Consider the following 115343-nt stretch of genomic DNA (forward strand, 5'->3'; position numbering starts at 1 on the left):
GTGGTGAGCAGGTTGCGCTCCTCGCCCGTGAACTGGCGCGGATCGGTGAAGGAGACGACGCAGCTGCCGACGGGGCGTCCCGAGGCGATCAGCGGCAGGAAGGCCCACGCCTTCTTGCCGCCCGCCGCCGGCAGGTCGGCCGTCTCGGGGTAGCGCTCGATGTACTCCTCGACCGAGTTGATGAACATCGGCGTGCGCTCCCGCAGGGTTTGAGAGATCGGGAGCCCCGCGGTGGCGGGTATCCGGGTCACCCGGTCGATGAACTCCTGCGAGTACCCGGTGAACCCGACCGGCCGCAGGTGGTCGCCCTCCAGGAAGGTCAGCATGAGACCGGCGGCGTCGAACGCCGGCAGGATGTGCTCGGCCGAGGCGTCGAAGACGTCCCGCACGGTGACCGCCTCGGCCAGCGCCCTGGTCAGCTGCTTGATGCGGGCGGAGCGCTCCTGGGCCGCGCGCTCGGTGTGATTCGTGCGCTGCTCGGCGACCGCCTCGAGGTCGTCATGGGTCTTGGTGATGTCCCACAGCGTGCCGACCATGCGCGCCGGCTCGCCGTTCTCGTCGACCAGCAACCGGCCGCGGGCCCGTACCCAGACGTCCGTGCCGTCCGGGCGGCACACCCGGTACTCGGTGTTGTACATCCTGCCCGCGCGGATCGCCTCGTCGATGTCGGCCAGCACCCACGGCAGATCCTCGGGGTGGACCAGGGCCATCCAGGTCTCGATGCGTCCGTCGAAGGTGCCCGGCTCGATGCCGAGCAGGGTCAGCATCGCGTCGTTCCAGATGGCGTCCCCGGTCCGGATGTCCCAGTCCCACGTGCCGATGGTCTCCAGGTGCTGCGGCAGGTGAGAGCCGGCGGACCGGCTCCGCCCGCCCATGGGGCCCGAGCCGGGCGGTGGCGCGGAGGACCTGCCCAGGCGCCCGCCCACCCAGCGGCTCAGCAGGTCGAGGAAGGCCCGCTGGCCGGGCGACGGCTCGTGCGGGGAGGCCGTCACGATCGAGAGCGTGCCGATCGGACCGCCGGGGCCGAGCAGCGGGACGGCCGTCATCGCCGTGCCGACCGGCCAGGACCGGGTCTCGGCCGTGGCGGAGCCCTGCTGGGGGATGTCGGCGGCGACGTTCGCCATGGAGACCCGGACGGACGCGGCATTGCGGAAAGCGCGGGCAGGGCCGAGCGGGCCGTTGCCGTCGACGCGCTCCCACGCGAGGGTGAGCGCGGGGGGTAGTCCGCTGGTCACGACGAGACGCAGCCCGCCGCCGTGACCGGGGCTGCCGAGGTGCACCATCCCGCCCAGCCCGGCAAGATCGGCCACCGCCTGCTCGAGCGCGAACCGCAGGAGCTCGATCCCCCACAGATCGTCACCGACCTCCGCGAGCAGCCGTCTTCGCTCCTCGGAAACCTGGTCCGCCGACCCGGTCCGCGGACCCTGCGCACGCTGTTCGCCCATCCCATCCCCTCACCACGTCGCCGGGGTCATCAGCGTCGATCTGGGGGGAAATTGCTCATATTGGGGTATATCTACCGAGTATAACTACCCAGAGCGCACGACCCCTTGCTCCACTCGCGCTAGCGGTGGTGCGGGGCGCCCCGCGGCATGCGAGCATCCAGACGGGGTCGCGACCCCCGGATGATGAGCCGGTCTCTGGAGGGCTGAGTGCTACGAGTCGATTTCGGCGTGCTGGGGGAGATCTGCGCCTGGGCCGACGGCCAGGCGATCGAGCTGGGGCCCGCCAGGCAGCGAAGCGTGCTGGCGGCGCTGCTGGTGAAGGTCAACCAGCCGGTGTCCCTCGACCAGCTGACCGACTGCGTGTGGGGGGAGGATCCGCCGCGCCGGCCGACCGCGACCCTGCAGAGCTACCTGTCCCGGCTGCGTACGTCCCTGCCGGCGGCCTGGGACGGCGGCATCCGCCGCAGCGGCGGCGGCTACCTGCTGCGGGCCGACGAGAGCGCGGTGGACCTGCACCGCTTCCGTGACCTGCGGAACCGGGCCCGCACGAGTGACGACGCCACCGCCGAACGCCTGTACGAGCAGGCGCTGGACCTGTGGCGCGGCGAGCCCTTCGCGGACCTGGACACCTCGTGGGCGAGGGCGCAGCGGCACGTCCTGCAGGGTGAGCGGCTGGCCGCGCGCCTGGCCTACCACGACGTACGGCTGCGCCGCGGCGGCCACGCCGCGCTCCTCGGCCCCCTGGAGTCCCTGGCGGCCGAACACCCGCTGGACGAGCGGCCGGCCGCCCAGCTGATCCTCGCCCTGTACCGCAGCGGCCGCCAGGGCGAGGCCTTCCAGCAGTACGAGCGGATCCGCAAGCGGCTGGCCGCCGACCTCGGCGTGGACCCCGGCCCCGACCTGCGGCTCCTGCACCACCAGATGCTCACCGCCGCGGTGGCGCCGGCTCCCGCCGAGTCCGCCCCCGCGCCTCCCGCGCCCACGCCGCCACCCGCCGGGATCATGGTGCCGCGCCAGTTGCCCGCGCCGCCGCCGGTGTTCGTCGGACGCCCGCGCGAGCTGGCCACCCTGGACGACGCGCTGACCGGCGACGGCAGGGACCGGGTGGCGATGATCTCCGCCATCGGCGGGTACGGCGGCATCGGCAAGACCTGGCTGGCCCTGTACTGGGCGCACCACCACGTGGACCGCTTCCCGGACGGGCAGATCTACCTGGACCTGCGCGGATTCGACGCCGGGAACGCGCCGATGCCGGTGGAGACGGCCCTGCGCCTGCTGATCGGCGCGCTCGGCGCGGATCCCGCCGCCGTCCCGCAGCGGCCGGAGGAGCAGACCGCGCTCTACCGCAGCCTGACGGCCCGCAAACGCCTGCTGATCGTGCTCGACAACGCCCGCGACACCGCCCAGGTCGTCCCCCTGCTGCCGGGCACGCCCTCCTGCACCGTGCTGGTCACCAGCCGCAACCAGCTCCCCGGGCTGATCGCCGGCCACGACGCCCGCCACGTGCCGCTGGACGTGCTCGACGCCGCCGAAGCCCGCCGGCTGCTGGTGCACCACCTGGGGCCCGAGCGGGTCGACGCCGAGCCGGAGGCGGTGGCCGCCCTGGTGGAGCGCTGTGCCGGGCTGCCGCTGGCGCTGAGCATCATCGCGGCCCGCGCCCTGATGAGCCCGTGGCTCCCGCTCGCGTCCCTGGCCGAGGAGCTGCGCGCGGAGTCCACCCGCCTCGACGCGCTGGACGCGGGCGAGCTGTCGGCGGACCTGCGGACCGTGTTCGCCGCCTCGTACCGCGCGCTGGAGCCGGAGGCGGCCCGGCTGTTCCGATTACTGGCCCTGCACCCGGGACCGGACATCCCGCCGCCCGCCGCGGCCGGCCTCCTGGGCACGGACGCCCGGCGGCCCATGGCCGGGCTGGTCCGCGCGCACCTGGTCACCGAGCACGCTCCCGGCCGCTTCGCCCTCCACGACCTGCTGCGCGACTACGCGGCCGAACGGGCGTACGCCGAGGACACCGAGGCCGAGCGCGACGCGGCGCTGCGCCGCCTGCTCGACCACTACCTGCACACCGCGCACGCGGCGGCCCTGCTGTTCTACCCGAACCGGCGGGCGATCCAGCTGACCGAGCCCCTCGCCCCCGGCGCCGTCCCGGTCGTCCTGCGCGACCACCAGCAGGCCGCCGACTGGCTCGCCGCCGAGATCCAGGCGCTGCTGTGGGCGGTCAGGCGGGCCGCCGACGCCGGGCTGGCCACGCACGCCTGGCAGCTGGCCTGGTCGCTGGCCGACTACCTCAACCGCCAGGGACGCCGGCAGGACATCCTCACCACGCAGCAGGCCGCCCTGGACGCCGCCCGGGGCCAGGACGACCTCGTCGGGCAGTGCCGGGCGCACCAGACCATCGCCCGCACCCATCTGCGGCTCGGCCGCTACGACGACGCCCGCGTCCAGCTCGATCACGCGCTCGACCTGGCCACCCGGCTCGGCGACCTGGCGCTCCAGGCTCGCGCGAACCACAGCCTCACCATGGTGTTCAGCGCTCAGGAGCGCCACAGCGAGGCCCTCGCGCACGCCCAGCGGGCACTTGAGCTGTACCGGGACCTGGGCGACAAGAGCAGCACCGCCGACATTCTCAACTCCGTCGGCTGGGAGCACGCCGAACTCGGGCATCACCGCGAGGCCGTCGACCACTGCGAGCAGGCCGTGGCCCTGTTCGAGTCGCTCGGCGACCCGTACGGCCAGGCGGCCGCCCTGGACAGCCTGGGCTACGCCTACCACCGCGCCGGCGACCACGACCGGGCCGCCGGCCGCTACCGGCACGCTCTGCGGCTGTTCCGGGAGGTGGGAGACCGCGGGGAGGAGGCGGCGTGCCTGCTCAACCTCGGCGACACCCACCGGTCCGCCGGTGACGAGGCGGCGGCCCGCCGGGAGTGGCGGGCCGCGCTGGACATCCTCGACGAGCTCGACCGGCCCGGCGACGATCCGGTACGGAGCAGGCTCGCCGCCCGCCTCCGCCTCACCGGGGACCGCTGAAGGCCCGGTGAGGTCCCCGCCGACCGGATCACCCGCGCACGGTGGAGGTCCTCAGCTTCGGGTCGGCGGCGATCTCGGCCTCGGTGAAACGCTCGGTGACCCACTGGCCGCGCGAGAACAGGACCGTCTGGTCGGTGTGGTGCGGCGAGCTGGGGTCGGCGGAGAGCGAATAGGTGAGGATGGTCCGCGTACGCGGCCCGGCGGGGGTGAGCTCGACGGCCATCATGAAGGTCGAACCGGTGTCCACCTCCGGGTAGCGCCCGTCGGCGCCGAGGATGCCGCGCATGCGTACCCGGTCGAAGCAGCCCTCCCCTTCGGTGCAGCCGGGGATCGGGATCGAGGAGTAGCGCTGCGCCTGGCCCGGGGTGAGCGTCAGGGGGATGCCGCCGGCCTGGAAGGCGGCCACGGCGTCGGCCAGGGCTCGCCGTACCACCGGGTCGTCGCTCTTGAGACCCCGGGGGGTGGCCAGCGGGCGCGCGGGATCGAACGGCACCCGCCACGGGCTGTAGACGGGCTCTCCCGGCTTGGTGGGCTGCCCCAGCCGCTCGAAGAACTCGCGCCACAGGATGGCCCCCTGGCCGTCCAGGGTGGCCCGCCCGTTCCACTTGAGCAGTGTCCGGCAGGCCTCGCGCACGTCCACCGGCTTGCCGCCGGACGTGGTCAGGGTGCTGTCACGGCACAGCTTCGGCAGGTCCGGGCGCATGAGGTCGAAGGTGTAATTGCGCTTGCCCTGCACGCTCGCCTGCAGCGTCTCCAGGGTGAAGCCGGGAGCGCCGAGCCCGTCGGCGCCGGACAGTCGCTGGACGATCATGTCCAGGCTGACGCGCGGGCGCGGCTCCAGATCGGTACGCGCCTTGCCGAACGCGCGCGGGTAGCCGGTCAGCGGCGCCAACGGGTTCGTCATCCAGAAGGTGTTGTTGGAGTTGGCCACGTAGTCGCTGCGGGTCAGCCTCGGCCGGTCGCCGGGCCCGAAGACGCCGGGCACGACGGCGTCGCGGTCCCTGCCCCACAGGCACGCGGAGGTCGAGCCGTCCAGGACGTACTCCTCCAGGCCCGGGATGGGGGAGGGCTTGCCGCAGCGCTCCGCCTGGGCGTCGGTGACGTGGGGGACCATCGAGGTGTCGGCGAAGTAGGCGCTCCCGCCGGCGTCGGTGGCGAGCGTGTGGACGAACGGCATGCCCTGGAAGGTGTTCTGGGTGGCGCGCAGCTGGGTGAGGTTCCGGGCCCTGGCCATCGCCAGCCACTCGTCGGCCGCGCGCAGGTTGTCGGCGTTGACGTCGGCCAGCGCGTAGGCGACCTTGCCGGTCTGCCCGGCGGCCAGCACCGGGCCGTAGCGCGAGGTGTAGAGCGTGTGGTCCACGACGGTGCCGTCCTGGAGGGTGACCTGCACCTCCTGGCGGCCCATCGGCTCGGTCCGGCCGTCCACCTGGTAGCTGGTGCGGTCCACGAGGTCGAGCCGGTAGAGGTTGAACCGCTGGGCGTGGGAGACCGTGTGGGTCCAGGCCGTGGTCGCGTTGTGGCCGATCTCGACGACCGGCGTGCCGTACAGGCTGCCGCCGGAGACGTCGAGCACGCCGGGGATGGTCAGCTGCACCTGATAGAAGCGGCGGATCCCGTTCCAGGGGAAGTGCGGGTCGGCCAGCACCATGCCGTGGCCGTCTCGGGTCGCCCGGCGGCCGAGCGCCCAGGCGTTGCTGCCCGCGGCCGGCCTGCGCTCCGGCCCCTCGGCCTCGGCCTCCCCGACGACGTACTCCTTCATCCCGGCGATGCCGGTCATCCGGCTGAGGTCGAGCAGGTTGTTCCACAGGTCGGTCGCGGTGATGGGGCCGACCCAGGCCTTGCCCCGGCAGGTGGGATCCGGCAGGTTCGCCACGCCGGTCTGCTCCAGGTAGCGGTTGTACCCGGCGACGTAGCCGTCCACGAGCCGGCGCAGCTCGCCGGTCGGGCCCAGCGGCGATCGCCGGGCCAGCAGCCGAGGCACCACGCCGGAGTCGGCGACGCTCTTGTAGTAGACGTCGCTGACCAGGTTGGCGACCGGGCGGACCGGGTCGTCGGACTTCGCCTGAGGGCCGAAGTACCGGGACCTTTCGCCCCGTAACGTCACCACCCAGGAGGCCAGCACGCAGAGGTTGTCCTGCGCGAAGGCGTAGCCGTACCCGAATCCGAGCCCGCCGTAGTCCTTGGCGGATATGTGGGGAATGCCGTACTCGGTGCGCCGGATCTCGGCGGAGTAGCGGCCGTCGTCCGCCAGGGCGGGCGCGTCGGTGCGCACCACCACCATGACGGCTGCGACCAGGGCCAGCGCGATCAGCGCGGCCGATTTCAGCTTCATCGCAACTCCTATTCGAAACGCGCGTTGTCGGGCGCGGTCATGCGCCTGAGCAGCGGGAGGGCGGTGAGGATCACCAGGAGGGAGGCGGCCAGGCCGCCGCCGAGGGAGGCGAAGTAGACCGGCCCGGGCATCGCGAGCGAGGCGCCCTTCATCGCGAGCTGGCCGATGAGCGGCTCGGCCACGGCGAAGCCGGCGCCGGCGGCGAGCACGGCGGCCAGGACGAGCGGCAGCGCCGACTCCAGCAGCACCACCGTGGCCAGGGTCCGCGTGGGCGTGCCGGCCAGCCGCAGCAGCGTGAACGGCTGCCTGCGCTCCACGAGGCCGCCGCCGACCGCCACCACGAGGCTGCAGCCGCCCGCGACCAGGGTGAGCGCGACCATGGCCAGCGCGATGCTCTCCGCCCTGGTGTACAGGTCGGCCCTGACCTGGGCGACCTCGGCGAAGGTCATCGGCGCCTGCGCGGAGTAGCCGGCCATCAGGGTACGCAGCCGCTCCAGCGTCGCCGCGTCGCCCGTACGGATCATGACGGCCATCAGATCGAGCCCGGCCGCGGAGGCGGACTCGCTGGCCGGTCCGGCCAGCGGGAGGAGCTTGTCGATGGTGAGGGGGTTGTCGGCGCCGACGACGCGGTCGAACCGGCCCAGCACGGCCTGCGCGCCCGCGGGGCACCGGCCGAGCACGGGGAAGCGGGCCAGGTTCGAGCACTCGACGACGGAGGTCGCGGGCGGCGAGCCGTCGGGCGGCGGCCGCAGGCTCTCCAGATCCGCCCTGGCGTAGATCGGCAGCACGTCCACGCCGGGCTGGGCGCGCACCTGGGCGAGCAGGTCCGCCGCCGCCCGCGGCGACAGGCTCGCGATGCCCGGCCGCCAGAGCGTGGCGCCCAGCACGTCGTTGAGCGTGCCGCCGGCCACGGCCCGCTGGCCCGCGACCACCGTGGGCACGAGGGCCGCGATCGTCGTCCCGATGAACACCGCCAGCACCAGCCCGCTCACCGACCTGAACGCGGTCTTCGGGTCGGCGGCCAGGCGCTGCGCGGCCAGTAGCGTCGCCGCGCCGCGGGTCAGCCGGGCGGCCAGGCGCGCGCCGAGCATCGTCAGCCACGGCCCGGCCAGCACGAGCCCGGCCATGGTGAGCGCGATCCCCGCGTTGGCCAGCAGGGTGTCGGGTTTGCCGTCCTTGAACGCCGGACCCGCGAGCAGCCCCAGCCCGGCGAGCAGCGGGATCACCCGCCACGCTCTCGGCGGCGGCGGGGCGGTCTTCCTGGCCACGCCGAGCGGTGAGATCCGCACCCGGCGCAGTGACCACAGGGAGGCGCCCGCCGCGACGACGGGCACGCAGGCGAGCACGGCCACGTACTGCCAGAGGCTCGGGACCGCCAGCTCGGGGAAGAAGCGCGAACCGGTGATCCGGATCCCGGCCACGACCGGCCGTACGAGCTGGAAGAGCACGACGCCGGCCAGCGCGCCGAGCAGCGCGCCCAGCGCGGCGTCCACCGCGGCGAGGATGTTGATCTGCCGGGAGGTGGCGCCGACCAGCCGGATCGCCGCGAAGCGCGTCTCGCGGCGGGCGGCGGCCAGCCGGGTGGCGGTGCCCACCAGCACCAGCAGCGGGACGATCAGCCCGACGGCGGCGATGCCGAACCCGAACTGGTAGACGTCCGCGCTCTGGTCGACCGCCGGCTCGGTGGCGACCGTGTCGACCCGCCGGGTGCCGATCATGGCGGCGACCTGCTGCGGCGTCCCGCCCACCACGATGACCAGCTCGTCGGGCCCGGACAGCGCGGCCCGGCCGATCAGGCCCGCCCGCGTCCCGGGGAAGCGGGCGGCGAGTTGCTCGCGCGGCGCCGAGTCCAGGAGCCGGGCCAGCGCCGGCGAGGCGTAGTACTGGCCGGGGCCGGGCATGCGGGACAGGCCGGGGATGACCGGCGCCCGGCCGCCGAGCCCGGCGGCGTCGAGCCTGGTGATCGTCCGGCCCGCGTAGAAGTCCTCGCGGAGGTTCCACAGAGCGCCGTCGCCGGTGGCGTCCAGGGCCCAGCCGCTGGGCGCCGTGCCGCGCGCGCACTCCCAGCAGGGCCGGTCGCCGGTGGCCTGGAAGGCGTTGAACAGCGACAACGTCGCCAGCAGCACCGCGACGCCGACCGCCACCCCGGCCACGATCAGCGCCAGCCGGGCCGCCGTCTCCCTGCCGCTGCGCAGCGACAGCCGCAGCCCCAGCGAGATCATCGGAGGACCCCGCCGGCGTACGGGTCGGTCACCTTGCCGTCGCGCACCACGACCTCGCGGTCGGCGCAGGCGGCCACCCGGGCGTCGTGCGTCACCACGATCACGGTGGCGCCCTCCTCGCGGGCCAGGCCCACCAGCAGGTTCATCACGTGCTCACCGGTGAGCGAGTCGAGCGCGCCGGTCGGCTCGTCGGCGAAGATCACGCGCGGCCCCGTCACCAGCGCCCGCGCGATGGCCACCCGCTGCGCCTGCCCGCCCGACAACTCCCCGGTACGTCGGCCGCCCAGCCCGGCCAGCTCCAGCCGCTCCAGCCAGGACGCGGCCCGCACGTACGCCTGCCTGCGTCTGGTACGGCTGAGCAGCAGCGGCAGCGCCACGTTGTCGGCCACCGTCAGCTCGGGCACGAGCTGGCCGAACTGGAAGACGAACCCGAAGGCGGTGCGCCGCAGCTCGCTGCGGCGGCCGTCGTCCAGCGTGTCGAGCCGCCGCCCGTCGAACCACACCTCGCCGGTGTCCGGGGTGAAGATCCCGGCCAGGCAGTGCAGCAGCGTCGACTTGCCGGAACCGCTGGGCCCCATGATGGCCAGGACCTCGCCCGCGGCCACCGACAGGCCGGCCTCCCGCAGCGCGGGCGTGCTGCCGAAGGAGCGGCTGATGCCCTCGGCCCGCAGCAGAGCGTTGACGATCATCGTTCGCGCACCGTTTCCGCCAGCGCCCCCAGCCTGGCCTGGGTGACGTCGATCCACCGCAGGTCGGCCTCCAGCCGGAACAGGGCATGGTCGGCGAGGAGCGTGTCGATCAGCGCGCCGCCGCGTTTGATCTCGGACAGCTCCCGCATGCGCCGCAGATGCGTGGCGCGCTGGGCGTCGAGGTAGCCCGCCGCGTCGCGGCCCAGCATCAGCGCCAGCACGACCTTCGTGAACAGCACCGTCTGCAGGTACGGCTCGGCCTCGACCGGCTCGGCCAGCCACCTCTCGACCTCGTTCCGGCCGACCGGGGTGATGGCATAGCGCTTGCGGTCGGGGCCGTCGCCCGGCTCGCTCTGCCCGGCGGCGATCTTGCCGTCCCTGACCAGGCGGGCGAGCGTGGAGTACACCTGGCCGAACGGCAGGGACTTGCCCCCGCCGAAGTAGGTGTCGTAGTCGCGTTTCAGGTCGTAACCATGGCTCGGCTCCCGCTCCAGGAGGCCGAGCAGCGCAAGGGGAACGCTCATGCCCGGAGACTATACTCTGAGGGTATATCCGCGGCGTATAAACACCCGAGCTCGCCGGATCTTCGGCGTGCGAGCGGTCCTAGAGGCGGATGCTGATCTGCGCGCCGTGCTCGCGGAAGCCGAGCGCGCGGGCGACGCGCCGCGACGGCTCCGGACGTGCCCGCCACTGGGGCAGCAGCCCGATCGCCAGCGCGTCGGCGACCGCCGCGGAGGCCGCCAGGCGGGCCAGCCCCCGGCCGCGCCACCGCGGCGCGGTCAGCACGCTCACGTGCGCGGCCGCGTCCAGCCAGGGGCGGAAGCCGGCGGCGGCGAGGACGTCCCCGCCCTCGCGGACGGCGTAGGCGGCCGAGGCGATCTCCTCCAGGCCGGACTCGTCCGCCTCCTCCTGCGGCACCGATTCGAGCAGGGCCCGGATCGCCGGGTGATCGGCCGGCAGGCGTTCGACGTCGGCGACGGGCGGGGCGGCGACGAAGTCACCGGCGTCGAGGTAGGCCAGTGTCGCCGGGCCCAGGACGTCCAGGACCGGCAGGAGGTCCGGGAGCCGGGCGAGGCCGGCGTCGCCGAGGGCCGGCAGCGCGCTCCGCACCGGCTCGGCCAGGCCGGCGCCGGGCACGGTGGCCAGGATCGCCCCGCCCAGCACGACGACGCCCGTCCAGCCCGGCGGGCACAACGACGACCCGGGCGAGACCACGACCTGCACGTCCCCGCTCGCGGGAAACGTGACGGGGGTGCCGGCCAGGGCCGCCCACAGGTCACGCGCCCGCTCCAGCGCACTTCTCGGCATCCTCCGATGATCGCTACCGGCGGCCCCCAGGGCCAACCCGGGTGCCGCCGAAGAGGGCCGCGTGACCGGCGACGAAGTTCTTGACGCTCGTCGCGGGCCGTCCGGTGATGGTCTCGACGTCGTGGGTCAGGCGGGCGTAGCGGCCCCGCGCGTGCAGCCGCGCCATGGTGGAGATGTGCTCGGCCACGTGGTCGGGCAGCTTCGCCTTGCGGAGGTCCCGCTCGATCCACTCCTTCAGCGGCATGTCCACGTACGTGATGCGCCGCCCCAGGGCCTCGGAGTACTCCGCCGCCACGGCGTTCATGTCCTCCGAGCGCGGGCCGGTGAGCTCGTACACCTTGCCGACGTGCGGCGACGGGGCGGCCAGGATGGTCGCGACGACCTCCGCCACGTCGCCCGCCGCGACCGGCGAGGTCCGCGCGCCCCCGAACGGCAGGCGGATCTCGTCCCGCTCGGCTATGGAGGCGGCGGCGAAGAGGGTGAAGAAGGGGTGTTCGAGGAAGACCGTGGGCCGGACGACGACCAGCGGCAGCCCGGACCAGGTGAGCGCCTGCTCGGCGAGCCAGTGCAGTCGCTGCTGGCGTGACTCCTCCGTGCTCGTGGTGGTCATCCCGGAGACGGTCATCTGCGAGAGGTTGACGAACGCCCCGATGCCGGCGGTCTGGCGGGCCACGGTCGCCATGGTGACGGCGCCCTCCAGGTACGACGGCGAGACGCTCATGCTGAAGAACACCCGGCCGACGCCGTGCATGGCGGGCACGACGTCGGCGGCGCGCGTCATGTCGGCGACGACGACCTCGGCCCCCGTGGCCCGCAGCGCCTCGGCGCGCTCGTCCTCGCGATGGACGAGCGCCCGGACCGGGAGCCCCTGGCGCCGCAGCGTCTCCACGACGGTCCGGCCGACCGCTCCGACGCTGCCGGCGGCGCCCGTGACGAGAATCGGTCTGTCCTGGGGCATCGGTCACCTCCCGGACCCACCCCAGCAAACTCGGGACGATTCCTCCATCGGGACGCCCGGTGGATGGCGATGTCGTTAATCCGGGACCATCAAGATTTCGCCAGTGGTGCCGAGTTCAGGAGGGATTGACGTCGGCGATGGCGACGGAGAAGACGACCCGTTCCTCCTCGCCCTCGGTGAGCCCCCACAGCTCGCCGGTGGCGTACCACTGTGACAGGTCCTCCGGCCGGTACGCCCAGCTCGTGTGGGCGCTGATCGTCCGGGGCGTGGTGGCGACGTTCACGGTGGCGAAGCGTCTTCTCGGGTCGGGGCCGGGGTGCGCGCCGGCCGCCATGTTGAGGTAGAGGAGGTCGCCGTCGGACTGGACGCCTTGCACGTCGCTGATGGCGTCGGCGGGGTCGGCCGGGACGGTGGACACCCAGGCCTGCACGGGCGCGTTGACGAGCCGGTAGTCGCCGTCCGGGGGCGGCTGGAACCGGTAGCGGACCAGTTTGGTGCCGGCCGGGGAGCCCGTCGAGCCGCTGGAGGCCTTGTAGGTTCCGGTGATCAGGCTGGCGCCGCCGGAGCTGTGGCGGTCCAGGGAGACGTAGTCCAGGCGGATGGGGGTGATGTAGTGGCGCACCTCGGGGATGACGTACTTGTAGTCGCCGCCGCTCCCGTCCCGCTTGCGGTAGATCTTGTGGGTGTCGAACACCCGGATGGTGTTGTACGTGGAGTCGGGGCCCGAGTAGCCGTTCCAGTTGGTGCTGGAGGTCATGAACAGGTAGGGGCCGTACCAGGCCAGGCCGCCGCCGTGCCCGTACACGCGCCGCAGCTTCCCCTGGCTGTCGACCCACACGGGCAGGACGTTGCGGTAGCGGCGGTCGTCGAGGTCGACCACCGACAGGTTCACGGAGTTGGTGCGGTAGTCGGGGTTGTCCGGGTCGGGGGAGTTCAGCCAGACCCAGCTGGTGATGAGCGCCCGGTGGTCGCCGCCGATCGGGGTGCCGTCGAGCTGGGCCTCGCCCGAGGTGGCCAGCCCCTGCGGCACCCAGGGGGAGTGCGGGAGGTCCTCCTTGTCGCCCTGGGCGGCGGCGGGCCAGCAGAACCAGGAGCGGACCGGCACCCGCGGCAGATAGGCCGCCCGGGCGGCGCAGGCGGGGTCCTCGTTGCCGGGCAGCGCGACGCGGTCGGTCCCGCTGAGCGCCCCGCCGATGCCCACCTGCTCGTACTCCGCCGTGAGCGGCACGGTGTACGGGTCGGACCCGGCGCGCAGGTCGAGGCCCGTCAGGCTCAGGGGCTGGAGTGGTGCCGTGGCCGTAGTCAGGGCCGACGCGGCGCCGGGCGACAGCGCGGGCGCGGCCAGGACGCACGCGGCACCTATCCGTACGAGCCAGGTCAAAGGGGTGGTCATGGAGGTGCTCCTCATTCGACGCCGAGCTTCGAACCTGAGTGTGATCACTTCCGGGGCCACAGACAAGATCGCGTTTTACGTGAACAGCTGGCCGCCGTTGACGTCGATGGTGGCGCCGGTGAGGGCCTTGGCGTGGTCGGAGGCGAGGTAGAGGACGGCGCGGGCCACGTCCTCCTCGGTGGCGATGCGGCGCAGCGCCATCGCCGAGACGTCGCGGGCGAGGATCTCCTCGAACGGCACGCCTTCCGCCGCGGCCCGCGTGCGCATCCAGTCGTCGAGCACGTCACTGGCGATCCAGCCGGGAGCGACGCAGTTGACCCGCACCCCGTACGGGCCGAGCTCGTCGGCGAGGCAGTGGGACAGCAGGTGTGCGGCGGCCTTGCCCGCGGCGTAGTCGCTGCGCCCCGCGTAGCCCGTGCGGGAGGACATGGAGGTGATGTTGACGATCGAGCCGGAGCCCTGGGCCACCATGTGCGGCGCGATGAACCTGCAGGCCAGCAGGGTGCCGTAGCCGCCCGTCTCGACGGCCGCGCGCCAGGCCTCGAGGTCGTCGTCGGACATGTCGAGCACGTTCCTGCGGTGCGATCCGGGGAAGGCGGCGTTGACCAGCACGTCCACCCGGCCGAAGCGGTCGATCACGGTGCCGGCGAGCCGCCGTACGTCCTTCGTCCTGGTCACGTCGGCGGGCACGGCCAGCGCGCCCGGCACCTCGGCGGCGATCCGCTCGACCGTGGCCGCGGTGCGGGCGGCCACGACGACCCTGGCGCCCTCCTCGCTCAGCAGGCGCGCCAGGGTCCGCCCCAGCCCGGGGCCCGCCCCGGTGACGACCGCGACCTTGTCATCGAGCAGCACGTCCTGACTTTACCAAGCGTTTGCTCGATAACGAGGTGCCAGGCCGGGGCGTTGCGGAGGGTGATGTCGATGCGGTTCCAGGCGTTGATCGCCGAGATCGCCATGACCAGGGCGGCCGGCGACTCCTTGTCGTAGTGGGCCGCGGCCTCCTGCCACACCGCGTCGGGGACGCCGTCGGGGTTGTCGGCGACCCGCGTGGCCGCCTCCGCGTTCCCGATCGCGGTGAGCTCATCGCTCGTCCCAGCGGTCATCGGTGCATCTCCTTCAGGGCGGTGATCGCCGTCATGGCGTTGGGCCAGCCGGCGTAGAACGCCAGGTGGGTGATCGCCTCGACGAGCTCGTCCTCGGTCAGGCCGTTGTCCAGCCCTCGGCGCAGGTGGGATTCGAGCTGGCCGGTGCGGTACAGCGCCACCAGCGCGGATATGGTGATCAGGCTGCGGTCGCGGGGCGACAGGCCGGGACGTTCCCAGACGTCGCCGAACAGCACCTCGTCGGTCAGCTCGACCAGTTTCGGCGCGAAGTCGCCGATCAGGCGCTGGGCGGGTGTGGGCTCAGCGGACATCATGTTCTCCTCACGAAGGTTCGCTCGTCGCGTCCACCCTGGCGTTCGTGCCGATCGGGTGGCAGACCGCGCTGTTCGGGGGAGTGGCAGGGCCTCCCACGCGTCACGTGGAGGGGAGCTTGGTGGCGCGATCGGAGGCGAGCAGGTCCAGCAGGACGATCGCGTCGTACTCGGGGGTGCCGGGCTCGGCGTAGTAGGTCATCAGCCGGTGGCCGGGGGTGCCCTCCAGCAGCATGGACTGGTAGCCGAGGGTGAGGTCGCCGACCTCGGGGTGGTGGAAGGTCTTGCGGCCTTGTACGTGGCCGCGCACGTCGTAGCGTTCCCACAGGCGGGCGAACTCCGGGCTCTTGAGCAGGAGCTCCCCGGCGAGGTTGGTCAGGTCGGGCGCGTCCGGGTCTGTGCCGGCCAGGGCCCGCAGTCTGGCGACGCAGCCGCGGATCTGGTTGTCCCAGTCGTGGAACAGCTCGCGGGCCGAGGGATGGAGGAAGACATAACGGGCGATGTTGCGCTGCCTGGGCGGCCAGCTGTCCATCCCGGCGAACAGCCGCAGCCCGGCGGGGGTGTGGGCGAGCAGGTCGCCGGTGCGGCTGCCCACGTACGCGGGGTAGGGCCGCAGGCTCTCCAGCAGCAGCTTGACCCCGGGCCGGACGGTCCGGCCGGGCGCGGCCGGCGGCTCGGGAGCGGTGCGGGCGGCGCGCGCGGCCAGGCTGCGCAGGTGCTCGTGCTCGATCTCGTCCAGCAGGAGGGCGCGGGCCAGGGCGTCGACGACGGCCGGGCTGGGCCGGGTCTCCCTGCCGCGCTCCAGCCTGACGTAATAGTCGACGCTGACCCCGGCCAGGGTGGCCAGCTCCTCGCGCCGCAGGCCGGGGGTGCGCCGCAGGCCCGGGCCGACCGTCAGGCCGACCTCGCCCGGGGTCACCTGGGTGCGGCGTGCGCGCAGGAAACGTCCCAGCTCGCTGCCGCCACTGCCGTCCCGTTGCTCACGTGCCATACCTTCCAGTCTGCCGGGCCCTGACCTGCGCGGCGGCTGCGTTGGGGGGCCCTGTCACACCCCCGAACAGCCCGCCCTGCCAGCGCGCGCCCGCCGCGCGCAGGATGGACGGTCGAGGAGGTGTCCTCCCCCGGTGGGGCGGCCGCCTCCCCGTCGAACTGCGGTTTCGCGAGGAAAGAGATAGCAAATGGAGTACACCCGTCTGGGGTCGTCGGGCCTGAAGGTGAGCCGGATCGCGCTCGGCTGCATGAGCTTCGGGGCGTCCGGGGAGTGGACGCCGTGGGCGCTCGACGACGAGGGGGCTGAGCCGATCTTCCGGCAGGCGGTCGAGCTCGGCGTCACCTTCTGGGACACCGCCAACGTCTACGGGATGGGCGCGTCGGAGGAGATCGTCGGGCGCGCGCTGAAGAAGTACACGCGCCGCGACGACATCGTCCTGGCGACCAAGGTGTTCTTCCCGATCCACCAGGGCCCCGGCGGCGCCGGGCTGTCCCGTAAGGCGATCATGGAGCAGATCGACGCCTCCCTGAGCCGCCTCGGCACGGACTATGTCGACCTCTACCAGATCCACCGTTTCGACCCCGGGACGCCGGTGGAGGAGACGATGGAGGCCCTGCACGACGTCGTCAAGGCAGGCAAGGCCCGCTACATCGGCGCCTCGTCGATGTGGGCCTGGCAGTTCGCCACGATGCAGCACGTCGCGCAGGCGAACGGGTGGAGCCGGTTCGTCTCCATGCAGGACCAGTACAGCCTGGTCCAGCGGGAGGAGGAGCGGGAGATGTTCGGCCTGCTCGCTGACCAGGGCGTGGGCAGCATGCCGTGGAGCCCGCTCGCCGCGGGCCTGCTCGCCCGTCCCTGGGGGGAGAAGGGCACCAGCCGCGCCGCGACCAACCCGACGACCGACCGCCAGGGCCGGCCGCTGTTCCTGGAGGGCGACAAGGCCATCGTGGACGCCGTCCAGCGGATCGCGCGGGCGCGTGGCGTCTCGATGGCGCAGGTGGCCATGGCCTGGGTGCTGAACAACCCGGTCGTCAGCGCGCCCATCGTGGGCGCCACGAAGGCGCGCCATCTGGCGGACGCGGTCGCGGCGCTGGACGTCAAGCTCACCGACGACGAGGTCACGTCACTGGAGGAGCACTACACGCCCCGCCTGCCCACGTACTTCTGAGCGCGGGTCCTCGGCCTCACCGCCGGGCGGCGGTGAGGCCGAGCTCGGCGACCGCGGCGGCGACCCGGTCCACCTCCTCCTCGGTGTTGTAGTAGTGCGGTGACAGGCGAAGGGCCCACTCCACGTCCTTGTCGCCGAAGTCGTACTGGGCGAACTCGCGGAAGCTGAGGGCGGAGTTGATCCCCCGCGCGTCCATGGCCTCCTTGAAGGGCTGCGGCTGCCAGCCTTCGATCTCGAAGGTGACCAGGGCCGCCGGTCGCGTGCCGCCATCGAGGAGCCGGACGCCGGGGACGCCCGCCAGCCGGTCACGCAGCCGGGCCGCGAGCGCGGGCGTGCGCTCGGCGATGCGATGCACGCCGACCTGGAGGGCGTACCTGGTGGCCACCGCGCTGCCGATCACGGCCGAGTACGGGAACTCCCAGTCCTCGAAGCGCGCGGCGGTCTCGACCGGGCGGTAGCGCCCCGGCTCGACCCAGCGGGCGCCGTACATGTCGATGAACAGCGGCTCGTAGCCGGCGCGCAGGACCCGGTCGGAGACGTAGAGGAAGCCCGAGCCGCGCGGGCCGCGCAGGAATTTGCGGCACGTGGCGGTGAGCAGGTCGCAGCCGATCTCCTCGACGTCGATCTCGTACTGGCCGACCGTCTGGCAGGCGTCCACGAGATACAGCAGCTCCAGCTCACGGCAGTGGCGGCCGATCTCCGCGACCGGCTGGACCAGGCCGGAGTTGGTGGGCACGTGGGTCACGGCGACCAGCCGGGGCCGCCGCGAGCGCATGAGCGCGGCCATCGCCTCGACGTCGACGCCGCTGCCGTCGGCGTGGTCCGGGGCGTGCACGATCTCGACGCCGAACCTCTTGCGCAGGGACAGGAAGGCGATCTGGTTGGAGATGAAGTCGTTGCGCGTGGTGAGGATGACGTCGCCGCGCTCGAACGGGATGGCGGACAGCGCCCTGGTGTAGGCGTCGGTCGCGCTCCCGGCGAAGGCGATGTTCTCGGGGGAGCAGTTGAGGAGCCCGGCCGTCGCGGCGTAGAAGTCGCGGACCTCCGCCTGCCGGGCCGCGGCCGCCTCGTATCCGCCGATGGCCGCTTCGAGCCGCAGGTGGGAGAGCATCGCCTCGAGCACCGGACTGGCCAGCAGGCCGCAGCCGGCGTTGTTGAAGTGCACCACCGATTCGCAGCCCGGGGTGTCGGCGCGAAGGGATCGAAGCGTTTCCGGTGGAAAGTGGAAAGCGTTACTCTTATCTCTCATGTCCGAGAGTAACATTACTGAGGCTCTCGCCACGAGCCTGCGGGCGGAGATCGCCGGGCTGGCCGCGGGCGACCGGCTGCCCAGCGCCCGCGACCTGGTGCGCCGCCACGGGGTGAGCCCCGTGACGGTGACGCGTGCCTTCGCCCTGCTGGCCGCCGAGGGGGCGGTGGTGACCCGGCCGGGCAGCGGCACCTTCGTCGCGGTGCGCCGCGACCGGTCCGCCGACGGCGTGGGGGACACCTCCTGGCAGACGGTCGTGCTCGCGGACCGCAGCATGCCCGCGCTGACGGCGGGCGAGCTGCTCGGCCCGCCGCCCGGCGCCATCACGATGGCCGGCGGCTACCTGCACAGCTCCCTGCAGCCCGTCAAGGCGCTGGCCGCCGCCCTGGCGCGGGCGGCCCGCCGTCCGGACGCGTGGGATCGCGCGCCGGTGGCCGGCCTGGCGCCGTTGCGTACGATCTTCGCCAGACAGGCCGGCGGCGACGTCGGCTCCGACGACGTGCTGATCACCAGCGGCGGGCAGAGCGCCCTTTCCATGGTGTTCCGTGCCATCGCCGCGCCCGGCAGCCCGATCCTGGTCGAATCGCCCACCTATCCGGGCGCGCTGGTGGCCGCCCGCGCGGCGGGGCTGCGACCCGTACCCGTGCCTCTGGACGGCGACGGCATCCGGCCCGACCTGCTGGCCGACGCCTTCGCCACGACCGGGGCCCGGCTGCTGTACTGCCAGCCGACCTTCCACAACCCGACCGGCGCCGTTCTCTCGCCCGAGCGGCGCCGGCAGGTGGCCGACGTGGCCCGCGCGGCCGGCGCCTTCCTGGTCGAGGACGACTTCGCGCGCCACCTCGGGCACGGCGCGCCGGTGCCCCGCGCGCTCGTCGCCGACGACCGCGACGGCACCGTGGTCCACGTGAGCTCCCTGACCAAGCCCGCCTCGCCCAGCCTGCGCATCGGCGCGGTCATCGCCAGGGGCCCGGTGATGGAACGGCTGCGCGCGATGCGGCGGGTCGACGACTTCTTCATCGCGCGCCCCCTCCAGGAGGCGGCCGTCGAGCTGCTCAGCACCCCGGCCTGGGACCGGCACCTGCGTGCCCTGGCCCACGCGTTGCGCGAACGCTGCGCCGCGCTGGTCACCGCGCTGGCCCGCGAGGTCCCCGGCTGGGTGCCCGGGCAGATCCCCACCGGAGGGCTGCACCTGTGGGTGCGGATGAGCGCGGGCCACGACCACGCCGCCGTCGAGGCGGCGCGGGCGCGGGGTGTGGTCATCAGCGCGGGCGGCGACTACTTCGCCGCGGAGGCTCCGGGCGGCTACCTGCGGCTCGGCTTCGCGGCGGCCGCCGACGTCGCCGAACTGGTCGAGGGTGCGCGGCGGCTCGGCGGGCCGCCGCGTTCCTTCACTGGGTGAGCGTCCATCCGTTGATGTAGCCCTTGTCGCCGGATGTGACGTCTTCGACGCGGAGTTTCCAGCTGCCGCTGGCTGGTGATGTGCTGGCGTTGACGTGATAGGTCTCGTTCAGGACGTCGGCGTCGTCCTTGGGTGCCGGTGCCCGTAGCGGGTAGACCTTGCCGTCCGGGGCGACCAGGTCGAGCTTGAGGTCGCCGCGCCAGGTGTGGTTGATCTCGACGTAGACGGTCACGTTGGAGGGGGCGTTGCCGGAGAGCCAGCCGACCACGATCTGGGAGTCCGCGCTGCCGGGGTCGGGGATGGGGACGTCGTCCCAGGCGCCGAAGCAGGGCAGCCTGATGGTCCAGCTGTCGATGTAGCCGGTGTCGAGCCATTCGACGTCCTGGGCGCGCAGCTTCCAGGTGCCCTTCACCGGGGAGGCGCTGGCGTTGATGTGATAGGTCTCGTGGATGATGTCGGCGCTGTCGTTGGGGGCGGGCGCCCGCAGCGGGTAGACCTTGCCGTCCGGGGCGATCAGGTCGGCCTTCACCTCGCCGCGCCAGGTGTGGTGGATGTCGATGTAGACCTCGATGTTGGCGGGTGCGCTGCCGATGAGGTCGTTGACCACGATCTTCGATTCCACGTAGCCGTGGTCGGGGATGGCGTAGTCGGTCCCGTTGGTGTAGTTGGGCAGCGGCCAGGGGTCCGCGTCGGGGTCCGGAGTGGGGTTGGTGCTGCCGAGCACGGCGGTGTCGAGCTGGATGCGGGGGGTGGTGGCGCCGGTGTAGGTGATGACCTTGCCGGTGGTCTTCAGGGTGGTCACCAGCTGGGAGACGGCGGTGGTGGGCTGGGCCTGGCGCATCACGGCCAGGGCGCCGGTGACGTGGGGGGCGGCCATGGAGGTGCCGCTCATGGAGGCGTACTTGTTGCCGGGGATGGAGGAGACGATGTCGGTGCCCGGGGCGAACAGGTCCAGCAGGGTGCCGCGGTTGCTGAACGTGGACGGGGTGTCCGTGTCGGTGGTGCTGCCGACGGCGATGGCCGAGGAGACGCAGGCCGGCGCGCTGATCCCGTCGCCGTAGCCGTTGTTGCCGGAGGCGATGACGGTGGCCACGCCGGCCGCCAGGAGGGCGTCGATGGCGGGTTTGCGGGGGTCGGAGTCGCAGGCGGCGGTGTAGCGGCCGCTGCCGAGGCTCAGGTTGGCGGCCACGATGGGGGTGCCGCCCTCCTGCAGCTCCAGGACCTTCTCCAGGCCGGCGATCTGGGCGCTGGTGAAACTGAGCACGCAGGGGGCCGCCCCGGCGCCGCAGAAGTCCTCGGAGGTGAACTTGCTGAAGACCTGGATGGCGACGAGTTCGGCGGCGGGGGCGACGCCGGCGGGCGGGGCTCCGGTGACGTTCTGGCCGTTGCCGATGGCGATGCCGGCCACGTGGGTGCCGTGGTCGCAGTCGAGGGCGACGTCGGCGCAGGGGCCGGTGTCGGTGTCGGCCGCGCCGGGTCCTTCCTGCTCGGCGTTGCCGTCGGGGCACAGGCTGGTGGCCGAGTAGTCGGCGTCGACGGGGGAGAAGCAGGCCTCTTCGAGGACGCGGCTGCCCAGGAAGGGGTGGTTGACGGCGACGCCGGTGTCCAGGACGGCGACGACGCTGCCGGCGCCGGTCATGCCCGCGGCGCGGGTGCGGTCCCCGCCGATCAGGGGGATGCTCTGGGCCAGCACCGGGGGTACGGGCTTGTCCTCGGTGACGCTGACCACGTTGGCGAGCTTGGACAGCCGGTCCACGGCCGCCGCGTCCACGCGCAGGGTGACCATGGGGAAGCGGGAGGAGGTCTGCAGGACCTGGCCGTTGGCGGAGGCGTCGGGCAGGTCGGTCCGGGACTTGGTGACCACGTTCACCCGGAGTTTGCCGCCGGCGGCCAGCTTGGTGCGCAGCTCGGGCTCCACCGTCGGTGCGGCCGCGGTGACCTGCTGGGTGACCTGCTGGGTGGTTTGCTTCTCCAGATTCGCCGAGGCCGCGTGGGCCGGCACGCTCACGAGCGTCGTGGCCGCGAATGCCACGATGACACAGGATAAGACCGGAAATTTCATGACATATCGCGCCTTACGTGAAGAGTTCCATGGTGACGACGCCGACATGAGGGGGTGGCCGGACGGCGATCGATCCCGCCGTCCGGCCTCTGGGGTCACAGCGAGTGGTTACGTCGCGTTCGCGCCGTTCTTGGGGTTGCCCTTGACGCGGACGGCGGCCCAGTAGACGAGGGCGATCCGCCGGCAGGCCCCGCGGACCAGGATGAAGTAGCCGCCGCACACCTTGTCGCGCAGCGTGATGTAGAACCTGTTGTCCACGTCGGCCTTGCGGCTACGGTCGAGGTAGTACTTGTACTTCTTGTACGTGTTGCCGATCAGCCCGTACCCGTAGTCGTGCGAGTCACAGGCCGGCCGGTAGTCGAAGCCGCTGGGGCGGTCCGGAGCCTGCGTGCAGTGATCGTGGTTGATGCCCATGACCTTGAAGCCGCTGGCGGTCCGCTTCCAGCTCGGGCTGTGCCAGCCGTAGTGCGCCGCGTAGGCCATGCAGCCGATCTTGGTCCACCACATCCAGTCCTTGGCCGTGGGGCAGTACTTCGGATAGGCCTGCGTGCCGTCGATGCCGCCCGGGATGAAGTCGCCCGGCGGCGGCTCCGGGGTCACGGGGCTGGGGATCCCTCCCGAGCCCTCGATCGGCGTGTCGGCGGTCGGCCGGTCGGCGTCGACGGAGGTCGCCTGGGGGACCGCGCTGCCCGCCGGGAAGCTCAGCTGCCACGCGCCGTTGCTGCGCGAGTCGATCGACGTCAGGCGGCCGATCTCGTCGTAGGCGTAGGTCGCCTGGGTGGTGCCGTCACTGGGGTCGGACACCGTGCGCAGCAGCCCGGACAGGTCGTACGCGTAGCGGGCCGCGATCTGCGGCGCCTCGGTGCCGAGGGTGACCGCGACCTCCTTGAGCCGGCCCGTGAAGTCGCCGAGCGAGGAGGTGCCGGCCGTGGTGGACGTGGCGTAGGTGAACGCGAGGGTGGTCTCGGGGGCTTCGGCCCCGGCCGGTTCCTTGATGGTGCTGATGCGGCCCTGGGTGTCGTAGCCGACCGTCGACTTGCCGTACGCGGTGGTGCCGACGCTGGTCACCCGCCAGGTGTCGGTGCTCTGCAGGCCCGCCGGCTGCGCCCAGGTGTAGTTGAACTTGAGGTCGGCCGCGCTGACGGGGTTGCCGTTGGCGTCGGTGAAGGTGTCGTCACCGGCGTCCTGGGTGGCCGGATCCACCGTGATCGCCTCGGCCATCGTGGTACGCATCGCGCCGGCGGTCGCGTCCCACTTGGTCGTCTCGGTGAGCTTGGCGCCGGTGGCGTCCTCGTAGGTGTTGATGCCGCCGCCGCCCGGCAGCGAGACGCTGCTCTTCAGGTCGTAGCGGGTCGAACCCCCTTCTTCCAGATCCGTGACGACGACGGCGCCGTTCTGGGCCTCCAGCTTCCGGTTGATCGCCCCGCCGAGGAACTCCCCTTGCCAGCCGGGCCCGAAGACGGCCAGCTCGGGGCGGGTGGCGGGGGCCGACTGCGGCCGGGCCAGGTCACCGTTGGCCGCGGCCACGCCGTGCCGGCGGCCGATCGCGGCGAAGGACACGTCCGATTCGGCGATCTTGAAGGTGCCGGAGTCGGCGAAGTACTGACCGGGGCCGACCTCCTGAACCTCGGCCGGGGGCGGCTCGGCGACGGCAACGGTGGAGGTGGAGGCGGAGGCCTCGGGAGAGAGGAAGGGGATCAGCACCGCCGAAAGGGCGACGGCGGTCGTTAATCGGCGCAATTGGGCCTCCCGAGTGCGCGGGTGAGTGATTTGATCACCTGGACAGTAGATGATCGGATTTCACTCCACAAGGGTCTGGACAGCCATTCGGATCGGTGCTCAAATCGCATTCGGAGTCGCACCCTTCCCGCCCTTCGGTAAGCGGTGAAGCGTTCGACGAACCCGCATTTCCAGACACTGCCAGCGCTCGCATAATCCCAGGCCAGAGCGGCTTTTCGGGTGAATTTATGGCGCCCTTATCGGGTCTCTGATGAAGATGGACCGATGCCCTGCTGAATTCGTATGGCGGTAATGTAGTGATTTTATGGCGGTCCCGCCGACCATTATCCGCGGGGGATTGCCGCGCCATTGCCCCCGGCGGTCAAGGCCGCTTCAGCGCCGGGGTCGGCGGGCGTTCGACAAGGGTGTGAATGGCGTACGCGAACCAGGGCCGGCCCGGGCCGCGCGTGGCGCGCAGCGCGGCCAGGGTCGCCACGATGAAGATCGCGATGATGACGGTCACCACGACGCCTGACGCGATCTCGGTGTGGTTGCGGTCGGCGAACTCGACGCCGCGGTGGACGGCGTTGCCGAGGCGGACCGCGATGATCGCGCCGAGCTGCCCCGGCCGGTACGGCCTGTGCTCCGTGCCCGCGTCGCCGCAGGTCCAGATGCTATGAGGCGGCCTCGTGGTAGAAGGCGCGGGCGGCGAAGCCGATCCACTCGGGACGTTCCCAGGTGGTCCAGCGGGCGCGGGCGGCCTGATCGATCGCCGCCGCGGTCTCCTCCTCGGTGGCGCCGGAGGCACGCAGGCGGGCGGCCTCGGCGCGGACGTAGGCGAGGTAGTCGCGGACGTCGTGGAGCAGGGAGGCGTCGGTCACCTCGCCGTGGCCGGGGACGACGACCTCGGGGGAGAGGGCGATGAGCCGGTCGAGGACGTCGATCCAGCGGGCGCCGTCGACGTCGACGTCATGGGGCGGAAGGTACGGGGTGATCGGGAAGATGCGGGTCTCGAACAGGTCGCCGCCGAAGAGGATGCGGTCGTCGACGAGGATGATCTGGTCGGAGGCGGTGTGCGCCGGGCCGGCGGTGCGCAGGACCGCGGTCCGGCCGCCGAGGTCGAGCTCCGCCTCGCCGTCGTAGACGAGGTCGGGTTCGACGAGGGTGACGTCCTGGAGCTCGGCCGCGACGGCGGGGCTCAGCCCCTTGAACATGTCGAGGTAGGCCGCGCCCTTGCGGCGCAGCTCGGCGCGCTGGGCGGCGTTGTAGACGATGGTCGCGGCCCCCTGGAAGGCCTGCGCGCCGAAGCCGTGCTCGGGGTGGAAGTGGGTGACGGTCAGGTACAGGCGTCGGTCGCCGGCCAGGAGGCGGGCCTGTTCCAGGACGTGGGCGCCGTTGCGGGGGCCCATGCCGGTGTCGATCACCAGCGCGGCCCGCTCGCCCACGACGATGCCCACGTTGGGGACGAGCTCGACGCGGCCGTCCGGGATGACGTACACGCCGTCGGCCACCTCGACCGGCTCGCCCCGCACGATCGGCGGCGGGCTCTGCCGGACGTCCGGCACGACGCTCTGTCCGGCGGACGGTGAAGACGCGGTGGGGCACATGACCCACTCCAATCTGAACAGTGTTGAGATGGCTTTTCGCGCAGCGTAACACGGATCTGATCGGTGTTAAGATCGGCCCATGGCAAAGGGGCGTTACCACCACGGCGATCTGCGCGCGGCACTCCTGGACGCCGCCGAGGAGCTCGTGCGCGAGCGCGGGGCTGACGGCTGGTCGCTACGCGAGGCCTCCGCCCGGGTCGGCGTCAGCCCCAGCGCCGCCTACCACCACTTCGCCTCGCGCGACACGCTCGTCCGCGCCCTGTCCGAACGGATCCTCTCCCGCCTCGGCGACCTCCTGGCGGACGCCTGCGAACAGGCCGGCGAGCGGAGCGGTGCAGGTGCCGGTCCGCGGGCGCCCGGCGGCGAGACCGCCGATCCTCTGCGGCGCCTGATCGCCCTCGGTCGCGGCTACCTGCACTGGGCGGTCCAGGATCCGGCCGTGGCCCGCCTCGTCTTCGGGGCCGGCGCCACCGGCCCGGACTCGCGCGTCTCGCCCCACCCGCACGACGTCCTGACGGCCGAGCTCGACCGCCTCGCCGACCTCGGCGCCCTCCCGGCGGCGTCGCGCCCGGGGGCCGAGTTCGTCGTCTGGGCGCCGATCCACGGCCTCGCGGTCCTGCTCATCGACGGCCTGATCCGCGTCCACGACGCCCGGGCCTTCGACCTCCAGGCCGAACGCGTCATCCGCGCCACCCTCAACGGCCTGTGCCAGGAGCCCGCCCCCTCCGAGGGCTGGCCCGCCGTCCACACCACGCACACCGACCGCCGCCGGTCACACCTTGGCCAGGAAGGCGAACAGGTTGGCCCGGGTGCGGGCGACCTTCTCCGGCAGGCTGAGTGACTCGTCGATGGCCCCGTCGCCCGCGGCCTTCTTCTTGCCGCGTACGTACAGGGAGCAGTCGAGGTCGGTGCACAGATACTGCCCGACCGTGTTGCCCTGACGGCCGGCCTCGCCGGTCCGGCGCGCGGTCATCAGTGCGACGCCGCCACTGGTGTGCATGGTCAGGCACAGCGAGCACATGCTGCGCGAGGTGAAGCCGCGCGACGTGCCGGACGTCACCCGGAGCGCGATCCCGACGAAGGAGCCGTCGCGTTCGGCCACCAGGTAGGCGCGTTCGGGCGCGCCCGGATCTCGCCACCCGAGGAAGTCGAGGTCTTCCCAGGGGCTCTGCGTGAAGTCCCTGGGCACGCTGAGGCGCTGGGTCTCGCCCTTGGAGCAGTTGATGAACGATGCGCGGATGTCCCGCTCGGTGACTGGTCTCATGGGCGGCGAGGCTAGCTCTCCTTAAGGCTATTATGCAAATACTTAAAGGGTGTAAGAAAGGTGGGCGCATGGCGCGGGCGGGAGTGACCCCGGAGCGGCTGACCAGCGCGGCGGCGGATTTGGCCGACGAGATCGGCTTCCAGAACGTGACCGTCTCGGCGCTCGCGCGCGGGTTCGGGGTCAAGCCCGCGGCCCTGTACGCGCACGTCAAGGACGCGCAGGACCTGCGGTTCAGGGTGCGGGAGCTGGCCATGGGGGAGCTCGCCGACAGGGTCGCCGCCGCGCTGGCCGGCCGGGCGGGCAAGGAGGCGCTGGTGGCCTTCGCCAACGCCTACCGGGACTACGCGAAGGAGCACCCGGGCAGGTACGCCGCGACGCAGCTCGAACTCGACCCGGTGGCGGCGGCCACCAGCGCGGCGGGCCGGCACTCGGAGCTGGCGCGGGCGCTCCTGCGCGGCTACGACCTGTCGGACCCCGACCAGACGGACGCGATACGGCTGCTGGGCGGCACTTTCCATGGATACGTGTCCCTGGAGACGACGGGCCGGTTCGCCACCACCCCGCGCAGCGCGGACGTGTCGTGGTCCAGGGCCCTGGACGCGCTGGACGTCCTGCTCAGAAACTGGCCGGAAGCCTGAAGCTCTGTAGCGGCCCTGTGGCGGATATATAGCTTCTGCGCCGAGTGTCGTGCGAAGAGCAGTCGCTGTAAGGAGGCGAGAAAAGTGGCCGAAAGCGCCTTCCTCATCGCCTTGGCGGTGCTGGCCGGCACCGTCATCCTGCGGCGGAACGTGGGGCGGTATCTGTCCCGCCGACGGCGTCCGCCCCGCACCGCGCCCGTGTTCGTGCCGCCTTGCTGCACTCCGGCCACCGCTCGCCGCCGCCTCCGGCGAGGCCGGTCGGCCAGGTGCGCGTACGAACGGGTGCGGCGCCATGCCTGATATCTAACAGTGCTTATATAAGTACTGTTACGATTTGCTCATGGCCGATCCCCGTGAGCTCGACCCCAGCCGGCAGAGCCTCTGGCGCCCGCTGCGGCTGCTCCAGGCGTCGATGGACGCCGACATCGCCCGGATCTACGCCGAGGAGCGGATCGAGGGGCTCAAACCGAGCTACGTGATGGAGCTGCTCCGGCTGCACGCCCGCGGACCGATGACCATCACCGAGCTGGCCGAGTCGGTCAACCGGACGCATTCCGCGCTCAGCCAGAAGGTGGCCGCGATGCGCGAGGCCGGCTGGGTCGAGACCGTCGCGGGCGGCGACGCGCGCAGCAAGAAGGTGACGCTCACCGACCGCGCCCGAGGCGTCATCGGCCGCCTGGCGGCGGAGTGGCGGGCCACCGAGGCCGCCCTCGCCGACCTCGAGGCCGAGCTCCCCTATCCGCTCTCCCGGGTCGTCACCGACATCGAGCAGGCCCTCGAACGCAGGAGCTTCCACGACCGGATCGCCGAGAAGCTGGCACAGGACCCCGAATGGGGCTGAGGAGCACGCTGCTCGACGTGACCCCGCTCCGGTCGTCGCCGCGGTTCCGGCGGTTATGGATCGGCCAGGCCCTGTCCGGTTTCGGCAGCCAGATGACGATCGTCGCGGTGATGTTCCAGGTCTGGGAGATGACCGGCAGCACCGCGTGGACCGGCGCCGTTGGCCTGGCGCAGGCGATCCCGCTCGTGGTGCTCGGGCTGTTCGCCGGATCGCTCGTCGACCGGGTGGATCGCCGGAGGCTCTGCCTGATCACGACCATCGGGCATGCCGTGTGCTCGCTCCTTCTCACGCTCCAGGGCTTCTTCGGGCCCCTCCCGCCCGCCGGGATCCTGGGGCTGGTGGTCGCGCATTCCTGCTTCGGCGCTGTCGGAGGCCCGGCCTCGCGTACGTTCATCGCGCACCTCCTGCCCAAGCACCAGCTGGCCGCCGGGCTGGCGCTGAGGCGCATCTCCTTTCAGGGCGCCATGCTGATGGGCCCCGCGCTGGGCGGGCTGATCGTGGGCGCGCTGGGCGTCGGTGGCTGCTACCTGATCGACACGCTCACCTTCGTCGCCGCCTTCTACGGCGTGATCGGTCTGCCGCGGATGAGTCCCGAGGGCGCGCCCGCCCGCCCCGGACTGCGCGGCGTGCTGGACGGCCTGGCCTTCCTGTCCCGCACTCCCGTCGTTCGCGGAGCCCTGCTCACCGACCTCGCCACCATGGTGCTGTCCATGCCGATCAGCCTGTTCCCCTTGATCAACGCGGAGCGGTTCGGCGGCGACCCGCGCACTCTCGGACTGTTCCTCACGGCCATAGCCGTCGGTGGCGTCGTGGCCTCCGTCTTCTCCGGGACCTTCACCCGGCTGCCCCGGCCCGGCGTGGTCATGCTCGCCGGATCGGCCACGTGGGGCGGGGCGCTCGCGCTGTTCGGCGTGTCGACCGACCCGTGGGCCGGGCTGGCCTTCCTCGTCCTGGCCGGCGCCGCCGACACCGTCTCCGTGGTGTCCCGGAGCACGATCGTCCAGCTGCACACCCCGAACGAGCTGCTCGGCCGGGTCAGCGCCGCCGAACAGATCGTCGGGCAGGCCGGCCCCGACCTCGGCAACATGCGCGGAGGCCTTGTCGCGGACGCCACCTCGGGGGCGGCGGCCCTGATCGGCGGCGGCCTGCTCTGCCTCGCCGCCGTCGCCGCGGTGGGCGCGTTCACCCCGGACCTGCGCCGCTCCTCCACCGCCCCCACCCCCGCCTCGACCGGCACCTAGCCAGGATGCTGCGGGAGCGGTCGAGCGGCCGGGTCATCCGGCATTCGTGAGCTGTAAGGGCTCATGGTGCCGACGGCGGGCCGGGCGCTGTGGCCTGATCTCGCGCGGGTTTACCTGACTGGCGCACTGCGTCTGACATTTCCCGCTATGGTGCCGAAGATCCCCTACAGTCGTCACAGGAGTCCCATGTCGCGCGTCGAGCCTCTGCGGGAGGGCGATCCCACGGCCGTGGGGCCCTACCGGCTGTTCGGGCGGCTGGGTGCGGGCGGCCAAGGGGTGGTCTACCTGAGCCAGGGGCCCGACGGTCGCCCGGTCGCGATCAAAGTGCTGCGCGAAGGGCTCGCCGACGAGCGGTTCGCCAAGGAGATCGACGCGGCGCGCCGGGTGGAGCCGTTCTGCATCGCCCAGGTTCTCGACGCCTCACTGGGCCCGCGGCCGTACATCGTGACCGAGTACGTCGAAGGGCCCTCGCTCCAGCAGGCAGGTCGTCACGTCGGCGCCGACCTGCAGCGGCTCGCGGTGGCGACCGCGACCGCGCTGGCTGCCATCCACCAGGCGGGCATCGTCCACCGCGACTTCAAGCCCGCCAACGTGCTGCTCGGGCAGGGCGGGCCGCGGGTGATCGACTTCGGGATCGCCCGGTCCGTCGAAGCGGGGGGGACGGCCACCAGCAGCATCGTGGGGACGCCCGCGTACATGGCGCCCGAGCAGCTCGCCGGTGAGCGGATCGGGCCGGCCGTGGACGTGTTCGCGTGGGCGTCGGTGATGGTGTTCGCCGCCACCGGGACGCCTCCGTTCGGCGAGGACTCGCTGCCCGCGGTGATCAACCGCATCCTGCACAACGAGCCGCAGATCGGCGACCTGCCGCAACCGCTGCGCACGATCCTCCTGGCGTGCCTGGCCAAGGATCCGGCCCACCGGCCGAGCATGCAGGACGTGTTGCTGTGGCTCCTGGGCGGGCAGGCCCCCGGGCCTCCGGCCGGGGCCGGCGGCGGCAGCGGTGTGTCCACGGTCCCGGGACGGCGGCGGCGCGGGAAGGGGACGGCGGTCATCGCGGTCGTCTCCGGGGTGGGGGCGCTGGCGGTCGCGGGCGCCGTCGCCTGGGCGGCCACGAACGTCCGGTTCCAGCCACAGCGGCCGAGTACGCAGGCACTGGCGTTGACCTCCGCCGGGACGCCGGCCCGGACCTCGACCCCGGCTCCCGCTTCGACTTCGACTCCGACTTCGACCAAAGCGCGCCAGCGTCCGAAAAGGAGCAAGAGTCCGTCGGAGCCGGTGACCCCGACCGTGAAGAAGACCGTGAAGCCGACGCAGCCCGCTCCCAAGCCGACGACCGCGTCGGCGAAGCCCTCGTCGGGCGGTGGCTCCTTCCGGGTGGTCTGGATCCGGGCCATGGGCGCCAGGAAGGCCAACACCCAGGACTGCCAGATCGGCCAGACCAACACCTTCGGCCTGGTCGAGGGGACCAAGCTGGCCACCAGGTTCCACTACGAATGGATCCTGGACGGACGCGTGGTCGAGCGCTCCGAGTCCGTCATCGCCGAATCCCACACCATGCAGGTCGTCGGCCCGCTCGTGACGTCGAACGGCCCTCACAAGATCACCCTCCGCGTCACCTCGCCCGCGACGGCGTCCAGGGCTCTCTCGTTCACCATCTGCCCGGTCGGGACGGAGTGATGAACCCGCTCCTGCCCGAGGATCCCCCGGCCGTGGGCCCCTACCGGCTGCTCGGGCGGTTGGGCGTGGGCGGCCAGGGCGTGGTCTACCTCGGGCAGGGGCCCGACGGGCGGCGGGTCGCGGTGAAGGTGCTGGTGGACGGACTGGCCGACGACCATCGCTTCGCCAAGGAGATCGACGCGGCGCGCCGGGTGGAGCCGTTCTGCATCGCCCAGGTTCTCGACGCCTCGTTGGGCGGGCGGCCGTACATCGTGACCGAGTACGTCGAGGGGCCCTCGCTCCATCAGGCCGGTCGCCACTTCGGCGCCGACCTGCAGCGGCTCGCGGTGGCGACCGCGACCGCGCTGGCGGCGATCCACCGGGCCGGGGTGGTGCATCGCGACTTCAAGCCCGCGAACGTGCTGCTCGGCCGGGACGGGCCGCGGGTCATCGACTTCGGGATCGCCCGCGCGGCCGGCCATTCGCTGACCGTGACGAGCAGCATCGTCGGCACGCCCGCGTACATGGCACCCGAGCAGCTCGCGGGCGCCCCGCTCGGTCCCGCGGTGGACGTGTTCGCGTGGGCGTCGGTGATGGTGTTCGCCGCCACCGGGACGCCTCCGTTCGGCAACGACTCGCTGCCCGCGGTGATCCGGCGCATCCTGCACGACCAGCCGTACCTGGGTGACCTGCCGGGTCCGCTGCGCCCGATCGTGCTGGCCTGCCTGGCCAAGGACCCCGCCGCCCGGCCCGCCATGCAGGACGTCCTGCTCCGGCTCATCGGCGCCTCGCCCACCGGCCCGACGGGCGAGGTCGCGAGCCACCGGGACGGCACCGTGGCCCGCCGCCCGCGCGGAAAGGCGCTGCTGGCGGGCGCCGGGGCACTGGCGGTGGCCGGGGCCCTGGTGGCCGGGGCGATCATGTGGATGCCCGCACCGGCGACGACGGCCGCCCCCAGCGTGGCGACGACGCCGGCGCCCTCACCCTCGGCCGCGGGCCGGGGAGCCACCGGCACACCCAGCGCGTCGGCCAAGAAACCTGCCAGGACCCCCGCCAAGACGCCCAGCGCGCCGGTCAGGAAGGCGCGTCCCACCAGGACGGCCGGCTCCACCCCCACCGTCTCCCGCGCCCGGCCGACCCCCACGCCCACGAAGGCCACGAAGACCACGGCCGCGCCGGCGGGGACCGTACGCCTGGTGTCGCTGACGCTGGACGGCCTGCAGACCGAGAAGGGCTGCTGGTCGCCCAGCCTCTTCCCGGTCGCCTCGCTCAGGGGCCCGTCGGGCAGGCAGGTGGAGTACGGCTACCGCTGGGTGGTGGACGGCCAGGACGAGGGCTGGAAGACGGACTGGGTGACCGGCACGACCAAGAACCGGCGCAACCCCTTCGGAGCCTTCGAACCGGGCCGGCACACGATCGTCTTCCACCTGCTGACACCGTCGAAGGCCACCAGGAGTGTGGCGTTCACGGTGTGCGAGCGCTACTCCTAGAGTTCGGCCGCCACCGGTGGCGCGTCCTCGAAGTCCTTGTCCAGGGCGTCGGTCCACGAAGGCTTCGTCTCCTCGTACCCCTTGGCGTGCAGCCGGTAGAGCGTGGCGTACAGGCCGTCCAGGGCCATGAGCTCCGCGTGGCTGCCCAGCTCGCGGATCGTGCCGCCGTCCAGGACCACGATGAGGTCGGCGGTGCGCACGGTGGCGAACCTGTGGGAGACGAAGACCGTGATCGTGCCGTTCTCCGTCTGGTCCGCGGCGATCTGGAAGCGCCGGAAGATCTCGTACTCGCTCGCCGGGTCGAGGCTGGCGGCCGGCTCGTCGAGGACGCGGAGGATCGGCGCGTCCCGCATCATCGAACGGGTCAGCGCGACCTTCTGCCACTGCCCGCCCGACAGGTCGGTGCCGCCCGGGAACGTGGGGCCGAGCTGGGTCCGCAGGCCATGGGGGAGCAGGCCGGGCAGGCCGGACCCGCCCGCGCGGTCGAGGGCGTCCCTGACGGCGGGCTCGTCGTCGATGCGGGGCAGGTCGCCGATGCCGGCCGACTCCTGCAGCAGGAACTCCAGGCGGCAGAAGTCCTGGAAGCAGGCCGTCACCCGGTCGCGCCAGGCCTGGACGTCGTAGCCGGCCAGGTCGCTCCCGCCGTACGTGATCCGGCCCGCGGTGGGGTCGTACAGCCGGCACAGCAGCTTGACCAGCGTCGTCTTCCCGGCGCCGTTCTCGCCTACGACGGCCACGGTGCGGCCGGCGGGAAGCCGCAGCGACACGTCCCGCAACACCGGCCGGGCGGCGTCCGGATAGCTGAAGGAGACGTTCTCCAGGACGAGGTCGGAGCCGGCGGAGGGCGCGGGGGTGCCTGCCTCCCGCGGCCGGATGCGGGCCCTGGCATGGTCGTCCAGCCACAGGTAGTAGCCCATGGCGCGCAGTGTCTTCTGCATCCAGGTGAGCATCTGGATCAACCCGGAGACGCTGCCGGTCAGCTGGCCGCCCAGCGCGATGGTGAGGACGACGTCACCGGGGCTCGCCTGACCCTGCACCGCCGCCGTGACGACGAGGTAGAGCGCGCCGGCGAAGCCCGCGCCGAAGATCAGCCAGCCGACGGAGGTCCACATGGCCGTACGCGCCTCCGCCTGCCGCCGGGGCCTGTCGACCTGCTCCCACAGGGCGCGGTGGCGGCCGGCGATCTCCTCCTGCAGGCCGAAGACCCGCAGCTCCTTGGCCGCGCTCGGGGAGCAGGCGGTCGTGAACAGCCCCTGCCGCAGCCGCGCCGGCGCCACGGTCGTCTCCTCCGCCCTGGCGGTGGCCTGCTCGCCACGCCGTACGGCGAGCACCGTGGGCAGGGCCAGGAACAGCAGGAGGAGGAACTCCGGGCGGACGCTCATCAGCAGCGCGACGGTGGAGCCGAAGGCGACGAGCGCCCGCAGGTTCTCCACCAGGGCCCCGAAGGCCGAGCCGAGCGAGGTGCGGTGGCTGCGGAGCAGTTCGAGCTGGTCCTGATAGGGCGGGTACTCGTGGTGGTCCAGGTGCGGCAGGCCGCTGGTCATCGCCATGATGCGCTGGTCGAGCAGGAGCCCGACCCGCTGCTGCAGCCGGATGCGCAGGTCCGCGGCTACCGTGCCCGCGAGCTGGCCGGCGACGAGCGCGCCCGCCAGGATGAGGGCGGCGGTCAGCATGCCGGGCAGGTCCGCCTCGACCGCCGAGTTCACCATGCGCTGCAGGCCGACCGCCGTCACGGCGGCGACCGCGCCGACCACGGGCGCGAGCCCGAGGACGAGGGCGGCCCGGGGGGCGTCGGCCTTGAAGGCGGCCCCGATCAGCAGGGCCATGGCCCGGACGGCGACGCGCGGGGAGGTTCGGTCAGACATGGCGGGCCTCCCTGAACGGCGCGCTCTGCAGGGTGAACAGGTGGGCGTACCGCCCGTCGAGCGCCATCAGCTCCTCGTGCGAGCCGTACTCGATGACCTCGCCGCCGTCGATCACGCAGATCCGGTCCGCCAGCCGTACCGTGGCGAACCGGTGGGACACCAGGATCGTGGTGAGCCCGCGGGTGATCTCCAGGAAGTGCTGGTAGATCTCGGCCTCGGCGCGCACGTCGAGGTTGGCGGTCGGCTCGTCGAGGACGAGCACGCGGGCGCCGTGCTCGACCGCGAACAGCGCGCGGGCCAGCGCGACGCGCTGCCACTGGCCGCCGGACAGGTCGGTGCCGCCCTCGAACCTGCGGCTGAGCGGGGTGTCCCACGCCGCCGCGAGCCTGGGCAGGAAGTCGTTGAGGCCGGAGAGCTTGGCGGCACGGTCGAACGCGCCGTTGGAGCGGTCGGCGTCGAGCCGTCCGAATCCGACGTTGTCCCGCAAGGACAGCTCGTAGCGGACGAAGTCCTGGAAGACGATCGCCAGCTGGCGGCGCCAGGCGAGCGGGTCGAGGGTACGCAGGTCCACGCCGTCGACCGTGATCCGGCCGGAGACGGGGTCGTAGAGCCGGGCCAGCAACTTGATCAGCGTGCTCTTGCCCGCGCCGTTCATCCCGACGATCGCCAGTGACGAACCGGCCGGGATGCTCAGGTCCAGGCCCTTCAGGACCGGACGGTCGGGATAGCCGAACCGTACGTCCTCGAACCGGATCCCCTGCGCGGGCCACCGCTCGTCCGGCGCGACGGTGTCCGGCCGGCTGAGCTCGGCCTCCACCCCGAGCCGGCCGACCGCCAGGGCGTGCGGCACGGTGGCGCTCGCCTGGGCCAGGATCCACTGGATGTCCCCGATCCAGCCCAGCGCGGCCATGGCCGCGATGGCCTGCAGGGCGACGGTGATCGACTCCACGTCGAGCCGCCCGCCCGCCACGGCGAAGGCCAGGTATGCGAACACGGCGGCATGGGCCAGCGCCAGCACGACCGGGCCCACCGTCCTGCTGAGCAGCCGGCCCGACCCGGCCAGCGCGTCCATGCCGACGAGCCAGGCCCGGGTGAAGCGGTCGTGCAGCCAGTCCTGGAAGCCGAAGACCCTGACCTCCTTGGCCGCGGCGTCGCCGATCGCGAGATCCCGGGCGTAGGCGGCCTGCCGGAGCGCGGGCATCGACTCTTCCTCGGCGTCCACGGCCTTCCTGACCTCGCGCAGCCGCCATCGGGACAGCGTGATCCACGCGGCGGCCAGCGGCAGCGGCAGCCACCATTCGACGGTGGCGAGCAGGATCGCCGCGGCGAGCCCGCCCAACCGGCTGGTCGCGAGTCTCGTGAGAGACGTCACGGCGTCGCCGGGCGGATAGCCCGTCGCCAGTCCCTGCGCGAGCTGGATGCGGTCGGCGATCGCGGGATCGCTGAGATGACCGATGCCGACCGGCCGAAGCGCTCCTTCGAGGGTCGTCTGGCCGAGAGTCGCGTTGAGCCGCCGCGCCAGCTCGGCGGAGATCATCCCCAGGACGGGCGTGAGGGCCAGCCGCGCCACGAAGATGGCGATGAAGACGGCCAGATCCAGCGCGAGGCCCGCGTCCCCGGCCGCACGGCTTGCCACGTCTCCGACGACGGCGGCGCCGGCCAGCATGAATCCGCTGCTCAGCAGGGCCTGCAGGAGCACGACGGCGGTCAGGGCAGCGGTCAGCGGGAGCGACACGCGCGGCAGGAGGCGGACCACCTCCAGCACGCCGCTCGCGCCGCGACCGCCGGTCACCTCAGTCCCAGTGCGGCCAGCCATCGCCGGTCACCTCCGCTCCTCGTCAGCAGCGCGGACAGCATCCCGGGTGCGCCCATCAGTAAGGACCAGCCGGTCTCCGCGAGCGCGGCGGGCTCGTCGAGGCGGCCCATGAGGTGGTCCGTCAGGTGATCCGCGAGTTTCGCCGCCTCCGGCAGCCCGGCGCATCGGGCGAAGGAGTCGAACACGAGCATCAGTCCGGCGGCCCCGTGGCAGATGCCCAGGTCGTCCAGATAAAGGTCATCGTCGTACGCCGCCAGGAACGATCGCGCCGACTCGAGGGCGAAGGCGGCCAGGTCGTCGTCGCCGAGCACGCGTGCGGCTTCCCACAGTGTCCAGGCGTTGCCGGGACAGCCGTAGCACCACGCCTGCCGCCGCCCGTCTCCCTTGGGCGCGCGATGGCCGTCCAGCCGGGTGGTCCCGAACGGCCAGGTGATCACACCTCTGTCGTCGACGTAGGATTCGGCCACCAGCCGGCCCGCGAGCCGGCGCAGCAGGTCGTTCAGCTCCTCGCTCAGCCCGTCGGCGTCGGCGGCGGCGCGCAGGGCGGTCACGATGCCGGGCAGCCCGTGGGCCAGGCCCAGATTGATGCGGTCGACGTTCCAGCCGCGCAGCTTCTCGCCCTCGTACTGGCCCACCCGCAACCTGGACAGTGCCTCGTCCTCGCAGAGCAGTGCCAGCCGGGCGATCAGCGGTGCCCGGCCCGCGGCGTCGATGCCGGGATCGATGGCGAACGCCACGAGGACGCCTGCCGGGCCCACGATGAGGTCGTAGTCCTCCCAGCCGACCTTCGTGGTCCGCCAGCGCGGGGCGGCCACGTACTCGATGAGCCTGGCCCGCTGTTTCGCCAGCGGCTCGTTCAGCCGCGGCCACGCCGTGGCGGCGATCCGCAGGCCGAACATCCTGGACGACGCGCCGCCGCCGAAAAGGCCCGGGTGGTAGTGAGGGCTGCGGAAGTCGCGCAGCCACGTGACCACGGCGCGGGAGGCGGCTGACTCGTCCGGCGGACGAGTCTGACCGGCGGCCAGCGCGGCGAGGATGGCCGGTCCGGAGTCCGGCCTGTTCTGCGCCGGCTCGGCCGGCACGGCGTATTCCCGAAGGAGTGTCTCGGCGACCGCCTGCACGGCGGCTCGTTCGAGCACGTGGGTCGATGTCACGACGATGCCCTTTCAGCGGATGCCGGCTCACATGTGGATCGCCAAGGACGCCGCCTGTTCGCGGCGCCCCTGGCGATCGCGGTTCAGCAGGTCCCGGTGCACATTCCGCTGCACGGGTCGGTGAACGCGGGGTCCGAAATGCTGTGGACCTCGAGCTCGTCGACCAGTTCCTCGACGTCGTCCTGGGGCTCGGGGATGTCCTGGGGCTCGGGGGCGGTGTTCTCGGCCATGGCTGGGCCACCTTTCTCTCTTGCCTTGACGGGGTGTTTCGGCATCCGGCCGGTCACGTCGTGCCGGCCGAAATCTGGGCAGCGGCGGCCGCCAGCGCTGTGGGCGGCACCGCGTGGGGCAATCGAACGGCGACCTCCGCGGCCACCCGCTCGGTACCGTGGTCCGACACGCTCAGCTCGTCGGCCGCGGGCAACATCTCCGTGACGGTGAGCTCGTCCCCGGCCGCGAGCTCCTTCAGGGCCTGCTCGAACACCCGGACCGCGCGCACGCTTTCCAGGTCGCAGGCCAGCGGCCGGTATCCGGACGGGCCGGCGACGAACACCCACCGGGGCAGCCCGAGCCGGTCCCGAAGCCTGCTGAGCGCCCGGAGCCCGGCCAGGTCTCCGCCGCCGGCGACGTCCAGCCGATCGGCGGCGATCCGCCACTGCGCGGCGGAGACCACCAGCGATCCCGCCACGGTGATCCGGGGGACGAAGGAGCGTCCGGGGAACGCGGTGAGCGAGCAGCGCAACCGGCGGAAACGGGGGGCATGCTGCTGGGAGTCGGCGCACAGGATCCGGGTCAGCACGCTCCACGGCGTCAGGGGGCTGCGCGTCGCATGGGTGCAGATCCGTACGGGTCTCCCGGCGTGGGAGATCACGACCCGATCCGCTTCACGATGCGCGGTGAGCTCTCCCAGCGGCAGGTACCGCGCCGCTCCGGTGCGCCACGTCGTGCCGTAATGGCCGGGGTCGGGGTCGCCGGTCCAGAGGGAGGTGTACCTCGGCCTGCGGATCGCGTTGGCTGCCTGCGATACCAGTGGCGGAATCAGCAGCTCCACTGACGGTACGCCACTGATTCGGTCGAGCTCGGCGAGAAACGCCCGGTAGGCGTCGGCGGCCGGCACCGTCCCGTGCAGCCGCCGCAGCGTCTCGACGAAGCGCGCGTCGAGGACCGCGGCCGGGCCGGCGTTGTCCAGCACCCACCCGCCGCCGGGGAGCGGGCGGACCACGCAATCGACCGGCCAGGTGATCGGGGCGTCCGGTGCCCCGACGGCGTCGAGCATCGCCGGGGTGATGTCGATGACGGGTGCCGCGTCCGGCGACGCGGCCATCAGGTCCAGGAGCCGCGCGTAGCCGGAGCCGGGGCGGTGCGCCGGCGGCCAGGCGTTCTGCGGGAGAGCGCCGCGGTTCAGCTCTCCCTCCTCGGTCCGGGCCGCCAGCTCCTCGGCGAACACGTCCATGACGGGGCGCGGTCGCGGGCCGATCCGTTCCCGCAGCCTGCTCTCCGGCCTGGGCTCGTCCTCGCCGATCAGCAGGCCGAGCCTGCGGTACTGCTCGAAGGCCCGCTGCAGGGCCGCCAGGTCGGCGGTGAAGGCGCCGTCGGCGCGCCGGTACACGTCGACGAACCCGGCACCGGCGTCGGAGGCGGTCGAGCCGGAGGTCTTCTCCCATCGGCCGCGCCGCTGTCTCAGCGGCGCCGAGACCTCCAGCACGCCGAGCCGGACGAGCTTGCCGACGAGACCCGGGGGCGAGCCGGGCTCCAGCGCGGACACCGGTCGGACGCCGGATCGCAGGGCCTCGACGATGCGGTCGAGCGCGGGGCTCCGCCGCAGCCGGTAGGCGAGCAGGTCGGGCGTGGCGGAGGTCTGATCGACCGTCCAGACCGCGAGGCGGTCGCCCTCCACCCGGTGCAGGGGCGTCATCGACAGCCGGTGATCCCGGCGCAGCCGGTCCGCGGCCGATCGTGCCAGCTCCAGCCTCCTGGCGTGCACGTTCTCCGTCCAGTCGACGGCGACCTGGCCGTTCACCGAGAGGCCGGGCGACTGTTCCGCCATGGGCACCAGTGACACCTGGCCAAGCCAGGTCCGGGGGGTGGTCTTGACCGCGCCGCGGGCGATCATCCGCCAGAGGTAGTCGCTGCGCCTGCGCAGCTTCTTGGAGGTCCACGGCTCGCCTTGGGCCAGCCGCCGCTCGATGTCCGCGAGCACGTCGGAGGGCAGGCAGGCCCGGCCGCCGGGCACGGAGCCGAGCAGGTGCCACGGTGCCGCCAGCAGGCGGTCGTGCTCCTTCTCGACCTGGGCCCCGGCCTGCTCCTCCAGCCGCAGGAGCTCGCCGGACAGCGAGGCCACGCGGTCCAGGTGGGCGGTCAGGCCCGGGGCCGTCACGATCTCGCGCAGGCGGCGGGCCTGGTCGCCGGTGAGGGCCTGGCCCTGATGCAGGCGGCGCCGTACGGCGAGGACCGCCCGCCGTGCCGCGGCCGGCAGCTCCGGCCTCGGCACCACCTCGTCCCCGAGCCGTCCGGCGAGGTCGGACGCCTCCCGGAGGTAGTCGTCATGGATGTGGTTCAGCGCGCGTACGCACGCGAACAGGTCGGGGGAGGAGGCCTCCAGCCAGAGCCGGATGGGCAGCCCCGCGACGCGGAGCACGGCCGATTCGCTCATCATGGTCACCGCGCGTCACCCTCTTCACGGGCCAGCAGCGCCTCGGCGATCAGGGCCTGCCGCACCGACGGCAGGTTCGCCCGGTTCCAGTGGAAGATGACCAGGTACGACGCCACCGCGCGCGGTCCCATGGCGGCCGATCCGCTCTCGAAGTAGTCGCGGAACCAGCGCTCGCCCTCCTGCCGGACGACCTGCCGGTGGTCCTCGGCGAGGTCCGCCGCGTCGGGGGACAGCTTGGCGGCCAGCGCGTCGGGCGACGGCCAGACCTCCCGCAGCGCGGCGGCCAGCCGCGCGAACCGCGGATCCGCGACGGCGCTCGCGGCGAGGGGGCGGTGCCGTCGTACCCGCTCCCAGACTCCGAGATCCTCCCAGCCCACGATCTGCAGCGCGCCGAACAGCGACCGGAGCAGCAGCAGCGACATCGCCCACGAGGGGCCGGGGTTGTGACCGGCCAGGCGGAGCCGGTGGTAGTCGAGCCAGGCCAGCGAGTCGGCGGTGAAGACCCGATGGACGCTGCGCATCGACTCCGGCCCGCCGAACAGGTACGTCTCCGGCTCGTACACGCCGGGACGCCAGTCGCCGAGCACGCCGTCCCTCCGCCAGGCGGTCAGCCGGTCGCGCACCAGCGCGTCGAGCTCGGGCGACGCCGGCCGGAAACGGATGCGCAGGCCGGGGGGCTTGTGCATGAAGAAGAAGTCGCGGGCCAGCCCGTCGCGGACGGCCTGCCGGGCGGTCCCGGCCAGCTCCGCGTAGAGGTCGCCGGACCGCTCCCGAATCGGCGTGAGACCGAACTGGAGCCAGCGCTCCGTCGTGTCCTCCAGGACCGTCCCCGGCAGGACCTCGGATTCCGCTGTCCGCTTCATTCGCCCACCTCCTCGGTGCCGTCTCAACGATCGTCAGGGAGGGGCTTCAGAGTCGGTTCATAGTCGGCTCATACGAGCGCGTCGATCGTGCGCATGGCTCTGACGTCGCGTTTCACCTCGGCGTCCGCCCTTGCGAGGCCGGCCACCCGTTCGGCGAGCCCGCGGTCCCGGCAGCCGGCCGCCAGCCGCAGCGACACGAGCAGGGGCGTGAGCCGGGCGCCCGCGCCGCGCACCCCGTCGAGGCGGGCGCCGGCGCGGGCCACGTGCTCGGCCGCCGCGTCCGGGCGGCCCTCGCGGAGCGCGGCGGCCGCGGCGGCCTGCTCGATCAGGACCTCGACGTCCCAGCTGCCGGCGCTCTGTGCGACAGGCGGGCCCGCATCGGGCGGGTCGTACCCGCCGAACGTCGCGTGCCAGAGCCTGGCCGACTGCGCGCCCGCGCTGAACCCGATCGCGTCGAACCGCCGGATGGCGCGCTCCAGGGCCTGCCCGGCGCCGTCGTGGTCGCCGTGCCGTTCCGCGAGGGTCGCCCGGAACATGTCCAACCCGGCCAGGCCGGGCTGGTGCCCGATCCCGGCCAGGATGGACCGGCCCTCGTCGAGCAGGTTCGTGGCGGCGGCCGAGTCGCACGTCATGTCCGCGAGCAGGGCCGCCGGGCAGCCGACGGCCGCGCGTACCGTGTGGGCGTCCTTGAGCTCGGCGTGCAGTTGCGCGCAGATCGCCGTGGCCGCCGGGGCGGGGGTGTCGCCGTAGGCGAGGCAGAGCGCCAGGTTCCCGTAAATCTCGGTGGCGCCGAAGCACCAGCGCGCCCGCCGCGCGTGGCCGAACGCCTTGTGCAGCACGCCTTCGGCCGTCACGTAGTCGCCGTCCTCCATGTGCCCGATGCCTTCGAGCAGCAGCACCCTGGCGTACGCCGCCGGGTCGTCGGCCCGGTACGCCAGCTCGCGCGCCTGGCCGATCAGGGACCGGTGCCATCGCCCGGTCATCGTGGAGCGGGCCACCGCCTCGTTGAGGGTGAGCTGCACCGCGGCCGCCAGATTGTCGTCGGTGTCCCAGCGTTTCCTGGCCTCCGCGATCCGGGCCAGGGTCTCGTCCGCCCGTCCGGCGGCGGCCGTGGCGTACGTCTCGACGGCCGCGATCTCCAGTTCGAGGCCGGGCAGGCCGGAGTCGAGCCGGCCGACCTGGCTCGCGGTCTGCAGCGCCATCGACAGGTCGCCGCGCGAGACCGCGAACTGGGCGGCGGCGCACAGAGCACGCGCCGCGCGGGCGGCGGCGTGCCGCTCCTCCGGCCCGCCCGGGCGCAGTTCGAGCCAGGCGGCGTGCGCGCGCCCGGCGTGCAGGGCGCACAGCTCGATCTCCGACGGATGGCGGTCGACGCGGGCCTCGGCCAGGTCCGCGACCTGGGCGTGCACGTGGGCGCGGTCGGCGAGCGGCAGCCTGCCGTACGCGACCTCGGCGACGACCGGCGACTCGACCTCCAGCTCGCCGGCCGGGCCCGCCCGGGTGACCAGCAGCCCGTCGCCGAGCAGCTGGGCGAGCGTCTCGTCGAAGGTCTGGTCGAGCGGCGGGTCCAGGGCCGCGGCGACCTTCTCCAGATCCCCGGCGACGCAGCCGCCGCCGAGCGCGCCGGCGATGGCGAGCAGCCGCTGGGCGTCCACGCCCAGCTGGTCGAGGCGGGCGCCCACCGCCGCCTCCGCGCTCGGCGCGATGAGATCGGTCCGGCCCTCGGCATCCACCTGCAGGTGGACGAGCTGTTCGAGGTAGAGCGGGTTGCCGGCGCTGCGCCGGGCGAGGTCGTCGCTCAGCGGGAGCGGCCCGAGCCGGGCGGCGACGGTCTCCGCCAGCTCCTGGGCGTCCGCCGGGCCGAGGGGCGGGACGCGCAGCGTGGTCACCGGCCCCCGGGTCAGCGGCGGCTCGTCCACCCGGCCGCTGAGCATCAGCACGGCCCGGACGTCCAGGTCCGGATCGTCCAGGCCCTCCGCGAACTCCCGCACCGCCGGGGACATCCACTGGCAGTCGTCGAGGACGAGGACGACCGGACGCCGCTCCGCCGCCTCCCGCAGCAGCTCCCGCAGCGTCCAGAAGATCTCCTCCTTGCCCTGGGGCCCCTGCCCCCTCGGCACGTCTCCCCCCAGGGCCGCGGCCAGCTGGTAGAGGGGCCAGTAGCCCAGCCGCCGGCCGTCGCGCCGGCAGCGCAGGGTCAGGAACCGCGCGTCCGGCGCCATCCGCCGCGCCGCCTCGGTCACCAGCCGGGACTTCCCGACGCCCGGCTCGCCGGACAGCACCACGGCGGGGACGCCCGGCCGGCGCAGACCGTCCCGCAGCGCGGCGACGAGCTCGTCCAGCTCGGAACGGCGGTCCACCATCGGCGTGCGCGCCTCGTCGGCGTGTCCTTCCGGGGTGTCGGCGATCTGCCAGGCCCGCAGCGGCCGGCTGAAGCCCTTGGCCGCGATCGGCTCGATGGACCTGGTGGGTACGGCTCCCCGTACGAGCAGCCAGGTCCGCACGTCCATGACGATGCCGTCGGCCGGCGCGGCGGCCTGGAGCCGGGCGGCGCGGTTCATGACCTCGCCGATCGCGAACGAGGAGTCCCGCTCGGAGAGGGCGACCTGTCCCGAGGCGATCCCGAAGCGGACCGAGAAGTCCACCCCGCGCGTACGGCGCAGGTCGGCGGCCTGGCGCGCGATCCTCTCCAGGGAGACCCGGGCACACGCCACCGCGCGGACCGCGTCGTCCTCGTGGGTGGCCTCCACCCCGAAGACCGCGACCACGGCGTCCCCGATGAACTTCTCCACCCGGCCGCCCTGCTCGGTCGCCGCCCGGCTCACGTCGGCGAAGTACGTGGCCAGCGTGCCCTGCCAGACCTCGGGGCTGAGGCCGCGCGCGAGCTCCGTCGAGCCGGCCACGTCGCCGAAGAGCACGGTCACGAACCGCAGGGTGGTGCGGGGGGCGGACGCGGGGGACAGGGCACTGCCGCACGACATGCAGAAGCGGGCGGCGGCGGGGTTCTCACCGCCGCATTGAGCGCAGGGTCGCATCACCGGTCACCAGCACCAGCCGCCGCTCGCGTACGCATGCGCTTCGACGTCCGCGGCCTCCTCCATGCGCGCCTTGATGGAGGCGAGCACTTGGAGTTCCTCGTCGCTGAGCGACTGCAGCACCGCGATCTGCTCCTCTGACGCGGTCGTCAGGTCGAAGCCGGCGGCTTCCAATTGGTCGATGGTCGCCATGACCTCTCCTTTCCTGCGGCGTTCGCGCGCAGTTGGACGGCGTCGACGAGCTGCGCCAGGCCGTATGCCGTGTTGAGTGCGCTCAGGCCGATCAGCGACTCCGCCTCGGGGGTGAGCGGGAGCCCGTCGATCGCGCGCCACAGCTCCTCGCGGTGCGTGCCGTCCACGACGGCATGGGTCACCAGCGTGCGGAACGCGTCCAGCGGCAGGCCCGTGCGCCGGGAGAGCAGGGGCGCCAGATCGGGTGGGGGAGGGTAGCCCTCCAGGACGGCGACGTGCCCGAGCAGCGCCACCGGGTGGGCGTGCCTGATCCAGTAGTACTGGCTGCCGACCACCGCGGCGACGCAGGGCGGCGGCGGGTCCGTGAACAGGGTCTCGGCGTCGCCTCCCGCGCGGGCGTAGTCGTTCACCACGTCCTGGTCGTGGCCGTACTCCTCGTGCACGTGCCCGGCCAGATAGACGGCGACGCCCCGCGCGATCTCGTCGTCGCGGGCCAGGCACGCCGTGGTGGCGTCGAGGATGAGCGGTACGGTCGCGCGCAGCATGCCGTGCAGGGCCCTGAGCCATTCCAGATAGAGCTCGCGCGGTGCGGGATGCCGCCACATCCGCTCCGTCCTGGCCAGCAGCGCGGGCATGACGAGGTCGATCTTGGCCATCAGGCGCAGGCTGGTGGTCATGTCCCGCCTCCCCGGCCCATGAGGGCGGTCAGCAACCGGGCCCCGTCGTCCCCGGCGGTCTCGTGCAGGCGCCAGCACAGGCCGCAGACGTCCGGGTAGCGGGCGCGGGCGAGCGCGGCGAACGGCGGCAGCCGTACCAGGTCGTCCGGCCGGACCGAACCGACGGCGCGCAGCAGCGGGTCGTCGCGGAACGCGGCCAGCGCGGCGCGCACCTCGGCCGCGCCGGTCGCCCGCCGCCGCAGTCCCTGAGGGCCGCCGCCCGTGATGACGCTCTCGTTGCAGCAGCCCGTGATCACGCCGTCATAGCGGACGGTCGGCGACGCGGTCAGCGGGCACGCGCCCAGCTCGGCGACGCCGTGGCGGCGCCCGATGGCGAAGACGCCGCTGCCCCGGCCCGCCCGCAGCGGGGTGATCAGCGTGATCTCCGCGCGCCGGGACCAGTCGTCCCCCAGCGTGTCGCGGAGGATCCCCTCGGCGAACGGCACCGCGCCGGGCTCGTCCAGGAGCTGGAGGACGATGTGGCAGCCGGCCCGCGCCGCGTGCTCGACGGCGCGGCCGAACCGCCGCCGGTCGACGGCGGCCTGGTGGAAGCGGTCCGTGCTGAGGATCACGGTCGAGGACCGTTCCAGCACCCGCGTGATCCACCGCGGGCATCGGGGCCCCGACGCCCAGTGGCCGCTGGAGAAGAGCACGACGTCCTTGCCCGCGTCCGAGAACGCGTCCACGGCGAGGATCAGCCCGCGACGCTCGGCGAACGGCTCGCCGCCGGAGATCGCGACGGCCTCGATGCCGGGTTCGGCGCAGATCCCCGCCAGGATGTCCGCGAAGAGGCGGTGGTCGGTGATGCGCGGGCCGGCCGGGAGCGCGGCGACGGAACAGTGCGCGCACCCGACCGGGCACCGATCGGTGAGGTAGAGCAGCACGGTGCGGCCACGCGTACGTCGCAGCCGCTCGATGTCCGCTAGCCTCAACCGGCGCATCACCGCTCCCGACCCTCCCAGCCGAGCGTCACCAGCTCGCTGTAGCGCGTGATGCCGTGGCGGCGGGCGAAGCCGTACGGGCCGTGCCGTTCCACGAGACCGCGTACGGCGCTCTCCATCGCCGGACCGGCAGGCGAGTCCAGATACCCGGCGACCCGTTCGCCCAGCCCGCGGTCCTGATGCAGGGTGACGCAGACGTCGCAGTAGCCGGGAGCGGCGGCGCCCGATCCGAACCGCGCCTTCGCGTAACGCGGCCCGAACATCCGCACGGCCCGCGCCAGCGGCCGGTCCAGGTGGCGCCGGCGCAGCACCGGCCAGGGATCCTCATCGGCGTGCCCGAGCACCAGGTGCGGTGGGCGGGCGGCGGCGGCGAGGTCGTCGTTGCAGCAGGTGAGGACCGTTCCGTCGTAGGTGACCAGCGGCCAGGCCGCCATCTCGCACGGCGCGGGCGCGGCGGGCAGGGTTTTCGGGCCGGCGCGCGGGCCGTCCAGGGTCTTCGCGCGCCCGACCGGCCGGAGCGGCACCACGAGCATGGGCACCTGGTCGGCGAACTCCTCCCGCACCTCGCGCACCAGGTCCGCGACGTAGGGGTCCGCGCCGCCGTCCCCGGTGATCTGCACGCTCACCTGCGGCCCCCAGGAACGGATCTCGTGCAGCACCCGGAAGGCCGCGCGCCTGCTCACCTCCCGCTCGTGGAAGCGGTCGAGGCTGACCGCGAAGTGATCGACCGCCGAGATGGCCGCCCGCAGGGCGGGCGGCACCGCGTGCCCGTCCCGGGCGAAGTACAGCCCGGACAGCAGGTACGACCGCGTCCCCGACAGCCGCGCCGAGTCGGCGAGGTCGCGCACCAGCTGCGGCCGCAGGAGCGCCTCACCCCCGGACATGGCGATGAACTCCGGATGCTCCTGCCTGGTGAAGGACGCGACCAGCCGCCGGAAAGGCCGTTCCGCGTGCTCCGCGCCGTCCATGGCGGACTCCGTCGAGCAGTGCGCGCACGACAGCGGGCAGCGGCGGGTGAGGGCGAGGAAGACGCCCGCGGCGGGCACGGCGCGCAGCACCGCCATCTCGGCCAGATGCATCAGGTCGCTCCGTGGCCGGTGGTGGCGGTGACGAACTTGCTCAGCGCGTTGAGCAGCTCGTCCACCGCGGTGTCGGAGGCCTCCGTACGGCTGAGCGCGATCTCCAGCCGGCTCCAGGGGGTGAGACCCTCCCTGGCGCTCCGGGTCAGCGAGCGGGCGGCGGCCATGAGCGTGAGCGTGATCGCCGTCTGGGCGGCCAGCTCGGTGAACAGGTCGATGGCCGCCATCTCCCCGAACCGCTGCAGCGCCGGGTCGAGCACCTCCATCACGCCGATCGTGCGGTCCTCGAGCTCCAGCGGGGCCGCCATCAGGATCTTCGGCACGTATCCGGTGCTCTGCGCGAACTCCCGGTCGAAGCGCGGATCCTCCTGGACGTCGCTGAGCAGCACGGTCTCGCCGGTCTGGAACACCCACCCGGCGACGCCGCGCCCGGTCGGGATGGCCACCCCGAGCAGCCGGTCCTCGCCCTCCCCGGACGACGCCTCGAACACCAGCCGGTCGCGCCCCTCGTCGTACAGGAACACCGACGCGGCCGACGCCGAGAACGTCAGCCGGGCGAGCCGTACGGCCGACCGCAGCAACTCGTCGTGCTCGGTGGGACGCAGCAGCCTCCCCAGCGAGGAGGTCAGGGAATCAGGGATGCCCACGCCCATGGTGGCCTCCTCAGGTCCGGTTGTTCGCGACGGCCGCCAGCACGTGCTTGAGCTGGCCGGTGGCAAGGCCCGGGTGCCGCTGCAGTACGCGCGCGCACAACCCGGTGATGTGCGGTGTGGCGAAGCTGTTGCCGGTCAGGCGCGAGGTCCCGCCGCCGGGCAGCGGCACCTCCACCCCGATCCCGCGCGCGAAGAACTCGGCCGGGGGCTCCGGGTTGCACTCGATGTGCTCGGCGAGCGCCAGGGTGTGCGAACCCACCGAGATCACGCTCGGGAAGTGCCACGGATAGCTGCGCACCGGCCGGTTGTGGGCGGAGGCCACGATGGTGACCCCGGCGAAGAACGCCCTGTCCACGAGATCATGCAGGGCCTCCTTGTGCTCGGCGCGACGTGTCGACAGGCTCAGGTTGACCAGGGAGAAGCGCTGCTCGATGGCCCACTCCAGCGCCGCCAGCAGCACCTCGCCGCGGCCATGCAGCCCGCTGCCGAGCACGCGGACGCTGGTCAGCTCGCAGTCCGGGGCCATGGCCCGGATGACGCCCGCGCAGGCCGTCCCGTGGCCCGCCTGGTCGCCGACCTCGTCGGGCACGACCTCCAGGCCGTCACCCGTCACCGCGAGCGGGGTGATGGGCCTGGTGAAGACCGGGTGGGGCGCGTCGACCCCGCTGTCGATCAGGCAGACCCGCACGCCGGAGCCGGTGGCCGACCCCCAGGCCCACTCACGGGTGATCGCGCAGGGCAGCGCCAGCCGGGCCGAGTCCATGACCGCGCCCCGTGAAGCGTGCGCCAGCCGAAAGGTCCGCGGCGGCGGCGCCTCCGCGACAGCCGGAAAATCAGCCATTGCCCACCCTCAGCGTCATTGTTCTGGCTCCGAGTAAATAGTGGGAGAGGGCGTTCATAGTTACTTCAGAGTCCGATCAAAGCGCCGTCGGAGACTGATTTCGAGGTCTTGAGAAACCCCAACGCGTGACAGACCATGAGAGCGAAATCCATACCGGAGTGTGACTCATGTTGGAGTTCCGCTTGCTCGGCGCCGTCGAAGCCTACTCGGACGGGCAGCGCGTCGGACTGGGCCCACGCAAACAGCGGCTGACATTCGCGGTTCTGGCTCTGGAGGCCAACCATCCCGTCACGGTGGAGCGGCTGGTCGAGCTGAACTGGCCGGGGTCCCGCCCGCGGACGGCACAGCACGCGATCCGGGTGTCGGTCTCCCAGCTGCGCTCGATCCTGGCCCGCGCCGACCCCGCCCAGGCCGAGGCCACGCTGACGGCGCAGGGCGCGGGATACGTCCTGCGCACCGACCCGGAGCGGATCGACGCCCATCGCTTCCGCGGCCTGGTGCAGCGGGCCCGGGCGGAACCCGACGACGAGCGCCGGGTGGCGCTGCTCGACCAGGGCCTCAGCCTGTGGCGCGGTCCCGTGCTGGCCGGGGCGGCGCCTCCGGAGACCCAGGAGCGCCTGGGCAGCGGCCTGGAGGAGTCGCGGCTGGTGGCGCTGGAGGACAAGATCGACGCCGGGTTACGGCTCGGCCGCCACCGCCAGCTGCTGGACGAGCTGACCGAGCTGACCCGATGCCATCCGTTCCGCGAACGGCTGACCTGCCAGCTGATGATCGCCCTGTACCGCAGCGGGCAGACGCACACGGCCCTGGAGGAGGCCAGGAGAGCCCGCCGCCGCCTGGCCGACGAGCTCGGCATCGACCCCAGCCTCGAACTCCAGCGGCTCGAGGTGGCCATCCTGCGCAACGACCCGGTGCTGCTGCCGCAGCCCGATCGCGTCCTGGCGGCCGGACCCGCGCCGCCCGCCGTGCCGGCGCAGCTGCCGCGCTCCGTCTCCGACTTCACCGGCCGGGCCGGGCAGCTCAGGTGGCTGGACGAGCACGTTCAGGACCACACGAGCACGCCGGTCACGATCGCGATCACCGGCGCCGCCGGGGTCGGCAAGACCGCCCTGGCCCTGTACTGGGCGCACCGGATCCGCGATCGTTTCCCCGACGGCCAGCTCTACGTCGACCTGCGCGGCTTCGCCACCGGGCCGCCGATGCGGCCGGAGCAGGCGCTGGCCCGCCTGCTGCGTTCCCTCGGGGTCGTCCCCGAGCAGGTGCCCGCGGACGCGGACGAGGCGGCCGCCCTGTACCGGACCCTCCTGGCCAGCAAACGCGTCCTCGTCCTGCTCGACAACGCGGCGACGCCGGAGCAGGTCCGCCCGCTGCTCCCCGGCGCCACCGACTGCCTGGCCCTGGTGACCAGCCGGGACCGGCTGAACGGGCTCGTCGCCCTCGACGGCGCCCGGCCGCTCCCGCTGGCCGTGCTGGACCCGGTCGAGGCGCGGACCCTGCTGGCCCGGATCCTCGGGGCCGACCGCGTACGTCAGGAGGCGGACGCCGCCGCCAGGCTGGCGCTGCTGTGCGACTACCTGCCGCTCGCGCTCCGGATCGCCGCCATCAACCTGTCCCGGCAGCCGACGCGCGCCATCATCGACGGCGTCACGGAGCTCGCGGGAAGCGACCGCCTGAACGCCCTGCAGGTCGACGGGGACGGCCGGGCCGCCGTGCGGGCCGCGTTCGACCTGTCGTACGCCGCCCTCGACGAGCCGGACCAGCGCCTCTTCCGGCTGCTGGGCCTGAGCCCGTGCCCCGACCTCACCCCGCAGGCCGCCGCGGCGCTGGCCGCCGCCCCTGCCGACCAGGTGCGGCGGGCCCTGGACCGCCTGGAGCGCACGCACCTGATCCTGCAGACCGCTCCGGGCCGGTACGGGTTCCACGACCTGATCAGGCTCTACGCCCGGGACAACGCGAACGGGGCCGAGCGGACGAGCGCACTCGCGCGCCTGTTCGACTTCTATCTCCGGGTCGCCGACGAGGCCAAACGCCTGCTCTACCCGCAGGCCCTGCAGCTGGCGGGACCGCCGCGCCAGCAGTCCCCGCTGACGTTCGAGGGGCCCGCGAGCGCGCTGGCGTGGCTCGACGCGGAGCGCTCCGGCCTCATCGCGGCCATCACGTACGCGGCCGCGCACGGCCCCCGGGAGGTGGCCTGGCGGCTGGCCGACACGCTGCGCGGCTACCTGTCGCTGCGGCGCGACCCGAACGACTGGCAGGCCGTCGCCGAGGCCGCCCGCTCGGCCGCCGGCCTGGACGGGGACCTCACCGCCCAGGCCGCCACCGAGCTCAGCATGGCGCAGGTCTTCCAGAGCCGGGGCATGCATCCGCAGTCGCTGAGCCACTACGCGCAGGCGCTGAAGCTCGCCCAGCGCTCCGGGTGGCGCGAGTGCGAGTGCGCGGTGCTCAACAACCTCGGCAACGTGCACTGGAAGCTGGGCTCCCTGCAGGAGGCCGCCGACCACTACAGCCAGGCCATCGCCATCGCCCGGCAGACGGGCCAGCGCACCATCCACGCCACCAGCCTGGCCAACCTCAGCATGGTCTACCGCAGCCAGGGGCAACTGGCGCGGGCGGCCGAACTCCAGCACGAGGCCCTGGCGCGTTACCAGCAGGCCGCCTACCGCAACGGGGAGGCGATCGCGCTGGAGAACATGGGCGAGATCTACCACGATCTCGGCGAACTCGACCGCGCGCTGGACTACCTCGACCGCGCCCTGCCCATCTTCCGCCAGTCGGGCAACCGCTACGGCGAGGTCCTCGTCCTGAACACGCTGGCCGCGGTCCACCGTGACGCCGGCCGGTACGACAGCGCCCTCGAACTCGCCGACCGCGCGGTGGAGCTGTCCGTCGCGATCGGCGACCGCCGGGCCGAGGCCGACACGCTCAACACCCGGGCCACCGTACGCACTTATCTCGGGCGCCCGGAGCAGGCCGCCGAGGAGCACGGCAGAGCGCTGGCCATCGCCCGCGAGGTCGGCAACTGGCAGCCCCGGCTGGAGTCCCTCATCGGGCTGGCCGGCGCCCATTGCGATCTGGGGAACCTGGAACAGGCGTCCGCCCACGGCCACGAGGCGCTCAACGACGCGCGCCGCCAGGGGTTCCGCCAGCTCGAGGAGCAGGCGCTCACCGCCTTGGCGGCCGTCCAGATCCGCGTCGGCGACCGGGAAATCAGCGCGGCATTGTCCGTCGATTCAGAATGAATAATTTGGCATATTTCGGTAGGCCGGCTTATTGCCTGACGGGGCTTTGGCATTTACCTTGGAAATATGAGGAAAGCAGCGATTACCACGCTCGGTGTACACGACGACACCAATAATTCTCACGACTTCGTCGAACTGCCTCGACGGTGAATTCCAACCGCGGGTAAATCTGCCGTTAAATTTTCCGCCCGTCGTACGCCTGCGACGAAATTCGCCGCGGCGATATCTCTCGCGGCGGGCCGGCACGCGACTCGCGCGGGTTCCGCCGCCGCCCGGCGGTGCCGCTGATCAGCGTCTCGACGCTCACGGGCACGAACCGCCCGCCGTCCCGCATGATTCGTCCGTCCTCCCCATGGCCCCGCGACCGCGTCCGGCGCGGGCCGGGGAGAGGGTGGGACGCGGCGGCCGGGCCGACGGCGGCACCGTCCGGGGCGTCGTCGGAAATCACCGGCGGAAACACGGCCGCGGCACGCCATCGTCCATTCTGTCTACCGTGCCGTCGCCCAAGGCGCGGCCCGCGGCCCCGCGTCCCGGGCCGAAAGGGGCGGGCGGGAGCATAATCGGAGCCATGCGCGTGGGGATAGCCCATCATTTCGGTTGGGCCGTGGCGGTCACGGCATCGGCCGACCACCAGGTGGTGGACCGCCGGCGGATCGAGCTGATCGAGCCCGGCGTGCCGGCGGCGCCCATCCACCACGACGGCAGACGTCTCGACGATGCCGCGGCCGCCGAACTGGTGGCCCGCGTGCGGGCGTCGGCGGCCCGGGCGACGTCGGCCTCGCTGGACGAGCTCGCATCCGCGCTGCCCGAACCGATCGTCTCGCTCTCGCTCCGGGCCTGGCCGCTCGACTTCCCCGACGACATCGCCGTCCAGCGGCGCGTGCCGTACGAGGCCCGGGCGGACTCCGTCATGTACCGCCAGATCCTGGCCGAACTCGCCCACGAGCGCGGCTGGGCCGTCCACTTCTACGACGCCAAGGACGTGGCGGGCCAGGCGGCCGGGATCCTGGCCGAGCGGGCCGGCGAGGTCCTGTACGGTCCGCGCGCGGCGCTGGGGCCGCCCTGGGCGAAGGACCACCGAACGGCGCTCGCGGCGACGATCGTCGCCGCCGCGACGCGTACGTGACCTGCCCCGTGGCCGGTTGGGACGGCGTGGGAGTGGAAAGCACACGACTGTACGTCGGGATACGCACAGTTACGGAGAACAGGTGACGCGATGAGGCTCGCCGATGCCCACGTCCTCGTCACCGGCGCCTCCTCGGGCATCGGCGCGGCCACCGCGCGGGCGCTGGCGGGCACCGGCGCGCGGCTGACGCTGGCCGGGCGCGACCGCGAGCGGCTGGCGGCCGTCGCCGCGGCCACCGGCGGGCGCGTGCTGGTGTGCGACGTCACCACCCAGGCCGAGGAGCTGGCCGAGCGGAGCGGACACGTCGACGTCCTGGTCAACAACGCCGGCGTGGGGTGGGCGGGGCCGTTCGTACGGATGCCGGCCGGCAGCGTCGAGCAGCTGCTGGCGGTCAACCTCGCCGCCCCGATCGCGCTCACGCGGCTGCTGCTGCCGGGGATGGTGGCGGCGGGCCGCGGGCACCTCGTGTTCGTGGCCTCCATCGCCGGGGCGGTGGGCGTGGCGCAGGAGGCCGTGTACTCGGCGACCAAGGCGGGGCTGATGGCCTTCGCGGAGAGCCTGCGCCATGAGCTGCATCACGTGCCAGGCGTGGGCGTGTCCGTCCTGCTGCCCGGGGTGGTGGACACCCCCTTCTTCGTACGGCGCGGCGCCCCGTACACGCGCGGCCGGCCGGCGCCGATCGCGCCGGAGCGGGTGGCGCGGGCGATCGTGGCGGCGATCAGGGACGGGCGGCCGGAGTCGTTCGTGCCGGGCTGGCTGCGGGTGCCGGCCAGGCTGCGCGGCGCGGCGCCCGGCGCGTTCCGGGTGCTCGCGCGGCGCTTCGGGCGCATGGAGGGGTCAGCCGCTCCTGATGGCGCGCAGTGACTCCTTCAGCGACCCGATCGTGGCCAGGACGGCGGTCGGCTCGTATCCGCAGTGCGCCATGCAGTTGTCGCACCGGGGGTCGCGGCCCCGGCCGTAGGCCGTCCAGTCGGTGTCCTCGATCAGCTCGCGGTAGGTCCGCGCGTACCCGTCGGCCATGAGGTAACACGGTCGCTGCCAGCCGAACAGCGAGTACGACGGGATGGCCCAGGCGGTGCACGGCAGCTCGATCCGCCCCTCCAGGAAGTCCAGGAACAGCGGCGAGTGGTTGAACCGCCAGCGCCGCCGTCTCCCGCCGGCGAAGGCCTCGCGGAACAGCGCGCGCGTCTCCCGCACCCCCATGAACCGGTCCTGCACGGGCGCCTTCTCGTACGCGTACGCGGGAGAGATCATCATCTGGTCGACGGCGAGCTCGTCGTTGAGGTAGTCGAGCACCTCGATGACGGTCCGCGGGCTGTCCGTGGAGAAGAACGTCGTGTTGGTGGTGACCCGGAAGCCGCGCCGCCGGCACTCGCGCACGGCGGCGACGGCCTCGTCGAAGACGCCCTCCTTGCACACCGCGGCGTCGTGGCGCTCGCGCACGCCGTCGATGTGCACGGTCCAGGCGAAGTACCGCGAGGGCTCGAACTCGTCGATCTTCTTGGGGATCAGCAGCGCGTTCGTGCACAGGAACACGTACTTCTTCATGCCGACGAGCCGGCGGACCAGCTCGCCGATCTGCGGGTGCATGAGCGGCTCCCCGCCGGCGATGGACACCATGGGGGCGCCGCACTCCTGGATGGCGGCGACGGCCTGCTCCACCGGCATGCGCTGCTTCAGCACGTCGGCGGGATGCTGGATCTTGCCGCAGCCGGCGCATTTGAGGTTGCACGCGAACAGCGGCTCCAGCTCCACCAGCAGCGGGAACTTGGTCCGTCCCCGCAGCCGCTGGCGCAGGATGTAGCCGCCGACGCGCAGGCTCTGCCGGATCGGGATGGTCATGACAGCACTTCCTCGGGTAGCAGCGCCGCCCAGCGAACCAGGACGGGGCCGACGGCGGCGAGCGTGCGGCGGGCGGCCACGCCGCGGGTGAGCGTGGCCAGGCTCAGCAGCGGCGCCTCCGGCGTGTCGACGATGACCCGCACGGCGGCCAGCGGGCGCCCCGCGGCGGCCCGGGCCAGCGGGCCGGTCTCCATGTCCACGCCGTACGCGCCCTCCGCGGCCAGGCGGTGCCGCTCCGCGCCGCGGACCACGTGATCGGCGGTGACCAGCGGCCCGACCTGGGCGGGCAGGCCGGCGTCGGCCAGCTCGCCGGCGAGGAGGGGAGCGGACGGGCAGGGATGGACGCGTCCCCTGAACCGGACCTCGCTCGCCACCAGGACGTCGCCGGGCCGCAGGCTCCTGCCGGCGGCGCCGCCGAAACCGACCACGGCCACCGCCTCCCGCCAGGCCAGGCCCGCGGCCGCGCGGGCCGCCCGCCGCGGGCCGATCCCGGTGACGACGACCCTGGCGAGGTGGGCCGGCAGGCCGCGCCTGACCGCGCGGGCCTCGATCCCGAGCGCGGCGCAGATCAGCAGTCCGGTCATGAGAGCTCCAGGTCGCGGCGCAGGTAGCGCCCGAGGGCGCTGATCGGGAAGACGAGCCGGTAGAGGTGGTAGTTGATGTAGAAGTCACCGGGGAAGCCCGTGCCGGTGAAGTACGGCTCGTCCCAGGTGCCGTCCGGCCGCTGCCGCTCGACCAGCCAGCGCACGCCTCTTTCCACCGCCGGGGAGCGTTCGCCGGCGGCGAGCAGGGCCAGCAGGGCCCAGGCGGTCTGCGAGGCGGTCGAGGCCCCGCGGCCGATCCAGGCCGGGTCGCGGTAGGAGCGCAGGTCCTCGCCCCAGCCGCCGTCGTCGTTCTGGTGGCGTTCCAGCCAGGCGACGGCGCGGCGTACGGAGGGATGCCCCGGACGGACCCCCGCGGCGACGAGGGCGGGCACGGCGGCCCCGGTGCCGTAGACGTGGTTCGCGCCCCAGCGGCCGAACCACGATCCGTCCTCCTCCTGCGCCTTGAGCAGCCAGATCACGGCCCTGCGCAGGACAGGGGAGCGGGGCCGCTCCTTGGCCAGGGCTTCGACGACGTGCGCGGTGACGTCGGCGGACGGCGGGTCGATCACCGCGCCGAAGTCGCAGAAGGGCAGCTTGGTGCAGAGCGCGCGGTCGTTGTCGGCGTCGAACGCCGCGAAGCCGCCGTCGGCGCTCGCCATGCCGGCCATCCAGCGGACCCCGCGCTCGATCGCCGGCCGCGCGCCGGGGCGGTCCACCCGGCGCAGCGCGAGCACGACCTCCGCGGTGTCGTCGATGTCGGGATAGCCGTCGTTGTCGAACTCGAACGCCCACCCGCCGGGCGGCAGGCCCGGCCTGCGCACCGCCCAGTCTCCCGACCTCGTGACCTCCTCGCGCAGCAGCCAGTCGGCGGCCCCGGTGACGGCCGGATGGTCGGCGGGGGTGCCCGCGTCGAGCAGCGCGTTGATCGCCAGCGCCGTGTCCCACACGGGGGACTGGCACGCCTCCAACCGGCGCCCCTTCTCGTCGCGGACGGTGAACCGGTCGAGCCCCCCGATCGCCTTGCGCATCACCGGATGGTCCAGGTCGTAGCCGGAGAGGTGGAGCGCGATGATCGAGTACACCCACGGCGGCTGGATCCCGCCCCAGGAGCCGTCGGCTTCCTGGCGGGCGACCACCCAGTCGACGGCGCGCCTCAGCGCGGCCCGCCGCAGGGCCCGCGACGGGCGCCGCTCGTACCGGTGCAACGCCCGGTCCAGCGCGCCGAACGCCGCCTCCCAGCCCCCGCCCCCGGCACGGTGCGGCGCCTGGCCGGTCCGCAGCTCGGGCAGCTCGAACGGGAGCCGGCGCACCGGCCGGTACGCGGTCACGACGGTCAGGGGCACGATCGTCTGCCTGGCCCAGCAGGCCCAGTCGTAGACGTTGAGCGGGAACCACGAGGGCAGGAAGATCATCTCGGGCGGCATGACCGGCAGGTCCCGCCACGACCACTCCCCGAACAGGGCCAGCCAGACCCGCGTGAACACCCGGCTCGCCTCGATCCCGCCCATGGCCCGGACCTGCTGCGACGCGGCCCGCATGTGCTCCGCGTCGGGCGGATCGCCCGCGAGCCGCAGCGCGGTGTACGCCTCGACCGTGGTGGACAGCTCCGCGGGCCCCTCGTGGAAGTTGGCCCAGGTGCCGTCGGCCCGCTGCTCCGAACGGATCCACCGGGCGGCCTCCGCCGTGTCCTCCTCGGTGCGGATGCCGAGGAACTGCCGCAGCAGCAGATCCTCCGCGTCCATGCTCACGTTCGTCTGCAGCTCGCCCTTCCACCAGCCCTCCGGGGACCGCAGGCCGATCAGGTGATCGCAGGCGGCCCGGAGGGCGTGCTCGGCGTCGGTGAGCAGGCTCGGGGTCGTCTCGAGGGTGGTCATGTCAGTGGTCCCTGGATGTGATGAATCGGGCGATGTGCAGGAATTCGGCGCGCACGTCCGCGGGCAGGTCCGCGGCGTCGAGGCACCGGGTCGCGGCGTCGAAGCGCCGCCCGGCCTCCAGCTCGGCCCAGGCCCGGCCGCCCGCCTGCTCGACCAGGTCGGCGGCGGCGCGCAGGTCGGCCTCCGTCAGCTCCCCCGGCCTGGCCAGCAGCTCGGCGAAGCGGCGTCCGTCCTCCGTACGGCTGGTGAGCGCGGCGACCACGGGCAGGCTCTTCTTGCGGGCCCGCAGGTCGGCCAGCACCGGTTTGCCCGTCACCTCGGGTCGCCCCCAGATGCCGAGCAGGTCGTCGGTCAGCTGGAAGGCCAGCCCGGCCTCGGTGCCGAACGCGTCCAGAGCACCGGCCAGCGAGGCGGGACCTTCTGCCGCCGTGACGCCGATCGAGCAGGCGCAGGCGAGCAGCGAGGCGGTCTTGTGCCGCGACATCAGCAGGCACTCCTCCCGCGTCACGTCGTCGCGGTCCTGGAACTCCAGATCCAGGGCCTGACCCGCGATGAGCGAGAGCGTGGCGTGGTTGAGCGCGCGGGCGGCCGCCGCGTAGCCGGGGCCGCCCTGTTCCAGCAGCAACTCCAGGGCCAGGGCGAACAGCGCGTTGCCGCAGAGGATCGCCTGGGAGCGGCCGAAGACCGTCCAGGCGGCCGGACGGTGCCGGCGCACCGGGTCGTCGTCCATGACGTCGTCGTGCAGGAGGGAGAACGCGTGCACCAGCTCCACCGCGGCGGCGGCGGGCAGGCACCGTTCGATGTCCGCTCCCGCGGCCCGGGCCGACAGCACCGCGAGCGTGGGCCGCAGCGCCTTGCCGCCGGCCGCGCGGGGCCGGCCGTCGCTGTCGGTCCAGCCGAAGTGGTAGCGGGCGACGCGGGCGATACGCGGGTCGAGGCGGCCGACGGCCTCGCGCAGCACCGGCTCGACGAGCTCGCGGGCGGCCTCCGCCGGCGGCAGGGTCAGGGTCATGACACGCTCTCCTGATCTCGCACATGCTGTCTGACCAGGCGTGCGGCGTGCAGCCCGCTGCGTACGGCGCCCTCCATCGTGTCCGGCCAGCCGGTGTCGGTCCAGGCGCCGGCGAGATAGAGGCCGGGCCACCGGGTGGCGCTCCCCGGTCGGAGCGCCCCGCTGCCGGGGCCCTGGCGGAACGTCGCGCGCCGTTCCCTGGTGACGAAGAAGTCGGTCATCGTGGCCTCGCGCGCGGCCGGGAAGACCGAGCGCAGCGCCGGGACGAAGGTCTCGCGCAGGTCCGCGGTCGGCCGGTCGATCCACGTGTCCGCGACCGACACCGACACCGTCAGGTACTGCCCCTCGCCGAGCCCGGCGACCCGGGTCTTGTCGAACACCCACTGCACGGGCGAGCCGGTGACCGCGACGAACGGCCCCCGCATGACCGGCCGGTCGTAGACCGCGTGGACGTTGATGATGGGGCTCGCGTCCAGGGCGCCCCATCCGTCCCGGGCGGGCGCCGCCTCCGCGGGGACCAGCTTCGCGGCCTGCTCGTGGCGCGTCGCCACGACGACCGCCGACGCCTTGACCCGGACGCCGTCCACGACGACGGCCGGGCCCGGCTCGATGGCCGTGACCTTCGCCGACAGCCGCACCGCGCCGCCGCGTCCCGCGATGGCGGCCCTGGCTGCGGTGTCGTGCAGCTCGCCGAGCGGCACCAGGGGGATGCCCAGGTCGGCGGCATCCGGCCGGCCGAGCAGGGCCGTCTTGAACACCTTCACCGCCGGGCCGAGCGCGGCCTCCTCGACCCCCGTGTTCAGGGCCGCGACCGCGAGCAGGTCCCAGAGCGCCTGCCGTACCGGGTCCCGCTGGCCGTGCGCCGCCAGCCAGCTCCCGAACGTCACCGTGTCGAGAGCCGGGTCGGCCGGGTCGAGCCTGCTCAGCGCGAGCGAGCCGCGCAGGGCCTGGAGCCGGTCGCCCGGCCCGAGCAGGCGGTATCGCGCGAGCGCGGGCACGAAGTGGAGCGGGCCGGGCAACGCGGCGCGGCGCAGCCGCCCCGACCGGCCCGCCGCGCCGAGCACCCGCACGTCGAAGCGGCTCTGCAGGCCGACCAGCGCGGTGCCGCCGAGCCGTTCCAGGAGTCCCCGGTACGCCGTGCAGCAGCGCAGGAAGACGTGCTGGCCGTTGTCCACCGTCAGCCCGCCGCGCCGGAAGGAGTACGTGGCGCCGCCCAGCCTCGGGCGGGCCTCGTACAGCGTCACGGGGCAGCCGGCCTCCGCGAGCGCGAGGGCGGCCGTGATGCCGGCCAGGCCGCCGCCGACCACCGCCACCGGCGCGATCGTCATCACAGGGGCAGCCCTCTCATGCCGACGGCAGTCGTCGCAGACCCGCGTCGGGCCGGCTCATGGTCATGAGGACACGCGCCCACGCCCCGAGCAGGCGTACGCGGCGTGGCCGGACGGCGCGGCCCAGGACGTCGTAGCGGGCGCCGCTCAGCGCGGCCAGGGTCGCGTGGCCGCCCGCGACGTAGCCCGCCACCGCCGTACGGGCGAAGCCGGACAACGAGGCGACGATCGGCTCCCCCTCGGCCAGCATCGTCGTGGCCCGTCCGGCCTGCACGGCCACCACCTCGCGCAACCGCGGTGACGTGGCCGCCGCCGCGAGGTCGCCGATCGGGCAGCCCGCCCGGCGCAGGTCCTCCTGCGGCAGGTAGACGCGGCCGCGCCGGTGGTCCTCGCCGACGTCCTGGCAGTGCTCGATGACCTGCAACGCCGAGCACACCTTGTCGGACAGGGCCAGCCGAGGGCCGCTGACCTCGCCGAACACGTACAGGACGAGATGGCCGACCGGGTTGGCCGACAGCTCGCAGTAGCCCAGGAGCTCGTCGAACGTCTCGTAGCGGGTGACCGTCTGGTCGAGCCGGTTGGCCTCGATGAGGCGGCGGAACGGCTCGGCGGGGATCGAGCACTCCTGGACGGTACGGGCCAGCGTGCGGAGCGGTCCGAGCCCTGGCGGGCGGCCGTCGTACAGCCGGGCGAGGTCGGCCTCGACCTCGTCCAGCAGCCTCAGGCGGTCGCCGGGGCGTCCCTCGTCGCCGAGGTCGTCCACCGTGCGCGCGAAGCCGTACAGAGCCATGAGGTGGTCGCGGTGCCGGCGCGGAAGCAGCCGGGAGGCCACCGGGAAGTTCTCCCGGCGCGCCTTTTCCGCCGGCTCCCGCGAATGGCATCTCTCTGACCGCACGACAGGGAAATTATCCGCCGCCGGGGAACGCAAACATGACGGCATTCCGTTGCCCGGCGATTTGCGCGGAATTTACTCGCGGGCCGGGCCGGGAAAACGCCGTTTGAATTCCACGGGAAAGGGGGAGTGGCCGTTATGGAAACGCGACGCCGTGCTCGCGCAGCGGGCCCACGCGCAGGCCCATGTCCCTGCAGCGCTCCACGAGCGCGGGGAGGGCGTCGAGCGCCGGTCGCCAGGACCCAGGAACGGAGGCGTGGTCGGAGTCATGGAGCAGGACGGTCGCCCCGCCGCGCAGCCCGGCCGCCACGGTGGCCAGCACCGAGCCGGGCGTGGCCGCCGCCTCCCAGTCGCGGCCCCAGACGGTCCACAACACGGGGCGCAGCCCGTGCAGGCGGGCGGAGACCAGCGCCTCCAGGCTGAGCGCGCCGTACGGCGGGCGGTACCACGTCGCGCGCACGCCGCCGACCGCCCGCACCAGGTCGGCGGTCCGGCCGATCTCGGCCGTCAGCCGGCCCGGCGGGGCGAGCAAGGGGTTGCCGTGCCGCCAGCCGTGCACGGCCAGCTCGTGACCCTCGGCCACGATGCGGCGGCCCAGCCACTGGTGGCGTTCGAGCAGCTCGCCGAGGACGAAGAAGGTCGCGTGGCAGCCGAGCCGCCCCAGCTCGTCCAGGAAACGCGGTGTCGAGCCGGGATGGGGCCCGTCGTCGAAGGTGAGCGCCACATGGCCGGGGTCGCCGACGCCGGCGACGGAGGGCATCCGCCGGCGGACCGGCGGCAGCCAGGTGACGGCGGGACCCGCGTGCAGCAGCGCCAGGCAGGCGAGCCCGAGCGGCAGCGCGGCGCGGCCGATCGGGGGACATGAGATGTCCAGGCTGGTCCTCATTCTCAGCGCGCCGATGGGCAGCGCCCATGACCGGGTCGCCGCCGAGCTGGCCGCCCGGCTCGCGGCCGAGAATGCCGATTCAGAGATCATCGATGTCCTCCAGCTGCTCCCGCTCCGGCTGGGATCGGCGCTGCGCCGCGGATACCGCTGGATGATCCTGCGCGCCCCCTGGCTCTATGACGTCATCTACCAGGTCTTCTTCGTCGGCAAACGGGCCGCGGGCACCTCGCCGCTCACGGTGCTCGCCCTGCCCGCCCTGCGCCGCCTCGTCGCCGCCCGCTCGCCCGACGAGGTCGTCTCGACCTTCCACCTGGCGGCCCAGATCGCGGGGCTGCTGCGCGAGCGCGGCGGGCTGCCCTGCCCGAGCACGGTGCTGATCGTCGAGTTCACGGTGCACCGGCTGTGGCTGCACCCCGGCAACGACCGGTATCTGTGCCCGAATCCTGACATCATCGGGGAGATCGCCGCCCGGAGCGGCCGCCCGGCGCTCTGCTGCGCCCCGGTCGTGCGCCCGGAGTTCGCGCGGGCGGTGGCCGATCCCGGGGGAGTGGCCGGCCGCGTCGGCGTGGACCCCGGCGACCGGCTCGTGCTGGTGTCAACCGGTTCGTGGGGCGTCGGGGAGGTCGTCGCGACCGCGCGCACCCTGGCGAGGTCGGGACGGTACACGCCGATCGTCCTGTGCGGGGACAACGCCGAGCTGCGGCGCCGCCTGCGGGCCGCCGGGCTGGGCCCGGCGCTGGGGTGGCGCGACGACGTGCCGGAGCTCATGGCGGCCGCGTACGCCCTGGTCGACAACGGCTCCGGCCTGACCTGCCACGAGGCCTTCGCCGCCGGGCTGCCGGTCGTCATCCACCGGCCCATCGGCGGCCATGGCGTCGCCGGCGCGCGGGCGATGGCCGGGGCCGGGGTGAGCCTCCACACGGGCACCGCGTCGGAGCTGCTGGCGGCGCTGGACCTGCTCGAGGACCCGCGATCGCGCAAGCGCCAGGTGGACCGGGCGTCCGCGCTGTTCTCCTCGATGCCGGTCCAGGCGGGCCTCATTTCCGCGCCGAGGGGGCCGCGCTCTGATCCTGGATGAGCGGCGAACGGGTCAGCACGATGACCCCGTAGACCAGGAGCCCGGCGCCCGCCGCCTCCATCACCAGCCACGGTCCGGCGCGGATCGGCTCCCCGTACATCAGCGCGCCGTACAGGATGCCCGCCAAGGGGTCGCTGATGGTCAACGCCGGCTGGGCGACGACGAGGGTGCCGCTGTGCAGGGCGTTCTGCAGGAGGAACAGGCTGCACAGGCCCGCGGCCAGCATCGCGTACAGGGGCCAGGAGACCGGCAGCGCGCGGGGGTCGTCCGCCAGGATCATCGTGCACTTCTTGATGAGCGTGGCCGTGAAGGCGAAGCCGATGCCCGCGGCCACGCCCAGCGTGGCGGCCCGGATGGGCCCCCTGGTCATGGCCCCCACCGTCACCAGCGCGGCGATCGTGGCCGAGGTCGCGGCGGCGGCGATGATCCATTCGGCCGTGTCCGGTGACCACCGCCCCGGGCCGGGGACCGCCGCGGCGAGGAACATCGCGAGGCCGGCCGACAGCGCGCCGATCGCCAGCCACGATTTCCCGTCCAGAACCGTGCCGAACGCCCAGGACATGATGATCATGGTGAACGGGAGCTCGATCACCAGGGCCGGCTGGACCAGGGCGATGCCTCCCTTCGACAGCGCCGCCGCCTGGAAGAGGAAGCCCCCGATCATCGCCACGATCCCCCACCGCCACAGCGGGTTGCCGATCAGCGCCCGGATCAGGCCGAACCGCAGCCCCAGCTCCTGCGGCAGCGGTCGCGCCGCTCGCCGCTGCAGGACCGACGTGGCGGCGTTGCACACCGCGGCGAGCACCGCCAGCAACGCGGCAGCGATCAACTCCCACGCCTCGCGAGGGCACGTGCCGCGACCATGGACTTCTCCCTCGTCGTCAGCGACATCCGGGAGGCCAGCGCCCGGGCGGGATCGGCGGCGATGCGGTCGAGCAGGCACCGGTAGATGCCGGCCATGGTCGCCGTGCAGGCGGCGCTGCGCGCGTCCAGCATGGGGAGCAGGCGCATCCCGGTGTCGAACCAGTCGCGCGCCCGGTCCGCCTCGAACCTGACGAGCGCGGCCAGGCGCTCCGGCGGGTCGCTGAACCGGCCGTACGCGTCGACGTCCAGGGTGCAGCCGAACCGTTCTAGGTCGTGGGCGGGCAGGTAGACCCGCTTGGCCATGCGGTCCTCCCGCAGGTCGCGCAGGATGTTGGTGATCTGCAGGGCCACGCCGAGCGCGTCCGCGAGCGGCGTGGCCGCCTCCATGTCGTCCGCGCCGAACACGCCCAGCGAGAGCCGCCCGATCGAGCCGGCGACGCAGCGGCAGTAGCCGACCAGGTCGTCGAACGTCTCGTACGTGCTCCCACGCACGTCGGCGGCGCAGCCGTCGACGAGGTCCGAGAACGCCGCGAGCGGGATCGGATAGCGGCGGGCGGCCTCGAACAGCGCCACCAGCACGAGGTCGTGCCGCGCGGGAGCGGTCCCGTCGAGCATCCCGCGGATCGCGGACAGGCGGGCCAGCCGCCGTCCGGCGGGGCCGTCGCCGTCGGCGATGTCGTCGATCCTGCGGGCCAGCGCGTAGACGGCGCTCAGCGCGCGGCGCTTGGGGGCGGGCAGCAGACGCAGGCCGAACGAGAAGTTACGGGCCTGACTGCGCATGATCTGCTCGCAGTGCCGGTACGCGTCGTCGACGCACACCGCCCCGGCCCCGTCACGAGCAGAGGCACAATCATGCCGTCGCCACAGATTCGCGGCTCGGGCGAACATCATGGCCGCGACGGCCGTTCGCGTCGTTTCCCCCAGAACATGAGAGATGGCTGTCCGTTGTGTCGTGGCAATAAACTCGGGCGCCGGTCCGATGGCGCGCTGCCGGTAATTACCGGGCGAATTGTTTACGCCCCGCTGAACTATTCAGCAATGGGCCGGGAAATTCGCGGCGCGCGTTTGGCGGGGGCGTGCGGGGTAGGGCTGGACGAGGTGAGCACCATCGAGCAGGTCGCGGCGAGCGCGTACCGGATACCGACCGATCAGCCCGAAGGCGACGGCACCCTGGCCTGGCGGGTGACCACGCTGGTGGTCGTCACGGTGACGGCCGGCGACACGACCGGCACGGGCTGGACCTACGCCCCCGCCGCCACGGCGTCCCTCGTCAGGGAGCTGCTGACCGAGACGATCATCGGGTCCGACGCGCTCGGCATCCCCGCCCTGTCGGCCGCCATGAACCGGCAGGTACGCAATGCCGGCCGGCCCGGCGTCGCCGGATACGCGCTCTCCGCGGTGGACGTCGCGCTGTGGGATCTGAAGGCGCGGCTGCTCGGCGTCCCGCTCGTGCGCCTGTTCGGCGCGGCGCGCGAGGAGGTCCCGCTGTACGGCTCGGGCGGCTTCACGACGTATGACGACGCCGCCACCACGGCCCAGCTCGCCGGCTGGGTGCACGACCAGGGCATCGGCCGGGTGAAGATCAAGATCGGCGAGTCGTCCGGGACGTGCCCCGAGCGCGACCTGCACCGCGTGGCGCTGGCCCGCCGCGTCATCGGCGAGCGGGCCGAGCTGTACGTCGACGCCAACGGCGGCTACGGCGCCAAGCAGGCCGTCCGCGTGGCCGAGCGGATGCGCGAGCACGAGGTGACCTGGTTCGAGGAGCCGGTCTCCTCCGACGACCTGACCGGGTTGCGGCTGGTCCGCGAGCACTGCGCCGCCGACGTGACCGCCGGGGAGTACGGCTGCGACCCGCCCTACTTCAACCGCATGTGCCAGGCCCGGGCCGTCGACTGCCTCCAGGTCGACGCCACCCGCTGCGGCGGCTACACCGGCTGGTTCGCCGCCACCGCCATCGCCGCCGGACACCACCTGCAGGTCTCCGCCCACTGCGCGCCCAACCTGCACCTCCCGGCCGCGGCCGCCACCGTCAACCTGCGCCACATCGAGTGGTTCCACGACCACCAGCGCATCGAGTCCACCTTGTTCGACGGCGCCGCGGACCCCACCGGCGGCCAGGCCCGCCCGCACACCGGCACCCCCGGTCACGGCCTGACCCTGCGCACCGGCACCGCCCAGACTTACCGCGTCGCCTGAGGGCGGGCGGGGCCGGTCAGAAGGCCACGCCGCAGCGCAGGATGACGTTGGCGTACGGGTGCGCCTCCCCGGTGCGCACCACCAGCCTGCTGGCGGCGGAGAGCTGCTTGAGCCGTTCGTGCGGCACGTACGCCAGCCCCGGCAGCCGCTCGCCGAGCAGCGCGGCGCAGGCAGGATTGGCCGCCCGGACCTCCTCGGCCGCCGTGGCGCCCTCGACGACGATCTCGGCGAGGATGCCGTCGAGCACGTCGGCGAACGACGGGATGCCCGCCACGAACGCCAGGTCCACCACTTCCGCCCCCGCCGGCAGCGGCATGCCGCTGTCGCAGATGAGCAGCTCGTCGGTGTGCCCGAGCCGCGCCAGGGCACCCGCCAGGGCCGCGTTGATGACGCCGCCGCGCTTCACAGGTCCTCCACCTCCGCCATCGTCGGGTACGAATCCTGCGCCCCCGCTTTGCGCACAGCCGCGGCCCCCACCCTGGCGGCGAACGCCGCGGCCCGCGCCAGCGGCTCGCCCGCGGCCAGCCGCCAGGCCAGCGCCCCGGTGAACGCGTCACCGGCCCCGGTGGTGTCCACGGCCGCCACGCGAGGACTGGGCACCGCGTGCACGGCGCCGTCCTCCGCCACCATGTCGGCCACCACGGCCCCGTCGGCGCCCAGCGTGATGACGACCGAGCGGGGGCCGCGCGCCAGCAGCTCCCTGGCCTGCCGGTCCGGCTCGCCGGGCGCGCCGAGCAGCAAGGCCGCCTCATGCTCGTTGACGACCAGCGGATCGCACAGCGCCAGCAGCTCGTCCGGCACCGGGACGGCCGGCGACAGGTTGAGCACCGCGCGCCGGGCCAGCCGGGCCGCGGCGAGCACCGCCGGCAGCGGGATCTCCAGCTGCAGGGACACGACCGGGGCCGAGCGCAGCAGCGGCGCAGCGTCCAGCACGTCACCTTCGGTGAGCCGGGCGTTGGCGCCGGGGGCGACGATGATGCTGTTGTCACCCTGCGGCCCGACGGCGATCATGGCGATGCCGCTGGCGGCCGCCGTGTCGTGCAGGTGGCCGAGGTCCACGCCGTCGCGTTCCAGCGACTCGCGCAGCAGCCGCCCGTGCCCGTCGGCGCCGACCCGGCCGAGCAGCGCCACGCGCGCGCCGAGCCGGGCGGCGGCCACGGCCTGGTTGGCGCCCTTGCCTCCGGGATGGACGGCCAGCTCCGAGCCGAGCACGGTCTCGCCGGGCGCGGGATGCCGGTCGACCTGGACGACCAGGTCGGCGTTGGCCGACCCTACGACCACGACGTCGTGTTCGCCCAAGGAGCTCATGCGCCGGTGAACTCGGACAGGTTGTCCTTGGTGGCGACCTTCACCGGCACGTTGGCGGTGGCCTCCAGCTGCTCGCTCTTGACGGCCTTGACCGCGTTCTGGACGGACTGCTGGCCGAGCAGGGCCGGCTGCTGGGCGATGCTGGCCGCCAGCGTGCCGGCCTCGATGGCCTTCAGCCCGTCGGGGGTGCCGTCGAAGCCGACCACCTTGACGTCCTTGCCGGCCTTGGCGCCGAGCGCCTTGATCGCGCCGAGCGCCATCTCGTCGTTCTCCGCGAACACGCCGGTGACGCCGGAGTGCGACTGCAGCAGGTTCGTCATGACGTCCAGGCCCTTGGCGCGGTCGAAGTCGGCCGGCTGCTGGGCGACGACCTTGATGCCGGGGAACGCCTTGATGCCCTCGGCGAAGCCCTGGCCGCGGTCGCGCGAGGCGGAGGTGCCGGGCACGCCCTGGAGGACGACGACCTCCCCCTTCTCGCCGATCTCCTTGGCGAGCTGCTCCGCGGCCAGCTTGCCGCCGGCCACGTTGTCGGAGGCGACGGTCTGGGCGACCTTGCCCCCGTTGACGCCACGGTCCACGGCGATCACCGGAACGTTGGAACGTTCCGCTATCTTGACCGCCGGCGCGGCGGCGTCGGAGTCGACCGGGTTGATGATGATCGCCTTCATGCTCTGGCTGGTGAAGTTCTGCACCTGGTTGACCTGCTGGGAGGCGTCGTTCTGCGCGTCGGTGACGGTCAGCGTGACGCCCAGCTTCTTGGCCTCGGCCTCGGCGCCGGCGCGCAGCTGCACGAAGTAGGGGTTGTTCAGGGTGGAGATCGACATGCCGATCTTGACGTCGCCGCCGGAGGCGGCTCCCGCCGAGCCGGCGGAGGACGTGCCGGACGAGCCGCAGGCGGTCAGGCCGAGGGTCAGGGCGGCGCCCGCCGCTACGAGGGCGTGGATGCGCATGGGTGGTACCTCACTTTTTCTTACTGGGTTTGCGGTGATGTCAGCGGCCGCTTCGGCGGCGCAGGGTGTCGAGCAGGACGGCCAGGGCGATCACGACGCCGATGACGACCTGCTGCCAGAAGGCCGACACCGACAGCAGGTTCAGCCCGTTGCGCAGGACGGCCAGGATGAGCGCGCCGACCAGCGTGCCGAGCGCCCTGCCCTTGCCGCCCGACAGGCTCGCCCCGCCGATGACCACGGCGGCGATCGCGTCCAGCTCGTAGCCGGAGGCGGCCTGCGGCTGCGCCGAGGCGAGCCGGCTGGCCAGGACGATCCCGGCCACCGCGGCGAACGCGCCGGACAGGGCATAGGTGACGAGCTTCTGCCGGCTGACGGCGATGCCGGACAGCCGGGCGGCCTCCTCGTTGCCGCCGATGGCGTACATCGCCCGGCCCGCGTACGTGCGGTTGAGCACGACGGCGGCGATCACGCCCATGAGCGCCATCACCAGCACGGGCACCGGCAGGTAGCCCCCGACGGTGTCGCCGAGGTGGGAGACCGCCTCCGGCATCTCGATGGGGCTGCCCTGGGAGACCACCAGGGCCAGGCCGCGCGCCACGCCCAGCATGGCGAGTGTGGCGATGAACGGCGGCAGCTTGCCGTACGCGATGAGCGCGGCGTTGACCAGCCCGCATCCGATGCCGACGGCGAGCGCGACGAGCGTGGCCAGCGGCCAGGGCAGCCCGCTGTCGGCGGCCGTCCAGGCCAGCACGATCGCCGACAGGGCGGCCACGGCCCCGACGGACAGGTCGATCCCGCTGGTGATGATGACGAACGTCGAGCCGAAGGCGAGGATCGCGGTGACCGCCGCCTGGACGCCCACGTTCAGCAGGTTCGTCACGGTCAGGAAGTCGCCGGACAGCAACGACAGGGCCGCGACGAGCACGACGAGCGCCGCGACCGAGCCGTTCTCGGCCAGCAGGGTCCTGGCCGTCGGCCGTACGGCCAGCACGTTAGTGGACACGAGCATCCTCCACCTCGGTGACGGCCAGCGCCATCACGGAGTCCTGGTTCGCGTCGGCGGCCTCCAGCTCGCCGACGAGCCTGCCTCTGGCCATGACGAGGATGCGGTCGCTCATCCCGAGGATCTCGGGCAGATCGCTGGAGATCATGAGGACCGCGTGGCCGGAGGCGGTGAGCGAATTGATCAACTGGTAGATCTCGACCTTGGCGCCGACGTCGATGCCGCGCGTCGGCTCGTCGAGAATGAGCACGTTGGCGTCGGCGAGCAGCCACTTGCCGATCACGATCTTCTGCTGGTTCCCGCCCGACAGGGTGCGCACCTCCTGGCCGAGGTGGCTCATCCGCACGCCGAGCTGGGCGGCCACCCGCGCGGCGGCCTGGCGCTGCCCGGCCCGGTCGACGAATCCGCCGTGGCTGGCGCCGCGCAGGGTGACCAGGCCCAGGTTCTCGGCGATGTCGGCGCCCAGGACGAGTCCCTGGCCCTTGCGGTCCTCGGGGACCAGGCCGAGCCCGGCCTCCATGGCGGCGCGCACGTCGCCGCCGGGCAGCCGCCGGCCGCGTACCAGCACCTCGCCCGAGTCGGGGGCGTCGGCGCCGAACACCGCCCGGGCCACCTCCGTGCGGCCCGCGCCGACCAGCCCGGCCAGGCCGACGACCTCGCCGGCCCGCACCTCGAAGGACACGCCGGAGAACGCGCCGGCCCGGCTCAGGTCGCGCACCTGCAGCAGCGGCTCGCCGGCCGCACTCGCCTCGCGCGGGTACTGCTGGTCGATGGGCCGGCCCACCATGAGGCGGATCAGCTCCTCCTCGGGCGTGCCGGCCGGCACCTGGGCCACCGAGCGGCCGTCGCGCAGCACGGTCACCCGGTCGCCGATCTGGGCGATCTCCTCCAGGTGGTGGGTGATGAACACGATCGCGACGCCCCGCTCGCGCAGCTGCCCGACCAGGTCGAACAGGCGCCGCACCTCGGTGGTGGTGAGCACGGCGGTGGGCTCGTCCATGATGAGGACGCGGGCGTTCAGCGCGAGCGCCTTGGCGATCTCGACCATCTGCATCTGCGCGATGCCCAGGTCGGCGACGCGGGTACGCGGGTCGACGCCGACGCCGACCAGGTCGAGCATGCCGCGGGCCTGCTCGTGCATGCGCCGCGTGTCGACGAACCCGAAGCGGCGGGGCGGCCGGCCCAGGGCGAGGTTCTCGCCCACGGTCAGCTGCGGGACCAGGTTGAACTCCTGGTAGATCGTGGCGATGCCGAGCCGCTGGGCGTCGGAGGCGTTGCGGATGTCGACCGGTTCGCCGTCGACGAGGATGCGGCCGCTGTCCGGCTGGTAGGCGCCGGACAGCATCTTGATGAGCGTGCTCTTGCCGGCGCCGTTCTCGCCGAGCAGGACGTGCACCTCGCCCGCGCGCAGGTCGAAGTCGACGCCGTCGAGCGCCACCACGCCGGGGAATCTCTTGCCGAGCCCCTCGACGCGCAGGATCTCCCGTGCCTGGCTCACGAGCCGCCCTCCTTCCTCGTGCCGGTCTCTCCGCAGGACTCGCGCGCCACGAGCCTGGCGGGCAGCACCACCGACTCGGCGGCCCGGCCGCTCAGCACGTCGAGGATCACCCGGACCGCGCGCCGGCCCAGCTCGGCGGTGGGCTGGCTGATCGCGGTGATGCGGGGATGGACGTGGTTGAACCACGGCACGTCGTCGAACGAGGCCAGCGCGACGTCGCGGGGGATCTCCAGGCCGCGCTCGCTGATCGCGTCGAGCGCGCCGAGTGCCATGAGGTTGTCGCCCAGGAAGATCGCCTGCGGCGGCTCGGGCAGGTCGAGCAGCTCGGAGGTGATCCGCTGGCCGCTGCCGGCGCGGAAGTCGCCGACGCGCACGTACTCCTGGGGGATCTCCAGGCCGTGCTCGGCCGCCGCCCGCAGGAAGGCCTCGGTCCGCTCGCGGCCGGTGGACAGGGTGCTCGGCCCGGACACGAACGCGATCCGCCGGTGCCCGAGGGCGCGCAGGTGGGCGACCAGCTCGGCGATGGCGGTGCTGCCGTCGGCCCGTACCGACGGCACCTCGATGCCGCTGAGCGTCCGGTCCAGGAAGACCAGCGGGCGCTCTCCGCGGCTGACCTCCTCCACCAGGGGCGTCACCTCGGCGGTGGGGCAGATCAGCAGCCCGTCGACCCGCCGTTCGAGCAGGGTGCGCACGTAGTGGTCCTGCTGGTCGGCGCGCTCGTCGGCGTTGCCGATGATCACGGTGTAGCCGGCCGCGCGGGCCTCGTCCTCCACGGCCCGCGCCAGCTCGGCGAAGAACGGGTTGAGGATGTCGCCGATGATCAGCCCGAGCGTCCTGGTGGCTTCGGTGCGCAGCGACCGGGCGACGGCGTTGGGCCGGTAGTTGAGCGCGGCCATCGCGTCGTGGACCCGGTTGCGCGTCTCCTCGGTGACGGAGGGGTTGTCGTTGAGCACCCGGGAGACCGTCGCGACGGAGACGCCCGCCTGCGCGGCGACATCTTTGATTCGAGCCACCTGACCTCCATGTAATCGGTTACATGAGCGTATGTAATCGGTTACATGATTGTGAATCGGTAGACTGTGTGATTCATGTCACATCTTGATGGGTGCCAGACGCCGAGCTCCGCCGCGGTTGCTGAAGGTGGACACGGTGACGATGCCGGCCACGTGCGTGCCATGATCACGGTCGAGGGCGGGGTCCGCGCACGGCGCTCGCGACCGTCGTGGCCGTCAAGGCCATGATGACGACGAGCAACAGAGGGAGTGCCGCCGCCGCGACGGCGACCGTGGACGTCAATCGGCGCAACCGGGCCTCCGTCATGGTGATTTGATCACCTGGACGGCAAGTGCTGACAAAGCGCCCGACAGGGTCCTGGACAGATGTTTCTGTACAGTGCTCAAATCGCATTCCAGGTGCCTACGTTGAGTCTCGATACGCAGCACTGTATGCCCAGGTCAGATGCCCAGAGAAAGGACGCTGGATGAGAAATTTGCCACGCGCTCCACGGGCCTTCGCAACGAATTTGTGGTGGCTCTGTGGCGGTCGCCTCGATAATTGCCGCAACGAAATTTCCGCTCATTCGACGAGGCGTGTGCCCGTCCGGTTCCGGAGGCTTCGGAGGGCGGCGGCGGGGCGGGAGGGGGCGGGGCACCTTTTGTGGGGTTTCCACAACGCAGCGGCTTCGCCATGAGCGATGCGGGCCATTGGTGTAGCGGGCGGCGATCGAGCAGGGTGTAGAAAGGTGCAGGCGGCGCTCCGGACTCGGGCGTCGCCTTTGTGCGTGAGTATGGGGAGGCTCAGCCGGTGTTCAGTCGTGTCGCCATCGTCAACCGTGGAGAGGCAGCGATGCGGCTCATCCACGCCGTCCGGGACCTCTGCGCGGAGACCGGGGCGCGGATCGAGACGGTGGCGCTCTACACCGACGCCGACCGCCACGCGACCTTCGTCCGTGAAGCGGATCTCGCCTATCCGCTGGGCCCCGCCTCCGCCCGCCCGTACCTCGACCACGCCGTCCTGGAGCGGGCTCTGGTGGAGACCGGCGCCGACGCCGCGTGGGTCGGCTGGGGGTTCGTCGCCGAGGACCCGGCGTTCGCCGAGTTGTGCGAGAAGATCGGCGTCACCTTCGTCGGGCCGAGCGCGGAGGCGATGCGCAAGCTGGGCGACAAGATCGGCGCGAAGCTCATCGCCGAGAAGGTCGGCGTCCCCGTCGCGCCGTGGAGCCGCGGCGAGGTCGCCACCCTGGAGGACGCGCTGCGCGCCGGCGACGAGATCGGCTACCCGCTGATGCTCAAGGCGACCGCGGGCGGCGGCGGGCGCGGCATCCGCATGGTCGCCTCGAAGGAGGACCTGACCGACGCCTACGAGCGCACGAGCCAGGAGGCGCTGCGCGCGTTCGGCTCCGGCGTGGTCTTCCTGGAGCGGCTGGTCACCGGCGCCCGCCACGTCGAGGTCCAGGTCATCGCCGACGGTCAGGGCACCGCGTGGGCGCTGGGCGTGCGGGACTGCTCGGTGCAGCGGCGCAACCAGAAGATCATCGAGGAGTCCGCCTCGCCGGTGCTGGGGATCGAGCAGACGGCCGAGCTGAAGGCGGCGGCCGAGCGGCTCGCCGTGGCGGTCGACTACTGCGGCGCCTGCACCGTCGAGTTCCTCTACCACCCCGGCGAGAAGCTGTTCGCCTTCCTCGAGGTCAACACCCGGCTGCAGGTCGAGCACCCGATCACCGAGATCACCACCGGCACCGACCTGGTCCGGCTGCAGCTGCACGTGGCCGGCGGCGGGAAGCTCGAGGGCCCGCAGCCGGGCGAGGCCGGTCACGCCGTCGAGGCCCGGCTCAACGCCGAGGACCCCGACCGAGACTTCGCGCCCGCCCCTGGCCGCATCGCCCGCCTGGCCCTGCCCACCGGGCCCGGCATCCGCGTCGACACCGGCGTCAGCGAGGGCGACACCATCCCGGCCGACTTCGACTCGATGATCGCGAAGATCATCGCCTACGGCCGCGACCGCGAGCAGGCGCTGGGCCGGCTGCGCCGCGCGATGGCCGACACCACGGTGATCATCGAGGGCGGCGCCACCAACAAGAGCTTCGTGCTCGACCTGCTCGACCAGCCCGAGGTGATCGACGCGAGCGCCGACACGGGCTGGATCGACCGCGTACGCGCCAAGGGCCGCCTGATCAGCCACCGCCACTCCGCGATCGCCCTGGCCGCCGCCGCGATCGAGGCCTACCAGGACGAGGAGGAGGTCGGCCGCCGGCGGCTGCTGTCCACCGCGCACGGCGGCCGCCCGCAGGTGCAGCACGACTCGGGCCGCCCGCTGGACCTCAAGCTCCGTGGCGTCGGCTACCGGGTGAGCGTGGCCCGCGTCGGGCACCGGCGCTTCCGCGTCGGGATCTCCGGCGGCGGCGACGTGCACCCGGCGGACGTCGAGGTGGAGCGGTTCGACGAGCACAGCGGCCAGATCGTGGTCAACGGCCGCCGGTTCCGGGTGGTGTCGGCCACGCACGGGCCGATCCACCTGGTCGAGGTCGACGGCGTGACGCACCGGATCAGCCGCGACGAGGGCGGAGTCGTCCGCTCGCCCGCGCCGGCGCTGGTGGTCGCGACGCCGCTGTCGGCCGGCGACGAGGTCGAGGCGGGCGCGCCGATCCTGGTGCTGGAGAGCATGAAGATGGAGACGGTGCTGCGCGCGCCGTTCCGCGCCCGCGTCCGTGAGTGCCCGGTGTCGGTGGGCAGCCAGGTGGAGACCGGCGCGCCGCTGATGCGCCTGGAGCCCCTCGCCGACGAAGGCCCCGAAGAGGAGGCCGCGGGCACCGTCGAGATCGACCTGCCCGCCGTGCCGTCGGACGTGTCCGCGGCCGACCGGGTCGAGCGCGGCCTGCAGGACCTGCGCGGCCTGCTGCTCGGCTTCGACGGCGGCCCCGACGACCGCAAGCAGGTGCTGACCTCATACCTGGACGCCCGCGCCGAGCTGGGCAGGCAGCCGATCGAGGGCGAGCTCGACCTGCTCACCGTGTTCGCCGACCTGGCCGAGCTGAGCCGCAACAAGCCGGGCGGCGCGCTCGACGTCGAGCCGGGCAACCCCGTGCACAGCCCGCGCGAGTTCTTCCACAGCTACCTGCAGAGCCTCGACGTCGAGCGCGCCGGTGTCACCCAGAGCTTCCAGGCCAAGCTCACCAGGGTCCTCGCCCACTACGGCGTCCACGACCTCGACCGCACGCCTGAGCTGGAGGCGGCGGTCTTCCGGATCTTCCTGGCCCAGCAGCAGATGAGCGCCGGCGTCGCGATCGTGTCGGAGCTGCTGCGCCATTGGCTGGCCGGCGCGCCGCCGTTCGAGTCGCTCAACGAGCGCGCCGGGCTCGGCCTGGAGCACCTGGTAGAGGCCACGCAGGTGCGCTTCCCCACGGTGTCCGACCTGGCCCGCGGCGTGGTGTTCCGCTGGTTCGCCCAGCCGCTGCTGCGCCGCAACCGCGCCAAGGTCTACGCCGCCGTACGTGACGACCTGCGCTACCTGGACGCCGACCCCGACGCGCCGGACCGCGCCGAGCGGATCCAGGCCATGGTGGCCAGCTCCGAGCCGCTGGTCCGGCTGATCGGCCAGCGGATCGGCCGGCCCGGGCTGGACCACGCGCCGCTGCTGGAGGTGCTGACCCGCCGCTACTACGGCAACCGCGGGCTGTCCGAGGTCACCGCGCGCGAGGTGGCGGGCTGCCCGTTCGTCACCGCCGAGCGCACCGGCGCGGACGGCGTGACCCGCGTGGTCACCACCGCGGTCGACATCGCCGCCCTGCCCGCGGCCATCGGCGCCGTCGGCACGTTCGCCACCGGCAGCGCCACTGACGGAGGGCTGGTCGCCGACCTCTACGTCACCTGGGAGGACCAGCCGGACGCCGACGTCATGGCGGCGCGGATCGGGCAGCTCCTCGCCGAGCACTCGCGGCCCGCGGGCGTCAGCCGGGTCACCACCACCGTCGTCGGCACCAGCGGCGCCGTGATGCATCACCACTTCACCTTCCGCCCCGACGGCGCGGGCTTCGCCGAGGACCGGCTGATCCGCGGCCTGCACCCGCAGATCGCGGAGCGCCTGCAACTGCAGCGGCTGCGCGAGTTCGACCTCACCCGGCTGCCGTCGGCCGACGAGGAGGTCTACCTGTTCAAGGCCGTGGCGCGGAGCAACCCGGCCGACGAGCGGCTCATCGCGATGGGCCAGGTCCGCGACCTGACGCCGCTGCGCGAGGCCGACGGCAGGCTGATCGCGCTGCCCGCCGTGGAGGACGCGCTCACCGCGGGCCTCGACGCGATCCGCAACATCCAGGCGCAGCGCCCCCAGAACAAGCGCTTCGACACCAACCGGATCATGATGTACGTCTGGCCGTCGACCGAGCTGTCCACCGACGAGCTCAACATGCTGGTCCAGCGCATCCTGCCGACCACGGCGGGCGCGGGGCTGGAGGAGGTCCAGTTCGTGGCCCGCCAGCGCAACGCCGCCGGCGAGCTGGCCGAGGTCGCCGTGCGGATCACCCTCGACCCGGGCCACGGCGCGAGCCTCGACGTCGGCAAGCCGTCGACGGAGCCGGTCCAGCCGCTGGACGACTACCGCCAGAAGGTGCTGCGCGCGGCCCGGCGCGGAAACGTCTACCCGTACGAGCTGACCGGCCTGCTCGCCGGGCCGGAGGGCAGCTTCGCCGAGCACGACCTCGACGCCGGCGGCGTGCTCGTGCCGGTCGACCGGCCCAAGGGCAAGAACTCCGCGGCGATCGTGGCGGGCGTCGTCACGACGCCGACCGAGCGGCACCCCGAAGGCGTCACCCGAGTGGTCCTGCTCGGCGACCCGACGAAGGCGCTGGGCGCGCTGTCGGAGCCCGAGTGCTCGCGGGTGATCGCCGCCCTCGACCTCGCCGAGCGGATGCGGGTCCCGCTGGAGTGGTACGCGCTGTCGGCCGGCGCGCGGATCTCGATGACCTCGGGCACCGAGAACATGGACTGGGTCGCGGCCGCGCTCAAGCGGATCGTCACGTTCACCCAGGACGGCGGCGAGATCAACATCGTGGTCGCCGGGATCACCGTCGGCGCCCAGCCGTACTGGAACGCCGAGGCCACGATGCTCATGCACACCAAGGGCATCCTGGTGATGACGCCGGACTCGGCGATGGTGCTCACCGGCAAGCAGTCACTCGACTTCTCCGGCGGCGTGTCGGCCGAGGACAACTTCGGCATCGGCGGTTACGACCGCGTCATGGGGCCGAACGGCCAGGCGCAATACTGGGCGCCCAACCTGCCGGCCGCCCGCGACGTGCTCATGGCGCACTACGACCACACCTACGTCGTGCCCGGCGAGACCGCGCCGCGGCGGGCGCACACCATCGACCCGGCCGACCGCGACATCACCGAGTTCCCGCACACGATCGACGGCAGCGACTTCGCCACCGTCGGCCAGATCTTCTCCGCCGAACACAACCCCGACCGCAAGAAGCCGTTCGACATCCGCACCGTGATGCGTGCCGTGTCCGACCAGGACCACCCGGTGCTGGAGCGCTGGGCGGGCATGGCCGACGCGGAGACGTCCGCCGTACAGGACGTGCACATCGGCGGCCGGCCGGTCTGCCTGATCGGCATCGAGTCGCGCTCGGTGCCGCGGCGCGGCTTCCCGCCCACCGACGGCCCCGACACCTACACCGCGGGCACGCTGTTCCCGCGGTCGTCGAAGAAGACCGCGCGGGCGATCAACTCCGCGTCCGGCAACCGGCCGCTGGTGGTGCTGGCCAACCTGTCCGGGTTCGACGGCTCGCCGGAGTCGATGCGCAAGCTCCAGCTGGAGTACGGCGCGGAGATCGGCCGGGCGATCGTCAACTTCGACGGGCCGATCGTGTTCTGCGTGATCTCCCGTTACCACGGCGGCGCGTTCGTGGTGTTCTCCAAGGCGCTCAACCCGAACATGACCGTGCTGGCGCTGGAAGGCTCGTTCGCCTCGGTGCTCGGCGGCGCCCCGGCCGCCGCCGTGGTGTTCTCCGGCGAGGTGAACAACCGCACCGCGACCGACCCGCGGGTGACCGAGCTGCAGACGCGGGTCTCGGCGGCCAGCGGAGCCGAGCGGGCGGCGCTCAACGCCCAGCTCGCCGAGGTGCAGGCGGCCGTCCGGGCGGAGAAGCTCGGCGAGGTCGCCGCGGAGTTCGACCGGGTGCACAGCATCCAGCGCGCGGTCGAGGTCGGCTCGGTGGACGCGATCATCAGCGCCGCCGAGCTGCGGCCGCGGATCATCGAGGCCATCGAGCGCGCGATGGCCTGACCTTCACCCGGCCCCGTCAGCGGGGGTCGCGGCGCCCGGCTCCGTCAGCGGGTGTCACGGCGCAGCGGATGATCGGACGGGACCTCGACCAGCACGATGCGGTGCCCGTCGGGGTCCTCGATCCACAGCTCGATGAGGCCCCACGGCTCCAGCCGCGCCTCACGCACCACCGTGACCCCCGCCTCCCGGAGCCGTCCCTCCTCCTGCGCCACATCGCGTACCTGCAGCCACAGCGACAGCCCGGAAACGGCCCCGTCGTCGGAGTGCCCGGAGATCTCCAGGAACCCCTGGCCGAGGAAGAAGACCACGCCCGGGTGGTCGGCGGGGCCGAACTCGCGATAGACGGCCAGGCCGAGCGTCTCGCGGTAGAAGCCGAGGCTCCGGGCGAGATCCTTCGGACGCAGCAGCACTCGATTGCTCAGCACCTCCATGCCCGACCTGTTCCCCGTCGGACCGGCGGAAACGCGGCATCACGGTGTGAGCGACATCACCCGCCACCCGTGACACAACGGTGTCGCGGCCTCGCGACACGCTTGGCGGTGGCCCGCCGGCGCGTCGCCTGGATCCGGTACGCCGACTCGGCGGGCCGGGAGAGCGAGCCCTGCCCGGCCCGTACGGTGTCGTCCCTGGACCACAGCCTGGCCGAACGCGTCCGTCAGGCCGACACGCTACTGCCACCGCAGGAGCTGGGTGACGTCGAACAGCCGCTTGTCCAGGACCCCCTTCGAGGTCGGCCGGCCAAGTCTCGTCAGCCGACGGAGTAGGCGCGGCTGATCGTCTGGGTGACGCGGTCACCCGCGCTGTCCGTCGCCGTGGCGCGCAGCGAGACGAACCCCGGGGTGCGGGGGTTGGAGAGCAGCGCCGTCCAGCTGGTGCCGCCGGGGGTCACGCGGATCCGGCGCCAGGTCGCGCCGTCGTCGGCGGACATCTCCAGGGTGAGCGACCGCACCGCGGCCTTGGCGGCTCCGGGGTTCCGCTCGACCCAGACGGGGACCCGGGTCACGGATCCCGGCCGGGCGCGGTTGGAGTCGTCGAGGCCGGCCGGTGCGTAGCGTACCGCCATCAAGGGCAGGGGCGACGGTTTCGCAGTGCCGGCCGAGCGGAAGGTCCAGATGGTGTCCACCGCCGTGGTGAGGGCCGCGTGGGGCGCCTGCCTGCGTACCGACGCGGTCAGCGTGTAGGTGTCCGCGGCCTCCGGGAGCCGCGCCGACAGCAGGCATTTGCCGGGTTCCGCCGGCGCGCAGCCGGTCACGTCGGCTTTCGCGATCACCTCGCCGTTCCGGGCGAGGGTGAGCGCGCCGGTGGCCGCGGCGTCGGCGCCCCTCCGCCCGGCGGCGCCGTCGCTGAACAGCTGTGCGGCCGAGACGTTCAGCTCGTTTCCGGTACGTTCGCCGCCGCCGGCGGCGAACCCGGGTCCGGTGACCGCGGCGTTCCACACCTCGCGTACCGGTCCCCGATCCAGGCGGCCGCTGGTGCCGGTCAGCGTGGCGGTGCCGGTCCGGAGCTCGCTGTCCCAGACGAATCCCGGGGTCCGGTAGTTCGTCATGGCGCCGGGGAGATCGACGGCGGGCGACGGGACCGTGAAGGCCCAGTCCATACCGGGCATGCGGGGTCCGGTGGCCGCCACACCCTGGCCCGGCACGCCCGAGGCGCGGTAGGTCTCGCTCACCTTCACCAGGTCGGCCGTCCGCGCGGTGTAGGCGGGGTCGTCCGGGATGCCGCCGACGCGGTAGTCGACCAGGTCGTACCGGTAAGGGCTGGGCGAGGTGTCCTTCTTGTGCCAGATGGTGTTGGTCATGTAGCGCAGCTCGGGCTGGCGTACGGGGAGCACGAAGAAGCTCCGGCCGGGGTCTCCGACGGCTATCCAGCCGAAGTACCAGGTCCCGTTGGCCAGGGTGAGACCCTGGATCTGCTCCGGCACGGCGGTCGGATCGTCCACCGCGAACCGGATCTGCTTGGCCTGGCGCGCGTCCAGCACCACATTCTGATCATCGTCACCGATGGTCACCGGGACGTGCGCGGTCGTGGCGGCGGAGCCTTCGTACAGGTCCGCATAGAGGTTCCACCGGCCCTTGGGCAGGCGGACCTTGGCCACACCGTTCTCGATCCTGACGGACTGGAAGCTGCCGGTGTCGAGGTTGTAGAAATCGCCGAAGCCCGCGGCGGGGAGGCCGCTCCGGTTGATGCCGGTGACGGTCACGTCGGACGATTCCGGCTCCACGTACGCGCCGGCCAGGGTGCGGATGACGGTGTCGCCCGAGGTGGCGGTGACCACGCCGGTGTGCTCACCGACGCTCTTGCCCTCGGCGTCGATGGTGAGCGTGACCTGCGCCTCCCCTCCCGCCGGCACCTGCAGCCGGTCGGCCGGCAGTTTCAGCACGTCGCCCGTGACGGTGAGGTCCAGGGTGACGGGGGAGTCGCCGGAGTTGGCGTAGGTGAGGGTCCTGGTCGTCCGTCGGCCACCCGCGTCATCCCAGCGGAAGGCGGCCCAGGCGGTGCCCGGCGCGGCGACGACCGGCTGTGCCAGCGCGCGGACCAGGTCCACCCGCCCGCCGCCCTGCTCGAAAGGAGTGGCGGTCGGGGTGGAGGCGGCGCTGCCGATCAAGGCGGCCTTGAGTCGTTCACCGGTCCAGCCGGGGTGCCTCTGGGCGAGGATCGCGGCGGCACCCGCCACATGCGGCGCGGCCATCGAGGTACCGTTGTGCGCGATGTAACCGCCGCCGACGGCCGCCGCCGTGATGCCGACGCCGGGGGCGGTGATCTCCGGCTTGATCGCGTGGTCGCCCATCCGGGGACCGCGGCTGGAGAACCCGGCCAGCTGGTCCGTACGATCCACCGCTCCGACGGTCAGGGCCGCGTCGGCGCTGCCCGGGCTGCTCACCGTGACCGGACCGCCGTTGTTGCCCGCGGACACGACGAACAACGCGCCGGTCCGCGCCGAGAGCGTGTTGACCGCCTGTTCCAGCGGATCGAGATCCGGGGTGTCGCCCCCGCCGATGCTCATGTTGATGATCTTCGCTTTGACCTCGGTGGCCGCCCACTCCATGCCCGCCAGCAAGGCGGAGTCGGTGATGCCCTCGGCGTCGCCGACCTTGCCGACGGCGAGCCTGGCCCCCGGTGCCACGCCGCGGTACTTCTCCCCGGCGCCCGCGATGATCGAGGCGACGTGCGTGCCGTGGCCGAACGTGTCGCGCGGGTCGGAGTCGCCGGTGAAGCTGCGTGCCTGCGTGACCACGTTCTTGAGGTCCGGGTGGTCGGGGTCATAGCCGCTGTCGAGCACGGCGACCGTGACGCCCTCTCCGGTGATCCCCTGCTTCCACGCCTCGGTGGCGCCGATCTGCTTGACGCTCTGGTCGAGGGTGAACGAGCGGCGCCCGTCCAGCCAGATCCTCGTCTTGCCCGCGGCCTGGGTCCGGGACCGGCTGATCAGGTCCTTCCAGGACTCTCCCGCGCCCTTCTTGGGCAGCCGCAGGGCGGTCATCCCGAGCGCGGCGAGTCGCACGGTCTGCTGCGCGGCCTTCAGCGGCGACGCCGGATCCGCGCCCGTCTGGGTGATGAGCGGGATGTCCGCTCTGTCCGCGTCGCCCAGCCGCCACCGCAGGAGCTGGGTGACGTCGAACAGGCGCCTGTCCAGAACGCCCGCGGCCACCAGCGGCATCGCGTCGGAAGGGATCACGTGGAGGTGTCCGTCGCGGTACTGCGTGAAGTACCTCGCCTCCCGGCCCGGTCCGGGCTCCACCCGGTGGCCGCGGCCCGTCACGACGACGCGGTCGCCGGTCAGGAGGGTGACGCTGCCGGCCTCTTGCGCGGCGCTCCCGCTGTCACCGGGAACAGGCTGCTGAACGGCCGCCAGACCGACTGTGCCGGCCAGTGCCGCGGCCATCAGCCCACTGCCTAAGCTCATGTCCTACCTTTCAGTGGTCAAAGATGATCAATGCCCAGCCGTTGCCCGGCGGACGGCATGGTCCGCCGGGCAACGACGCTCAGAGCGCGAAGTCCAGCGCGAACTCCTGGTACACCCGCTCCGCGATCGCCCGCGCCCTGGGCGCGTACGCCGGGTAGAAGGCCTTGCCGCACTCCAGGTCGGCCAGCGCCGCCGTGACCTCCTTGTCCAGGTACGGCTTGGCCTGCTCAGGCGTCAGCCGGGGCAGCACGACGGCCCCCTTCGGCAGCGAGCCCTTGCTCTGGGCCCTGGCGACCTCGGTGGCCTCCTTCGCGAACGTGGCCCGTCCCCGGTCGGCCAGCACCGACGGCCTGGTCTCGGCGACCTTCAGGCAGCCGCCGAACTCCTTGCCCAGCGCGGCCACCTTGGCGTCGGCCTCGAGCTCGCGCAGCCCCTTGGCGAGCGCCGAGTTCACGTCGGCGAGGAAGTCGTCCTGCGAGGTCACCGTCTTGCCCAGCACGCTCTTGACGGCCTTGGCGAAGCACTTGTCGTCCGCCGCCCGCCAGGCCTTGAGGTCCTTGGCCGACAGCGACATGAGGAGCTTGTTGTTCCTGCTCTCACCCATGTCCCGGTCGACCGCGGGGTCGCCGGGGAAGACGAGCCTGGACCAGACGCCGAAGCCGTACTTGGCGCGGTAGGCCCGCATCGCCTGGTGGTCGCCCGCGAGCCGGGCGCGCTCCTCCTTCGTCCGGTCGCGCTTGATGACCTTCTCCGGCAGGTACGTGAGCCCCTGCTCCTTCATGCAGGCGGCCCGCATCGACTCGATCCTGGCCTTGTTCTCGTACGCGGCCTCGGTCCCCGGCGTGGCCGTGGCCAGGCCGCCGAACGAGGTCGCGAGCAGGGCGGTAGCGACCGCCTTGGCAATGAACATGATGATTTCCCTTCGTTTTCCGGACATACGAAACAGAACTCCCGGCGCGAAAGACGCCGGATCGGGGGAAGGTCTCAGCAGGGGATGCGCAGCCGCGACGCCTTGGGCGACACCTCCGGCAGCGCGGTGACCAGATCGACGGTCAGCACGGCGGTGCCCGTCACCGTCCCCTTGCGGGAGGTGTAGACGCCCTCGGGCATCTTGACCTGGATGTCCCTGGTGTTCACGGTGCGTTCGCCCAGGTAGTGGTAGGTCTGCCGATCGAAGATCAGCTCGGAGCGGCGGCCGTCGCCCTCGTCCATGGCCACGGCGACGCCCGGCCGGCCCGCCGCGTCCACGGCATCGCCGATCAGGCGGATCCCCTTCAGCTCGGACGCCACCTGGAAGAGCGCGGCACTCAGGCTCGGGCGCACCACCGACTCCGCGACCAGTTGCTTGAGCTCGGCCCACATCCGCGCCGGATCCCGGCCGGTCCGGGCCGCGAGCTTCGCGCGTACCGCCTCGACGTCGGTGGGCCAGGCGCCCAGCCGCACGTAGGCGCGCTGTCCGGGGCAGGACGACTCGTACAGGGTGTCCTCGGCGCCTTTGTCCCACAGCCACCGGGGCACCGGGTCGCCCGTGACGGACTCGGCCCGATCCCGGAGCAGCCAGGACTTGCCGGGGTCCGCGGGTTCCCAGCGCTCCTCGACCGCCGTCACCACGTAACCCAGCACCGGCCCGCCCGACGGGTCGCGCGTGCTGCGCGGGTCCTGGGTCCGCCTCTTCGTGTGCACGTACTGGCCGGGGCCGGGCACCAGGTCCCGCTGGTCGCCGGCGGCCCGGGCGGCCCGCTCCAGCAGCGCCTGGGCGTTGGCCGGCGGCGTGGCCGACCCGCCCAGGACCACCTGACCGGCGATGATCACAGCGGTGAGCGCCGTCGCCAGCAGGCCGACGGCGGCCAGCCGGAAGGCGTACCGGCGCCGTGGTCGTGTGCGCGGCGGGGCCGCCGCCCGGGCCAGCAGGGCGACGCGGGCGGCGGCCAGGTCACGCTCGGTGGCCTCGGGCGTGTCCGCCCACAGGCGGTCGAGCTCCGCCATCTCATCCATGATCGGTTCCCTCCAGGGCCTGGCGGACCTTCTTGCGCGCCCGGTTGAGCCGCGAGCGGACCGTCCCGACCGGGATGTCCAGCGCGACGGCCACTTCCTCGTACGTCAGCCCGACCCACGCCACCAGCAACAACGCGTCCCGGTCCCCGGTGCGCAGCCGGGCCAGCGCCGCGACCAGCGGCCGGTTGACCGCCAGCGTCGCGACGCCGTCCTCGACCAGGCCGCCGCCGATCTCCGCCGGGTCCAGGCCGCCACGCGCGTACGCCCGGTACCTGGCCAGCTCCCGGCGGTGCCGCTTGCCGATCACGTTCGAGGCGATGCCGTACAGCCAGGGCCGGGCATCGTCCTGGCCGGGCTGATAGCGGTGCCGGTGCTCGAAGGCCGCCAGGAACGTCTCCGACACCACGTCCTCGGCCGCGTCGGCGCCCAGCCTGCGGGTGGCGTAGCGGTGCAGCGCGGGGGCATGGCGGTCGAACAGCACGGCGAACACCTCGGGCTCCTCCCGGGACCTGCGGATCAGGTCCGGGTCGGCGGCCTCGGCCGTCGCCGGTTCTGCCATGAAACGGTCAGCTCCTTCATGCGGTGCCTTCCTCATTGGGCACGGTCGCCTGTACTTACCGCCACGGCGCGAAAGAGTTCACGGACGACTCCGACGCCATGACCGCTTTGGGCGGGAGCGCCCGGCGGATGTGGCACCATCGAATCGGCACCGCGGCGCGCGGGCGGGTCGCTCGGGCAGACGGGCCAGCACGGTGGAGGCCGGGAAGCGAAGGACATGAATCGGGCACCAGGCATGGTGGATGTGGCACGCGAGGCGGGCGTGTCGCACGTGACCGTCTCCCGCGTCCTCAACGACCACCCGTCCGTCCGCCCGGAGACCCGGGCTCGCGTCGAGGCCGCCATCGAGAAGCTCGGCTATCGCCGTAACAGCGTCGCCCGCGCGCTCAAGAGCCGCCGTTCCTCGACGATCGGGGTGGTGCTCGCCGGAGCCGAGCTGTACGAGCTGCCGCGCATCCTGCGGGGCGTGCAGACGGCGGCGCAGCGGGCGGGCTACTGGGTCAATATGGCCAGCTGGCAGGGCGGCACCACCAGAGACCTGGCCGAGACCCTGCAGCGGCTCACCGACCAGGCGGTCGAGGCCATCGCGGTCATCGCCGACCGGGCCATGGTGATGGACGCCCTGGTCGACATCGTGACCGGCGTGCCGATGACGGTGGTCATGTCCGGCAACGTGCCCAACCCGGACGTCGGCTTCGTCGAGCTCGATCAGGAGCTGGGCGCGCGGCTCGCCGTACGGCATCTGGTGGAGCTGGGGCACCGCCACATCGTCCACCTGACCGGCGCGCTGCGCACCTTCGACGCCCGAGCCCGCGTCGAGGGCTGGCGGGCCGCGCTGGAGGAGGCGCCGGAGGCCGGCGGCGAGTTCTTCGAGGGCGACTTCACCGGCAACAGCGGCTACCGGCTGGCCCACTACCTCGTCACCCGCCGCACCGGCGAGCGGCCGACGGCGATCTTCGCGGGCAACGACCAGATGGCCATGGGGGTGCTGGCGGCCTTCGCCGAGCTCGGTGTGAAGGTGCCCGGCGACGTCTCGCTCGTCGGTTTCGACGACATCGCGGGAGCGGCCTATCAGGTGCCCGCGCTGACCACGGTCCGCCAGGACTTCGTCGCTCTCGGCACGCGCTGCATCGAGCAGGCGCTGCGCTTGATGCAGGGTGAGCCGGCCTCGTGCGAGCGGATCGCTCCCGAGCTCGTGATCCGGCGCAGCACGGCGCCGCCCAAGCCGCCCCGCTAGGCGGCCGTTTCGGGGTCGGGCTGGTATTCGAACCAGTGGACCCGCGCCCGTCCGTCGCTCGCCTGGCCGTTGCCGGTGGCGTACAGACCCAGATAGACCCCGACGAAACCGCCCGCGCGCTCGGTGCTGAAGAAGGACCGTTCGATCGTGGCCAGGCTGATCCACTGCGCCGCCGTGAGGTCCCTGACGCGGAAGGTGTAGCCGGCCTCGTCTCCGTCGACGGCCAGCAGCACCTCGCCGGTCGAGACCGGGACGGAGGCCCGGCGGGTGCTCGTGCCCGCCTCCCGGACCGTCAGCACGACCTGCGCCTGCCCGTCGCCGTCCACGGTGAGGGAGAGCGTGGCGTGGTGGTCCTGGTGCTGGAAGACGGCCAGGCCGGCCTCCTCTGACGGGCGGGCCGCGGCGAAGCTGAGCCGGGTCCGCACGCCGAAGCGGACGTGCTGCTGGCGCCTGCCCAGGAAGGCCGGCACGCCGGTGGAGCTGAGGGCCTCGGGGGCGAGGTCGAGGTCGAGCCCGGACCCGTCGGCCGTGGGCCGGACGCGGTCGCCGGGACCGCGCAGGCTGTTCCACTCCAGCCCGCCGAAGTGCGCCCGGCCGGCCGGAACGGCGGCGTCGCCGTCCGGTACGGCGGTGTCGCCGTCCGGTCGTCCGGTCGGTACGGCGGCGTCGCCGTCCGGTCGGCCGGACGCGATCGACGGGAGCCGCTCCGACAGTTGCACGGCTCCCGACTCGGGGGCGAAGACGGGCCCGTGCGCGGTCCAGGTCACGGGCACGAGGAAGACCTCCCTGCCCAGCGTGTGGGTGCCCGCGATCGGCCGCACGCCGAGCGTCACCGCCCACCACTCGCCGACGGGGGTGTCCACCAGGTCGGCGTGGCCGACGTTGTGGATGGGCTCGCCCGGGCCGCGGTGCCGGTGGGTCAGCAGGGGGCTGCGCGGGTCGGTGACGTAGGGTCCGGTGACGGTGCCGGAACGCGCCGCGGTGACGCTGTGGTTGCTCTCGGTGCCGCCTTCCGCGGCGATCAGGTGGTACACCCCGTTGCGTTTGTACAGGTGCGGCGCCTCCACCCACGCCCCGCGCACCGCGCCCTGCCACAGCACGTGCGTGGGGCCGACGAGCTTGAGCCGGTCCAGGTCGAGTTCGCGCATCCACAACTCGCCGGGACCGCCCTGGACCGCGTCGCGGCAGGCGGTGAGCCAGCACCGGCCGTCGTCGTCGAAGAACAGCGACGGGTCGATGCCCTCGGCCTCCAGCGGCACGGGGTCCGACCACGGCCCGGCGGGGTCGTCGGCGGTCACGACGAAGGTGAGGCTGCCCTGCCGGTTCACGGCCAGCGTGGAGACCACGTAGAAGGTGCCGTCGTGGTGACGGATGGTCGGTGCCCAGATGCCGTCGGAGACGTCCAGGCCCTCCAGCGCGAGCAGCCCGGGCCGGTCCAGCACATGCGTGAGCTGACGCCAATGCACCAGGTCACGGCTGTGGAAGAGGGGCAGTCCTGGAAAATAGCTGAATGACGAGGTGACCAGGTAGAAGTCCTCGCCGACCCGGCAGATCGACGCGTCCGGATAGCACCCGGGCAGGACCGGGTTGCGGAAAGCAGGCACGGGGGGGCTCCGAGAGATCTCACAAAGAGGGGGCTTGACAGGATGACAACGTTAACATCAGGTTAGATCCCAACGCACGACCCGGCATTCCCGCCGAGGCGCACCACCCCTCGCCCAGGAGATCGTCATGACCCCACCGACCCCGCCCCGACGCCGCCGACCCCGGACGAAGCTCGGCGCCGCGGCGCTGGCGCTCGCCCTGGCGGCGTCGCTGGCCGCCTGCTCGTCCGCCGACACCCCCTCCCCGAACACGGCGGCGAGCGCGAGCGGGCCGGTCACGCTGCAGGTCTGGACCTGGAACTTGAAGGGCGGCGACCCGGAGGCCGAGGCGATCATCGCTAAGTACCACCAGGAGAACCCCAACGTCACGATCAAGCTGTCGGAGGTCGGCGGAACCTCCGACACCGCCTCCAAGCTGTTGGCCGCCGACAAGGCCGGCGACACCCCCGACGTCGTGCAGCTGGAGTACCGCGCCGTGCCGGCCATGGTGGTCTCCGGAGCCGTGAAGGACATCACCGCCGACGTGGCGTCCGCCAAGTCGGGCATCGACCCCAACATCTGGGCCCTGACCACCTTCAACAACCAGGTCTACGGCGTGCCCCAGGACATCGGGCCGATGGCGTTGACTTACCGCAAGGACCTGTTCGACAAGTACGGCGTCAAGGTCCCCACCACCTGGGCCGAGTACGCCAAGGCCGCCGAGCAGATCCACAAGAAGGACCCCGACGCCTACATCGCCAGCTTCGCCGCCAACCAGCTCGAGTTCTTCGCCGCCCAGGCCACCCAGGCCGGTGCCCAGTGGTGGAGCACCGACGGCAACGCCTGGAAGGTCGGCATCGACGGCGAGCCGTCCCTGAAGACCGCCGACTTCTGGGAGGACCTCGTGAAGCGGGACCTGGTGAAGGTCGAGCCGCTGCTCACGCCGGAGTGGAACGCCCAGGTCAACAAGGGCAAGATCCTGAGCTGGGCCGCCGCGGCCTGGGCACCCAGCGTCATCTACTCGGTGGCGCCCGACACCGCCGGCAAGTGGGAAACCGCGCCGCTGCCGCAGTGGACGCCCGGCAACCCCGCCGTCCCGTTCCTGGGCGGATCCGCCTACCTGGTGCCGGCCAAGTCGAAGCACGCCAAGGAGGCCGCGGCCTTCGCCGCCTGGCTCGGCGCCTCCGACGAGGGCTCCAAGCTGCAGCTCACGCTCGACATCTATCCCGGCGGGAACGCCGGGCGCCAGGCGACGCTGACCCACGAGCCGCCTAAGCTGATGCCGCAGCAGAAGGACTTCTACCAGGTCACCGACGAGGTGATCAAGAACACGACCATCCCGGTGACCTGGGGACCCAACGTGAACATCGCCCAGAGCGCCTTCGGTGACGCGCTCAACAAGGCGGCGCTCGACAAGACGTCCTTCCGCGCGGTGTACCAGGCCACGCAGCAGGCCGTCATCGCCGACCTGCAGAAGTCCGGCTACACCGTCACCAAGTAAGACGCCGAGGGCCCGGCCGGGCCCTCGGCTCGACCCCTTTCTGGACGTCTCATGACCGCCAGCTCCGCCGGGCGACGCCTGCGCGTCCGCGCCGTCGCCACCCCGTGGCTGTTCGCCACGCCCGCGATCGTCTTGTTCACCCTGTTCCTGATCGTCCCGATCGGTTACGCCGTCTACCTGAGCTTCCGCGGCTTCCGCATCGAAGGCGGGGGCGCGTTCGGGCGGCGGGTGGAAGCCTTCATCGGGTTCGACAACTACGCCGCCGCGCTCTCCGACCCCGAGTACGTCGCCGGGCTCGGCCGCGTCCTGCTCTACGGCGTCATCGCCATCCCCAGCGTGCTGGGCCTGGCCCTGCTGTTCGCGCTGCTGCTCGACACCCCCAGGGTGCGGGCGCGCGGCTTCACCCGTACCGCGATCTTCCTGCCGTACGCGGTGCCCGGCGTGATCGCCAGCCTCCTGTGGGGCTTCCTGTACCTGCCCAGCACCAGCCCCATCACCTACCTCGCCAGGCAGCTGAATGCCGGGCCGCTGGACTTCTTCGGCTTCCCCGCCCTGTACTTCTCGCTGGCCAACATCGCGCTGTGGTCCGGCGTCGGCTTCAACATGATCATCATCTTCACGTCGCTGCGCGCCATCCCCACCTCCGTCTACGAGGCGGCCCGCATCGACGGGGCGAGCGAGTGGCAGATCGCCTGGCGCATCAAGATCCCGCTGGTCGCCCCCGCGCTCGTGCTCACCGGCCTGTTCTCCGTGATCGGCACCCTGCAGCTCTACAGCGAGCCGGCCACGCTACGGCCGATGACAACCACGATTAGCTTCACCTGGGTGCCGCTGATGAAGATCTACCAGGAGGCGTTCACGAACGACAACCTCGGCGGGGCCGCCGCCGCCTCCGTGGTGCTGGCGGTGGGCATCCTGGTCATCTCGCTGCTGCTGCTGCGGTTCTTCCAGCGCCGGACCTTCGGAGACAACGCATGACCGCCGTATCCCGCACCGGTGACCGCCAGTTCCACCGCCGCCGCCCGGCGGCGGCGCGGCGGCCCCGCCTCCCGCTGATCGTGCTGCTGCTCGGCGCGCTGTACTGCCTGACCCCGGTGGCCTGGGTGGTCATCGCCGCCTCCAAGACGTCGCGCGAGCTGTTCACCACCTTCTCCTTCGCCCCCGGCACCGGCCTCCTCGAGAACCTGGCCAACCTCAGCGCCTACGGCGGCGGCCAGTTCTGGAAGTGGGGGCTCAACTCGCTGCTCTACGCCGGCGTCGGCGCGATGCTGTCGACGCTGGTGTCGGCCATGGCCGGCTACGCCCTGGCCAAGTTCCGCTTCCGCGGGCGCGAGGTCCTGTTCTCCGTGATCCTCGCCGGCGTGCTCGTGCCCGGCATCGTGCTGGCCGTCCCGCAGTATCTGCTGATGTCCGCCGTCGGCCTGGCCGGGACCCACTGGTCGGTGCTGCTGCCGGTCATCATCAACCCGTTCGGCATCTTCCTGTGCCGGGTCTTCGCCGCCGCCTCAGTGCCGGAGAGCACGCTGGAGGCGGCGCGCCTGGACGGCGCCGGGGAGACCCGGATCTTCGGCACCATCGTGTTGCCCATGATGGTGCAGGGGCTGGTCACGGTGTTCCTGCTGCAGTTCGTCGGCATCTGGAACAACTTCCTGCTGCCCTTCATCATGCTCTCCGACCAGGACAAATATCCGATCACCCTGGGCCTGTACACGTTCCTGGGCAAGGGCGCGGGCGATGGGGACCTTTACTCGCTGGTCATCATGGGCTCGGCTGTCTCCGTCATCCCGCTGATCGCCCTCGTTCTGGTGCTGCAGCGGTTCTGGCGCGCCGACCTGCTGGCCGGCGGATTGAAGGGATGACCCGCCGATGAAGTTCACCGACGGGCTCTGGCAGCTGCGCCCCGGCGTCACCGCGCTGTACGCGGCCGAGGCGTACGACATCGCCACCGAGGAGGGCGCGTTCACCGTGACCGCGCCCACCACCGTCATCCACCGCCGCGGCGACACCCTCAACCGGCCGGTCCTCTCGCTGAGGCTGTCGTCACCGCTGGCGAACGTCATCCGCGTCCGCATCGACCACCACACGAGCGACGGCCGCGGCTTCGACCTCGTCGGCGCAGAGGACGGCCACGGAATCGTCAAAACGGACGAATCGACGACCCTCACCAGTGGCGCGCTGAGCGCGACCATGGCACCCGGAGCCCCCTGGAACCTGTCGTTCCACGCGGACGGGCGCCCGCTGACCTCCAGCGGCCCCAAATCGATCGGCCACTTCCGGCTCGCCGGGGACGCGCAGGTCGATCCGGCGCCGGTCGGCGGCACCCGGGCCTCCGTCCACCTCGCCCAGCAGCTCGCGCTGGACGTGGGCGAGGTGGTCTACGGGCTGGGGGAGCGCTTCGGGCCGCTGGTCAAGAACGGCCAGACGGTGGAGATCTGGAACGCCGACGGCGGGACCTCCTCGGAGCAGGCCTACAAGAACGTGCCGTTCTACCTCACCAACCGCGGATACGGCGTCTTCGTGAACCACCCGGGGCACGTCTCGTACGAGATCGGGTCGGAGACGGTGCAACGCGTGCAGTTCTCGGTCGCGGGGGAGAGTCTCGAATACTTCGTGATCTACGGGCCCACCCCCAAGCAGATCCTGGAACGCTACACCGCGCTCACCGGCCGCCCCGCGCGCCTGCCCGCCTGGTCCTACGGCCTGTGGCTGTCGACCTCGTTCACCACCGACTACGACGAGCAGACGGTGACCTCGTTCATCGACGGCATGGCCGAGCGCGACCTGCCGCTGTCGGTCTTCCACTTCGACTGCTTCTGGATGCGCGAGTTCAACTGGTGCGACTTCCAGTGGGACCCGCGGGTCTTCCCCGACCCCGAGGGCATGCTGGCCCGCCTGCACACCAAGGACCTGCGCGTCTGCGTGTGGATCAATCCGTACATCGCCCAGCGCTCACCGCTGTTCGCCGAGGCCGCTGAGCGGGGCTTCCTCCTGAAGCGCCCGGACGGGTCGGTCTGGCAGTGGGACCTGTGGCAGGCCGGAATGGGACTCGTCGACTTCACCAACCCCGACGCGACCCGCTGGTTCCAGTCGAAGCTGCGCGCGCTGCAGGACCAGGGGGTCGACGCGTTCAAGACCGACTTCGGGGAGCGCATCCCGCTCGACGTCGCCTACTTCGACGGCTCCACCCCCGAACGCATGCACAACCTCTACACGCACCTCTACAACACGGCGGTGTTCGAGGTGCTCGAAGAGCGCCGGGGCCGGGGCGAGGCGGTGCTGTTCGCGCGGTCGGCGACCGCGGGCGGCCAGCGGCTGCCGGTGCACTGGGGCGGCGACTCGGGATCGACGTACGGGTCCATGGCGGAGAGCCTGCGCGGCGGCCTGTCACTCGCGTTCTCCGGGTTCTCCTTCTGGAGCCACGACATCGGCGGCTTCGAGGGCACTCCCGACCCCGGCGTGTTCAAGCGCTGGGTCGCCTTCGGGCTCATGTCCTCCCATTCGCGGCTGCACGGCTCCACCTCCTACCGCGTTCCGTGGGCCTTCGACGAGGAGGCCGTGGCGGTGACCCGGCTGTTCACGAAGCTCAAGCTGCGCCTGATGCCGTACCTGTTCCAGGCGGGCGTCCGGGCGCACGAGAGCGGGACACCCGTGATGCGGCCCATGGCGATGGAGTTCCCCGGCGACCGCAACGCCGCCCACCTCGACACCCAGTACATGTTCGGCCCGGACCTGCTCGTCGCGCCCGTCTTCACCTCTGACGGGACGGTGGAGCTCTACCTGCCCGACGGCACGTGGACGAACTACCTGACGGGGGAGCGCGTCGAGGGCGGGCGTTGGCGCACCGAGCGGCACGGCTTCACCTCGATGCCGATCTACGTGCGCGAAGGCGCCGTCCTGCCCGTCGGCGCCAGGGACGACCGGCCGGACTACGACTATCTCGACGGCCTGACCCTGCGCGTCTACCCGGGACCGGACGGCGAGACCACCCTCACCGTCACCGATCACGCCTCCGGCGAGCCCGCCCGGTTCACCGTCACCCGTTCCGGTGGCGAGGTGCGGGTCTCCTCCTCCCTCGCCTCCGGCTGGACGTACGAACTCGCCTGACGGCGCGGTCAGCGCACGGGGAGGAGCACCGCCGACGGGTGTTGCGGGTCGTGGAAGACCTGCTGGTCGGCGGTGCGGAGGGTGGTGGCGATGGCCCGGGGCTCGCCGGTGCCGGGGTTGCGGTTGTAGCGGGGGAAGGCGCCGCTGGAGACCTGGACGCGGATGCGGTGGCCGCGCTTGAAGCGGTACGCGGTCGGCCACAGGGTCACCGTGGCGGGGGTGATCTCGTCGGCGCCGGTGAGGCTGATCAGGCCGTCGCAGACGTTGGTGGAGCGGCCGTCGGCGTCGACGTCGCACAGCCGGACGAAGACGTCGGCGTGGGAGAGGCTGGAGCGGAAGAAGATCTCGGCGCTCACCTCGCCGACGACCTCGGCGTCCTCCTCCAGCACGGACGTCGTGTACGTGAGGACGTCGGGCCGCGCCTCGAGAGCGGCGTTGTCGACGCGGCCGGCCTTCTCGCCGAAGGCCATGCGGACGCCGCCGAGGGCCGGGGTGGGGTCGGCCGGGTCGTAGCGGTAGCCGTCGGGGGACGACTCCTCGGGCGTCTCGGTGGAGAGAGCGCCGCCAGGCTGGAGATGGAAGCGCCGGGGCTCGTATCCCGGCGGCGGCCAGGACGGGAAGTCGCGCCACTTCTCCTCGCCCATGACGAACAGGCGTACCGGGGCGCGCTCGGCCGGCTCCTCGCCCCGGGCCAGCGTCAGGCCGAAGTCGAGGGCCTCGGCGGCGGCCGTCTGCCCGACACCCATGGAGACGTGGGCCCAGGGGCCGACGGTGAGGCGGGCGAGGGGGTGTCCGGCGTCCTGCAGGGCCCGGTGGTCGCGGAGCTGGCCGGGCAGGAAGATGTCGTACCAGCCGCCGACGCTGCTCACCGGCACCTGGATGTCCGAGACCCGGTGCCGGTGGTCCAGGCCCTGCCAGAACGGGCTGCCGGCGTCGTGGGCGAGGATGTTCTGGAGGTAGTCGTCGTGGTGACCCAGGGCGGCGGTGTCGGCCTGGGCCAGCGGCAGCGTGCGCAGGGCACGCTGGACCTTCTTCGCCCGGAGCAGTTGGCGCGGCATCGCGAGCGGGCGTTCCTGGCCGGCGACCTGGACGCCCCAGACGAACGGGGTCTCCAGGGAGAAGGCGTCCCCGCGCAGGAAGTCCAGGGTGAGGGCCGATTCGGAGACCCCGGGGATCATGGCCTTGACCTGGGGCGGTAGGGCGTCGGCGACCGCCCACTGGACGAAGCCCAGGTAGCTGGAGCCGTACAGGATCATCGACTCGCCGAACCACGGCTGCCGGATCACCCAGTCGAGGGTGTCGAGGCCGTCCTCGCGCTCGCGGCGCAGCGGGTCGAAGGGGCCCTCGGAGCCGAAGGTCCCGCGGGTGCTCTGGATCAGCACCTGGAAGCCCCGTTCGGCCAGCGGGCGGGCCATCGGGTCCGAGGTCAGGCCGGCCCGGCCGTAGGGGGCGCGGATGAGCGCGGTCGGCAGGCCGTCGCCGCCGGACTTGGGCGCCCAGCGGTCGGCCAGCAGGACGGCTCCGTCGCGCATCGGCACGCGCAGGTCGCGCTCGATCGTCAGGTCCCTGGTGAGGGGCGGGGGCAGGCGCAGCATGCGCTGGACGAGATGGCTGTTCAGGTTCATCGCGGGCGACCTCCGGGGGTGCGGGCGAGGGTGGTCGAGAGGCGCAGCAGGCGGTCGGCCAGTTCGTCGGGGTCGAGGGGGTCGTCGGCGTCGATCAGCCAGTCGTTGACGATCGTGCCGGTCCCGCCCGAGATCAGCGCGGCCAGGTCCTGCGCCGTGGCGTCGTCGAGGTCGCCGAACACCTCGTGCAGGCCCGTCACGGTGATGAGCGAGCCGAACAGCCTGTTCAGGTCCCGGGTCATCGGGAACGCGCAGGATCCGGTGAGCATCGCGCGGTAGAAGGGCCGGTGCCGGGCGAAGTGCCGGGCCATCGCCAGCATGCGCGCGCGAGGCGGTGCGCCCTCGTCCCCGGCCTCGGGGAGGAGTTCCCGTTCGACCAGGTCGGTCGCGGCCGCAACGAGGAGCGCGTCGCGGTCCCCGAACTGCAGGTACACCAGCTGCCGGCTGACGTCCGCGGCATCGGAGAGCTCGCCGACGGGAAGGGCCGTGGTGCCGCGCTCGGAGACCAGGCGTACGGCGGCGGCCATGAGGGCGGCACGGGAGCGGCGCACTCGGCGGTCTTGTCGATCCTGCACGCCCGCAACTCTAGACATGTGTTAAAAAATGGACAATGGTTAAATCAGTCGATTTAGGCAAAGGAGCCGCCATGTCCGCAGCCGAGGAGCCCGAGGTCCGTACCGCCACCGGCGTGGTGCGCGGCCGCACGGAGGACGGCCTGGCCGTCTTCCGCGGCATCCCGTACGCCGAGCCCCCGATCGGCGCGGCCCGCTTCCAGGCGCCGCGGCGCGTGCGCGGCTGGGACGGCGTACGCGAGGCGTTCACCTTCGGCCCGCCCGCCCCGCAGGACGCGAGCATGGCCGGCCGCGGTGGCGGTGCCCTCTTCAAGGGCACGGGCGACGACTGGCTGACGGTCAACGTCTGGACGCCCGACCCCGACCCGGCGGCCCGCCGCCCGGTGATGGTGTGGATCCACGGCGGCGCCTACAAGCACGGCTTCTCCGGCAGCCCCGGCTACGACGCCCGGCACATCGCCCGCGACGGCGACGTGGTCTTCGTGTCGCTGAACTACCGCCTCGGCGTCGAGGGCTTCGCCCATATCGACGGCGCGCCCGCCAACCGGGCCCTGCTCGACCAGGTCGCCGCCCTGGAATGGGTGCGGGAGAACATCACGGCGTTCGGCGGCGACCCCGGCCAGGTGACCGTTCTCGGTGATTCGGCCGGCGCCGGGTCCATCGCCGCGCTGATGGTCATGCCGAGCGCGGCGGGCCTGTTCCGGCACGCCGTCGGGCAGAGCCTGCCGGGCACCTTCTTCTCCGACGCCCTGGCCCGGGACGTCGCGGCGGCGATCGCCGCCGAGGCGGGCCTGCGCCCGACGGCCGGGGACCTGTCGGGCGTGGATCCGCGGGAACTGCCGGCGATCGGGCATGCCCTGGAGTCGAAGATGCGGCACTACGAGGACCGCTGGGGCTCGTTCGCGCACACGCTCACCGCCTTCTCGCCCGTGGTCGACGGCGAGGTGCTGCCGGCCGCCCCCTGGCAGGCGCTGGCGGGCGGCGCGGGACGGGACGTGGAGCTGATCATCGGCCACACCCGCGACGAGTTCCGTACGTTCCTCCTCTTCTCCGGACAGCTCGGCAAGATCACCGAGGAGCAGGCGGGGGAGACGCTGCGCCGCTTCGGCCCCGGGGAGGACGGCGAGCGCGCCTACCGCGCGGCGTTCCCCGGCGCGTCCGCCGAGGAGCTCCACGAACTCGTGCAGACCGACTGGCTGTTCCGCATGCCGACGCTGCGCCTGGCCGAGGCGCAGGCGGCCGGGGGCGGCAGGGCCTACCTGTACGAGCTGGCCTGGCAGTCCCCGGGCAACGGCGGGGTGATGCGCGCCTGCCACGGGCTGGACGGACCGCTGCTGTTCGGCACCTACGACGCCCACCTGGGCCCGGCGGCCATCGGCCCCGAGCACACCGCCGAGGCCCGCGAGCTGACCGCCCAGATCCGCACGGCCTGGACGTCCTTCGCGACCTCGGGCGACCCGGGCTGGCCCGCGTACGACTCCGAACAGCGCCTGACCCGGATCTTCGACACGGTTCCGTCGGTCGCGGCGTACCCCGAGGAGACCTCGCGCCGCCTGTGGCAGGACCACGTCTTCGAGGCGCTTCCCCTGCTGACAGCCTGAGAGACCGGGCGTTCCCGCCCGGTCTCTCAGGGGTCACCTGGCGAGGGGCGTCAGTGCGATCCTGTCCACGATGGGGGCGTACTTCGATCGGAGCAGGATGTCGGGGAACGTCCCGGAGCTGTAGGAGTCGCCGTCGAAGTCCGGCAGTTCCTGCGAGGCGAAGGCGATCGTGTTGGCTCCCTTCGTGAGCTGGACCGGGATGGTCAGCTCCCAGAAGTTGCCGGCGTGGAAGGAGTGGGGGAACCAGGCGCGTCGCGGCTGGGCGCCGTTGACGGAGACGTCGGCGTGGCGGGCCAGCGGGTCGGGATTGTAGTGGGAGGCGGGAGACTGCTCGGGGTTGGAGTAGCGGACGGTCATGGCGTAGGCCCCGTTCCTGGGGGCGGTGACGTCGAAGGTGAGGGTGCTGGCGTTGCCGGGGGCGCCGCCGACGTCGGTGACGGCCTTGCCGCCGCCGGCCAGCGGGTAGGCGGCGACCTTGGCGGTGCCGGCGAGCCGGGCGGCCTCGGCCTCGTACCAGGTGGGCTTGAGAGTGCCGTCGGTGTTGGCGACGCGGAGGCGGTCGAGGCGGAGCGTGCCGGACTGGCCGGTGAGCGTGATCTTGTTGATGCCGCCGGACAGGAACGCCTTGACCTTGGTGTCGGCGTTGACGCCGGTGAGGCGCCGGCCGTTCACGTCGAGCCAGGCTCGGCCGCCGCCGAGGGTGTCGACGGCGAGGGTGGATTCGCCCTCGCCGGGGGAGTAGACCCAGAAGGTGGCGGTCTGGTCCTTGCCGATGGCGGCGTGGCCGGTCTTACGCGTGTAGCCGGCGCGGGCGCCCTTGAGGGTGGCGTACTCGGCCTCGTAGATCGTCTCGGCCGCCGCGGGGTTGGCGAGGGAGAGGTCGATCTTGTCGACGAGCGCGTCGCCCTTGGTGGCGCGGGTGCCGTCGAGGCTCCTGGCGGCCAGGGTGAGGACGTGCTCGCCCTTGGTCAGCCTGACCTCGGTGTCGGCGTGGTCCCAGACCAGCCAGCGGTAGCCGAGGGGCAGGTGCAGCTCCTGCTCGGCCGCGCCGTCGACCCGGAGGAAGACGTTGGTGGGGCCCTGCTCCCTGACGGCGTCGGCGGTGTTCATGGAGTTGGCGAAGACGGACAGGTCGTAGGTGCCGTCCCGCGGCACCGAGATCTTGAAGTCCAGGGTGAGGTCGGAGCCGGTGCGCAGGCCGCCGACGTCATGGCCGCCGGAGGTGTAGTACTGGCCGACGTTGGACGGCGAGCCCTGCGGGCCCTCGCGGCGGTAGGCGCTGCCGGTGTGGGCGGCGTCCTCGGCCTCGTACGTGGCCTGCCAGAGCCTGGTCGGCGCGGCGGGGGAGGAGGCGTCGCGGCCGGGGCTGAGGATGATCTGGTACGCCGACGACTCCTTGAGCCTGGGCAGCGCCTGGCCGAAGTCGAAGGCCACGGAGCCGCCCTCGACCCGCCGGTCGAGCTCGGCGAGGACCTCGGGCTGGGGCGAGTCGCCGAGCTGGCCGGTCCACGGGATCTCCTGGACCAGCGCGTGCACGGTGCCGCCGAACAGCGCGGTGTCCACGTTGTCGAACCGGATGCCGGCCTTGCCCGACGTGCCGCCGAACAGGACGCGGGCCTGCGCCTTGGCCCTGTCGAGGGTGGCGACACCCTGGAGGGTGTAGCTCACATCGGGGCGCGGCGGCGTGACCTTGACCGTGTCGCCGGTCATCTGGCCGTAGGCGTTGAGCAGCCACCACTGGCCGTTGCCGCGGCTCGCCTGCACGGCCGAGTCGGACAGGTTGCCGTCGATGTTCCAGTACGCGATGTCGGCGTCGACCTTCGACTCCTCGATGGCCGAGGCCCACTGGATCATCTGGCCGGGCACCGAGGTGTGGTAGTTGTGCGCGTACTCGTTGAGGTTGATCGGCAGCCGCTTGTCGCCGAGGATGGCGCGCTCCCAGCCGCGGTACCTGGCGACGTTCGTGCGGATGGCGGCCGGGTTGCTCAGCTCGTGCCAGGTGACGACCTCGGGGAGGGTGCCCGCCTGCGAGGTGTGCCGCAGGAAGTCCTGGACCCTGTCGTAGAGCACGCTGGTGTTGGGGCCGGCGATCCTGGCGTGCGGCATCTTGCCCTTGATCAGGGCGTGGACCTCGTCCCACGCCTTGAAGTAGGCACGGGGGTCGCTGAGCCAGCTCACCCGGTCGTAGCTCCACTCGCCCGTGCCGAACATGTTGCCCTCGGGCTCGTTGAACGGAACGAAGACGATGTTGTCCTGATATTTCGGGTCGAGCTTGAGGACCTGGTCGACCTGCTTGGCGATCTTGGCCTTGAAGTCGTTCAGCCTGGCCTCGGGGGTGCTGCCGGGCCACTGGTAGGGGAAGCCGCGGTAGATGTCGGTCATGTAGATGTACACGTCGCCGCCGGTGCTGTCGGCCAGCGGCTTGACCACTTCCAGGGCGTCGGCGCCCGGGTGTTGCGGGCCGTCCTGTGCCTTGGTCGAGACCGTGCGCAGGTTCATGCCTTCGAGGAGGTTGCGGGCCGGGACGCCGTCGCCGTAGACCCCGTACAGGGTGCCGGACGCGCCGCCGTGGAAGGCGCCGGTCTCGGCGCCGAGGTCGACGGTGAGGTTGTTGCCGATCACCTTGACCGTGGCCTGGACGGCGGTGCCGTGCGCGGTGCCCTTGACGGTGAACTGGCCGGGCTCGGCATACCGGGCCGGATCGACGGCCTCCCAGGTGATGGGGACGCCGCGGCGGATGCCGTCGGTGAAGTCGGCGCTCGCGGTCTTCGGCAGTTCCGGCGCGATCTCGGAGTACGTCGTGACCTCGAAGGAGGCCCGCTCGATCTTCGTGATCGTGGCCAGGTGGTCGCCGGCCAGGTCGGCGACCTGCCCGGCGTCCATGGCGGCGTCGTACACGCGGAAGTCGTCCAGTTCGCCGTCCAGGAACGGGTGACCGCCCCAGAACGGCCTGCCCAGGAAGCCGGAGGTGGTGTTGCCGTCGGCGTGCATCACCTTGGCCAGGTCGATCTCCGCCGTGGTGCTGCCGACGGCGGCGCCGTTGACGTAGTAGGTCAGGGTCTTGCCGTCGATCGTGGTGACGAGATTGACCCACTGCCCGGTCGGCAGTTTCTGCGTGCCGGGCACGCCCACCTCGGTGTTGCCGTTGACCGGCTTGATGGACGAGCGGGTGGTCGCGTCGCCGGCGAAGGAGGGGGTGACGAAGGTGGCGGTTCCGGCGTCCTTGCCGAGGTTGTAGACCCACTGGAAGTCAGGGCCGCCCGACCACTTCAGCCAGGTCGAGATCGTCATGGCGTGGCGGTCGCGGAACAGGCCGCCCGGGATCGTCACGTAGGGGGCGGTGGTGGAGCCGGTCGCCCCGCCGGGCAGGGACAACGCCCTGGTGCCGTCGGGGCCCTCGGCGGTGGTGGCAGCGCCGGGGTTGGCCAGGGTGCCGTCGAGGCCCGAGGGAGAACGGTCCGTGACGGTGCCGCCGGACAGGTCCCCTTCGAAGTCGTAGTGCAGGACGAGGTTCGGGGCCGCCGCCTGTGCGGCGCCGAGCGCCGGTAAGGCGGCCGCCGGGATCGCGGTCAGCGCGAGCGTGGCGGCGAGGACGGCGGTGCGTGCCCGCCGGGATGAGGGTTGAGCCATGCGTCTTTCCCGTTCGGGGAGTGGCGGGAATATGGTCGAATCGATTCGACTGGACCATAAGCGTCTCCCGGCACGGCGGTCAAGAGCCGGAAACGTGGATGACATGCCGCCGTCACGCGGACGGTGGCTCCGGACCGATCAGCCGCGCGGGCGGGCGGGGCCGGTGGTGCCGCGCAGCGAGATGGGCGGGGCCACCAGCAGGTGGCGCTGCGGGGTGCCGGGGTCGGCGACGCGCTGGATGAGCAGCTCGACGGCGCGGGCGCCCATCTCGTCGGCCGGGACGTCGGCGGCGGTGAGCGGCGGGTGCAGGTTCTCGGCCCAGTGCTGGGCCGCGACGCCGGCGATGGAGAAGTCGCCGGGCACGCTCAGGCCCGCTTCGGCCAGCCCCCGGTACATGCCGGACACCGCCGCCTCGTTGATGGTGGCGACGGCGGTCAGCCCCGGGTGCTCGGCGAGGAGCTGCTGCAGGCAGGCCTGCCCGGCCTGGGCGTCGTCGGCGCAGCAGACCCGCACGCCGCGCAGGCCGCGTTCGGCGATGGCGCGGTCGAAGCCGGCCTGCGCCCGGTGGCCGGGGCCGTAGCCGGCGGCGACCAGCTCGGCGTTGCGGTTGACCAGCGCCAGCCGCCGGTGGCCGAGGTCGGCCAGGTGGTGGACGCACTTGGCGATCAGCGTCTCGTAGTCGATGTCCACCCAGGACATGTCCTCCGGGTGCCGGGTGCGGCCGATGCCGACGAACGGCAGGCCGAGCTCCTGCAGCCGGGCGACCCGGTCGTCCTCCAGCCGGATCTCCATGAGGATGACGCCGTCCACGCGCCGGCCGGTGACGATGCGCTCGAAGGAGCGGTCGTGCTCGCCGCCGGAAGGCGACAGCAGGACGTCCAGGTCGGCGCGGGCGGCGGCGTCGACCACGCTGGCCACGAAGCCGAGCTGCATGTCGGTCAGCCGCTGGCTGGCCGGCGGGATGACCAGGCCGATCGTGCGGGTGCGGCCCTCCTTCAGCGCCCTGGCCGAGGCGTTGGGCCGGTAGCCCAGCTCGTCGATGACCGTCAGGATGCGGCGCTTGGTCTCCTCCGACACCGGGCGCTTGCCGGTGAGCGCGTACGAGACGGTGCTGCGCGACACGCCCGCCCGCTTGGCGATCTCTCCGATGTTCACCCGTGCTCCTCGTCCGATTCCGCCGGTCGGCGACCATCGTAGGTCGAACCGGTTCATGACGTGGCACTGCGTCGCGACGTCCCCGCCCATTGACGCCTACGGCGGAGCGGGCCTATCTTCGGTCGAACCGATTCGGCGAATCGATTCGACTTCGTTCCTGAACAACCTCGTCACGCGTGTCAGCGGAGGTCAGCTCAATGAGATCAGCGGCAAGGAGCCGGCGTGCGGCCGGCGCGAGTCTGGCGGTCCTGGCCGCCGTGGGCGGGCTGGTCGCCTGCTCGTCATCGTCCGACGGCGGCCCGGCGACCGCCGGTCAGGCCACCGGGGGCGGGACGTACACGATCTGGGACCCGTACCCGCAGTACGACAAGAGCTCGGAGTGGGTGAAGCTGCTGGACAAGTGCGGCACCGACGCCGGGGTCAAGGTCGAGCGCACCGGCTACGACACCAGCGACCTGACCAACAAGGCGCTGCTGGCGGCCCAGCAGGGCAACGCGCCGGACGTGCTGATCGTGGACAACCCGGTGGTCTCGACGCTGGCCGAGGCCGGCGTCCTGACGACCACCGAGCAGAACAAGCTCGACGTCTCCGCGATCGCGCCGAACCTGCTGGCCGCAGGTCAGAGCGGCGGCAAGACCTACGGTGTCCCGATCGGCGCCAACACCCTGGCCCTGTACTACAACAAGGACGTCCTGAAGAAGGCCGGGGTGGACATCGCCGCGGTGAAGGACTGGCCCTCGCTGACGGCGGCGCTGGAGAAGGTGAAGGCGGCCGGGAAGAAGGGCATCACCTTCTCGGCGATCGGCACAGAGGAGGGCAGCTTCCAGTTCCTGCCCTGGTTCTGGGGCTCCGGCGCCGCTCTCACCAAGCTCGACTCGCCCGAGGGCGTCTCGGCCGTGGCGCTGTGGAGCGACTGGCTGAAGAAGGGGTACGCCCCCAACTCGGTCATCAACAACACCCAGACGACGAGCTGGCAGGAGTTCGCCACCGGCGACTTCGCCTTCGCCGAGAACGGCACCTGGCAGCTCGCCAACGCCAAGAAGACCGGCTTCGAGTACGGCATCATCCCGGTCCCCGGCAAGGCGGGCGGCACCGCGCCCGCGCCCACCGGCGGCGAGTTCGTCAGCGTCCCGGTCCAGTCCGACACCGGCCGCTACGCCACCTCGCAGAAGCTCGTGACCTGCCTGACCAGCACCGACAACTCGCTCGCCACGACCACCACCCTGTCCTACGTCGCGCCCACCGACGCGGTGCAGGCCAAGCAGGTGGCGGCCGACCCCGAGCTGAAGGTGTGGGTGGACGCGGTCAAGGCGGCCAAGGGCCGCACCAGCGACGACCTGGGCACCAAGTACCCGAAGATCTCGGAGCCGATGTGGGGCGCGATGCAGGCGGCGCTGAGCGGGTCCAAGTCCCCGCAGGAGGCGATGACGGCGGCCCAGTCGGCCGCGGCGAGCGCGACCCAGTAGCCGGCATGAGCCGAGTCATACAGGAACCCGTGCGTTCCGCCCGGACGACGGCCCACGGTCACCGGGCGGCACGCGCGCGGTCGGGCCAGTGGGCGGCCTGGGCCTTCCTCGCCCCGGTCGTGCTCTACCTGCTGGCCTTCTACGCCTATCCGCTCTACCGCAACGCCGAGCTGAGCCTGCGTAATTACACGGTGCGCTCGTTCGTGCAGGGCGACGCCCCGTTCGCCGGGTTCGCCAACTACGCCAAGGTCTTCGCGGACGCGACCTTCGGGCCCGCGCTGTGGCACACGGTGGTGTTCACGCTGGTCTCGCTGGCCTTCCAGTTCGTCATCGGGCTCGCGCTGGCGCTGTTCTTCCTGAAGAACTTCCGGCTGTCCGCCACGCTCAGGGGGCTGTTCCTGGTGCCGTGGCTGCTGCCGCTGATCGTGTCGGCCTCGACGTGGTCGTGGATGCTCAACAGCGACTCCGGCGTGGTCAACGCCGTCCTGGACTGGTTCGGGATCGGGCCGGTCAACTGGCTGACCTCTCCGGACTGGTCGCTCTGGTCCGTCATCATCGCCAACATCTGGATCGGCATCCCGTTCAACCTCGTCGTCCTCTACTCCGGGCTGCAGGCGATCCCGCCGGCCATCTACGAGGCCGCCGCGCTGGACGGGGCGGGCGGGTGGCAGCGGTTCTGGAAGGTGACGTTCCCGCTGCTGCGGCCGGTGTCGGCGATCACGCTGCTGCTCGGCCTGGTCTACACGCTGAAGGTGTTCGACATCATCTGGATCATGACCAAGGGCGGGCCGAGCGGGGCCTCGACCACGTTCGCGACCTGGTCCTACCGGCTCGGGTTCGGCAACCTGGTGCCCGCCTTCGGACCCGGCGCCGCCGTGGGCAACCTGCTCATCCTGACGGCGCTGGTCTTCGGGCTGGTCTACATCCGCGCGCAGCGCAGGCAGGCCCTGGCATGAGGCGCCTCAAGACCGCGATCGGGCTGGTGCTGACCGCCGTGATGCTGTTCCCGGTCTACTGGATGATCAACGTGTCGTTCACCCGTGACCAGGACATGCGCAAGAGCCCGCCGAACTGGTTCCCGGTCGACGGCACGCTGGACGGCTACCGGACGGTGCTGGACCAGCAGCTGCCCTATCTGGGGGTGAGCCTGGTCGTCGGGCTGGGGACGGTGGCGCTGACCCTGCTGCTCGCGGCGCCGGCGGCGTACTCGCTGGCCAAGCTGCGCCCGCGCGGCGGCGGAGCGCTGAGCTTCGTGCTGCTCGTCGCGCAGATGATCCCCGGGATCATCATGGCGATGGGCTTCTACGCCGTCTTCCTGTCCACCGGCGTGCTCAACACCGTTCCCGGGCTGATCGTGGCCGACTCCACCCTCGCCGTGCCGTTCGCGGTGCTGATCCTGACCACGTTCATGTCCGGCATCCCCGAGGAACTGCTGCAGGCCGCCCGCACCGACGGCGCCGGGGTGGTGCGTACGTTCGTCTCGATCGTGCTGCCCGTCAGCCGCAACTCGCTCATCACGGTGTCGCTGTTCGCCTTCCTGTGGGCGTGGTCGGACTTCATCTTCGCCTCCACCCTCGACCAGGGCGGCGACCACCAGCCCATCACCCTCGGCATCTACCACTACATCGGCAACAACAACCAGGAGTGGAACGCCATCATGGCCACCGCCGTGATCGCCTCCGTCCCGGCCACGATCCTGCTCGTCGTCGCCCAGCGCTACGTCGCCGCCGGCGTCACCGCGGGCGCCGTCAAAGATTGAGAAGGGACCCTCGCTTCATGACCGTCGCCGCTTCAGGCCCGGTGTTCTCCCTGCGGGAAATCCCGTTCAGCTACCGCGGATCCTGGTTCGGCTTCTCGCCCGTGGTGGCGGAGAAGACCTACGCCGAGGATGTGCACCTGGTCTCGCACCAGACCGGCATGCACGCGATCCTGCGGCTGATCCCCACCGCCGAGGCCGCCGTCACCGCCACCCCGCACCAGCTCACCTGGAGCGGTGGCGGCGGCCGGATCGACCTCGCCTACGAGAGCGCCGACACCGTACGCGTGCGCGGCCGCGGCCTCGGGCTCCACCTGCTGGCCGCCGACCCGGTCCTGACGCCGTTCAGCGGCCCGTACTTCTACCGGGACCCCGTCGACGGATCGTACGTCTTCACCGTCTACCAGACCGGCCGCCGCTACCGGATCACCCTCCTCGGCGGGCAGGCCGAACACCTCGGCGCGCAGACGCTGGGCAGCGCCGAACGCGGTCTCGTCCTCGGCGGCGAATGGGAGATCGCCATCGAGGAGTACGAGACCGCCCGCGCCCCCTACCTGAGCGGTCACGCCTTCGAGCAGGTGGTGAAGGCCGCGCGGGCCGAGTTCGACGCGTTCGCCGCGGCGGTCGCGCCCTGGCGCGGCGATCGCACGCCCGCCGCCGAACTGGCCGCCTACGTGCTGTGGTCGGCCACCGTACGCCCCGCCGGGTTCGTCACCCGGCCCGCCGTGCTCATGTCCAAGCACTGGATGGACAAGGTCTGGAGCTGGGACCACTGCTTCAACGCCATCGCCCTCGGCGAAGGGTTGCCCGACCTGGCCTGGGACCAGTACCACCTGCCCTTCGACCACCAGGACGCCGCCGGCGCGCTGCCCGACTCCGTCACCCACTCCGAGATCCTCTACAACTTCGTCAAGCCCCCCATCCACGGCTGGGCCCTGCGCCACCTCCCGCTACCTCCCGACCCGGCCGAGACCTACCGGCTGCTGGAACGCTGGACCACGTTCTGGCTCGACGCCCGGCGCGCCCCGGGCCGGACGCTGCCGCACTACCAGCACGGCAACGACAGCGGCTGGGACAACGCCACCACCTTCGACCCCGAGCGCGTCGTCGAGACCGCCGACCTGGCCGCGTTCCTCGTGCTGCAGCTGCGCGAGCTGGCCCGCCTGGCCCCCGATCCGGGCACGTCCGCCCGGTGGAGTACGCAGGCCGACCGGATGCGCGACGCGCTCCTGGCCGAGCTGTGGGACGGCGAGAAGTTCGTCGCCCGGGGCGCGCTCTCGGGGCGTACCTGGTCCAGCTCCAGCCTGCTCGACCTCATGCCGATCGTGCTGGGGGAGGAGCTGCCGCACCCCGTCCGGGCGGCGCTGGCCGCCCGGATCGAGCGGCACCTGACCGCGTTCGGGCCCGCCACCGAGCTGCCCGGCTCGCCGCACTACCTGGACGACGGCTACTGGCGCGGCCCCATCTGGGCGCCCTCGACCGTACTGATCGAGGACGGGCTGCGCCGCGCCGGTTACCCGGACCTGGCCGACGAGATCAGCGCCCGCTTCCGCGCGCTGTGCGAGGCGTCGGGGTTCGCCGAGAACTTCGACGCCCGCACCGGCGAGGGACTGCGCGACCGCGCCTACACCTGGACGGCCAGTGCCTACCTCCACCTGGCCGCCGCCCACGAGAGGCGCAGGACGTGACGCTCAGCGGCCCCAGAGCCGCCAGGTCTGGTTGAGCGGGCTGGCCTGGCCGGCCGGGTTGCAGGTCCACTGGTGGACGGGAGCCCTGGGCGCGGTCGAGATGGTGCTGACGTCGACGCACTTGCCGCTGTGGCGGGCAACGAGCTGGTGGTCCCGGGGATCGTTGCCCGCGTAGGTGACCCTGCGCAAGGTGAACTGCTGGTTCTGCGCTCCGCCCGCGCACGTCCACTGGCGCACCGGCGCGCCGTCGGCCGTGGAGGACCCGCTCACGTCGAGGCACTTCCCGCTCTGCTGGTTGACCAGCGTGTAGGTGTTCGCCACGCCGGCGACCGGCCGGAAGTTCCACAGCTGCTGGTCGCCGCCTTCGCAGGAGAACTGCTGCTGCACGTTGCCGTCGGCCGTGCCGAGGTCGGTGTTGTCCAGGCACTGCTGGGAGTGCTGCGCGACGGCGACGGACTGGAAGCCGGCGTCCGACGGCGGCAGCAGGGTGACGGTGAACGTGTCGTCGGCGTTGGTGTGCGGCAGGTTCAGCGTGGCGGCGTTGCCGGACAGCGTCAGGACCGTGTCCTGAACGGTGATCGGCCCCTGGACGGCGCCGCCGCCGTTGAACGGGATGCGCTGGACGATCGCGCGGACCTGGTTGTTCTGCACGATGCCGCTGGTGGCGTCGAGCCGCCGGAGACCGACGGCGACGTTGCCGGTCGTCCCGCCGCCGCCCACGAGGACCTTGGCCGCGCCGGTCGTCCTGGTGGCGAAGGCGTCGTAGGACGTGCTCGGGGTCACCGAGACGATCTGGCCGGTCTGGGAGCCGTAGAAGCGGTAGACCCACCACTCGCCCTTGGGCAGGTGCTGCCCCGCGCTGTTGCGGACGAGCAGGCTCGCCAGATCGTTGTGCAGGTTGCCGGCACTGGCCCAGTTCGCGCGCAGCCCGTCGGCGCCCGCCCGCTCCAGGCGGGCGATGTACCACGCGCCGTCTCCCGGGTTCTGCTCGTTGGCCGCGGCGTACTCGTTGATCTGGTACGGCCGCGGATGCGGGATGCCGCGCCCGTCGAGCGTGGCGTTGGCGGCCGCCACGTTGGCCACCGGGTCGCCGGGGAGGGAGTGCCAGCTGACGATGTCGGGGACGACGTTGTTGGCGCGGACGAAGTCGAGGTAGGCGTTCCAGAACGGGTGCGTGGTGGAGGGCACGCAGGCGCAGCTGGGGCCGACGATCAGGTGGCCGGGGAACGCGGCGCGGATGCGCTGGTAGCTGCGGCGCCACAGCTCGAAGTACTGGGCCTGCGGGCGGTTCCAGAACAGGGAGATGTTGGGCTCGTTCCAGATGTCCCACTGCACGGTGATCCCGGCAGCCCGCACGTCGTTGATCAGGCGGGTGAGGAAGGCGTCGTAGTCGGACCAGTCGCCGTTGTCGCCCGGGAAGCGCGAGATCGGATACCCGTCGGCTCCCCACAGGTCGTGCGGGAGGATGATGAACTGGCCGCCGAGCGCGATCGTCCGGCGGGCCTGGGCCAGCGTCGCGTTCCACCTGCGGTCGTAGGCGCCCGATACCCAGCCGCCCGGCGAGCCGAGTTGCGCGCCGCCGGCCCGCATGTACCGGAACTTCACATCGCGGAAGAAGTGGTCCGCCGGTCCTGACGCGTTCTCCGTCATGCCGTAGATCCAGCCGGACGCGCGGTAGGCCGGTGCGCCGCCGGCCACGGAGAAGTCGACGCTGATGGATTCGTCCGCGGCCTGCGCCGGCGCCGGGACAGTCTGGAGGGTGACGGCGATGAGCATCGCGGCCAATGCGCGGCGTGGGGTGGTCTTCATCTTGGGTGGCTCCTTCGAGGGATGGGGGGAGGGCCACGAAGGGAATCGATTCGGCATACAGGGGTGCAGGTATAACCAGGCGTGTTTAGGGATGTTAGCGAATCGATTCGATGAGATCGTAGATCTCCTTTCGGAGACGTGTCAACGGCGGCGGGCGCGGCGGTTCAGGCGGGGGTGCGGTTCACCAGGACGCGGGCCAGGACGAACGTGACGGCGCCGGCCAGGACGACGGAGAGCAGGCCGACGCGCAGGCTGGTGAGGTCGGCGACGAACCCGACGAGGGGAGGCGACAGCAGGAACCCTCCGCGCAGCAGCCAGCTGACGATGGTCAGTCCGGCGCCGGCGGGCAGGCCGGGCAGTTCGTCGGCGGTGTGCATGGCGGCCGGAACGAGGGTGGCGACGCCGAGCCCGGCGAGGGCGAAGCCGGCCAGCGCGGTCGGAACCGACGGCATGGCCAGGGCGGCGCCCATGCCGACCGCGGCCAGCGCCCCTCCGGAACGCACGACGGTGCGCTGCCCGAAGCGGTCCACGACGCGGTCGCCGGTGAGGCGGCCGACGGTCATGGCGACCTGGAGGGCCACGACGGCCAGACCGGCCGTGGCGGCGTCGGTGCGCAGGTCGCCGCTCAGGTAGAGGGCGCCCCAGGACGCGCCGGCGTCCTCGACGAGGGTGCCGCACGCGGCCAGCACGCCGAGCGCGGCCAGCATCCGTACGGCGGCGCCGGTGAACGAGCGCCGGCCGGCGCGGCGGGCCGGCCGGCCGTCCTGGGTCTCGGCCCGGGCCGGGTGGCCGTCCTGGGCCTCGGCAGGGCGTTCGGCGTCTTCCGGGCCGGGGAGCAGGAACCGGTAGGCGACGAGGGCGGTCACGCTGAACAGCGTCGCGGAGATGCCCAGGTGGACCGCGAGGGGCATGTCGAGGCCGGCGGCGGCCGAGCCCATCAGGCCGCCCAGGACCGCGCCGATGCTCCACACGCCGTGCAGCGAGTTGACGATGGACCGGCCGTACAGACGTTGCACCCGCAGGCCGTGGGCGTTCTGCGCGACGTCGACGACCGCGTCGAGAGCGCCCACGACGAACAGCACGCCGCCGAATGCGACCCAGTTCGGCACAAGGGGGATGAACAGCGTCGCGACAGTGGTCACCACGATCCCCAGCGACGCCACGCGCGCGGAGCGGAAGCGGCGGATGGCGGCTCCGGCGAGCAGCCCGGCCAGCAGCGCGCCGATCGGGTGCGCGGCCAGCGCGGTGCCGAAGACGGCGTTGCTCAGGCCGAGCTCGGCCTTGATCTGCGGGTATCGCGGGACGATGTTGAAGAACACGGCGCCGTTCGTGAGGAACAGCGCGGCGACGGCGGCGCGGGCCAGGCGGGCCTGGCGGGTGGGCGCGGTGGGAGGGGCAGCGGACATCGGCTTTCCGATCGCGTAGGCGCGTCGCGTAGGCGCGGCGGAGGGGATCAGCGCAGGTACCGGTGGATGGCGTGGCGGATCTGCTCGGGCGTCATCGGGTCGGTCGACAGGGCGCTGTGCAGCACGAGCCCTTCGATGAGCGCGTCGAGCTCGCGGGCGGTGGTGGCGTCGAAGTGGCGCTCCAGCGCCCGGCGGCTGCGCGCCATCCAGGCCTGGGTGACGACCCGCAGGGCCGGGTTGCGCGCCGCGGCCACGTACAGCTCCACGGTGAGGACGAGGTCGTGCCGCGAGCCGAGCAGGTCGTCCGAGACGAGTGTGATGACGGCTTCGGCCGCCGCGTCGCGGTCCCTTGCGGCGCTCAGGCGCTCGTCGAAGACGCGGGCCACCGAGTCGGCGTGCCGGGTGAACGCCTCGGCGAGCACCTCGTCCAGCGACGTGAAGTGGTAGGTCATCGAGCCCAGCGGCACGTCCGCGGCGCGGGCGATCTCCCGGTGCGTCGTCCCGGCGACGCCGCGCTCGGCGATGACGGTGAGCGCCGCGTCGATCAGCCGGTCCCGCCGCCCGGGGTCGTGCCGGCGAGGCCGCCGCGGGGTGGCGGGGCCGCTCACGGCGTGGCCGGCTCGATCGTGCGGATCACGCGGGCGGGATTGCCCACCGCGACGACGTTCGCCGGGAGATCCCGGGTGACCACCGCGCCGGCGCCGACCACGGTGTTCTCCCCGATCGTGACGCCGCCCAGGACGATCGCCCCGCTGCCCAGCCACACGTTGTCGCCGATGGTGATCGGCTCGGCGGCCTCCCACTTCGCCCGGCGGAGCTCCGGGTCGAGCGGGTGCGTCGGCGTCATGAGCTGCACGTAGGAGCCGATCTGCACGTCGTCGCCGATGACGATCGGCGCGACGTCCAGGGCGACGAGGCCGAAGTTGGCGAACGACCGGGCGCCGATGCGGAGGTGGCTGCCGTAGTCGACCCGCAGCGGCGGCCGGATCTCCGTGCCCTCGCCGATCGCGCCCAGCAGCTCGGTGAGCAGCCGGCGCCGCTCCCGCGGATCGCGGGCCGACGTCGCGTTGTAGGCGTCCATCAGGTCCATGGCGCGCAGGTTGCGCTCGGCCAGCTCGGGGTCGTCGGCGATGTAGAGGTCGCCGGCGAGCATCCGTTCGCGCATCGAGCGGTCATCGAAATCGGACATCATACGTACAAGCGTACACATCCAATGTACGCACGTACATATCGGCCCACATTGCCGTCCGCGGCCTTCCCATCGATCCGGACGAGATCGACCGCCTGCTCGCCCTCGACGCCGTCGCTCCCGTCCAGCTCGTCCGCGCCAGGTGATCACGCATGGTTTGTGCGTCTGTTCCCTCTCGGATGGTCGACTACGAGCCTGGCCCGTCCTGTTCTTCCTGCCCCTCTCGGTGCGCCGGCATCGGAGACCCGGCCGTTGGCGGGAGGGCCGCGGCGATGCAGTCGAGGACGCGCTGGAGCCCGTACCGGAGCTGGTCGTCGCGGCTCAGGTGCGGCTGGCGCGCCTCCATCACGATCTTGGTGAAGATCGGGTAGTCCCCGCTCTTCACCAGCCGGTCGATGTACGGGTAGCTCCGCGCCATCCACTCCGACTCGCTGAGCCCGCTGCGGCGGAATTCCCTGGCCGAGCTGATCTCCTCGCGGACGGTGCCCTCGATGTAGCCGTTCAGCATGGCGATGAGGCCGAGGTTCTCGTCGATGGAGACGAAGGCGTCGAGCACTCCCATCAGCCGTTCGATCAAGAGCAGCTGGTTGGGGCCGAAGCTGGGGAGCGACCGCTGCACGGTGGAGATCCACGGGTGCCTCAGCCACATGGCCCGCAGCCCGTCGGCATAGCGGGTCAGGTCGGCGCGCCAGTCGCCCGAGGGCATGCCCGTGACGTCGATCTCGCCCATGACCTGGTCGGCCATGAGCTCGACCAGGTCGTCGCGGCTCGGGACGTACCGGTAGAGGGACATCGCGCCGGCGCCGATCTCGGCGGCGATCCGCCGCATGGTGGCGGCCTCCAGCCCTTCGGCGTCGGCGATCCGGACGGCCGCCTCGGTGATCTGCGCGCGGCTGTAGACCGGCCTCGGCCCGCGGGCCGGGCGCTCGGGCCGCATCCAGATGCTCACGTGCTCGGCGTCGGTCACCGTTCAACCTCCTTGTTGCGTACATAGTACCCAGTGCTTTAGCGTGACCGCCGTAACCGCGTACAAAGTACCCAGTGGAGGAGTCATGCCTGATCCGCTCGTGGTCGCCGAAGGGCTGCACAAGTCCTTCGGCGACGCCCATGCCCTGCGGGGTCTGAACCTGAGCGTCCCGAGAGGAACGGTCTGCGGCGTGCTGGGGCCGAACGGCGCGGGGAAGACGACCGCGGTGCGCATCCTGGCGACCTTGTCCGATCCCGATGCCGGGCACGCCCGCATCGCCGGATACGACGTCGTCCGTGAGGCAGGCAAGGTGCGCGCCAGGATCGGGCTCGCGGGCCAGTACGCCGCCGTGGACGAGAAGCTCACCGGCCGCGGCAACCTGCGCATGTTCGGGCGCCTGTCCCACCTGTCCCGGCGCGAGGCGCACCGGCGGGCCGACGAGCTGCTCGAACGCTTCGGTCTGATGGACGCCGCCGATCGGCAGGTCGCCGGCTACTCCGGCGGCATGCGGCGCCGCCTCGACCTGATCACCAGCCTCATCCTGCGCCCCGAGGTGCTCTTCCTGGACGAGCCGACCACCGGCCTGGACCCGCGCAGCCGCGGCGAGATCTGGGACAACGTCCGCGAGCTGGTGGCGGACGGCACCACGGTGCTGCTCACCACGCAGTACCTGGACGAGGCCGACCGGCTGGCCGACGACATCGCCGTCGTCGACCGCGGACAGGTGATCGCCACGGGCACACCGGACGAGCTGAAGGCCACGATCGGCGACCGCCTCGACGTCACCCTTGAGGACCCCGCCGCGATGCCCGTGGCGATGACCGTCCTGAACACCCTCACCGGCGCCGATCCCACGACGACGGGCGCCGATCGGCTCAGCGTCGCCCTGCCCGGCGGCGGCCTCCGGCTCGCCGACATCGTGCGCGAACTCGACCGCGCCGGAGTCGCCGCCGCCGACGTGAGCCTGCGCCGTCCCACCCTGGACGAGGTGTTCCTGCGCCTCACCGACCGCAAGGAGTCCGTCCGATGACCGCCCTCACCTCACCACTCGGTCGCCTGCGCTGGACCTTCCTCGACGGGCTGACCCTGGTCGGCCGCGAGCTGGGACGGCTGCGGCAAGAACCCGGACAGATCATCGCCGCGCTGGTCTTCCCGGTCATCATGGTGGTGCTGTTCGGGTACGTCTTCGGCAGCGCGATCCAGGTGCCGGACGGCGGCGACTACCGCGAGTACCTCATGCCCGGCCTGTTCGCGATGGTGACCTTCTCCGCGTGGTTGGGGGTCATGACGCGGATGGCCACCGACGCCTCCCGCGGTGTGATGGACCGGTTCCGCTCCATGCCGATGGCGCGCGTGGCGGTGCCGTTCGGGCAGACCGGCGCCGACCTGCTGACCGGCCTGCTGATGCTGGCCATCATGGTGGGCACGGGCCTGCTGGTGGGCTGGCAGCCGCACCGCGGCCTCATCCCCACGGCCCAGGCGTTCCTGCTGATGATCCTTCTGCGGTACGCGCTGAGCTGGGTGGGCGTCTATGTGGGTCTGGCGGTGAAGAACGACCAGGTCGCCGACGCGATGGTGCCGCTGGGACTGCCGTTCACGATGCTGTCGAACGCGTTCGTCCCGACCGACGGCATGCCGGGCTGGCTGCGCTTCCTGTCCGACTGGAACCCGGTGAGCGCGCTCACCGCCGCCTCACGGGAGCTGTTCGGCAACCCGGGCGCCCCGTCCGGAAACGTGGCCTGGCCACTCGCGCATCCGGTGACCGCCGTCCTGCTCTGGTCGGCCGCGCTGCTGGTGATCTTCGTCCCGCTGTCGCTCCGCGCCTACGTGCGCAGAGGACGCTGAACTGGACCGCTCACCCGTCGCCGGACGGCGGACGGCGGCGGAAGCCCATTCCAGAAGGGCTTCCGCCGCCGTTGCCGAACGCTATTTCTTGAAGGCGTCCTTCGCCTTCTCCTTTGCCTGCCGCAGATTGGCCTTGGCCTTCTCTGCCTTGCCTCTGGCCTGCAGAGACTCGTTGCCGGTGAGATCGCCGACACGCTCCTTGGCCATGCCCTTGATCTCCTCGGCCTTGCCCTTGGCCTTTTCCTTCCGGGACATATTCATCTCCTCCTGTGCGTACGAACGCACACGGTTTTCCGCTATCCAGGAACGAGTTCTTCCACTGCCCGGGCGGCAGGCGAATACACGCTTCGCGGGCACAGGCGCCCCCGGCAGGGGCGAAATCGGACCTCCCTCACGGACCGGAATCGGTCCTGTCACTCCGTCCAATCCGCCAGCAGCATGGTCAACGCACGCGATGCCCCTGAGAGAGGAAGAGATCGTGGGACGGACCCTCGTGGACATCAGCCCGCCGCCGGCCGGCCACGCCGTCGGTGTGGAGCCGCCCTTGAGCCTGGCTGGGCAGCGGCTGATCTCCTGGAACGGCGCCACCGCGTCGGGCGGTGAGCACTGATGCCGACGGCGATCCTGCTCGCCCTGGCCGCCGCCGCCCTGTACGGCGCCTCGGACTTTCTCGGCGGGCTGCTGTCGCGCCGCAGCCACTACGCGCTGGTCGGGCTTGTCGGGCAGTCCGCCGCCGCGATCGGCGGGCTGGCCGCCGCGCTTGCTGTCAGCGTCCGCCCCGCTATGGGCACGATCGAATGGGGGACCGGCGGAGCGATCGGATGGGGGATCGGCGCCGGGCTCGGCGGGGCGGTCGGCACGCTGGCTCTCTACCGCGGGCTGTCCCGGGGGCGGATGAACGTGGCCGGGCCGCTGTCGGCCGTCGGCGCGGCCGGTCTGCCCATCCCGGTCGACCTGCTGTCCGGCGGTGAGTTCACCTCGCTTTCGGTTGTCGGCGTCGGCCTGGCCATCCCCGGGATCTGGCTGGTCGCCGCGCAGCCGGGCCGGCGCGGCGGCGGTGGGGTCGTTGAAGGGCTGCTGGCCGGGCTCGGGTTCGCCGCCCTGTTCGTCTGCCTCGACCGGGCCGGGGACACCGCGGGCCTGTGGCCGGTGGCCGCGAGCCAGCTGTCCGCCGTCGCCGTCCTGGCCGCCTTCGTGCTGGCCGGCCGCCGGAGCGCAGCCCGGACCGTCGAAGCCGGCCGGACCGTCGAAGCCGGCCGGACCGTCGAAGCCGGCCGGACCGTCGAAGCCGGCCGGACCGTTGACGTCGACCGGCCCGCCGGGGCGGCGCGGGTGCCGTGGGCGGCGGTCTGGCCGGGCGTCCTGGGCGTGTGTTCGACCGTGCTGTACACCTTGTCCACCCGCGAGGCGACACTCGCCGTCTCAGCCGTGATCACTTCCCTCTACCCCGCCTTCACGGTCGCCCTGGCCGCCCTGGTGCTGCGGGAGCGGACCAGCCTGGCGCACGCCGCCGGGTTGCTGTTGTGCGCGGCCTCCGTCGGTGCCTTCGCCGCCGGCTGAGCCTCGCTACGCTGCGACGGGTGAGCACGGTGAACTCGACCCTGGCGCACGATCTGCTGGTGGAGCTCGACCGGACGGGCGCCACCCCGCTGCACCGGCAGATCGAGGCGGTCCTGCGCGACGGCATCCGCACGGGCCGCCTGCGCCACGGCGCCTCGCTACCCTCCTCGCGCCGGCTCGCCACCGAGATCGGCGTCTCCCGCGGCGTCGTGGTCGAGGCCTACAACCAGCTCCTCGCCGAGGGCTACCTCACCAGCACCCCTGGCTCGTACACGCGGGTGGCCGCCGTACGCGGGCAGGCCGCCGCAGCGACCCCGCCGCCGCGCAGCGCCGGCCCGTACATCGACTTCGGGTACGGTCGCATCGACCCGGCCAGCTTCCCCCGCGAGGCCTGGCTGCGCTCGCTCAGGCGGGTGCTGACCAGCGCGCCGCACAGCCGGCTCAACTACCTCGACGGGTACGGTCTGCCCGAGCTGCGCACAGCTGTGGCCGACTACCTCAACCGCGTCCGCGGCACTTCCGCCGATCCCTCCCAGGTGCTCATCACCAGCGGATACGGGCAGGCGGCCGCGCTGATCATCGGCGTGCTCGCCGGCCGCGGCGCGCGCCGGATCGCCGTGGAGGACCCGTCGACCGACGACATCCGGCTGCTCGCGGGCCTGCACGGGCTCGACGTCGTCCCCCTGCCGGTGACCGGCGAGGGCATCGAACCGTCCGCTCTGGAGCGCGCGGACGCCGATCTCGTCGTCCTCACCCCTTCGCACCAGTGGCCGCTGGGCGGCGTGCTGCCGGCCCGGACGCGTACGGAGGTGGTCCGGTGGGCCCGGACCCGCGGCGCTCTCGTCCTGGAGGACGACTACGACGCCGAATACCGCTATGACCGCGCCCCCATCGGAGCCATGCAGGGTCTCGCCGCCGACGTGGTGCTCTACGCCGGCTCACTCAGCAAGATCCTCGCTCCTGGGCTCCGCCTGGGCTGGCTCGTGGTGCCGGCGCACCTGTCCGGCGCGATCGCCGAGGCCAAGCTGCTGGCCGATCGCGGCTCACCGGCCATCGAACAGCTCGCCTTCGCCGACTTCCTCGTACGTGGCGAACTCGACCGCCACCTGCGCCGGATGCGCCCCGTCTACCGGCGCCGCCGCGACGTCCTGCTCGCCCGGCTCGCCGAGTCTCTTCCCGGCTTCGAACCCACCGGGGTGGCGGCCGGGCTGCACCTCGTGGTCTGGCTCCCGGACGGCATGGGGGAGGACGACGTGGTGGCGGCCGCCGCCGATCACGGCGTACGCGTCGCAGGCGTCGGGCCGTACCGG

Annotated in this window: 91 protein-coding genes and 1 pseudogene (1 of these 92 running past the window's edge); 32 read left to right on the top strand and 60 right to left on the bottom strand. The window is 72.5% G+C overall.

Annotated features, from left to right (window positions below; genetic code table 11):
- Positions 1-1445 (bottom strand): PAS domain-containing protein (locus tag ABZX61_RS55060; protein ID WP_355208475.1); only part of this gene is annotated, 1445 nt, incomplete at its 3' end.
- Positions 1446-1652: 207 nt separating this feature from the next.
- Between ABZX61_RS55060 and ABZX61_RS55065 the strand changes: the two genes are divergently transcribed.
- On the top strand, positions 1653-4469 hold the full coding sequence (locus tag ABZX61_RS55065) for a BTAD domain-containing putative transcriptional regulator (RefSeq protein WP_355208478.1): 2817 nt from the start codon (positions 1653-1655) through the stop codon (positions 4467-4469).
- A gap of 28 nt (positions 4470-4497) precedes the next feature.
- On the opposite strand, the gene ABZX61_RS55070 is transcribed toward ABZX61_RS55065, so the two are convergent.
- From ABZX61_RS55070 to ABZX61_RS55120, 11 genes are all read right to left on the bottom strand, one after another.
- Positions 4498-6801 (bottom strand): penicillin acylase family protein, encoded by a 2304-nt coding sequence (locus tag ABZX61_RS55070; protein WP_355208481.1) that lies wholly within the window; start codon positions 6799-6801, stop codon positions 4498-4500.
- An 8-nt stretch (positions 6802-6809) separates the two neighbouring features.
- Positions 6810-9023: an FtsX-like permease family protein gene (locus tag ABZX61_RS55075; protein WP_355208484.1), complete on the bottom strand. Its 2214-nt coding sequence runs from the start codon at positions 9021-9023 to the stop codon at positions 6810-6812.
- On the bottom strand, positions 9020-9712 hold the full coding sequence (locus ABZX61_RS55080) for an ABC transporter ATP-binding protein (RefSeq protein ID WP_355208487.1): 693 nt from the start codon (positions 9710-9712) through the stop codon (positions 9020-9022). The genes ABZX61_RS55075 and ABZX61_RS55080 overlap by 4 nt, the downstream gene beginning before the upstream one ends.
- Positions 9709-10236 (bottom strand): PadR family transcriptional regulator, encoded by a 528-nt coding sequence (locus tag ABZX61_RS55085; protein ID WP_355208489.1) that lies wholly within the window; start codon positions 10234-10236, stop codon positions 9709-9711. Before ABZX61_RS55085 ends, ABZX61_RS55080 begins: the two co-directional genes overlap by 4 nt.
- Before the next feature lie 79 nt (positions 10237-10315).
- Positions 10316-11020, bottom strand: a complete 705-nt coding sequence (locus ABZX61_RS55090) for a GNAT family N-acetyltransferase (RefSeq protein WP_355208492.1) — start codon at positions 11018-11020, stop codon at positions 10316-10318.
- Positions 11021-11033: 13 nt separating this feature from the next.
- Positions 11034-11978: an NAD(P)H-binding protein gene (locus ABZX61_RS55095; RefSeq protein WP_355208495.1), complete on the bottom strand. Its 945-nt coding sequence runs from the start codon at positions 11976-11978 to the stop codon at positions 11034-11036.
- Between the two features lie 115 nt (positions 11979-12093).
- Positions 12094-13371, bottom strand: a complete 1278-nt coding sequence (locus ABZX61_RS55100) for a hypothetical protein (RefSeq protein ID WP_355208498.1) — start codon at positions 13369-13371, stop codon at positions 12094-12096.
- A 75-nt stretch (positions 13372-13446) separates the two neighbouring features.
- Positions 13447-14223 (bottom strand): SDR family oxidoreductase, encoded by a 777-nt coding sequence (locus ABZX61_RS55105; protein ID WP_355208500.1) that lies wholly within the window; start codon positions 14221-14223, stop codon positions 13447-13449.
- Positions 14148-14474 (bottom strand): hypothetical protein, encoded by a 327-nt coding sequence (locus ABZX61_RS55110; RefSeq protein WP_355208503.1) that lies wholly within the window; start codon positions 14472-14474, stop codon positions 14148-14150. The genes ABZX61_RS55105 and ABZX61_RS55110 overlap by 76 nt, the downstream gene beginning before the upstream one ends.
- Positions 14471-14788, bottom strand: a complete 318-nt coding sequence (locus ABZX61_RS55115) for a carboxymuconolactone decarboxylase family protein (RefSeq protein WP_355208506.1) — start codon at positions 14786-14788, stop codon at positions 14471-14473. The genes ABZX61_RS55110 and ABZX61_RS55115 overlap by 4 nt, the downstream gene beginning before the upstream one ends.
- 100 nt (positions 14789-14888) lie before the next feature.
- On the bottom strand, positions 14889-15776 hold the full coding sequence (locus tag ABZX61_RS55120; RefSeq protein ID WP_355208509.1) for a helix-turn-helix transcriptional regulator: 888 nt from the start codon (positions 15774-15776) through the stop codon (positions 14889-14891).
- Positions 15777-15963: 187 nt separating this feature from the next.
- Between ABZX61_RS55120 and ABZX61_RS55125 the strand changes: the two genes are divergently transcribed.
- Entirely contained in the window at positions 15964-16944 is a 981-nt protein-coding gene (locus ABZX61_RS55125) for an aldo/keto reductase (RefSeq protein WP_355208512.1), read from the top strand.
- Positions 16945-16960: 16 nt separating this feature from the next.
- On the opposite strand, the gene ABZX61_RS55130 is transcribed toward ABZX61_RS55125, so the two are convergent.
- Positions 16961-18109, bottom strand: a complete 1149-nt coding sequence (locus ABZX61_RS55130; protein WP_355208515.1) for an aminotransferase class V-fold PLP-dependent enzyme — start codon at positions 18107-18109, stop codon at positions 16961-16963.
- 82 nt (positions 18110-18191) lie between these two features.
- On the opposite strand from ABZX61_RS55130, the gene ABZX61_RS55135 reads away from it, so the two are divergent.
- Positions 18192-19595, top strand: coding sequence for a PLP-dependent aminotransferase family protein (locus ABZX61_RS55135; protein ID WP_355208518.1), 1404 nt, complete (start codon positions 18192-18194; stop codon positions 19593-19595).
- Here ABZX61_RS55135 and ABZX61_RS55140 read toward each other — a convergent pair.
- Both ABZX61_RS55140 and ABZX61_RS55145 read right to left on the bottom strand, forming a co-directional pair.
- Complete coding sequence (locus ABZX61_RS55140; RefSeq protein WP_355208521.1) at positions 19585-21627, bottom strand: S8 family serine peptidase; 2043 nt, start codon at positions 21625-21627, stop codon at positions 19585-19587. The genes ABZX61_RS55135 and ABZX61_RS55140 overlap by 11 nt on opposite strands.
- A gap of 138 nt (positions 21628-21765) precedes the next feature.
- A complete protein-coding gene (locus ABZX61_RS55145) occupies positions 21766-23397 on the bottom strand; it encodes a phospholipase A2 (RefSeq protein WP_355208524.1) in 1632 nt (543 codons plus the stop codon).
- A 410-nt stretch (positions 23398-23807) separates the two neighbouring features.
- Between ABZX61_RS55145 and ABZX61_RS55150 the strand changes: the two genes are divergently transcribed.
- Positions 23808-24056 carry a hypothetical protein gene (locus ABZX61_RS55150; protein ID WP_355208527.1) on the top strand — a complete coding sequence of 83 codons (249 nt, stop codon included), beginning with the start codon at positions 23808-23810 and terminating at the stop codon, positions 24054-24056.
- Here the strand turns inward: ABZX61_RS55150 and ABZX61_RS55155 are convergent.
- The gene (locus tag ABZX61_RS55155; RefSeq protein WP_355208530.1) at positions 24051-24983 is read right to left on the bottom strand and encodes an MBL fold metallo-hydrolase; all 933 of its coding nucleotides are present in this window, start codon (positions 24981-24983) and stop codon (positions 24051-24053) included. The two genes, ABZX61_RS55150 and ABZX61_RS55155, sit on opposite strands and share 6 nt — an antisense overlap.
- Before the next feature lie 79 nt (positions 24984-25062).
- Between ABZX61_RS55155 and ABZX61_RS55160 the strand changes: the two genes are divergently transcribed.
- Entirely contained in the window at positions 25063-25824 is a 762-nt protein-coding gene (locus tag ABZX61_RS55160; protein ID WP_355208533.1) for a TetR/AcrR family transcriptional regulator, read from the top strand.
- On the opposite strand, the gene ABZX61_RS55165 is transcribed toward ABZX61_RS55160, so the two are convergent.
- Positions 25756-26247: an FBP domain-containing protein gene (locus ABZX61_RS55165; RefSeq protein ID WP_355208536.1), complete on the bottom strand. Its 492-nt coding sequence runs from the start codon at positions 26245-26247 to the stop codon at positions 25756-25758. The two genes, ABZX61_RS55160 and ABZX61_RS55165, sit on opposite strands and share 69 nt — an antisense overlap.
- Positions 26248-26315: 68 nt before the next feature.
- On the opposite strand from ABZX61_RS55165, the gene ABZX61_RS55170 reads away from it, so the two are divergent.
- The 6 genes from ABZX61_RS55170 (at position 26316) to ABZX61_RS55195 (ending at position 32113) form a co-directional block, all read left to right on the top strand.
- Positions 26316-26885, top strand: a complete 570-nt coding sequence (locus ABZX61_RS55170) for a TetR-like C-terminal domain-containing protein (protein ID WP_355208538.1) — start codon at positions 26316-26318, stop codon at positions 26883-26885.
- An 84-nt stretch (positions 26886-26969) separates the two neighbouring features.
- On the top strand, positions 26970-27185 hold the full coding sequence (locus tag ABZX61_RS55175; RefSeq protein ID WP_355208540.1) for a hypothetical protein: 216 nt from the start codon (positions 26970-26972) through the stop codon (positions 27183-27185).
- A gap of 40 nt (positions 27186-27225) precedes the next feature.
- Positions 27226-27726 carry a MarR family transcriptional regulator gene (locus ABZX61_RS55180; protein ID WP_355208543.1) on the top strand — a complete coding sequence of 167 codons (501 nt, stop codon included), beginning with the start codon at positions 27226-27228 and terminating at the stop codon, positions 27724-27726.
- Positions 27717-28967 carry an MFS transporter gene (locus ABZX61_RS55185; RefSeq protein ID WP_355208545.1) on the top strand — a complete coding sequence of 417 codons (1251 nt, stop codon included), beginning with the start codon at positions 27717-27719 and terminating at the stop codon, positions 28965-28967. The genes ABZX61_RS55180 and ABZX61_RS55185 overlap by 10 nt, the downstream gene beginning before the upstream one ends.
- Before the next feature lie 186 nt (positions 28968-29153).
- A complete protein-coding gene (locus ABZX61_RS55190; RefSeq protein WP_355208548.1) occupies positions 29154-30644 on the top strand; it encodes a protein kinase in 1491 nt (496 codons plus the stop codon).
- Positions 30644-32113 (top strand): protein kinase, encoded by a 1470-nt coding sequence (locus ABZX61_RS55195; RefSeq protein WP_355208551.1) that lies wholly within the window; start codon positions 30644-30646, stop codon positions 32111-32113. Before ABZX61_RS55190 ends, ABZX61_RS55195 begins: the two co-directional genes overlap by 1 nt.
- On the opposite strand, the gene ABZX61_RS55200 is transcribed toward ABZX61_RS55195, so the two are convergent.
- From ABZX61_RS55200 to ABZX61_RS55260, 13 genes are all read right to left on the bottom strand, one after another.
- A complete protein-coding gene (locus ABZX61_RS55200) occupies positions 32110-33978 on the bottom strand; it encodes an ABC transporter ATP-binding protein (protein ID WP_355208554.1) in 1869 nt (622 codons plus the stop codon). The genes ABZX61_RS55195 and ABZX61_RS55200 overlap by 4 nt on opposite strands.
- The gene (locus ABZX61_RS55205) at positions 33971-35794 is read right to left on the bottom strand and encodes an ABC transporter ATP-binding protein (protein ID WP_355208557.1); all 1824 of its coding nucleotides are present in this window, start codon (positions 35792-35794) and stop codon (positions 33971-33973) included. The genes ABZX61_RS55200 and ABZX61_RS55205 overlap by 8 nt, the downstream gene beginning before the upstream one ends.
- Positions 35767-36948, bottom strand: coding sequence for a lanthionine synthetase LanC family protein (locus ABZX61_RS55210; RefSeq protein WP_355208560.1), 1182 nt, complete (start codon positions 36946-36948; stop codon positions 35767-35769). The genes ABZX61_RS55205 and ABZX61_RS55210 overlap by 28 nt, the downstream gene beginning before the upstream one ends.
- 83 nt (positions 36949-37031) lie before the next feature.
- Positions 37032-37178: a hypothetical protein gene (locus ABZX61_RS55215; protein WP_350733003.1), complete on the bottom strand. Its 147-nt coding sequence runs from the start codon at positions 37176-37178 to the stop codon at positions 37032-37034.
- A 53-nt stretch (positions 37179-37231) separates the two neighbouring features.
- Positions 37232-39604: a lantibiotic dehydratase gene (locus ABZX61_RS55220; RefSeq protein ID WP_355208748.1), complete on the bottom strand. Its 2373-nt coding sequence runs from the start codon at positions 39602-39604 to the stop codon at positions 37232-37234.
- 2 nt (positions 39605-39606) lie between these two features.
- Complete coding sequence (locus ABZX61_RS55225; RefSeq protein ID WP_355208564.1) at positions 39607-40464, bottom strand: thiopeptide-type bacteriocin biosynthesis protein; 858 nt, start codon at positions 40462-40464, stop codon at positions 39607-39609.
- Positions 40465-40532: 68 nt separating this feature from the next.
- Positions 40533-43388, bottom strand: coding sequence for an AAA family ATPase (locus tag ABZX61_RS55230; protein WP_355208567.1), 2856 nt, complete (start codon positions 43386-43388; stop codon positions 40533-40535).
- 117 nt (positions 43389-43505) lie between these two features.
- Positions 43506-43691, bottom strand: coding sequence for an aroma-sacti cluster domain-containing protein (locus ABZX61_RS55235; RefSeq protein WP_355208569.1), 186 nt, complete (start codon positions 43689-43691; stop codon positions 43506-43508).
- Complete coding sequence (locus ABZX61_RS55240) at positions 43649-44368, bottom strand: iron-containing redox enzyme family protein (protein ID WP_355208572.1); 720 nt, start codon at positions 44366-44368, stop codon at positions 43649-43651. Before ABZX61_RS55240 ends, ABZX61_RS55235 begins: the two co-directional genes overlap by 43 nt.
- A complete protein-coding gene (locus ABZX61_RS55245; protein ID WP_355208575.1) occupies positions 44365-45348 on the bottom strand; it encodes a radical SAM protein in 984 nt (327 codons plus the stop codon). The genes ABZX61_RS55240 and ABZX61_RS55245 overlap by 4 nt, the downstream gene beginning before the upstream one ends.
- Positions 45348-46427, bottom strand: coding sequence for a hypothetical protein (locus ABZX61_RS55250; protein ID WP_355208578.1), 1080 nt, complete (start codon positions 46425-46427; stop codon positions 45348-45350). Before ABZX61_RS55250 ends, ABZX61_RS55245 begins: the two co-directional genes overlap by 1 nt.
- A complete protein-coding gene (locus ABZX61_RS55255) occupies positions 46427-47080 on the bottom strand; it encodes a GAF domain-containing protein (RefSeq protein WP_355208581.1) in 654 nt (217 codons plus the stop codon). Before ABZX61_RS55255 ends, ABZX61_RS55250 begins: the two co-directional genes overlap by 1 nt.
- Positions 47081-47090: 10 nt before the next feature.
- A complete protein-coding gene (locus ABZX61_RS55260; RefSeq protein ID WP_355208583.1) occupies positions 47091-47921 on the bottom strand; it encodes a S8 family serine peptidase in 831 nt (276 codons plus the stop codon).
- A 167-nt stretch (positions 47922-48088) separates the two neighbouring features.
- Here ABZX61_RS55260 and ABZX61_RS55265 point away from each other — a divergent pair, with 167 nt between their 5' ends.
- From ABZX61_RS55265 to ABZX61_RS55275, 3 genes are all read left to right on the top strand, one after another.
- The gene (locus ABZX61_RS55265) at positions 48089-51160 is read left to right on the top strand and encodes a BTAD domain-containing putative transcriptional regulator (protein ID WP_355208586.1); all 3072 of its coding nucleotides are present in this window, start codon (positions 48089-48091) and stop codon (positions 51158-51160) included.
- A 568-nt stretch (positions 51161-51728) separates the two neighbouring features.
- Positions 51729-52286, top strand: coding sequence for a hypothetical protein (locus tag ABZX61_RS55270; protein ID WP_355208588.1), 558 nt, complete (start codon positions 51729-51731; stop codon positions 52284-52286).
- Between the two features lie 90 nt (positions 52287-52376).
- Positions 52377-53150, top strand: coding sequence for an SDR family NAD(P)-dependent oxidoreductase (locus ABZX61_RS55275; RefSeq protein ID WP_355208591.1), 774 nt, complete (start codon positions 52377-52379; stop codon positions 53148-53150).
- Here ABZX61_RS55275 and hpnH read toward each other — a convergent pair.
- From hpnH to ABZX61_RS55310, 7 genes are all read right to left on the bottom strand, one after another.
- Positions 53124-54128: an adenosyl-hopene transferase HpnH gene (gene hpnH / locus ABZX61_RS55280; protein ID WP_350732981.1), complete on the bottom strand. Its 1005-nt coding sequence runs from the start codon at positions 54126-54128 to the stop codon at positions 53124-53126. The genes ABZX61_RS55275 and hpnH overlap by 27 nt on opposite strands.
- Positions 54125-54712 (bottom strand): hypothetical protein, encoded by a 588-nt coding sequence (locus ABZX61_RS55285; protein WP_355208593.1) that lies wholly within the window; start codon positions 54710-54712, stop codon positions 54125-54127. The genes hpnH and ABZX61_RS55285 overlap by 4 nt, the downstream gene beginning before the upstream one ends.
- Positions 54709-56586: a squalene--hopene cyclase gene (gene shc / locus ABZX61_RS55290; protein WP_355208595.1), complete on the bottom strand. Its 1878-nt coding sequence runs from the start codon at positions 56584-56586 to the stop codon at positions 54709-54711. Before shc ends, ABZX61_RS55285 begins: the two co-directional genes overlap by 4 nt.
- A 1-nt stretch (position 56587) precedes the next feature.
- Positions 56588-57598, bottom strand: a complete 1011-nt coding sequence (locus ABZX61_RS55295) for a polyprenyl synthetase family protein (RefSeq protein WP_355208598.1) — start codon at positions 57596-57598, stop codon at positions 56588-56590.
- Positions 57595-58926: a hydroxysqualene dehydroxylase HpnE gene (gene hpnE / locus ABZX61_RS55300; protein WP_355208600.1), complete on the bottom strand. Its 1332-nt coding sequence runs from the start codon at positions 58924-58926 to the stop codon at positions 57595-57597. Before hpnE ends, ABZX61_RS55295 begins: the two co-directional genes overlap by 4 nt.
- Positions 58927-58942: 16 nt before the next feature.
- Positions 58943-59821, bottom strand: coding sequence for a squalene synthase HpnC (gene hpnC / locus ABZX61_RS55305; protein ID WP_355208603.1), 879 nt, complete (start codon positions 59819-59821; stop codon positions 58943-58945).
- A 133-nt stretch (positions 59822-59954) separates the two neighbouring features.
- Positions 59955-60704, bottom strand: coding sequence for a polysaccharide deacetylase family protein (locus ABZX61_RS55310; RefSeq protein ID WP_350732972.1), 750 nt, complete (start codon positions 60702-60704; stop codon positions 59955-59957).
- Between ABZX61_RS55310 and ABZX61_RS55315 the strand changes: the two genes are divergently transcribed.
- Positions 60685-61782: a hypothetical protein gene (locus ABZX61_RS55315; protein ID WP_355208606.1), complete on the top strand. Its 1098-nt coding sequence runs from the start codon at positions 60685-60687 to the stop codon at positions 61780-61782. The two genes, ABZX61_RS55310 and ABZX61_RS55315, sit on opposite strands and share 20 nt — an antisense overlap.
- On the opposite strand, the gene ABZX61_RS55320 is transcribed toward ABZX61_RS55315, so the two are convergent.
- Complete coding sequence (locus ABZX61_RS55320; RefSeq protein ID WP_350732969.1) at positions 61742-62611, bottom strand: DMT family transporter; 870 nt, start codon at positions 62609-62611, stop codon at positions 61742-61744. The genes ABZX61_RS55315 and ABZX61_RS55320 overlap by 41 nt on opposite strands.
- Complete coding sequence (locus tag ABZX61_RS55325) at positions 62608-63465, bottom strand: squalene/phytoene synthase family protein (RefSeq protein ID WP_355208609.1); 858 nt, start codon at positions 63463-63465, stop codon at positions 62608-62610. Before ABZX61_RS55325 ends, ABZX61_RS55320 begins: the two co-directional genes overlap by 4 nt.
- Before the next feature lie 279 nt (positions 63466-63744).
- Here ABZX61_RS55325 and ABZX61_RS55330 point away from each other — a divergent pair, with 279 nt between their 5' ends.
- The gene (locus tag ABZX61_RS55330) at positions 63745-64842 is read left to right on the top strand and encodes an enolase C-terminal domain-like protein (RefSeq protein ID WP_355208612.1); all 1098 of its coding nucleotides are present in this window, start codon (positions 63745-63747) and stop codon (positions 64840-64842) included.
- 16 nt (positions 64843-64858) lie between these two features.
- Here ABZX61_RS55330 and rbsD read toward each other — a convergent pair whose 3' ends face one another.
- From rbsD to ABZX61_RS55355, 5 genes and pseudogenes are all read right to left on the bottom strand, one after another.
- Complete coding sequence (rbsD, locus tag ABZX61_RS55335) at positions 64859-65248, bottom strand: D-ribose pyranase (protein WP_350732963.1); 390 nt, start codon at positions 65246-65248, stop codon at positions 64859-64861.
- Positions 65245-66141, bottom strand: a complete 897-nt coding sequence (locus tag ABZX61_RS55340; RefSeq protein WP_355208616.1) for a ribokinase — start codon at positions 66139-66141, stop codon at positions 65245-65247. The genes rbsD and ABZX61_RS55340 overlap by 4 nt, the downstream gene beginning before the upstream one ends.
- A gap of 5 nt (positions 66142-66146) precedes the next feature.
- Positions 66147-68109: pseudogene (locus ABZX61_RS55345) on the bottom strand (substrate-binding domain-containing protein).
- A complete protein-coding gene (locus tag ABZX61_RS55350) occupies positions 68093-69601 on the bottom strand; it encodes a sugar ABC transporter ATP-binding protein (RefSeq protein WP_350732959.1) in 1509 nt (502 codons plus the stop codon). Before ABZX61_RS55350 ends, ABZX61_RS55345 begins: the two are co-directional and overlap by 17 nt.
- Positions 69598-70614 (bottom strand): LacI family DNA-binding transcriptional regulator, encoded by a 1017-nt coding sequence (locus ABZX61_RS55355; protein WP_350732957.1) that lies wholly within the window; start codon positions 70612-70614, stop codon positions 69598-69600. The genes ABZX61_RS55350 and ABZX61_RS55355 overlap by 4 nt, the downstream gene beginning before the upstream one ends.
- A 790-nt stretch (positions 70615-71404) precedes the next feature.
- On the opposite strand from ABZX61_RS55355, the gene ABZX61_RS55360 reads away from it, so the two are divergent.
- A complete protein-coding gene (locus tag ABZX61_RS55360; RefSeq protein WP_355208620.1) occupies positions 71405-76882 on the top strand; it encodes a biotin carboxylase N-terminal domain-containing protein in 5478 nt (1825 codons plus the stop codon).
- Between the two features lie 44 nt (positions 76883-76926).
- Here ABZX61_RS55360 and ABZX61_RS55365 read toward each other — a convergent pair whose 3' ends face one another.
- The 5 genes from ABZX61_RS55365 to ABZX61_RS55385 form a co-directional block, all read right to left on the bottom strand.
- Complete coding sequence (locus tag ABZX61_RS55365) at positions 76927-77313, bottom strand: VOC family protein (RefSeq protein WP_350732953.1); 387 nt, start codon at positions 77311-77313, stop codon at positions 76927-76929.
- A gap of 317 nt (positions 77314-77630) precedes the next feature.
- The gene (locus tag ABZX61_RS55370; RefSeq protein WP_355208623.1) at positions 77631-80786 is read right to left on the bottom strand and encodes a S8 family serine peptidase; all 3156 of its coding nucleotides are present in this window, start codon (positions 80784-80786) and stop codon (positions 77631-77633) included.
- A gap of 79 nt (positions 80787-80865) precedes the next feature.
- Positions 80866-81696: a hypothetical protein gene (locus ABZX61_RS55375; protein WP_355208626.1), complete on the bottom strand. Its 831-nt coding sequence runs from the start codon at positions 81694-81696 to the stop codon at positions 80866-80868.
- A gap of 74 nt (positions 81697-81770) precedes the next feature.
- The gene (locus ABZX61_RS55380) at positions 81771-82781 is read right to left on the bottom strand and encodes a CU044_5270 family protein (RefSeq protein WP_355208628.1); all 1011 of its coding nucleotides are present in this window, start codon (positions 82779-82781) and stop codon (positions 81771-81773) included.
- The gene (locus ABZX61_RS55385) at positions 82774-83340 is read right to left on the bottom strand and encodes an RNA polymerase sigma factor (RefSeq protein WP_355208631.1); all 567 of its coding nucleotides are present in this window, start codon (positions 83338-83340) and stop codon (positions 82774-82776) included. Before ABZX61_RS55385 ends, ABZX61_RS55380 begins: the two co-directional genes overlap by 8 nt.
- Positions 83341-83556: 216 nt before the next feature.
- Between ABZX61_RS55385 and ABZX61_RS55390 the strand changes: the two genes are divergently transcribed.
- Complete coding sequence (locus tag ABZX61_RS55390; RefSeq protein ID WP_355208634.1) at positions 83557-84576, top strand: LacI family DNA-binding transcriptional regulator; 1020 nt, start codon at positions 83557-83559, stop codon at positions 84574-84576.
- On the opposite strand, the gene ABZX61_RS55395 is transcribed toward ABZX61_RS55390, so the two are convergent.
- A complete protein-coding gene (locus ABZX61_RS55395) occupies positions 84573-86180 on the bottom strand; it encodes a glycoside hydrolase family 43 protein (RefSeq protein WP_355208637.1) in 1608 nt (535 codons plus the stop codon). The two genes, ABZX61_RS55390 and ABZX61_RS55395, sit on opposite strands and share 4 nt — an antisense overlap.
- A 127-nt stretch (positions 86181-86307) precedes the next feature.
- On the opposite strand from ABZX61_RS55395, the gene ABZX61_RS55400 reads away from it, so the two are divergent.
- From ABZX61_RS55400 to yicI, 4 genes are read left to right on the top strand one after another with little or no spacing between them, the layout of a single operon-like run.
- Entirely contained in the window at positions 86308-87660 is a 1353-nt protein-coding gene (locus tag ABZX61_RS55400; protein WP_355208640.1) for an extracellular solute-binding protein, read from the top strand.
- Between the two features lie 51 nt (positions 87661-87711).
- Positions 87712-88638, top strand: a complete 927-nt coding sequence (locus tag ABZX61_RS55405; RefSeq protein WP_355208643.1) for a sugar ABC transporter permease — start codon at positions 87712-87714, stop codon at positions 88636-88638.
- On the top strand, positions 88635-89519 hold the full coding sequence (locus ABZX61_RS55410) for a carbohydrate ABC transporter permease (protein WP_355208646.1): 885 nt from the start codon (positions 88635-88637) through the stop codon (positions 89517-89519). Before ABZX61_RS55405 ends, ABZX61_RS55410 begins: the two co-directional genes overlap by 4 nt.
- Before the next feature lie 7 nt (positions 89520-89526).
- A complete protein-coding gene (yicI, locus tag ABZX61_RS55415; RefSeq protein WP_355208649.1) occupies positions 89527-91764 on the top strand; it encodes an alpha-xylosidase in 2238 nt (745 codons plus the stop codon).
- 8 nt (positions 91765-91772) lie between these two features.
- Here yicI and ABZX61_RS55420 read toward each other — a convergent pair whose 3' ends face one another.
- Positions 91773-93389, bottom strand: a complete 1617-nt coding sequence (locus tag ABZX61_RS55420; RefSeq protein WP_355208652.1) for a CocE/NonD family hydrolase — start codon at positions 93387-93389, stop codon at positions 91773-91775.
- The gene (locus ABZX61_RS55425; RefSeq protein WP_355208655.1) at positions 93386-93964 is read right to left on the bottom strand and encodes a helix-turn-helix domain-containing protein; all 579 of its coding nucleotides are present in this window, start codon (positions 93962-93964) and stop codon (positions 93386-93388) included. Before ABZX61_RS55425 ends, ABZX61_RS55420 begins: the two co-directional genes overlap by 4 nt.
- Before the next feature lie 71 nt (positions 93965-94035).
- Between ABZX61_RS55425 and ABZX61_RS55430 the strand changes: the two genes are divergently transcribed.
- On the top strand, positions 94036-95562 hold the full coding sequence (locus tag ABZX61_RS55430; protein ID WP_355208658.1) for a carboxylesterase family protein: 1527 nt from the start codon (positions 94036-94038) through the stop codon (positions 95560-95562).
- 33 nt (positions 95563-95595) lie between these two features.
- On the opposite strand, the gene ABZX61_RS55435 is transcribed toward ABZX61_RS55430, so the two are convergent.
- Positions 95596-99192: a LamG-like jellyroll fold domain-containing protein gene (locus tag ABZX61_RS55435; protein ID WP_355208661.1), complete on the bottom strand. Its 3597-nt coding sequence runs from the start codon at positions 99190-99192 to the stop codon at positions 95596-95598.
- Positions 99193-99330: 138 nt separating this feature from the next.
- Positions 99331-100347, bottom strand: coding sequence for a LacI family DNA-binding transcriptional regulator (locus ABZX61_RS55440; protein WP_355208664.1), 1017 nt, complete (start codon positions 100345-100347; stop codon positions 99331-99333).
- Positions 100348-100544: 197 nt separating this feature from the next.
- Between ABZX61_RS55440 and ABZX61_RS55445 the strand changes: the two genes are divergently transcribed.
- Genes ABZX61_RS55445 through ABZX61_RS55460 form a run of 4 tightly spaced genes read left to right on the top strand, consistent with a single transcriptional unit; the run spans position 100545 to position 105257 of the window.
- Positions 100545-101813: an extracellular solute-binding protein gene (locus ABZX61_RS55445; protein WP_355208667.1), complete on the top strand. Its 1269-nt coding sequence runs from the start codon at positions 100545-100547 to the stop codon at positions 101811-101813.
- 29 nt (positions 101814-101842) lie between these two features.
- A complete protein-coding gene (locus tag ABZX61_RS55450; RefSeq protein WP_355208670.1) occupies positions 101843-102769 on the top strand; it encodes a sugar ABC transporter permease in 927 nt (308 codons plus the stop codon).
- Complete coding sequence (locus ABZX61_RS55455; protein ID WP_355208673.1) at positions 102766-103572, top strand: carbohydrate ABC transporter permease; 807 nt, start codon at positions 102766-102768, stop codon at positions 103570-103572. Before ABZX61_RS55450 ends, ABZX61_RS55455 begins: the two co-directional genes overlap by 4 nt.
- A gap of 17 nt (positions 103573-103589) precedes the next feature.
- On the top strand, positions 103590-105257 hold the full coding sequence (locus ABZX61_RS55460; protein WP_355208676.1) for a hypothetical protein: 1668 nt from the start codon (positions 103590-103592) through the stop codon (positions 105255-105257).
- 3 nt (positions 105258-105260) lie between these two features.
- Here ABZX61_RS55460 and ABZX61_RS55465 read toward each other — a convergent pair whose 3' ends face one another.
- The 5 genes from ABZX61_RS55465 to ABZX61_RS55485 form a co-directional block, all read right to left on the bottom strand.
- A complete protein-coding gene (locus tag ABZX61_RS55465; RefSeq protein WP_355208679.1) occupies positions 105261-107066 on the bottom strand; it encodes an RICIN domain-containing protein in 1806 nt (601 codons plus the stop codon).
- 164 nt (positions 107067-107230) lie between these two features.
- Positions 107231-108472: an MFS transporter gene (locus ABZX61_RS55470; protein ID WP_355208682.1), complete on the bottom strand. Its 1242-nt coding sequence runs from the start codon at positions 108470-108472 to the stop codon at positions 107231-107233.
- A gap of 47 nt (positions 108473-108519) precedes the next feature.
- Positions 108520-109080 carry a TetR family transcriptional regulator gene (locus ABZX61_RS55475; protein WP_355208685.1) on the bottom strand — a complete coding sequence of 187 codons (561 nt, stop codon included), beginning with the start codon at positions 109078-109080 and terminating at the stop codon, positions 108520-108522.
- The gene (locus tag ABZX61_RS55480) at positions 109077-109661 is read right to left on the bottom strand and encodes a sugar O-acetyltransferase (protein WP_355208751.1); all 585 of its coding nucleotides are present in this window, start codon (positions 109659-109661) and stop codon (positions 109077-109079) included. The genes ABZX61_RS55475 and ABZX61_RS55480 overlap by 4 nt, the downstream gene beginning before the upstream one ends.
- 187 nt (positions 109662-109848) lie before the next feature.
- On the bottom strand, positions 109849-110628 hold the full coding sequence (locus tag ABZX61_RS55485) for a TetR/AcrR family transcriptional regulator (protein ID WP_355208688.1): 780 nt from the start codon (positions 110626-110628) through the stop codon (positions 109849-109851).
- Positions 110629-110713: 85 nt separating this feature from the next.
- Between ABZX61_RS55485 and ABZX61_RS55490 the strand changes: the two genes are divergently transcribed.
- On the top strand, positions 110714-111658 hold the full coding sequence (locus ABZX61_RS55490; RefSeq protein WP_355208691.1) for an ATP-binding cassette domain-containing protein: 945 nt from the start codon (positions 110714-110716) through the stop codon (positions 111656-111658).
- On the top strand, positions 111655-112473 hold the full coding sequence (locus tag ABZX61_RS55495; protein WP_355208694.1) for an ABC transporter permease: 819 nt from the start codon (positions 111655-111657) through the stop codon (positions 112471-112473). The genes ABZX61_RS55490 and ABZX61_RS55495 overlap by 4 nt, the downstream gene beginning before the upstream one ends.
- Before the next feature lie 81 nt (positions 112474-112554).
- On the opposite strand, the gene ABZX61_RS55500 is transcribed toward ABZX61_RS55495, so the two are convergent.
- Positions 112555-112728 carry a CsbD family protein gene (locus ABZX61_RS55500; protein ID WP_350732907.1) on the bottom strand — a complete coding sequence of 58 codons (174 nt, stop codon included), beginning with the start codon at positions 112726-112728 and terminating at the stop codon, positions 112555-112557.
- Positions 112729-112951: 223 nt separating this feature from the next.
- Here ABZX61_RS55500 and ABZX61_RS55505 point away from each other — a divergent pair, with 223 nt between their 5' ends.
- The 3 genes in view from ABZX61_RS55505 to ABZX61_RS55515 are tightly spaced (at most 20 nt apart) and all read left to right on the top strand, a layout consistent with a single transcriptional unit that may run on beyond the window.
- Complete coding sequence (locus tag ABZX61_RS55505) at positions 112952-113083, top strand: hypothetical protein (RefSeq protein WP_355208697.1); 132 nt, start codon at positions 112952-112954, stop codon at positions 113081-113083.
- Entirely contained in the window at positions 113083-114033 is a 951-nt protein-coding gene (locus ABZX61_RS55510) for an EamA family transporter (RefSeq protein WP_355208699.1), read from the top strand. Before ABZX61_RS55505 ends, ABZX61_RS55510 begins: the two co-directional genes overlap by 1 nt.
- Positions 114034-114053: 20 nt before the next feature.
- A protein-coding gene (locus tag ABZX61_RS55515) for a PLP-dependent aminotransferase family protein (protein ID WP_355208701.1) crosses the window boundary here: on the top strand, positions 114054-115343 show its 5' portion. 138 nt of this gene lie beyond the right edge of the window; the window shows 1290 of its 1428 coding nt (coding positions 1-1290); it begins with the start codon at positions 114054-114056; its stop codon lies beyond the right edge, outside the window.

Origin of the sequence: Nonomuraea sp. NPDC003709 (genome assembly GCF_040610775.1) — a bacterium.
GTDB lineage: Bacteria > Actinomycetota > Actinomycetes > Streptosporangiales > Streptosporangiaceae > Nonomuraea > Nonomuraea angiospora_A.

What these genes read in the sequence shown, in the direction of transcription:
- ABZX61_RS55070 (WP_355208481.1), bottom strand. Translation starts at nt 6,801, where the DNA reads ATGAAGCTGAAATCGGCCGCGCTGATCGCGCTGGCCCTGGTCGCAGCC.
- ABZX61_RS55075 (WP_355208484.1), bottom strand. Translation starts at nt 9,023, where the DNA reads ATGATCTCGCTGGGGCTGCGGCTGTCGCTGCGCAGCGGCAGGGAGACG.
- ABZX61_RS55080 (WP_355208487.1), bottom strand. Translation starts at nt 9,712, where the DNA reads ATGATCGTCAACGCTCTGCTGCGGGCCGAGGGCATCAGCCGCTCCTTC.
- ABZX61_RS55085 (WP_355208489.1), bottom strand. Translation starts at nt 10,236, where the DNA reads ATGAGCGTTCCCCTTGCGCTGCTCGGCCTCCTGGAGCGGGAGCCGAGC.
- ABZX61_RS55090 (WP_355208492.1), bottom strand. Translation starts at nt 11,020, where the DNA reads ATGCCGAGAAGTGCGCTGGAGCGGGCGCGTGACCTGTGGGCGGCCCTG.
- ABZX61_RS55095 (WP_355208495.1), bottom strand. Translation starts at nt 11,978, where the DNA reads ATGCCCCAGGACAGACCGATTCTCGTCACGGGCGCCGCCGGCAGCGTC.
- ABZX61_RS55100 (WP_355208498.1), bottom strand. Translation starts at nt 13,371, where the DNA reads ATGACCACCCCTTTGACCTGGCTCGTACGGATAGGTGCCGCGTGCGTC.
- ABZX61_RS55110 (WP_355208503.1), bottom strand. Translation starts at nt 14,474, where the DNA reads ATGACCGCTGGGACGAGCGATGAGCTCACCGCGATCGGGAACGCGGAG.
- ABZX61_RS55115 (WP_355208506.1), bottom strand. Translation starts at nt 14,788, where the DNA reads ATGATGTCCGCTGAGCCCACACCCGCCCAGCGCCTGATCGGCGACTTC.
- ABZX61_RS55120 (WP_355208509.1), bottom strand. Translation starts at nt 15,776, where the DNA reads ATGGCACGTGAGCAACGGGACGGCAGTGGCGGCAGCGAGCTGGGACGT.
- ABZX61_RS55125 (WP_355208512.1), top strand. Translation starts at nt 15,964, where the DNA reads ATGGAGTACACCCGTCTGGGGTCGTCGGGCCTGAAGGTGAGCCGGATC.
- ABZX61_RS55135 (WP_355208518.1), top strand. Translation starts at nt 18,192, where the DNA reads ATGTCCGAGAGTAACATTACTGAGGCTCTCGCCACGAGCCTGCGGGCG.
- ABZX61_RS55150 (WP_355208527.1), top strand. Translation starts at nt 23,808, where the DNA reads ATGGCGTACGCGAACCAGGGCCGGCCCGGGCCGCGCGTGGCGCGCAGC.
- ABZX61_RS55155 (WP_355208530.1), bottom strand. Translation starts at nt 24,983, where the DNA reads ATGTGCCCCACCGCGTCTTCACCGTCCGCCGGACAGAGCGTCGTGCCG.
- ABZX61_RS55160 (WP_355208533.1), top strand. Translation starts at nt 25,063, where the DNA reads ATGGCAAAGGGGCGTTACCACCACGGCGATCTGCGCGCGGCACTCCTG.
- ABZX61_RS55165 (WP_355208536.1), bottom strand. Translation starts at nt 26,247, where the DNA reads ATGAGACCAGTCACCGAGCGGGACATCCGCGCATCGTTCATCAACTGC.
- ABZX61_RS55170 (WP_355208538.1), top strand. Translation starts at nt 26,316, where the DNA reads ATGGCGCGGGCGGGAGTGACCCCGGAGCGGCTGACCAGCGCGGCGGCG.
- ABZX61_RS55180 (WP_355208543.1), top strand. Translation starts at nt 27,226, where the DNA reads ATGGCCGATCCCCGTGAGCTCGACCCCAGCCGGCAGAGCCTCTGGCGC.
- ABZX61_RS55185 (WP_355208545.1), top strand. Translation starts at nt 27,717, where the DNA reads ATGGGGCTGAGGAGCACGCTGCTCGACGTGACCCCGCTCCGGTCGTCG.
- ABZX61_RS55190 (WP_355208548.1), top strand. Translation starts at nt 29,154, where the DNA reads ATGTCGCGCGTCGAGCCTCTGCGGGAGGGCGATCCCACGGCCGTGGGG.
- ABZX61_RS55195 (WP_355208551.1), top strand. Translation starts at nt 30,644, where the DNA reads ATGAACCCGCTCCTGCCCGAGGATCCCCCGGCCGTGGGCCCCTACCGG.
- ABZX61_RS55200 (WP_355208554.1), bottom strand. Translation starts at nt 33,978, where the DNA reads ATGTCTGACCGAACCTCCCCGCGCGTCGCCGTCCGGGCCATGGCCCTG.
- ABZX61_RS55205 (WP_355208557.1), bottom strand. Translation starts at nt 35,794, where the DNA reads ATGGCTGGCCGCACTGGGACTGAGGTGACCGGCGGTCGCGGCGCGAGC.
- ABZX61_RS55215 (WP_350733003.1), bottom strand. Translation starts at nt 37,178, where the DNA reads ATGGCCGAGAACACCGCCCCCGAGCCCCAGGACATCCCCGAGCCCCAG.
- ABZX61_RS55220 (WP_355208748.1), bottom strand. Translation starts at nt 39,604, where the DNA reads ATGATGAGCGAATCGGCCGTGCTCCGCGTCGCGGGGCTGCCCATCCGG.
- ABZX61_RS55225 (WP_355208564.1), bottom strand. Translation starts at nt 40,464, where the DNA reads ATGAAGCGGACAGCGGAATCCGAGGTCCTGCCGGGGACGGTCCTGGAG.
- ABZX61_RS55235 (WP_355208569.1), bottom strand. Translation starts at nt 43,691, where the DNA reads ATGGCGACCATCGACCAATTGGAAGCCGCCGGCTTCGACCTGACGACC.
- ABZX61_RS55240 (WP_355208572.1), bottom strand. Translation starts at nt 44,368, where the DNA reads ATGACCACCAGCCTGCGCCTGATGGCCAAGATCGACCTCGTCATGCCC.
- ABZX61_RS55245 (WP_355208575.1), bottom strand. Translation starts at nt 45,348, where the DNA reads ATGCGCCGGTTGAGGCTAGCGGACATCGAGCGGCTGCGACGTACGCGT.
- ABZX61_RS55250 (WP_355208578.1), bottom strand. Translation starts at nt 46,427, where the DNA reads ATGCATCTGGCCGAGATGGCGGTGCTGCGCGCCGTGCCCGCCGCGGGC.
- ABZX61_RS55255 (WP_355208581.1), bottom strand. Translation starts at nt 47,080, where the DNA reads ATGGGCGTGGGCATCCCTGATTCCCTGACCTCCTCGCTGGGGAGGCTG.
- ABZX61_RS55260 (WP_355208583.1), bottom strand. Translation starts at nt 47,921, where the DNA reads ATGGCTGATTTTCCGGCTGTCGCGGAGGCGCCGCCGCCGCGGACCTTT.
- ABZX61_RS55265 (WP_355208586.1), top strand. Translation starts at nt 48,089, where the DNA reads ATGTTGGAGTTCCGCTTGCTCGGCGCCGTCGAAGCCTACTCGGACGGG.
- ABZX61_RS55270 (WP_355208588.1), top strand. Translation starts at nt 51,729, where the DNA reads ATGCGCGTGGGGATAGCCCATCATTTCGGTTGGGCCGTGGCGGTCACG.
- ABZX61_RS55275 (WP_355208591.1), top strand. Translation starts at nt 52,377, where the DNA reads ATGAGGCTCGCCGATGCCCACGTCCTCGTCACCGGCGCCTCCTCGGGC.
- hpnH (WP_350732981.1), bottom strand. Translation starts at nt 54,128, where the DNA reads ATGACCATCCCGATCCGGCAGAGCCTGCGCGTCGGCGGCTACATCCTG.
- ABZX61_RS55285 (WP_355208593.1), bottom strand. Translation starts at nt 54,712, where the DNA reads ATGACCGGACTGCTGATCTGCGCCGCGCTCGGGATCGAGGCCCGCGCG.
- shc (WP_355208595.1), bottom strand. Translation starts at nt 56,586, where the DNA reads ATGACCACCCTCGAGACGACCCCGAGCCTGCTCACCGACGCCGAGCAC.
- ABZX61_RS55295 (WP_355208598.1), bottom strand. Translation starts at nt 57,598, where the DNA reads ATGACCCTGACCCTGCCGCCGGCGGAGGCCGCCCGCGAGCTCGTCGAG.
- hpnE (WP_355208600.1), bottom strand. Translation starts at nt 58,926, where the DNA reads ATGACGATCGCGCCGGTGGCGGTGGTCGGCGGCGGCCTGGCCGGCATC.
- ABZX61_RS55315 (WP_355208606.1), top strand. Translation starts at nt 60,685, where the DNA reads ATGTCCAGGCTGGTCCTCATTCTCAGCGCGCCGATGGGCAGCGCCCAT.
- ABZX61_RS55310 (WP_350732972.1), bottom strand. Translation starts at nt 60,704, where the DNA reads ATGAGGACCAGCCTGGACATCTCATGTCCCCCGATCGGCCGCGCCGCG.
- ABZX61_RS55365 (WP_350732953.1), bottom strand. Translation starts at nt 77,313, where the DNA reads ATGGAGGTGCTGAGCAATCGAGTGCTGCTGCGTCCGAAGGATCTCGCC.
- ABZX61_RS55370 (WP_355208623.1), bottom strand. Translation starts at nt 80,786, where the DNA reads ATGAGCTTAGGCAGTGGGCTGATGGCCGCGGCACTGGCCGGCACAGTC.
- ABZX61_RS55375 (WP_355208626.1), bottom strand. Translation starts at nt 81,696, where the DNA reads ATGTTCATTGCCAAGGCGGTCGCTACCGCCCTGCTCGCGACCTCGTTC.
- ABZX61_RS55380 (WP_355208628.1), bottom strand. Translation starts at nt 82,781, where the DNA reads ATGGATGAGATGGCGGAGCTCGACCGCCTGTGGGCGGACACGCCCGAG.
- ABZX61_RS55385 (WP_355208631.1), bottom strand. Translation starts at nt 83,340, where the DNA reads ATGGCAGAACCGGCGACGGCCGAGGCCGCCGACCCGGACCTGATCCGC.
- ABZX61_RS55390 (WP_355208634.1), top strand. Translation starts at nt 83,557, where the DNA reads ATGAATCGGGCACCAGGCATGGTGGATGTGGCACGCGAGGCGGGCGTG.
- ABZX61_RS55400 (WP_355208640.1), top strand. Translation starts at nt 86,308, where the DNA reads ATGACCCCACCGACCCCGCCCCGACGCCGCCGACCCCGGACGAAGCTC.
- ABZX61_RS55405 (WP_355208643.1), top strand. Translation starts at nt 87,712, where the DNA reads ATGACCGCCAGCTCCGCCGGGCGACGCCTGCGCGTCCGCGCCGTCGCC.
- ABZX61_RS55410 (WP_355208646.1), top strand. Translation starts at nt 88,635, where the DNA reads ATGACCGCCGTATCCCGCACCGGTGACCGCCAGTTCCACCGCCGCCGC.
- yicI (WP_355208649.1), top strand. Translation starts at nt 89,527, where the DNA reads ATGAAGTTCACCGACGGGCTCTGGCAGCTGCGCCCCGGCGTCACCGCG.
- ABZX61_RS55420 (WP_355208652.1), bottom strand. Translation starts at nt 93,389, where the DNA reads ATGAACCTGAACAGCCATCTCGTCCAGCGCATGCTGCGCCTGCCCCCG.
- ABZX61_RS55430 (WP_355208658.1), top strand. Translation starts at nt 94,036, where the DNA reads ATGTCCGCAGCCGAGGAGCCCGAGGTCCGTACCGCCACCGGCGTGGTG.
- ABZX61_RS55435 (WP_355208661.1), bottom strand. Translation starts at nt 99,192, where the DNA reads ATGGCTCAACCCTCATCCCGGCGGGCACGCACCGCCGTCCTCGCCGCC.
- ABZX61_RS55445 (WP_355208667.1), top strand. Translation starts at nt 100,545, where the DNA reads ATGAGATCAGCGGCAAGGAGCCGGCGTGCGGCCGGCGCGAGTCTGGCG.
- ABZX61_RS55455 (WP_355208673.1), top strand. Translation starts at nt 102,766, where the DNA reads ATGAGGCGCCTCAAGACCGCGATCGGGCTGGTGCTGACCGCCGTGATG.
- ABZX61_RS55460 (WP_355208676.1), top strand. Translation starts at nt 103,590, where the DNA reads ATGACCGTCGCCGCTTCAGGCCCGGTGTTCTCCCTGCGGGAAATCCCG.
- ABZX61_RS55465 (WP_355208679.1), bottom strand. Translation starts at nt 107,066, where the DNA reads ATGAAGACCACCCCACGCCGCGCATTGGCCGCGATGCTCATCGCCGTC.
- ABZX61_RS55470 (WP_355208682.1), bottom strand. Translation starts at nt 108,472, where the DNA reads ATGTCCGCTGCCCCTCCCACCGCGCCCACCCGCCAGGCCCGCCTGGCC.
- ABZX61_RS55480 (WP_355208751.1), bottom strand. Translation starts at nt 109,661, where the DNA reads ATGTCCGATTTCGATGACCGCTCGATGCGCGAACGGATGCTCGCCGGC.
- ABZX61_RS55490 (WP_355208691.1), top strand. Translation starts at nt 110,714, where the DNA reads ATGCCTGATCCGCTCGTGGTCGCCGAAGGGCTGCACAAGTCCTTCGGC.
- ABZX61_RS55495 (WP_355208694.1), top strand. Translation starts at nt 111,655, where the DNA reads ATGACCGCCCTCACCTCACCACTCGGTCGCCTGCGCTGGACCTTCCTC.
- ABZX61_RS55500 (WP_350732907.1), bottom strand. Translation starts at nt 112,728, where the DNA reads ATGTCCCGGAAGGAAAAGGCCAAGGGCAAGGCCGAGGAGATCAAGGGC.
- ABZX61_RS55510 (WP_355208699.1), top strand. Translation starts at nt 113,083, where the DNA reads ATGCCGACGGCGATCCTGCTCGCCCTGGCCGCCGCCGCCCTGTACGGC.